Source organism: Arthrobacter sp. S2(2024) (assembly GCF_036662515.1).
In the GTDB taxonomy this organism is placed as follows: Bacteria; Actinomycetota; Actinomycetes; order Actinomycetales; family Micrococcaceae; genus Arthrobacter.
This window is the reverse complement of sequence record NZ_JAYKZI010000001.1, coordinates 428,354-543,696: the sequence shown is the minus strand read 5'-3', so window position 1 is coordinate 543,696 and position 115,343 is coordinate 428,354. Positions and strand designations below refer to the sequence as shown.

99 protein-coding genes and 1 riboswitch (2 of these 100 running past the window's edge) are annotated in these 115,343 nt (G+C 64.3%); of the genes, 63 read left to right on the top strand and 36 right to left on the bottom strand.

Translation table 11 applies throughout. The features are described 5' to 3' along the window. The 6 genes from VLA65_RS02450 to VLA65_RS02425 form a co-directional block, all read left to right on the top strand. Window positions 1-387: the 3' end of a Cgl0159 family (beta/alpha)8-fold protein gene (locus VLA65_RS02450; protein WP_306962947.1), read on the top strand. Its footprint begins 543 nt before the window's first position; 387 of the gene's 930 nt are visible here — the last part of the coding sequence; the start codon falls outside the window, past its left edge; its stop codon occupies window positions 385-387. Between the two features lie 20 nt (window positions 388-407). Beyond that, window positions 408-2,336, top strand: coding sequence for a 3D-(3,5/4)-trihydroxycyclohexane-1,2-dione acylhydrolase (decyclizing) (iolD, locus tag VLA65_RS02445; protein ID WP_332601842.1), 1,929 nt, complete (start codon window positions 408-410; stop codon window positions 2,334-2,336). A 44-nt stretch (window positions 2,337-2,380) separates the two neighbouring features. Continuing rightward, complete coding sequence (locus tag VLA65_RS02440; RefSeq protein WP_332601696.1) at window positions 2,381-3,892, top strand: CoA-acylating methylmalonate-semialdehyde dehydrogenase; 1,512 nt, start codon at window positions 2,381-2,383, stop codon at window positions 3,890-3,892. A gap of 132 nt (window positions 3,893-4,024) precedes the next feature. After that, window positions 4,025-4,936, top strand: a complete 912-nt coding sequence (locus VLA65_RS02435) for a sugar phosphate isomerase/epimerase family protein (protein WP_284989649.1) — start codon at window positions 4,025-4,027, stop codon at window positions 4,934-4,936. Between the two features lie 38 nt (window positions 4,937-4,974). Next, entirely contained in the window at window positions 4,975-5,988 is a 1,014-nt protein-coding gene (locus tag VLA65_RS02430) for a Gfo/Idh/MocA family protein (protein ID WP_284989650.1), read from the top strand. A gap of 8 nt (window positions 5,989-5,996) precedes the next feature. Next, window positions 5,997-6,869 (top strand): sugar phosphate isomerase/epimerase family protein, encoded by an 873-nt coding sequence (locus VLA65_RS02425; protein WP_306962942.1) that lies wholly within the window; start codon window positions 5,997-5,999, stop codon window positions 6,867-6,869. A 22-nt stretch (window positions 6,870-6,891) separates the two neighbouring features. Here the strand turns inward: VLA65_RS02425 and VLA65_RS02420 are convergent, their stop codons facing one another. The 4 genes from VLA65_RS02420 to VLA65_RS02405 form a co-directional block, all read right to left on the bottom strand. Further along, a complete protein-coding gene (locus tag VLA65_RS02420) occupies window positions 6,892-8,550 on the bottom strand; it encodes a SulP family inorganic anion transporter (protein ID WP_306962940.1) in 1,659 nt (552 codons plus the stop codon). Beyond that, the gene (locus VLA65_RS02415; protein ID WP_059388171.1) at window positions 8,547-8,924 is read right to left on the bottom strand and encodes an ArsR/SmtB family transcription factor; all 378 of its coding nucleotides are present in this window, start codon (window positions 8,922-8,924) and stop codon (window positions 8,547-8,549) included. The genes VLA65_RS02420 and VLA65_RS02415 overlap by 4 nt, the downstream gene beginning before the upstream one ends. Window positions 8,925-9,091: 167 nt before the next feature. Then, window positions 9,092-10,111, bottom strand: coding sequence for a sugar phosphate isomerase/epimerase family protein (locus tag VLA65_RS02410; RefSeq protein WP_059388170.1), 1,020 nt, complete (start codon window positions 10,109-10,111; stop codon window positions 9,092-9,094). Further along, window positions 10,108-11,286: a Gfo/Idh/MocA family protein gene (locus VLA65_RS02405; protein ID WP_332601695.1), complete on the bottom strand. Its 1,179-nt coding sequence runs from the start codon at window positions 11,284-11,286 to the stop codon at window positions 10,108-10,110. The genes VLA65_RS02410 and VLA65_RS02405 overlap by 4 nt, the downstream gene beginning before the upstream one ends. Before the next feature lie 155 nt (window positions 11,287-11,441). Here VLA65_RS02405 and VLA65_RS02400 point away from each other — a divergent pair, with 155 nt between their 5' ends. From VLA65_RS02400 to VLA65_RS02360, 9 genes are all read left to right on the top strand, one after another. Beyond that, complete coding sequence (locus VLA65_RS02400) at window positions 11,442-12,452, top strand: LacI family DNA-binding transcriptional regulator (protein WP_332601694.1); 1,011 nt, start codon at window positions 11,442-11,444, stop codon at window positions 12,450-12,452. 171 nt (window positions 12,453-12,623) lie between these two features. Continuing rightward, window positions 12,624-13,619, top strand: coding sequence for a substrate-binding domain-containing protein (locus tag VLA65_RS02395; protein ID WP_332601693.1), 996 nt, complete (start codon window positions 12,624-12,626; stop codon window positions 13,617-13,619). 64 nt (window positions 13,620-13,683) lie between these two features. Next, on the top strand, window positions 13,684-14,751 hold the full coding sequence (locus VLA65_RS02390; RefSeq protein WP_332601692.1) for an ABC transporter permease: 1,068 nt from the start codon (window positions 13,684-13,686) through the stop codon (window positions 14,749-14,751). Between the two features lie 15 nt (window positions 14,752-14,766). Next, a complete protein-coding gene (locus VLA65_RS02385; protein WP_332601691.1) occupies window positions 14,767-15,720 on the top strand; it encodes an ATP-binding cassette domain-containing protein in 954 nt (317 codons plus the stop codon). 111 nt (window positions 15,721-15,831) lie between these two features. After that, a complete protein-coding gene (locus VLA65_RS02380; RefSeq protein WP_332601690.1) occupies window positions 15,832-16,827 on the top strand; it encodes a Gfo/Idh/MocA family oxidoreductase in 996 nt (331 codons plus the stop codon). Beyond that, a complete protein-coding gene (locus tag VLA65_RS02375; RefSeq protein ID WP_332601689.1) occupies window positions 16,827-17,882 on the top strand; it encodes a Gfo/Idh/MocA family protein in 1,056 nt (351 codons plus the stop codon). Before VLA65_RS02380 ends, VLA65_RS02375 begins: the two co-directional genes overlap by 1 nt. A gap of 35 nt (window positions 17,883-17,917) precedes the next feature. Continuing rightward, window positions 17,918-19,021, top strand: coding sequence for a Gfo/Idh/MocA family oxidoreductase (locus VLA65_RS02370; protein ID WP_307052797.1), 1,104 nt, complete (start codon window positions 17,918-17,920; stop codon window positions 19,019-19,021). Next, window positions 19,021-19,839: a TIM barrel protein gene (locus VLA65_RS02365; protein ID WP_284989663.1), complete on the top strand. Its 819-nt coding sequence runs from the start codon at window positions 19,021-19,023 to the stop codon at window positions 19,837-19,839. The genes VLA65_RS02370 and VLA65_RS02365 overlap by 1 nt, the downstream gene beginning before the upstream one ends. Next, on the top strand, window positions 19,836-20,876 hold the full coding sequence (locus tag VLA65_RS02360; protein WP_284989664.1) for a Gfo/Idh/MocA family oxidoreductase: 1,041 nt from the start codon (window positions 19,836-19,838) through the stop codon (window positions 20,874-20,876). The genes VLA65_RS02365 and VLA65_RS02360 overlap by 4 nt, the downstream gene beginning before the upstream one ends. Window positions 20,877-21,080: 204 nt before the next feature. Here the strand turns inward: VLA65_RS02360 and iolB are convergent, their stop codons facing one another. The 5 genes from iolB to VLA65_RS02335 all read right to left on the bottom strand — a co-directional run bounded on the left by iolB (window position 21,081) and on the right by VLA65_RS02335 (window position 24,679). Then, window positions 21,081-21,974 carry a 5-deoxy-glucuronate isomerase gene (gene iolB / locus VLA65_RS02355; RefSeq protein ID WP_332601688.1) on the bottom strand — a complete coding sequence of 298 codons (894 nt, stop codon included), beginning with the start codon at window positions 21,972-21,974 and terminating at the stop codon, window positions 21,081-21,083. 17 nt (window positions 21,975-21,991) lie between these two features. Then, window positions 21,992-22,732 carry a GntR family transcriptional regulator gene (locus VLA65_RS02350; RefSeq protein WP_059388160.1) on the bottom strand — a complete coding sequence of 247 codons (741 nt, stop codon included), beginning with the start codon at window positions 22,730-22,732 and terminating at the stop codon, window positions 21,992-21,994. Between the two features lie 175 nt (window positions 22,733-22,907). Further along, window positions 22,908-23,357, bottom strand: a complete 450-nt coding sequence (locus VLA65_RS02345) for a hypothetical protein (RefSeq protein WP_332601687.1) — start codon at window positions 23,355-23,357, stop codon at window positions 22,908-22,910. A gap of 10 nt (window positions 23,358-23,367) precedes the next feature. After that, window positions 23,368-23,772: a cupredoxin domain-containing protein gene (locus VLA65_RS02340; protein ID WP_216363150.1), complete on the bottom strand. Its 405-nt coding sequence runs from the start codon at window positions 23,770-23,772 to the stop codon at window positions 23,368-23,370. Between the two features lie 127 nt (window positions 23,773-23,899). Continuing rightward, window positions 23,900-24,679, bottom strand: a complete 780-nt coding sequence (locus VLA65_RS02335; RefSeq protein WP_059388158.1) for a gamma-glutamyl-gamma-aminobutyrate hydrolase family protein — start codon at window positions 24,677-24,679, stop codon at window positions 23,900-23,902. A 63-nt stretch (window positions 24,680-24,742) separates the two neighbouring features. Here VLA65_RS02335 and VLA65_RS02330 point away from each other — a divergent pair, with 63 nt between their 5' ends. Further along, window positions 24,743-25,876 (top strand): LOG family protein, encoded by a 1,134-nt coding sequence (locus VLA65_RS02330; protein ID WP_332601686.1) that lies wholly within the window; start codon window positions 24,743-24,745, stop codon window positions 25,874-25,876. A gap of 51 nt (window positions 25,877-25,927) precedes the next feature. Here VLA65_RS02330 and VLA65_RS02325 read toward each other — a convergent pair whose 3' ends face one another. From VLA65_RS02325 to VLA65_RS02280, 10 genes are all read right to left on the bottom strand, one after another. Continuing rightward, window positions 25,928-26,755 (bottom strand): IclR family transcriptional regulator, encoded by an 828-nt coding sequence (locus VLA65_RS02325; RefSeq protein WP_059388157.1) that lies wholly within the window; start codon window positions 26,753-26,755, stop codon window positions 25,928-25,930. 121 nt (window positions 26,756-26,876) lie between these two features. Beyond that, a complete protein-coding gene (locus tag VLA65_RS02320; protein WP_332601685.1) occupies window positions 26,877-28,133 on the bottom strand; it encodes an aminopeptidase P family protein in 1,257 nt (418 codons plus the stop codon). 32 nt (window positions 28,134-28,165) lie between these two features. After that, window positions 28,166-29,461: an MFS transporter gene (locus tag VLA65_RS02315; protein WP_332601841.1), complete on the bottom strand. Its 1,296-nt coding sequence runs from the start codon at window positions 29,459-29,461 to the stop codon at window positions 28,166-28,168. A gap of 424 nt (window positions 29,462-29,885) precedes the next feature. Then, entirely contained in the window at window positions 29,886-30,860 is a 975-nt protein-coding gene (locus VLA65_RS02310; protein ID WP_307052805.1) for an ABC transporter substrate-binding protein, read from the bottom strand. Window positions 30,861-30,898: 38 nt separating this feature from the next. Beyond that, window positions 30,899-32,932 (bottom strand): ABC transporter permease, encoded by a 2,034-nt coding sequence (locus VLA65_RS02305; protein ID WP_332601684.1) that lies wholly within the window; start codon window positions 32,930-32,932, stop codon window positions 30,899-30,901. Next, a complete protein-coding gene (locus VLA65_RS02300) occupies window positions 32,932-33,966 on the bottom strand; it encodes a quaternary amine ABC transporter ATP-binding protein (protein WP_059388152.1) in 1,035 nt (344 codons plus the stop codon). The genes VLA65_RS02305 and VLA65_RS02300 overlap by 1 nt, the downstream gene beginning before the upstream one ends. Further along, complete coding sequence (locus VLA65_RS02295; RefSeq protein ID WP_332601683.1) at window positions 33,963-35,483, bottom strand: aldehyde dehydrogenase family protein; 1,521 nt, start codon at window positions 35,481-35,483, stop codon at window positions 33,963-33,965. Before VLA65_RS02295 ends, VLA65_RS02300 begins: the two co-directional genes overlap by 4 nt. Continuing rightward, window positions 35,480-37,228, bottom strand: coding sequence for a choline dehydrogenase (gene betA / locus VLA65_RS02290; protein WP_084784710.1), 1,749 nt, complete (start codon window positions 37,226-37,228; stop codon window positions 35,480-35,482). Before betA ends, VLA65_RS02295 begins: the two co-directional genes overlap by 4 nt. A 56-nt stretch (window positions 37,229-37,284) precedes the next feature. Continuing rightward, entirely contained in the window at window positions 37,285-39,792 is a 2,508-nt protein-coding gene (locus VLA65_RS02285) for a GcvT family protein (protein ID WP_332601682.1), read from the bottom strand. A gap of 50 nt (window positions 39,793-39,842) precedes the next feature. Next, window positions 39,843-40,193: a bifunctional 3-phenylpropionate/cinnamic acid dioxygenase ferredoxin subunit gene (locus VLA65_RS02280; RefSeq protein WP_059388150.1), complete on the bottom strand. Its 351-nt coding sequence runs from the start codon at window positions 40,191-40,193 to the stop codon at window positions 39,843-39,845. 232 nt (window positions 40,194-40,425) lie between these two features. Here VLA65_RS02280 and VLA65_RS02275 point away from each other — a divergent pair, with 232 nt between their 5' ends. From VLA65_RS02275 to VLA65_RS02260, 4 genes are read left to right on the top strand one after another with little or no spacing between them, the layout of a single operon-like run. Continuing rightward, window positions 40,426-41,622, top strand: coding sequence for an NAD(P)/FAD-dependent oxidoreductase (locus tag VLA65_RS02275; RefSeq protein WP_332601681.1), 1,197 nt, complete (start codon window positions 40,426-40,428; stop codon window positions 41,620-41,622). A 44-nt stretch (window positions 41,623-41,666) separates the two neighbouring features. After that, entirely contained in the window at window positions 41,667-42,803 is a 1,137-nt protein-coding gene (locus VLA65_RS02270) for an aromatic ring-hydroxylating oxygenase subunit alpha (RefSeq protein WP_284989676.1), read from the top strand. 60 nt (window positions 42,804-42,863) lie between these two features. Beyond that, window positions 42,864-43,952: an S-(hydroxymethyl)mycothiol dehydrogenase gene (locus VLA65_RS02265; RefSeq protein WP_332601680.1), complete on the top strand. Its 1,089-nt coding sequence runs from the start codon at window positions 42,864-42,866 to the stop codon at window positions 43,950-43,952. Beyond that, a complete protein-coding gene (locus VLA65_RS02260; protein ID WP_332601679.1) occupies window positions 43,949-44,590 on the top strand; it encodes an MBL fold metallo-hydrolase in 642 nt (213 codons plus the stop codon). The genes VLA65_RS02265 and VLA65_RS02260 overlap by 4 nt, the downstream gene beginning before the upstream one ends. On the opposite strand, the gene VLA65_RS02255 is transcribed toward VLA65_RS02260, so the two are convergent. Next, complete coding sequence (locus VLA65_RS02255) at window positions 44,587-45,411, bottom strand: IclR family transcriptional regulator (protein ID WP_306962134.1); 825 nt, start codon at window positions 45,409-45,411, stop codon at window positions 44,587-44,589. The two genes, VLA65_RS02260 and VLA65_RS02255, sit on opposite strands and share 4 nt — an antisense overlap. 105 nt (window positions 45,412-45,516) lie before the next feature. Between VLA65_RS02255 and VLA65_RS02250 the strand changes: the two genes are divergently transcribed. Then, the gene (locus VLA65_RS02250; protein ID WP_332601678.1) at window positions 45,517-46,254 is read left to right on the top strand and encodes a VOC family protein; all 738 of its coding nucleotides are present in this window, start codon (window positions 45,517-45,519) and stop codon (window positions 46,252-46,254) included. 207 nt (window positions 46,255-46,461) lie between these two features. Here the strand turns inward: VLA65_RS02250 and VLA65_RS02245 are convergent, their stop codons facing one another. Then, a complete protein-coding gene (locus tag VLA65_RS02245; RefSeq protein ID WP_332601677.1) occupies window positions 46,462-47,001 on the bottom strand; it encodes a hypothetical protein in 540 nt (179 codons plus the stop codon). Between the two features lie 47 nt (window positions 47,002-47,048). Next, window positions 47,049-48,704: a hypothetical protein gene (locus VLA65_RS02240; RefSeq protein WP_332601676.1), complete on the bottom strand. Its 1,656-nt coding sequence runs from the start codon at window positions 48,702-48,704 to the stop codon at window positions 47,049-47,051. Between the two features lie 410 nt (window positions 48,705-49,114). On the opposite strand from VLA65_RS02240, the gene VLA65_RS02235 reads away from it, so the two are divergent. Together VLA65_RS02235 and VLA65_RS02230 are read left to right on the top strand one after the other, a co-directional pair. Further along, window positions 49,115-49,966 (top strand): hypothetical protein, encoded by an 852-nt coding sequence (locus VLA65_RS02235; RefSeq protein WP_332601675.1) that lies wholly within the window; start codon window positions 49,115-49,117, stop codon window positions 49,964-49,966. Continuing rightward, window positions 49,951-50,232, top strand: coding sequence for a hypothetical protein (locus VLA65_RS02230; protein ID WP_059388145.1), 282 nt, complete (start codon window positions 49,951-49,953; stop codon window positions 50,230-50,232). Before VLA65_RS02235 ends, VLA65_RS02230 begins: the two co-directional genes overlap by 16 nt. 375 nt (window positions 50,233-50,607) lie before the next feature. Here VLA65_RS02230 and VLA65_RS02225 read toward each other — a convergent pair whose 3' ends face one another. After that, on the bottom strand, window positions 50,608-51,279 hold the full coding sequence (locus VLA65_RS02225) for a GntR family transcriptional regulator (protein ID WP_332601674.1): 672 nt from the start codon (window positions 51,277-51,279) through the stop codon (window positions 50,608-50,610). A 153-nt stretch (window positions 51,280-51,432) separates the two neighbouring features. On the opposite strand from VLA65_RS02225, the gene glyA reads away from it, so the two are divergent. The 7 genes from glyA to purU are packed head-to-tail and all read left to right on the top strand — an operon-like array spanning window position 51,433 to window position 60,231. Beyond that, window positions 51,433-52,803, top strand: coding sequence for a serine hydroxymethyltransferase (gene glyA, locus VLA65_RS02220; RefSeq protein ID WP_284989680.1), 1,371 nt, complete (start codon window positions 51,433-51,435; stop codon window positions 52,801-52,803). After that, window positions 52,800-54,020 (top strand): sarcosine oxidase subunit beta family protein, encoded by a 1,221-nt coding sequence (locus VLA65_RS02215; protein WP_078106196.1) that lies wholly within the window; start codon window positions 52,800-52,802, stop codon window positions 54,018-54,020. Before glyA ends, VLA65_RS02215 begins: the two co-directional genes overlap by 4 nt. A 24-nt stretch (window positions 54,021-54,044) precedes the next feature. Next, window positions 54,045-54,359 (top strand): sarcosine oxidase subunit delta, encoded by a 315-nt coding sequence (locus VLA65_RS02210; protein WP_306962150.1) that lies wholly within the window; start codon window positions 54,045-54,047, stop codon window positions 54,357-54,359. Beyond that, complete coding sequence (locus VLA65_RS02205) at window positions 54,356-57,301, top strand: FAD-dependent oxidoreductase (protein WP_332601673.1); 2,946 nt, start codon at window positions 54,356-54,358, stop codon at window positions 57,299-57,301. Before VLA65_RS02210 ends, VLA65_RS02205 begins: the two co-directional genes overlap by 4 nt. After that, window positions 57,294-57,929, top strand: a complete 636-nt coding sequence (locus tag VLA65_RS02200; protein ID WP_284989683.1) for a sarcosine oxidase subunit gamma — start codon at window positions 57,294-57,296, stop codon at window positions 57,927-57,929. Before VLA65_RS02205 ends, VLA65_RS02200 begins: the two co-directional genes overlap by 8 nt. Continuing rightward, complete coding sequence (locus VLA65_RS02195) at window positions 57,929-59,320, top strand: L-serine ammonia-lyase (protein ID WP_059388143.1); 1,392 nt, start codon at window positions 57,929-57,931, stop codon at window positions 59,318-59,320. The genes VLA65_RS02200 and VLA65_RS02195 overlap by 1 nt, the downstream gene beginning before the upstream one ends. 2 nt (window positions 59,321-59,322) lie before the next feature. After that, complete coding sequence (gene purU / locus VLA65_RS02190) at window positions 59,323-60,231, top strand: formyltetrahydrofolate deformylase (RefSeq protein WP_332601672.1); 909 nt, start codon at window positions 59,323-59,325, stop codon at window positions 60,229-60,231. Between the two features lie 42 nt (window positions 60,232-60,273). Here purU and VLA65_RS02185 read toward each other — a convergent pair whose 3' ends face one another. Continuing rightward, on the bottom strand, window positions 60,274-61,761 hold the full coding sequence (locus VLA65_RS02185) for a PucR family transcriptional regulator (RefSeq protein ID WP_332601671.1): 1,488 nt from the start codon (window positions 61,759-61,761) through the stop codon (window positions 60,274-60,276). A gap of 109 nt (window positions 61,762-61,870) precedes the next feature. Here VLA65_RS02185 and VLA65_RS02180 point away from each other — a divergent pair, with 109 nt between their 5' ends. Together VLA65_RS02180 and VLA65_RS02175 are read left to right on the top strand one after the other, a co-directional pair. Beyond that, a complete protein-coding gene (locus VLA65_RS02180) occupies window positions 61,871-63,382 on the top strand; it encodes a purine-cytosine permease family protein (protein ID WP_332601670.1) in 1,512 nt (503 codons plus the stop codon). Between the two features lie 11 nt (window positions 63,383-63,393). Continuing rightward, window positions 63,394-64,347: a polysaccharide deacetylase family protein gene (locus VLA65_RS02175; protein ID WP_332601669.1), complete on the top strand. Its 954-nt coding sequence runs from the start codon at window positions 63,394-63,396 to the stop codon at window positions 64,345-64,347. A gap of 102 nt (window positions 64,348-64,449) precedes the next feature. Here VLA65_RS02175 and VLA65_RS02170 read toward each other — a convergent pair whose 3' ends face one another. Then, a complete protein-coding gene (locus tag VLA65_RS02170) occupies window positions 64,450-65,370 on the bottom strand; it encodes a matrixin family metalloprotease (RefSeq protein WP_442880142.1) in 921 nt (306 codons plus the stop codon). 47 nt (window positions 65,371-65,417) lie between these two features. Then, entirely contained in the window at window positions 65,418-66,602 is a 1,185-nt protein-coding gene (locus tag VLA65_RS02165; RefSeq protein ID WP_332601668.1) for a VIT1/CCC1 transporter family protein, read from the bottom strand. Between the two features lie 267 nt (window positions 66,603-66,869). On the opposite strand from VLA65_RS02165, the gene VLA65_RS02160 reads away from it, so the two are divergent. Next, the gene (locus VLA65_RS02160; protein WP_059388139.1) at window positions 66,870-67,058 is read left to right on the top strand and encodes a hypothetical protein; all 189 of its coding nucleotides are present in this window, start codon (window positions 66,870-66,872) and stop codon (window positions 67,056-67,058) included. Between the two features lie 24 nt (window positions 67,059-67,082). Here VLA65_RS02160 and VLA65_RS02155 read toward each other — a convergent pair whose 3' ends face one another. Further along, entirely contained in the window at window positions 67,083-67,403 is a 321-nt protein-coding gene (locus VLA65_RS02155; RefSeq protein ID WP_059388138.1) for a hypothetical protein, read from the bottom strand. A gap of 14 nt (window positions 67,404-67,417) precedes the next feature. Continuing rightward, window positions 67,418-67,537: riboswitch (SAM riboswitch) on the bottom strand. An 81-nt stretch (window positions 67,538-67,618) separates the two neighbouring features. Beyond that, window positions 67,619-69,151, bottom strand: coding sequence for a sodium:solute symporter (locus VLA65_RS02150; protein ID WP_059388137.1), 1,533 nt, complete (start codon window positions 69,149-69,151; stop codon window positions 67,619-67,621). Window positions 69,152-69,454: 303 nt separating this feature from the next. Here VLA65_RS02150 and VLA65_RS02145 point away from each other — a divergent pair, with 303 nt between their 5' ends. From VLA65_RS02145 to VLA65_RS02135, 3 genes are all read left to right on the top strand, one after another. Next, on the top strand, window positions 69,455-70,030 hold the full coding sequence (locus VLA65_RS02145; protein WP_059388136.1) for a helix-turn-helix domain-containing protein: 576 nt from the start codon (window positions 69,455-69,457) through the stop codon (window positions 70,028-70,030). 270 nt (window positions 70,031-70,300) lie between these two features. Continuing rightward, window positions 70,301-71,716, top strand: coding sequence for an ammonium transporter (locus tag VLA65_RS02140; protein ID WP_059388135.1), 1,416 nt, complete (start codon window positions 70,301-70,303; stop codon window positions 71,714-71,716). Continuing rightward, complete coding sequence (locus VLA65_RS02135) at window positions 71,713-72,054, top strand: P-II family nitrogen regulator (protein ID WP_059388134.1); 342 nt, start codon at window positions 71,713-71,715, stop codon at window positions 72,052-72,054. The genes VLA65_RS02140 and VLA65_RS02135 overlap by 4 nt, the downstream gene beginning before the upstream one ends. A 75-nt stretch (window positions 72,055-72,129) precedes the next feature. Here VLA65_RS02135 and VLA65_RS02130 read toward each other — a convergent pair whose 3' ends face one another. Beyond that, entirely contained in the window at window positions 72,130-74,118 is a 1,989-nt protein-coding gene (locus tag VLA65_RS02130) for an amino acid transporter (RefSeq protein WP_284989690.1), read from the bottom strand. Between the two features lie 280 nt (window positions 74,119-74,398). Between VLA65_RS02130 and VLA65_RS02125 the strand changes: the two genes are divergently transcribed. The 13 genes from VLA65_RS02125 (at window position 74,399) to VLA65_RS02065 (ending at window position 94,150) form a co-directional block, all read left to right on the top strand. Next, the gene (locus VLA65_RS02125) at window positions 74,399-77,059 is read left to right on the top strand and encodes an exo-alpha-sialidase (protein ID WP_332601667.1); all 2,661 of its coding nucleotides are present in this window, start codon (window positions 74,399-74,401) and stop codon (window positions 77,057-77,059) included. A 182-nt stretch (window positions 77,060-77,241) separates the two neighbouring features. Beyond that, window positions 77,242-78,315: an agmatinase gene (gene speB, locus VLA65_RS02120; RefSeq protein ID WP_332601666.1), complete on the top strand. Its 1,074-nt coding sequence runs from the start codon at window positions 77,242-77,244 to the stop codon at window positions 78,313-78,315. Further along, a complete protein-coding gene (locus VLA65_RS02115; RefSeq protein WP_332601665.1) occupies window positions 78,312-80,042 on the top strand; it encodes a thiamine pyrophosphate-binding protein in 1,731 nt (576 codons plus the stop codon). Before speB ends, VLA65_RS02115 begins: the two co-directional genes overlap by 4 nt. A 179-nt stretch (window positions 80,043-80,221) precedes the next feature. Continuing rightward, window positions 80,222-80,704, top strand: coding sequence for a MarR family winged helix-turn-helix transcriptional regulator (locus VLA65_RS02110; protein WP_059388130.1), 483 nt, complete (start codon window positions 80,222-80,224; stop codon window positions 80,702-80,704). Between the two features lie 11 nt (window positions 80,705-80,715). After that, window positions 80,716-82,755, top strand: a complete 2,040-nt coding sequence (locus VLA65_RS02105; protein ID WP_332601664.1) for an MFS transporter — start codon at window positions 80,716-80,718, stop codon at window positions 82,753-82,755. A 271-nt stretch (window positions 82,756-83,026) separates the two neighbouring features. Continuing rightward, the gene (locus VLA65_RS02100; RefSeq protein ID WP_284751458.1) at window positions 83,027-84,760 is read left to right on the top strand and encodes an ABC transporter ATP-binding protein; all 1,734 of its coding nucleotides are present in this window, start codon (window positions 83,027-83,029) and stop codon (window positions 84,758-84,760) included. Continuing rightward, entirely contained in the window at window positions 84,757-86,853 is a 2,097-nt protein-coding gene (locus tag VLA65_RS02095; protein ID WP_332601663.1) for an ABC transporter ATP-binding protein, read from the top strand. Before VLA65_RS02100 ends, VLA65_RS02095 begins: the two co-directional genes overlap by 4 nt. A gap of 26 nt (window positions 86,854-86,879) precedes the next feature. Next, complete coding sequence (locus VLA65_RS02090) at window positions 86,880-87,296, top strand: acyl-CoA thioesterase (protein WP_307054017.1); 417 nt, start codon at window positions 86,880-86,882, stop codon at window positions 87,294-87,296. Between the two features lie 52 nt (window positions 87,297-87,348). Next, window positions 87,349-88,089, top strand: a complete 741-nt coding sequence (locus tag VLA65_RS02085; RefSeq protein ID WP_332601662.1) for a copper homeostasis protein CutC — start codon at window positions 87,349-87,351, stop codon at window positions 88,087-88,089. A 151-nt stretch (window positions 88,090-88,240) separates the two neighbouring features. Beyond that, the gene (locus VLA65_RS02080) at window positions 88,241-90,172 is read left to right on the top strand and encodes a DUF5107 domain-containing protein (protein ID WP_332601661.1); all 1,932 of its coding nucleotides are present in this window, start codon (window positions 88,241-88,243) and stop codon (window positions 90,170-90,172) included. A gap of 143 nt (window positions 90,173-90,315) precedes the next feature. Beyond that, window positions 90,316-92,550, top strand: coding sequence for an McrB family protein (locus VLA65_RS02075; RefSeq protein ID WP_307054020.1), 2,235 nt, complete (start codon window positions 90,316-90,318; stop codon window positions 92,548-92,550). A 91-nt stretch (window positions 92,551-92,641) separates the two neighbouring features. Next, window positions 92,642-93,832 (top strand): 5-methylcytosine restriction system specificity protein McrC, encoded by a 1,191-nt coding sequence (locus VLA65_RS02070; RefSeq protein ID WP_332601840.1) that lies wholly within the window; start codon window positions 92,642-92,644, stop codon window positions 93,830-93,832. 81 nt (window positions 93,833-93,913) lie between these two features. After that, window positions 93,914-94,150, top strand: a complete 237-nt coding sequence (locus VLA65_RS02065) for a PLDc N-terminal domain-containing protein (protein WP_284751463.1) — start codon at window positions 93,914-93,916, stop codon at window positions 94,148-94,150. Here VLA65_RS02065 and VLA65_RS02060 read toward each other — a convergent pair. Beyond that, window positions 94,092-94,559 (bottom strand): very short patch repair endonuclease, encoded by a 468-nt coding sequence (locus VLA65_RS02060; protein ID WP_307054022.1) that lies wholly within the window; start codon window positions 94,557-94,559, stop codon window positions 94,092-94,094. The two genes, VLA65_RS02065 and VLA65_RS02060, sit on opposite strands and share 59 nt — an antisense overlap. Window positions 94,560-94,804: 245 nt before the next feature. On the opposite strand from VLA65_RS02060, the gene VLA65_RS02055 reads away from it, so the two are divergent. Together VLA65_RS02055 and VLA65_RS02050 are read left to right on the top strand one after the other, a co-directional pair. Further along, a complete protein-coding gene (locus VLA65_RS02055; RefSeq protein ID WP_332601660.1) occupies window positions 94,805-96,214 on the top strand; it encodes a glycosyltransferase family 2 protein in 1,410 nt (469 codons plus the stop codon). Between the two features lie 2 nt (window positions 96,215-96,216). Continuing rightward, window positions 96,217-96,474 (top strand): hypothetical protein, encoded by a 258-nt coding sequence (locus VLA65_RS02050; RefSeq protein WP_332601659.1) that lies wholly within the window; start codon window positions 96,217-96,219, stop codon window positions 96,472-96,474. Here the strand turns inward: VLA65_RS02050 and VLA65_RS02045 are convergent. The 6 genes from VLA65_RS02045 to bioB are packed head-to-tail and all read right to left on the bottom strand — an operon-like array spanning window position 96,458 to window position 102,023. Then, entirely contained in the window at window positions 96,458-97,582 is a 1,125-nt protein-coding gene (locus VLA65_RS02045; RefSeq protein WP_332601658.1) for a cytochrome P450, read from the bottom strand. The two genes, VLA65_RS02050 and VLA65_RS02045, sit on opposite strands and share 17 nt — an antisense overlap. Next, window positions 97,579-98,259: a dethiobiotin synthase gene (gene bioD / locus VLA65_RS02040; protein ID WP_332601657.1), complete on the bottom strand. Its 681-nt coding sequence runs from the start codon at window positions 98,257-98,259 to the stop codon at window positions 97,579-97,581. The genes VLA65_RS02045 and bioD overlap by 4 nt, the downstream gene beginning before the upstream one ends. Further along, complete coding sequence (locus VLA65_RS02035) at window positions 98,256-99,431, bottom strand: 8-amino-7-oxononanoate synthase (RefSeq protein WP_442880161.1); 1,176 nt, start codon at window positions 99,429-99,431, stop codon at window positions 98,256-98,258. Before VLA65_RS02035 ends, bioD begins: the two co-directional genes overlap by 4 nt. 8 nt (window positions 99,432-99,439) lie before the next feature. Beyond that, entirely contained in the window at window positions 99,440-100,750 is a 1,311-nt protein-coding gene (locus VLA65_RS02030) for an adenosylmethionine--8-amino-7-oxononanoate transaminase (protein WP_332601655.1), read from the bottom strand. Then, window positions 100,747-100,998, bottom strand: coding sequence for a biotin synthase auxiliary protein BsaP (bsaP, locus tag VLA65_RS02025; protein WP_332601654.1), 252 nt, complete (start codon window positions 100,996-100,998; stop codon window positions 100,747-100,749). Before bsaP ends, VLA65_RS02030 begins: the two co-directional genes overlap by 4 nt. Next, window positions 100,995-102,023, bottom strand: a complete 1,029-nt coding sequence (bioB, locus tag VLA65_RS02020) for a biotin synthase BioB (RefSeq protein WP_307054029.1) — start codon at window positions 102,021-102,023, stop codon at window positions 100,995-100,997. Before bioB ends, bsaP begins: the two co-directional genes overlap by 4 nt. Before the next feature lie 234 nt (window positions 102,024-102,257). On the opposite strand from bioB, the gene VLA65_RS02015 reads away from it, so the two are divergent. The 12 genes from VLA65_RS02015 to VLA65_RS01960 all read left to right on the top strand — a co-directional run. Next, window positions 102,258-104,009, top strand: a complete 1,752-nt coding sequence (locus VLA65_RS02015; protein ID WP_332601653.1) for a purine-cytosine permease family protein — start codon at window positions 102,258-102,260, stop codon at window positions 104,007-104,009. Window positions 104,010-104,244: 235 nt separating this feature from the next. Next, window positions 104,245-104,886 (top strand): DUF6318 family protein, encoded by a 642-nt coding sequence (locus VLA65_RS02010; RefSeq protein WP_332601652.1) that lies wholly within the window; start codon window positions 104,245-104,247, stop codon window positions 104,884-104,886. Next, window positions 104,883-105,821: a hypothetical protein gene (locus VLA65_RS02005; RefSeq protein WP_332601651.1), complete on the top strand. Its 939-nt coding sequence runs from the start codon at window positions 104,883-104,885 to the stop codon at window positions 105,819-105,821. Before VLA65_RS02010 ends, VLA65_RS02005 begins: the two co-directional genes overlap by 4 nt. A gap of 89 nt (window positions 105,822-105,910) precedes the next feature. After that, the gene (locus tag VLA65_RS02000) at window positions 105,911-106,981 is read left to right on the top strand and encodes an alkene reductase (protein ID WP_332601650.1); all 1,071 of its coding nucleotides are present in this window, start codon (window positions 105,911-105,913) and stop codon (window positions 106,979-106,981) included. A gap of 132 nt (window positions 106,982-107,113) precedes the next feature. Beyond that, window positions 107,114-107,812: a GntR family transcriptional regulator gene (locus tag VLA65_RS01995; protein WP_284989712.1), complete on the top strand. Its 699-nt coding sequence runs from the start codon at window positions 107,114-107,116 to the stop codon at window positions 107,810-107,812. Window positions 107,813-108,134: 322 nt separating this feature from the next. Next, window positions 108,135-109,166: a sugar phosphate isomerase/epimerase family protein gene (locus VLA65_RS01990; protein WP_332601649.1), complete on the top strand. Its 1,032-nt coding sequence runs from the start codon at window positions 108,135-108,137 to the stop codon at window positions 109,164-109,166. A gap of 4 nt (window positions 109,167-109,170) precedes the next feature. Then, the gene (gene dhaL / locus VLA65_RS01985) at window positions 109,171-110,910 is read left to right on the top strand and encodes a dihydroxyacetone kinase subunit DhaL (RefSeq protein ID WP_332601648.1); all 1,740 of its coding nucleotides are present in this window, start codon (window positions 109,171-109,173) and stop codon (window positions 110,908-110,910) included. After that, window positions 110,907-111,389, top strand: a complete 483-nt coding sequence (locus VLA65_RS01980; RefSeq protein WP_332601647.1) for a ribose-5-phosphate isomerase — start codon at window positions 110,907-110,909, stop codon at window positions 111,387-111,389. Before dhaL ends, VLA65_RS01980 begins: the two co-directional genes overlap by 4 nt. A gap of 1 nt (window position 111,390) precedes the next feature. Beyond that, the gene (locus tag VLA65_RS01975) at window positions 111,391-112,380 is read left to right on the top strand and encodes a 3-hydroxyacyl-CoA dehydrogenase family protein (RefSeq protein WP_332601646.1); all 990 of its coding nucleotides are present in this window, start codon (window positions 111,391-111,393) and stop codon (window positions 112,378-112,380) included. A 23-nt stretch (window positions 112,381-112,403) separates the two neighbouring features. Then, window positions 112,404-113,171 carry an SDR family NAD(P)-dependent oxidoreductase gene (locus tag VLA65_RS01970; protein WP_284989717.1) on the top strand — a complete coding sequence of 256 codons (768 nt, stop codon included), beginning with the start codon at window positions 112,404-112,406 and terminating at the stop codon, window positions 113,169-113,171. A gap of 81 nt (window positions 113,172-113,252) precedes the next feature. After that, window positions 113,253-114,602 carry an MFS transporter gene (locus VLA65_RS01965; RefSeq protein ID WP_059388113.1) on the top strand — a complete coding sequence of 450 codons (1,350 nt, stop codon included), beginning with the start codon at window positions 113,253-113,255 and terminating at the stop codon, window positions 114,600-114,602. Then, window positions 114,553-115,343, top strand: partial view of a triose-phosphate isomerase family protein gene (locus tag VLA65_RS01960; RefSeq protein ID WP_332601645.1) — the 5' portion only. The gene runs 43 nt beyond the window's last position; only the first 791 of its 834 coding nucleotides appear in the window; its start codon is at window positions 114,553-114,555; the stop codon falls past the right edge of the window. The genes VLA65_RS01965 and VLA65_RS01960 overlap by 50 nt, the downstream gene beginning before the upstream one ends.

The window sequence follows — 115,343 nt, the reverse complement described above, 5'->3', positions numbered from 1 at the left end:
CCGTTCCTGTCTGTCCGGGAGGCGAACGGCAGGGTCCGCAACGACCTTTCCCCGGATGCCGTGATCAAGTCGATCGCCATTGCCGAGGGTCTCGGTTCCACGAGCGCCTACACGTGGATGAAGCTTCCCGTCGTGGACGAGATGGAACGGGTCATGGCGGCCACCACGCTGCCCACGGTCCTGTTGGGTGGGGACCCGGATGCGGGCCAGGACGAGGTCTTCGCCAGCTGGCAGGCCGCCCTTGCCCTGCCGGGAGTCCAGGGATTGACTGTGGGACGGACCCTTTTGTATCCGGCCGACGGGGACGTGGCCGGGGCCGTTGCCACCGCCGCCTCGCTCTTGAAGACGCCAGAGCTGCTGAAGACACCCGCGAAAGTATCGGAGTAAGAGTAATGTCAACGCGCAGAATGACGGTCGCCCAGGCGGTTGTCGAGTTCCTGTCCAAGCAGTACACGGTGGACACCGTCGGCGGGAGCGAGTACCGGGAACGCCTGATCCCGGGCACCTTCGGGATCTTCGGACACGGCAACGTCGCCGGTGTGGGGCAGGCCCTCAAGCAGTACCAGCAGCTCGATCCGAGCATCATGCCGTATTACCAGGGCCGCAACGAGCAGGCCCAGGCGCACCAGGCTGTCGGCTACGCCCGGCACACCCGCCGCCGCCAGACGTTCGCGATCAGCACCTCGATCGGCCCGGGTTCCTCGAACCTTTTGACCGGCGCGGCGCTGGCCACCACCAACCGGCTGCCTGTCCTGCTGCTGCCGTCCGACACCTTCGCCACCCGGGCCGCGGACCCGGTGCTGCAGCAGCTCGAGCTGCCGTACGCCTACGACATCACGGTCAATGACGCCTTCCGTCCGCTGTCCAAGTTCTTCGACCGGGTGTCCCGGCCCGAGCAGTTGTTCTCGGCCTTCCACCACGGCCTGCGCGTCCTGACGGACCCGGCCGAGACCGGCGCGGTCACCATTTCGCTGCCGCAGGACGTCCAGGCCGAAGCCTTGGATGTCCCGGAGGAATTCCTCGCCGAGCGTGAGTGGCGGATCCGCCGCCCCGAGGCCGACGACGACGACATCCGCCGCGCCGCCGAGGCCATCCGTGCCGCGAAGCGCCCTTTGATCATTGCCGGCGGCGGCGTCCTGTACGCCTTCGCCAACGAGGAACTCGCCACGTTCGCCGAACTGACCGGAATCCCGGTGGGCAACACCCAGGCCGGCGTCGGCGTCCTTCCGTGGGACCACAAGTTCTCGCTCGGAGCCATCGGCTCCACGGGCACGACGGCGGCGAACGCCCTCGCGGCCGAAGCTGACTTGATCATCGGCATCGGTACCCGTTACGAGGACTTCACGACGGCGTCGCGCACTGCTTTCCAGAACCCCGACGTGAAGTTCGTCAACATCAACGTGGCCGCGATCGACGCGTACAAGCACGGCACCGTACTGCCGATCGTCGCCGATGCCCGCAAGGCCCTCGTCAAGCTCAACGCAGCCCTCGGCGGCTACCGTGTCGGCGCGGACCTCGAGCAAACGATCGCGGCCGAGAAGAAGCGCTGGAACGGCATCGTGGATGAAGCCTTCGATACCCGGCACACCCCGCTGCCGGCCCAGAACGAGATCATCGGCGCCACCAACCGGGCCATGGATGAGCAGGACGTCGTCATCTGCGCCGCCGGCTCCCTGCCGGGCGACCTGCACAAGATGTGGCGTGTCCGGGATCCGTTCGGTTACCACGTCGAATATGCCTACTCGTGCATGGGTTACGAGATCCCCGGCGGCTTGGGCGTCAAGCGCGCGGCCCTGGCCGAGGCCGCTGCAGGCGGCAAGGATCGCGACGTCGTGGTCATGGTGGGGGACGGCTCCTACCTGATGATGCACACCGAACTGGTCACCGCCGTCGCCGAACGCATCAAACTGATCGTGGTCCTTATCCAGAACCACGGCTACGCCTCGATCGGCTCGCTTTCCGAGTCGCTGGGCTCGCAGCGCTTCGGCACCCAGTACCGCGTCCTGGACAGGGAACAACACTCCTTCGACGCCGGCGAGAACCTGCCCATCGACCTGGCCCTCAACGCCGAGTCCCTCGGCGCGAAAGTCATCCGGATCGAACCGGGGGAGAAGGTCATCGCCGAACTGGAACAAGCCATCCACGACGCGAAAGCGGCACCGGAAGACACCGGACCGATCGTCATCCACGTCGAATCGGACCCCCTGCTGGACGCGCCGAGCTCCGAATCCTGGTGGGACGTTCCCGTTTCGCAGGTCTCCGAACTCGAATCCACCCAGCATGCCTACCAGACGTACACAGACCACAAGAACCGCCAGCGCAAGCTGCTCGGCTAGACCCCCTCAAGCTCTCTTCAAGCACCAGACAAGGAAGTCCGCACATGTCGACGACGACCACCCTGACCACCATCAAGCATTTCATCAACGGTGTTGAAACCGCCGGGGCCGGCGACCGCAGCCAGCCGGTCTACAACCCGGCCACCGGGGCCGTGACCGCCCAGCTTCGGCTCGCGAACCGGGCGGACCTGGACGCCACCGTTGCCGCAGCCAAGACCGCGGCGGAGAAGTGGGGCGATTTCTCCCTGGCCAAGCGCACGGCCGTGCTGTTCACGTTCCGCGAACTCGTCGCTGCCCACGTGGACGAGCTCGCCGCCCTGGTCACGGCCGAGCACGGCAAGGTCATCTCCGATGCCAAGGGCGAGATCGGCCGGGGCCTCGAAGTGATCGAGTTCGCCTGCGGTATCCCGACCCTGCTCAAGGGCGACTACTCGGACCAGGTCTCCACCGGCATCGACGTGTTCTCCTTCCGCGAACCGCTCGGCGTCGTCGCCGGCATCACCCCGTTCAACTTCCCCGTCATGGTGCCGCTCTGGATGGCGCCGATGGCGATCGCCACCGGCAACGCGTTCATCCTCAAGCCCTCGGAGCGGGATCCCTCCGCCTCGATGCTGCTGGCGAAGCTGTGGAAGCAGGCCGGGCTGCCCGACGGTGTGTTCCAGGTCCTGCACGGGGACAAGGAAACCGTCGACGGGCTGCTGACCCACCCGGACGTGGACGGGATCTCCTTCGTCGGCTCCACCCCGATCGCGAAGTACGTCCACGAAACCGCCACCAAGCATGGCAAGCGGGTCCAGGCCCTGGGCGGGGCGAAGAACCACGCGATCATCATGCCCGACGCCGACCTGGACAACGCCGCGGACCACCTCGCCGCCGCCGCGTTCGGTTCCGCCGGGGAACGCTGCATGGCCATCTCCGTCGCCGTCGCCGTCGGGGACGCCGCGGAGCTGCTGGTCAAGAAGGTCGAAGAACGCGCGCTGGCCGTGAAGGTCAAGAACGGCACCGAGCCCGACGCCGAAATGGGCCCGGTCATCACCCCGGCTTCCAAGGAACGCATCGTGCGGATCGTCACCGAAGCCGAAGCCGCGGGCGCGGCGATGGTCGTGGACGGCCGCGATTTGGTGGTCCCCGGCCATGAAGAAGGCTTCTGGGTCGGCCCCACCGTGATCGACCACGTCACGGCCGAAATGACCGCATACACGGAGGAAATCTTCGGACCCGTCCTCGTCGTCGTCCGCGTCGAGGACCTCGATGAAGGCATCAAGCTGATCAACTCCAACCCCTACGGCAACGGCACCGCGATCTTCACCTCCTCTGGCGCGAACGCCCGCAAGTTCCAGCGCTCCGTCACCGTGGGCATGGTCGGCATCAACGTGCCCCTGCCGGTACCCGTGGCCTACCACTCCTTCGGCGGCTGGAAAGCCTCGCTCTTCGGCGACAAGCACATCTACGGACCCGAAGGCGTCTCCTTCTACACCCGCGGCAAGGTCATCACCTCCCGCTGGCCCGAACCCACCCACGCCTCCGGCGCCTCCTACAACTTCCCCTCCAACTAGTCGCCACCCGCTGACCTCTCCCACCCAACTGACTCGCAGTAGATGTCGTTTTGGGCCCTCATAACGACAACAAATGCGAGTTAGTTGGGCTGCGGCCCCCGGTGGGGAGCAATCAACGTTAAGGATTGAGCAATGACAGAGAACAAACTCATCATCGGCACGGCCCCGGACTCCTGGGGCGTCTGGTTCGCGGATGACCCCAAGCAGACCCCGTGGGAACGCTTCCTGGACGAAGTGGCTGAGTCAGGCTACAAGTGGATCGAGCTGGGCCCCTACGGATACTTGCCGAACGACCCTGCCCGCCTCGCCGAGGAGCTCAAGCAGCGTGACCTCAAGGTCACGGCGGGAACGGTCTTTACGGCCTTCCATCGCGGTGCCGCACAGTACGAGGAAGCCTGGGAGCCGGCACGCAAGGTGGCTGAGCTGACTGCAGCCATGGGCGGCGAACACATCGTGGTCATTCCGGCGATGTGGCGCGACGACGTCACCGGCGAGGCCGTGGAGAGCGGGGAGCTGTCCCAGGATCAGTGGAACGATCTGTTCGCCGGCCACAACCGCATGGGCAAGGTGTTGCTGGAAGACTTCGGCCTCAAGCAGCAATTCCACTCCCACGCAGATTCCCACGTCGGCGCCCAGTCGGATATCGAGCACCTGCTCGCCGAGACCGATCCCCAGTACCTGAACCTGTGCCTAGACACCGGGCACGCGGAATACTGCGGAGCCTCCAGCCTGGAACTGATCAAGAATTACCCGGACCGCATCGGCTACTTGCACCTGAAGCAGATCAACCCGGATGTCCTGAAGAAGGTCAATGAGGAAAACATGACCTGGGCGGCAGCAAACCTGGCCGGCGTCATGACCGAACCGCCGAACGGACTGCCGGATCTTCGCGCCGTCATCGAAGCCGTTGAAGGACTTAACCGCCCGATCTTTGGCATTGTGGAACAGGACATGTACCCCGTGGCCTTCGACGTCCCGATGCCCATCGCCAAGCGCACCCGAAACTACCTGCTCTCGTGCGGCTCCCGCACGGTTGTCAACTAACGCTGCCTCTCAAGCACAAACAACCAAGGACAGAAACAATGACTGACATTCTCCGCGTGGCCGTCATCGGCGCAGGCCGCATGGGCGCCGACCACATCAAGCGGCTCAGCACCCGCATCCACGGCGCCGAGGTGGCCGCCGTCGTCGACGTCGACCTCGCCCGTGCGCAGGCCGCCATCGCAGGGATCGACGGCGCCGTCGCCCTCGCCAGCGCCGATGATGCCCTCAACAACGGCGACGTCAACGCCGTGCTGATCGCGACGCCCGGTTTCCTGCACGAGGAAATCCTGTACAAGGCACTGGAGAAGGACTTCCCGATCCTCTGCGAGAAGCCGCTCACCCCGGATGCCGAGAGCGCGTGGAAGGTTGTCCAGGCCGAAACGGCAACCGGCCACAAGCGCATCCAGGTGGGCTTCATGCGCCGCTTCGACGCCGAATACGCCGCCTTGGGTTCCGTGATCCGCGATCGTGAACTCGGCGAGCTGCTCATGCTCCACCACCAGCACCGCAACCCGGACACTCCTCAGGGCTTCACCAACGAGATGCTCATCAACGACTCCGTGGTCCACGAATTCGATGCCATCCGCTTCTTCACCGGTGAGGAAATCACCTCCGTGCAGGTCCGCCTGGGCAAGGCGACGCGCAACGCCCCGAACGGCCAGCACGATCCCCAGCACGTCCTGATCGAGACCGAGTCCGGCGTCCTGGCCGACGTCGAAATCTATGTGAACGCGAAGTTCGGCTACGAAGTGGCCACCCAGGCCTCCTTCGAGGACGGCATCGTGAGCATCGGTGGCGACGGCGGTCCTTACGTCCGCAGCGCGGGCCGCTGGGGCGGCAAGGTCACGCCCGGCTTCGAAGAGCGCTTCGGTGCCGCGTACGACGTCGAGGTCCAGGCTTGGGTTGACGCCGCCCGCCGCGGCGAAATCGGCGGCCCCACCGCCTGGGACGGCTATGCCACCGCTGCGTGCTGCGAAGCCGGCGTTGAGGCCCAGAAGTCGGGCGAGAAGGTCGCGGTACAGCTCAACACCAAGCCTGAGCTGTACAAGTAGGAGTGGCCATGAAGATTGCCCTCGATCCCACCCCGTTCCACCACAGCCACGGCCTGCTGGAGTTTCCGCGGCTGGCCGCCGATCTCGGGTATAAATACCTCCAGCTGACCCCGCACGCGGACTTCATCCCGTTCTTCAACCACCCGAAGGCCGACGACGAATTGGTCGGCCAGCTGAAGAAAGCCTGCAAGGACGCCGACGTCGAGATCGCCTCGGTGCTCCCGGTGCTGCGCTGGTCCGGACCGGACGAAGACGCCCGCGAGGCCGCTGTCCGTTACTGGAAGCGCGCCATCCAGATCACGGTCGATCTTGGCGTGCAGACGATGAATACCGAATTCAGCGGCCGCCCGGAAAAGGCGGAGGAGTCCGAAAGGGCCTTCTACCGTTCCATGGAAGAGCTGCTGCCGATTATCGAGCGCGAAGGCCTGGACGTCCTCATCGACCCGCACCCGGACGACTTCGTGGAGGACGGACTCGCCGCGCTGCGTGTCATCCGTGGCGTGAATTCGCCCAACATCGGCATGGTCTACGTTGCCTCCCACACGTTTCACATGGGCAACAAGCCGCTCGACATCATGCGGGCCGCGGGGGACAAGCTGCGCTTGGTCCACGTGTCCGACACCATGGACCACCACGCCTCCCACGGGCTGCGCTACATCACCAACCCGCCGGGAAACGCCGTGCGCGTCCACCAGCACCTCAAGATCGGCGACGGCGACGTCAACTGGGACGAGTTCTTCGGCGGACTCAACGAAATCGGCTTCCTGGACAAGGACAACACCGTCATGGTGTCCAGCGTCTTCGCCGAGGACGACAACGCCAACGAGGTGTCCCGCTACCAGCTGGAAACCATGGGCAAATACATCGCGAAGGTCCAATAAGGGCGGCCGCGGCTGGACCGGTTTACGGGGTCTTGCCGGGGTTGCGTGCGCTGGCGGCGCGGGCGACGTGGCTTCGGGCGTGTTCGACGGCTGGGCCCAGTTCGGTGAAGAGGTGTTTGTGGTGGCGAAGGGAGTCCAGGACCCCCACCTGGGTGACGAGCCGAAGGTGGCGTTCCTGGATCCCTTTGATCAGCACGGTGATTCCGCGGCGTTCCAGGGCCTGGACGATGTCTGTGATGGTTCTGGCACCGGTTGCGTCCAGGATCTGCAGCTGCGACATGCGGATGATCACGACGTCGACGTTCCGGATGGCGCTGACCCGCTCCAGGACGCGCTCGGCAGCGGCGAAGAATAGTGCCCCGTCGAGCCGGAACACGGCGATGTGCTCGTCCCCTTCGTGGACCGGGCCGGGGATTTCTTCCCGGTGCACACCGCTGGACCGGACCAAAGCACGCAAGGCGAAGAATGCAGCGACGGCGATCCCGATCTCCACGGCCTCGATCAGGTCGAAGGAAACGGTGATCAGTGCGGTGACGAAGAACACGACCGTGTCGGCGCGGGTCGATCCGATCACGCTGCGCAGCGTCTTGAGGGAGACCATGCGAGTCGCGGTGACCATCAGGACCCCGGCCAAGGCAGCAAGGGGGATGCGGGAAACCGGGCCGGTGGCCAGGTACACCACGGCAAGCAGGACCAGCGCATGGGTAATGGCGGCAAGGCGTGTCCGGCCCCCGGAACGAATGTTGACCGCTGTGCGGGCGATGGCACCAGTGGCCGGCATGCCGCCGAAGAATCCGGACGCGACGGACGCGAGGCCCTGGCCCAGGAGCTCACGGTCCGCGTCATAGGGGCCGGTATCGGAGATCGACGCCCCGACCCGTGCCGAGAGCAGCGACTCGATCGCGGCCAGGGCTGCGATCGTAGCCGCGGACCCGGCCAGCGCGGTGATCGTCCCCAGGTCCAGGGAGGGGATCATCGGGGCCGGCAGGGAATCGGGCAGGGCTCCGATCCGGGTCACAGGCAGGTCGAGGAACTGTGCGGTCACAGTGGCAATGATGATCGCGATGAGCGAGCCCGGGATCCGGGGGTGGATCCGCGGTGACGCAATCATGATGACCGCCACCAGAGCCACCACGGCAACCGGCGCAAGGAACGAGGCAGGGGACACGGTGCCGATGGCCTGGGCGGCAGAGATGACGGCGTTGCTGCTGGGGCCCGGCTTGGTGCCGAACGCGGCAGGGACCTGCTGAAGGAAGATGATCACCGCGATTCCGACGGTGAAGCCCTCGATCACCGGCCAGGGCAGGAGCGTCACGACCCGCCCGAGTTTGAGTAGCCCCGCGGCCACCACTATCACCCCGGCAAGGACCGAGACCGCGGCCAGCGCCCCGAGCCCGTGGGCGGCGATGACCGGGCCCAGAACCACGACCATGGCTCCGGTGGGTCCGGAGACCTGGATGTTGGAACCACCGAAGACGGCCGCGATCACCCCGGCGATCACGGCGGTGATCAATCCGCTGGCCGCACCCGCGCCGGAGCTGACACCGAATGCCAGGGCCAGCGGCAGCGCGACAATGCCGACCGTGACCCCGGCAACCAAGTCTCCTTTCCAGGTACGCGGCAATAGCGCGTAATCCTGCCGCCGGGGAAGCAAGGCCCGGACCGCCACCAGGGCCTTCACCGGGTGCTGGCTGCGGCTGAGGCGGATGCAGCCGCTTCCGAGGACTCAAGCTGCGCCCGGGTGGTGTGCAGAATGTCGTTGAGCAGCAGTCTGGCGACGGAGAGGAGTTCCGCGACTTGTGGGTAGGCCAGGGTGTAGAACATCTGCAGGGCCCGTCGCTCTCCCTTGACGAGGTGGTATCGGCGCAGCACCGACAGATGCTGGGACAGGTGCGAGGCCTCCAGGCCCGTTGCGGCCAGAAGCTCAGTCACTGACACTTCGGGCGCCGCCGACAGCAGCTCCAATACCCGGATTCTGACCGGGTGGGCCAGCCCCTTGAACAGATTGGCCTTCACCTCGTATAGCGGTGCCCGGAAATCCGCGAACTCTTCCATGATTGCCTTCCTGGCCCACACCACGAGTCTTTGCTTGACTATTTTATGGATTCATCATCCAGTGTAACAAGGGTGGGAATAGAGAGCCCTGCAGGCCAACACAAGAGGGCCCCATCTCGGATGAGGCCCTCCTCTGTGGTTCGGTGAACCGGCTAGCGAGGAACCCCCTACGCCGTCACCTTCAGCGACGCTTCCAGCGCTGCGTCGGCATCCCGCAGGACCTTGGCTGCCACTTCGAGTCCTTCGATCCGGCCGAGGGAAGTGTCTTCGTGCTCGATGTTGACCAGCATGTTCGGGTCCACTTCATAGAGGGCACGCAGGAACTCGGTCCAGTAGGCGGTGTCGTGCCCGCGGCCGAGGGCAACGAAGTCCCACGCGGAGTTCTTGGGCCACTCGTTGGCCCATTCGTCGCCGCCGAGGTTGGTGCGGCTTTCCTCCGGGGAGAGCCGGCGGAAGCTGTTGTCGAGCACCCCGTAGAGGGCTGCGTTCGCGGTGTTGATGCGCACGTCTTTCGCGGCTGCCTGGAAGACCAGGGGTCCGAGTTCGCGGACCACGGCTACCGGATCCATCTGCTGCCAGAACAAGTGCGAAGCATCCAGTTCGACGCCGACGTGGGTGGCGCCCGTGAGCTCGATGAGCTTGTGGACATCTGCGGAGTTGAACACGATGTTCTGCGGGTGCAGTTCGAGGGCTACCTTGACGCCATGCCCAGCGGCCAGGCGGTCTGTCTCGCGCCAGAACTTCGCTGCGATGTCCCACTGGTAGTCCAGCACGTCCAAGGCTGCCGAGTTCCAGGCGTTGACGACCCAGTTGACCGTGGTGGCTCCCGGCTCGCCCCCGGGCAGACCGGACATGGTCACTACCCGGTTCTGGCCGAGGCGCTCTGCAAGCCGGATGGAGCGGCGGATGTCCTCGGCATGCTTCTCGCCGATCTCGCGTTTGGGGTGCAAGGGGTTGCCGTTGCAGTTCAGTCCTGCGATCGCGACGCCGGTCCCCTCGAAGATCGCGAGGTAGTCGTCGCGGGCGGCATCCGAGACAAGAATGTCGTCGAAGGTGGGGACGTGGACCGCGGGGAGGAAGCCGCCGGTGTTGATCTCGATGCCCGTCAGACCCAGGTCCGCGATGACCTTCAAGGCCTCGGGAAGCGGCCTGTCGTGCAGGATTGCGTTGTAGACGCCGAGTTTCATAGCGTGATGGTCTTTCCGTTGTTGAGTGCGGATTCGGTGACGGCGCCGAGCAGTTCCATGTTGCGGACGCCTTCGTCGAACGTGGCGCAGCGGGGGAGTGACTCGGATTCCGGAAGTCCGGCGACCTCCTCGAGGAACGCCCGGGCCTGGTAACCGAAGGCGTCGTTCTGCCCGAAGCCCACTTCGGGGGCGTCCATGGCGAGGCCGCCGGCGATGTAGGGGTGGCCCGGGCCGAGGATGACCTGGCGGTAGCCGTTCTCGTTGCCGGAGCCATCGTTGAGGAAGAGCTGGATTTCGGAGGGGCGGCGCTGGTCGAACTTCGCCGCACCGTTTTCGCAGAACACTTCGAAGTTGAGGCTGTTGGCGTGGCCGGCTGCAACGCGGGACACTTCGAAGCTGCCCGCGCCGTTCTCGAATGCTGCGTTGAAAGCAGCGTAGTCGTCGTTCTCTACGGCCTCGAAGGTGTCGCTGACAGCGGCGTGGTCGTGGCCCATGACGGCGCCAAGGGGCACAGGGCGCTTGTCGATGACGGTGCTCAGGCGACCGCCGCTGATGGACGTGATGTCGCCGCACAGGAACTCGGAGACGTAGGCCAGGTGGCTTCCGACGTCGGCCAGCGCACCGGAGCCGGGACCCCCCTTGTAGCGCCAGCTCATGGGAGCGGAAGGGCTGAAGCCGTAGTCGGTCCAGTAGCGGCCGCTGAAGTGCAGCACCTTGCCGAGGACGCCGGTGCGGATCAAGTCGCGGATGTAGGCGATGCCCGGTGTGCGGCGGAACGTGAAGCCGATGCGCGCGATGCTGGAAGCGTTGCGGGCTGCGTCCGCCATGGCCCGGGCGTCCTCGATCGAGTCGCTCAGCGGCTTCTCGCAGAGGACGTGCTTCCCTGCGGCCAGGAGTCCCTCGACCACCTCGCGGTGAAGGGAATTCGCGATGACGACACTCACGACGTCGATATCGTCCGCTTCCGCGATCGCCTGCCATGAGGTGTCATTGCGTTCGTAGCCGAAACGCCGGGCAGCGAGGGACCCGAACTCCGGGTTCACGTCCCCGATCGACACGAGGCGCACCGTCGGAAGCACGGGGCTATAAAGGGCAGACGCTGTGCGGTAGGCCGCCGCGTGTGCCTTGCCGGCCATTCCTGCGCCGATGACGGCGACCCCTAGGCTCTCAGCCATTGATTTCTCCTTCGAAATTCAGCCTGGGTGTCGAGCACACCGGGGCATTTTGGAGCGCTACAATTTAGCACTGGACTTACAGCGTAATCATGTGAGTATGTCCTGTCAATGTCTTGCGAATACCCTTGACAGCAAAGGAGAAAGGTTTCCGAACCATGAGTGCCAGCAGTCCAAAAACCCGCCGCCCCACCATCTATGACGTTGCCAAGCTAGCCGGCGTCTCGCCGTCGTTGGTGTCCTTGGTCCTCCAAGCGCCGGCGAGGGTCAGTGACAAGCGCCGCGAAGCCGTCCAGGCCGCAATATCGGAGTTGGGCTACCGGCCCAGCCGGGCCGCGACCACCCTGGCGAGCAATCGGACCAAGAGCATCGGCCTGGTGATCGACGACTACCGGAACCTCTGGTTCGTGGACCTGCTGAGGGGCATGGAATCCGTCCTCTCCGATCGCGGATACCACGTCATGCTGGCCGACTCCCGGCCTGGCGAGCACCGCATCAAAGAAGCCACGGACGGCCTCCTCGCCATGCACATTGATGCCCTGGTGATCGCGGCGGAACCGAGCGAGCCTATGCTGGCGCGGACATGGGTACCCACGGTGGTGGCCGGATGGCGCATGGGGGTGCCGAGCGGCGCCGACCTCATTACCAACGACGACGACGCCGGAGGCGGCCTGGCCGCGAGCCACTTGCTGGAGCTGGGCCATACCCGCATCGGCCATCTCTCAGGGTCCGACGGCGCATCAGCTCATCGGCGCGCCGGTTTCCGGCGGCAGATCCAGGCAGCCGGCGTCGAACTCCTGATTGCCAAGTCCCAAGGTACTTCGGAGGAAGATGGCTACGCCGGCGCCTCCTGGCTGCTGGACCACCATCCGGACACGACCGCGATCTTCGCGGCCAACGACACCATGGCCGTGGGCGCCTTTGCCGCCCTCAGGGCCCGGGGTCTTCGCGTGCCCGGAGACACTTCGGTGATCGGCTACGACAACTCCCCGCTGGCTAAGTCGAGGTATCTGGACATTACTTCCGTCGACAACCGAAGCGACGTTGTCGGCATTAATGCTGCGCACAGGCTGCTCGCCAGGATCGAAGACCCCGCTATCAAGCCCGAGCGCACCCTGATTGATCCCGTCCTGGTTGTGCGAAGCACCACGTCTCGGCCCGCCCCGTAGCCCCGATCTGAACGGTGTTCCCCGGGAGATCACGTGACCATCTCACGTAAAAACATCCTAATGTCAGGACAAAGTATTGACATCTGTGAGGCGAGTCACCATGATCTGTGTAGAGGGCTTTGAGCTCCTGCAGAGTGGCAGGGCCACAACCCCAATCAAAGGAGATAAATCGTGAAGAAGTTTTCCTGGCGGAAGGCGGCACTCGTTGCGGCCGTCGTTCCGATGATGGCTCTAAGCGCTTGTTCCAGCACGGGCGGGAAGCCAGCTGACAGCGGTAACGCCGCCGGCGGCGGTCAAGCCGTCAGCACTCCGCGTATGAAAGTCGCCCTCATCACCCACGCGGCGGCAGGCGATACATTCTGGGATATCGTCCGTAAGGGCGCTGAGGAAGCGTCCGCGAAGGACAATGTTGACCTCCTGTACACAAGCGACCCCGAAGCTGGCCGCCAGGCCCAGCTCGTGCAGCAGGCTATCGACCAAAAGGTTGACGGTATAGCCGTCACGCTCGCCACGCCGGATGCCCTCAAGGACGTCCTTAAGAAAGCAACCGATGCCGGTATCCCCGTAGTGAGCCTCAACGCCGGCGAAGGCGTCTCGGCACAGCTCGGCGCGTTCACCCACTTCGGCTCGAACGAGAAGCTCGCTGGCGAGGCCGTCGGAACCAAGCTTGCATCGCAAGGCTTCAAGCACCCGGTCTGCGTGATCCAGCAGCAAGGCCACGTTGGCCTTGAGGCACGGTGTGCCGGTGTCAAGGCGAAAGTGCCTGGAACGGAAATCCTCTACGTCGATGGCAAGGACATGACTGCGGTCCAGTCCACCGCTACTGCGAAGCTCCAGGCAGCCAAGGATGCAGATGTCATCATCGGCTTGGGCGCGCCGATCACCCTCACGCTCCTCAAGTCCGTCACGGACGCCGGCAGCTCGGCCAAGGTTGCCAGCTTCGACCTCAATGCCGAACTGGCCCAGGACATCGTGGACGGCAAGGTTCTCTTCACAGTGGACCAGCAGCCGTGGCTCCAGGGCTACATGTCCGTAGACGCAATCTGGCAGAACAAGCGCGGCGGCTTCAAGATCGGCGGTGGCCAGCCGGTGCTCACCGGGCCTGCCATCGTTGACAAGTCCAACGCACAGGACGTCCTCAAGTTTGCCCAGCAGGGCCTCCGCTAGATCCAGGAACCTGGCCGCGCGGCGGGTGACCGCCGCGCGGCCTGACCAACAAGGAGTTATTCCCATGGCAAGCACAACTACCCTGCCGCCGGCGCCGGCTTCAGCCCCGGGGCCACGTGGCGATGAGAGGATGGGGCGGCGCAGCCCCTTCCAAAAGCTCTTGGGTCGCCCCGAAGTGGGCGCCCTCGTAGGAGCGGTGGTCCTCTTCATCTTCTTCTCCCTCGTCTCCAGCACCTTCCTGCAGCCGAATGCGTTTGCGACTGTGTTGTATGGTTCTTCGACGATCGGGATCATGGCGGTGGGGGTGTCGCTGCTGATGATCGGTGGCGAGTTCGACCTTTCCGCCGGTGTGGCCGTGATCTCGTCGGCGCTTACTGCGTCGATGTTCAGCTGGTATTTCTCAATGAACGTCTGGGTCGGGGTGACCCTCGCGCTCGTGGTCTCCCTCGGGATCGGATTCGTTAATGGCTACATTCTGGTCAAGACGAAGCTGCCGTCCTTCATCGTGACGCTCGCGACGTTCCTCATGCTCACGGGCCTCAACCTCGCCCTGACACGTGCCATCGGAGGCAGCGTGTCCTCGCCGTCAATCGGCTCCATGGATGGTTTCGCGTCGGCCCGGGCTGTCTTCGCGTCTTCGGTCAGCATCGGCGGCGTGGATGTGAAGATCACGATTTTCATCTGGATCATCCTGGTCGCGATCGCGTCCTGGGTGCTGCTGCGCACGAAGGTGGGCAACTGGATCTTCGCCGCCGGCGGTGACGCGAACGCTGCCCGCGCCGTGGGCGTCCCGGTCACGAAGACGAAGATCGGCTTGTTCATGGCGGTCGGGTTCTGCGGCTGGGTCCTGGGCATGCACAACCTCTTCGCGTTCGACGCGGTGCAGTCCGGCGAGGGCGTGGGCAACGAGTTCCTGTACATCATCGCCGCGGTGATCGGCGGCTGCCTGCTCACCGGCGGCTACGGTTCCGCGGTGGGCGGGGCGATCGGTGCGTTCATCTTCGGCATGGCGAACAAGGGCATCGTGTACGCGCAGTGGAACCCGGACTGGTTCAAGTTCTTCCTGGGCCTGATGCTGCTGCTGGCCACCATCGTGAACCTCATCGTCAAACGCCGCGCAGAGCTCAAGTAGAAGGGGCGCAAGAGAATGAATGCCAAACAGATCGACCAGCAGACCCTGCTCAAGGATGAAAAGGACCCGCTGACCCACACCCCCGTGCACCTGCTCTCCCTGGACGCGGTGGGCAAGCACTACGGGAACATCATCGCCCTGCGGGACGTGACCATGGCCGTGGACAACGGCCGCGTCACCTGCGTGCTGGGGGACAACGGCGCGGGCAAGTCCACGCTGATCAAGATCATCGCCGGACTGCACCAGCACGACGCCGGGGTGCTGAAGATCATGGGGGAGGAGCGGAAGTTCAACTCCCCCCGCGACGCCCTGGACGCCGGCATCGCCACCGTGTACCAGGACCTGGCGGTGGTGCCGTTGATGCCGATCTGGCGGAACTTCTTCCTCGGCTCGGAACTGACCACCGGCTGGGGCCCGTTCAAGTCCATGGATGTCCAGAAGATGAAGGACATCACGCTCAAGGAACTGGCCGCGATGGGGATCGACCTGCGCGATGTGGAACAGCCCATCGGCCAGCTCTCCGGCGGGGAGCGCCAGTGCGTGGCGATCGCGAGGGCCGTGTACTTCGGGGCGAAGGTGCTGATCCTGGACGAACCCACCGCCGCGCTGGGCGTGAAGCAGTCCGGCGTCGTGCTCCGCTACATCCTGCAGGCCCGCGACCGGGGCCTGGGCGTCATTTTCATCACGCACAACCCGCACCACGCCTTCCCGGTCGGGGACCGGTTCCTGCTGCTCAAGCGCGGCAAGTCCATCGGCTACTACGACAAGAAGGACATCACCCTGGACGAACTCACCGCCCAGATGGCCGGCGGCGCGGAACTGGCCGAACTCGCCCACGAACTCGAACAACTCGGCGGACACACCCAGGCCCTCAAGGAAGTCCAAGCCGAAGTCGCCGGGGTATCCGAAGTGACCGACGTCGCGGGCGCAGCTGACAATTCAAGGGAAAGCAGCCCGCGGCACGCTTAGCGCGCAGGGAGACAGCGCGGACGGAGACGGGGGTCCGCCGGAAAACCGGACGGGCCCCCGCTCGCCATGCCACTGCGGGAATGTGCACGAAGTAGTAGACGGGAAGACAGCATGCCGATCCGGGTTGGCGTTATCGGCGCCGGTGTCATGGGCGCAGACCACATCAGGAACCTCTCCACCACCATCAGCGGGGCCGAAGTCACCTCCGTGGCAGACCTCGACGCCGGACGTGCGGCAGCTGCGGCGCCGCCATCCGCACGCATCACCACCGACCCCTCCGAGCTGATCAACTCCAGCGAGGTTGACGCCGTCGTCGTCGCTTCACATGACTCAACTCATGCGGGACTAGTACTGGAATGCTTCGAAGCGATGACCCCGGTGCTGTGCGAAAAGCCGTTGGCTCCCACGCTCCTGGAAGGCCGCGAAGTGGTGGAAGCCGAAGCCGACCTCTTGGCCGCAACGGGTGCCCGGCTGCTGTCGATGGGCTTCATGAGGCGCTTCGATCCCGGCTATGTCGCCTTGCGCGAAGCCACCCGGGCACGCACGCAAGGCGAGCCTTTGCAGGTCCACTGCACCAGCCGGACCGTATCCGCGGGACCGGGCGCGAGCTCGGAATCCGCCATCACCAACTCGGCCATCCACGAGCTGGACATCATCCCCTGGCTGTTGGATTCGCCCATCACTGAGGTGTCCTGGCAAGCGGGGCGGAGCTCCCGGTACAGCACGGGTGACCTACGGGACCCGGCCTTCATGCTCCTACGCGCAGCCGACGGCACCCTGGCAACGCTCGAACTCTTCCTCAACGCCCAGTACGGTTACACCACCCGGTGCGAGGTTGTTTCGGAGTTCGGCACTGCCGCGCTCCCGGAACCGGCCGCCCTCGATGTCCGGCAGGAAGGGAAGCGCAGCTCCGAAATCCCCGCAGACTGGCGTCCACGTTTCGCCGACGCGTACCGCCTGCAACTTCAGGCCTGGATCTCCGCCCTCGAAAAGGGAGAGCCGGCGCCGCTCGCCACGGGTGAGGATGGCCTGCGCGCGTCGCAGCTCGCACAAGCGATGATCCGCTCGCTCCACAGCGACGGAGCCTACACAAAGGTGATCTACTGATGGTTTCATCCGGTCTTCGTGTGTCCGGCCTTCCAGTATCAAGGGTGCCGGATTCGCGCGACGCTCCGGCGTTGCGCTGGGGGATCATGGGTCCGGGGTGGATTGCCGAACGCTTCGCGGAGTCGGTGCAGGCCCACTCAACGCAAGTGATAGCCGCCGTCGGCTCCCGCTCCTTGAACCGCTCCAAGGCGTTCGCGGATGCTTTCGGCGTGCCCGCCGCCTATGGAAGCTACGAAGAGCTGGCCGCGGCTCCGGACATAGACATTGTGTATGTGTGCACGCCGCACAACTTCCACCATGCGGCTGCTTTGATGGCCATCGACGCCGGCAAACACGTCCTGGTCGAGAAACCGATCGGCTTGAATGCCGCGCAGGCACGGGATATCGCCGCGCGGGCCAAGGCAGCCGGCGTTTTCGCCGCCGAGGCTATGTGGAGCTTCTTCCTTCCGAAGTTCGACGTGATCCGGCAAGTGCTCGACGCCGGGACGCTGGGTACCGTAACGACGGTCCTGGCGGAATACGGTGAGCACTTTGAACGCGGCCACCGCATCTTCGATCCCGCTTTGGCTGGTGGGCCATTGCTGGACCTGGGCACTTACCCTCTGGCCCTCATCACCGAAGTCCTCGGCGCCCCGGAACGCTTGAGCGCTTTCGGCGAGCCCCACGAATCGGGTGTCAACGGCCAACTCTCCGCCATCATGCAATTCACGGGCGGGGGCCAGGCCGTGATGAATACGCACTTGCATAATTTCACCCCCACCGCGGCGACGATCGTTGGCTCCGAGGCCACATTGACCATCGACGGCCCCTTCAATATGCCCGGCGGTTTCGAGCTCCGTTTCCCGGACGGCACGCGGCTTCGCCACAACGAGGCTGCGGGCGGGCATGTGGAAGGCTTGCACTTCGAAGCCGCAGCGGTGGCCCGCGCCGTCGCCGCGGGTGAGACGGAAACCCAACAACGGCCCCTGGCCTCCTCCATCCGGACGATGGATGTTGCCGATGAAATCCGCCGCCAAGTGGGCATTGAATTCCAGGGCGAAGGCAATGCCGCCTGAGCAATTGTTGTACTGACTATCGAAAGGACGGGCCCATGGCCTACATCGAACAGCACTCCTCCAGTCTCCCCACGCCTGTGCGGCTTGGACTCATAGGGTCCGGCTGGATGGGAGCGTTTCACGGCGAAAGCATAGCTCGCAGGGTTCCGGGTGCGGTCCTGGCCGCCGTCGCCGATCCCAACGTGGACTCCGCCGCGTCCGTGGCTTCCCAGCTTGGTACGGCGAAGGTCACCCCCGACGCCGCGGACATCCTGGCCGATCCTGACATCGATGCCGTCATCATCGCCAGTCCGGCGCGTTTTCACGCTTCCCTGATCGCCCAGGCCGCGGCCGCCGGCAAGCACGTATTTTGCGAGAAGCCTGCCGCGCAGAGCCTCGAAGAGCTCGACGCCGCCCTCCTCGCCGTCGAAACCGCCGGGGTACATTTCCAGATCGGCTTCAATCGCCGTTACGCCACCGACTTCCAAGCCGCGAAGAAGGACCTGGCCGAAGGAATTGTAGGGGAGCCGCAGCTCTTGCGCTCGTTGACAAGGGATCCGGGTACCGGGAGCATCGGACATGCAGCCAGGATTCCGGCCTGGACGATTTTCCTGGAAACCCTCATCCACGATTTCGACACCCTGAACTGGTTCAACGAAGGCGCCGAACCGGTGGAGGTCTACGCCGTCGCGGACGCACTGGTTGAGCCGAGCCTTCGTGACCAGGGATTCCTGGACACCGCCGTGGTCACCATCCGCTACAGCAATGGCGCCCTGGCGGTGGCGGAAGCCAACTTCAGTGCGCTGTACGGCTATGACGTCAGGGGCGAAGTCTTCGGCTCCAAGGGCATGGTGCAGGCCGGACGGCCCACTGAAACGGCTGCCCTGAGGTACACGGCAGAGGGCCTTTCCGCTGAGACCCCGAGGCTCAACGTGGAACTGTTCCGCGATGCCTACACCGATGAACTCGTCGACTTCGCGGCCGCAGTCCGCGCACGCCGCGATGGCACGCAACCGCCGTCGGGCGCTTTCACCCTCACCCCGGGAGCTGCTGACGCGCGCCGCGCCCTCGCGATGGCTTTGGCCTGCATCGAGTCGGTCCAGCAAGGCGGCCCGGTGGCGGTCCCCGCCGTGTCGAGCAACAGCAAGGCCGGTGTCTGATGCGGCTGGCTGTCTGCGCCGAAATGGTCTTCACGGAACTGCCGTTCGCCGAGCGGGTACGTCGGATCCATGAGGCCGGATTCGACGTCGAACTCTGGGACTCGAGGAACAAGGACATTGCGGCGCTTAAGTCGAGCGGCGCGGTCTTTTCCTCAATGACCGGGTACACCTCCGGGAGCCTGGTTGACGCCGACACCGCCGATGACGTGGTGAGGACGGCCGAGACGCTGGTTCCGACCGCTTTGGAACTCGGCGTCAGCCGCATGGTGGTGCACTCGGCGGAGCTGATCGACGGCAAAGCAGCCCGTCCCGCCTACCGGGCCAACGGCAGTATGTGGATCACGGGTGCCCGGACCCTTGAACGCCTTGGCGCGCTCGGGGAAAAGCACGGACTGACGTTTTGCCTCGAAAACCTCAACACCGTGCTGGACCACCCCGGAATTCCGCTCGCACGGGCCAAGGACACTTTGGCGCTCGTGGAAGCGGCCGGACATCCCAACGTGAAGATGATGCTGGACCTGTACCACGCTCAATTGGGGGAGGGGAACCTCATTGAACTGGTGCGTACCGCCTTGCCGCACATCGGCGAGATCCAGGTGGCGGACGTCCCCGGCCGCTGTGAACCCGGCACCGGCGAAATCAATTACCTGGCTGTGGCTCGGGCGCTCGTCGCCGCGGGCTACGAAGGCACCGTCGGCATGGAGGCATGGGCCAGCGGAGACGACATGGAGGCGCTCGAGGCATTCCGGCGGGCGTTCACGGTTGAGGCCGCGGAATCCCGCAACAGCTCAGCTTTTTCAACGGAGGTAGCACTATGAAGGACGTCGTTCTCGGGCTGGTTGGAGTAGGGCGGATCGGCGTCATGCATGCCAGCAACATCGCGGCCCTCAACGGGGAATTGAATGGACAAGGCATCAACGTGGAGTTGCGGCTCACGGACGTGGCTGAAGACCACGCCCGTCGAGTCGCAGCTGGTCTCGGCGCCGAGTTCCTGCCCTCGGTGGAGGCGTTGATCGCCTCCGGCGTGGATGGGCTGGTGATCGCAACCGGCACGGGTACGCACCCGGAACTAATCCGAGCTGGGGTGGACGCCGGTATCCCGGTGTTCTGCGAGAAGCCTGTAGCCATGAATGTGGCCGATTCGCTGCCTGTCCTGGAACATATCCGTGCCAACAATGGCGTGGTGCAGATCGGCCACCAGCGTCGCTTCGATGCCGGCTACCTTGAAGCCAGGCGTGCGTACCAAGCGGGGGAGCTCGGCTGGATCCACTCACTGCGCGCCGTGACCTGCGACATGGCACCGCCGGCCGTGGAGTTCCTGGCAACGTCCGGCGGGTTGTTCCGCGATTGCTCGGTCCACGACTTCGACATCCTGCGCTGGCTGACCGGCCGCGAGATCGTAGAGGTCTATGCCAAGGGTTCCAACAACGGCGATCCCGCCATCGGAGAAGTGGGCGATGTGGACACCGCCTTGGCTCTGATCACCTTCGACGACGGGACGGTCGGCACGGTCTCGGCAACCCGCTACAACGGTGCGGGACATGACGTCCGCCTCGAAATCCAGGGCTCCAAGCGTTCCGTCATGGTTGGCCTGGACGACAAGACAGCCATGGAATCAGCCGAGGCCGGGATCGCCTTCCCGTCCGGAGAACCCCACAAGACCTTCGCCGAACGCTTCGACCAGGCCTACCGCTCGGAAATGGCGGCCTTCGTTGAACTGGTCCTGGGCCAACGGGAAAACCCGTGCACCCCCGAGGACGCCGTCGCAGCTTCCCGTGTGGCGGATGCCGCGCAGGAGTCGCTGGCAAGCGGAGTTCCCGTCAGAGTGGCGCTAGTGGGGGCGAAGGCGAGTTAGGCGATTACAGGTCCCAACTAGCTCGCAGTTGTTGTCGTTTTGACGGCCCAGAACGACAACAACTGCTTGGGCCCACGCCGCCAGGGTTCCCTGGCCGTGGGGCCCCGCCGGCGAGGGCCCCAGCCTGAGCTTGCGAAGGTTGGGAGCCGGCGGGGACTTGCGAGGCGAGGCGAGGGTGGCGGTGGGGATTGGGTGTGCGGCTCCTTAGGCGCCGAACGGCAGGCGGGGGTCGATGTCCTGTCCGTCCCAGCTCTGCCGCACCCACCCGTGGTGGGGGTCGTCGCTGATGAGCCATTCCCGCACAGGTCCCGGGCCGGCCATGACGTTCAGGTAGTACAAGTCGTAGCCGGGAGCGGCCATGGCGGGGCCGTGCCAGCCGTAGGGAACAAGAACGACGTCGCCCGTGCGAACCTCCGCGGCCACATCGATCGGCCGTTCATCTGAGGCGTAGACACGCTGATAGCCGATTGCATCGGCGTCGGCGGGTGCACCCGAGCCTCGAGCCACGCGGGTCTCGAAGTAGTAGATTTCCTCAAGCTCCGTTTCGCCGTCCTTTTCCTCGTCATGCTTGTGCGGAGGATAGGAGGACCAGTTGCCTGCGGGCGTGAGCACTTCGCAGACGATGAAACGGTCGGCCTCAAGGGCGGCGGGAGTGCCGAAGTTGTGGACCTGGCGGGAGCAGTTGCCTGCTCCGCGCAGCTCCACAGGGGTTTCGGCCGCGGTCACGAGCCTGGTGGGGTACGACGCGTTGGCGGGGGCAGTCGCGACGGCGACGCGGCCGCCGTCGGGCGAACTGATGGTGACCGCGGCGTTCGTGCCGGAATACAGGACATCGCTGGGGCCATGGAAAACCGACGCCCGCCCCGCGAGGGGATACTCGACGTCGTCGACCGTCACCGTGAAGGCGCCGTTGAGCGGCACAATGATCCGCTCCTCAGCTGCGGCGGGGAGTTCGACGGCGGCGCCCGCGGCGAGCGTGGCCACCTTGAGCCCGGTGTGGGCCCACCCGTCCACAGTCAACGCGGAATCGGAGGTTCCGAGCGAGATGTCCCAATCGCCGTCGTTGGCGGTTCCCAGTGGATAGACCCAGTTGGCCATGAAGTTGTGTCCTTGCGTTAGCGCTGTACGAGTGTCATTTCAAAGCTGTAGGAATCGGCCCGGTACACGTGGTGGCCGGTTTCCACCATGCGTCCGGTGTCGTCGACGGCGGTCCGTTCCATGGTGACCAATGCCGAGCCGACTTCCGCCTCCAAGAGCGGTGCCTGGTAGTCATTGGCGATCATGGCGCCGATCCGCTGCGAAGCGAGCCGGAAATTGACGCCGCCGCGGCGGAGGATGGCGTAGAGGCCTTCTTCCGCGAGCATGGCCTCGTCCATGGTGGCGATGTCGTCGCGGACCCAGTTCTCCATGAGCGCCAGGGGCTTGCCGCCCACTTTGCGCAAGCGGGTGAAGTGGTACACCTTGGAACCGGCCGGAAGCTGGAGGGCGGTCAGCGTCGCAGCGTCCGCCTCCATGTGCGAGAAGCTCAGGACCTGCGTCGTGGGCTTCTTGCCGTTGTTGGTCAGGTCGTCGTAGAGGCTGGAGAGCTCCAGGGGCCGGCGGACCTGGCTCGACACTACCTGTGTGCCGACGCCGCGCTTGCGGACCAACAGGCCCGAGCGGACGAGCTCGTCCATGGCTTTGCGCATGGTGGGCCGGGACAGGTTGAGCTGGGCGGCGAGGTCGATTTCGTTGTCCAAACGGCTGCCGGGCTCCAGCACTCCGCTGTGGATGGCGGCCTCGATGCCCTGGACCACTTGGTGGTACAAAGGCACAGGGGAAGAACGGTCGATAGTGAGGCCAAGTTGATTCGCCATTGCATGCTCCCTCGCATTCCGGGACTGTCCCGGAAGTTGCAAGCATGTCCGCTCATGTTCGCTTGATAGGACATACTGCTTTACTGATGATAGCAGGAGCATTGCGCGGGTCAAGGGTGCTGGAGGCGCGTTTAATGCGCCGTTTCAGGGGTCTTGTTTGGGACATGTCCAGACATCAGGACGAGCGTCTGGCGCTGCTGCGTTGACGGACGTAGCCGACGCCGGCAAGGAGCGCACCTAGTCCCTCGGCGACTGCGCTGAGGGACTTCTCGAAAAACCATACGGGCTCGTACATGGACGGGAGCGGACCGATGGCAGGTATGTCGACATAGCGGTAGAGGAGGACCGCAATGAAGGCGCTTCCAGCGACGACCACCGCGGCGGCGTAGGCTGGCCGACTGCCGCGGACCAGGACATACAGGGCGACGAGAATTGCGACCGCGCCCTCAAGGCGGAACAGATTGCCTTCACCGATTCCGCCAGGGGCACCCAACTGGTAGCCGGAGGCGAGATCGAAGTGCACCACGGCGTCGACGACCAGGGCCGCCGCCACAAGCAGCCGCAGCAGGATGTCCCTCGGCCTGCGGCTCATCGGCTTGCGGCGGGCCGCTTCACGAGTGCTCATTTTGCTGTGCTCATTTCACGACCAGCGTTCCGTGCATGTTGGAGTGGTACGCGCAGTGGTAGGGGTAGCTGCCCGGTGTGGTGGGCGCCGTGAACTGGACCGTTCCGCCTGCGCCGTCGACGGCGGCGTCGAACGCCTTTCCGTCGTCCGAGGTGACCGTGTGGGCCTGCGTGTCCTCGTTCTTCACGGTGATTTTGGCGCCCGGGCTGACCGAGACAGGTCCTTGATAACCGAAGTCCTTGATGGTGATAGTGAGCGATTGCGAGGTCCCGGACGGCGGAGCAGTCGACGACGCGGCGGAAGGTGGGCTCGACGATGCGCCCTGGTAGCCGGTTCCGGACGCCCCGCAACCGCTCACGGCAATCAGGGCTGCCGCTCCAACGATGACCATCATGGCCTTGGGGTTGCTCCTCATGTTTGGTTCCCCGCTTCTCGTGTCCGGTGGCGCGAAAGTGCTTGCCACATTGATGAGACGAATTCCGGAGCGGTCAGGTTCACGGGCGCGGGAAATTGTTTCCGGCGAGCGGGGGCGTCCCGCTCCATCACCCCACCGGACGTAGCGTCCTGCATACCTCCACGAACGCCTTGAACGGGGCGAGCCGTTCCTCGTCGGGCAGCTGCGAGGCCTCGGGATGCCATTGCACGGATGCCACCCAGCGCTGCGGATCCTCGAGGGCTTCCACGGTCCCGTCCTCCGCGACCGCCGTCACCACCAAGCCATCGCCTATCCGGGCCACGGCTTGGTGATGTCCCGAAGCAATCCGCACCGAGCCCCGTGCGTTGTAGAGTCCAGCCACTTTGGATTCCGGTGAAAGTTCGACGTCGTGCCACGCCCAGGCGCTGAGCTCGCCTTCCGCCGGGCTGAGGCCGTTGTGCTCGACCGATGAGGGGTGCATGTCTTGGATGAGCGTCCCGCCGTAGACCACGTTGAGGAGTTGGTGGCCGCGGCAGATTCCGAGGGTGGGCAAGCCGGCGTCGAGCGATCCACGGGCCACCGCCAAGTCCAAGCGATCCTGGTCAGGGTTGACGTCGTAGCAGGCGTCAGTCGCTTCTTCACCATAGAGTCGCGGATCCAGGTCTCCGCCGCCGGGCAGCAGGACCCCGTTGAGGGAGCGAAGCTCGGCGGCCAGCGGACCGGCTTCGTCGGTAAAGGAGGCGTCCAGGAGTACAGGCTCGGCACCGGAGTCGCGCACTAGTTCGACGATGAAGTCGAAGAGTTCATTCGCCTCTCCCACGCGGGGATCCGTGCTTTCGGAGCTGCTGAGGCGGACGGGAATGCCGATCCGGGGCCGGACGCTGCTCTGCTGTTCGGAAGTCTGCATGCTCCATGATGCACTGGACGGGAGACTCCTGCGCAACGGGAACCGCGGGCTTACGCTGATGCCATGAATCCGTCGCGCGCACTGACTCCCAGTCCCCGCACGCTCGACATTGAGAGCGTGGCCCATTTCGACAGGCTCCTGAGCTCCGGTGCCGCAACGATGCACGGTTGGCACGCCCAGTCGCTGGACTTACGGGGCCGACGGGCGGACCTGCAGCGGCTGGATCCCCAAGGCGCCATCTTCCTGGGCTGTACTTTCGACGACGGCGTCGAGGACTCCCTGCGGAGCCGCGGCGCACTCATCTTTCCGAAGCTGCGCGGGGTGCCGTTCAACCCGTACCGGGGCAGCCTCTACAGCGCCGCCGAACTGTACGAGGACATTGACTCCACGGAATACGAAGCCACCTTGGATGCCCAGGTCTACCACTGGAGCATCATGCCGGGGCAACGGACCAGCCTGGACGCCACCCTCGCCGCAGCCCTGCACGACCACGCTATCGGGGACGCCTTGGACGAGCTCCTAGGCAACGGGGATTTCGCGGGGAACAAGATCGTAGGAGTCATGGGCGGCCACGTCGCGCAACGCGGAACACAGGACTTCGACGATGCGGCGCGCCTGGGCCGGCTCTTGGCCCGGTCCGGCTTCACGGTAGCCACCGGGGGAGGGCCCGGTGCCATGGAAGCCGCCAATTTGGGCGCCTACTTGAGCGGACTGCCCGACGCCGATTTCGCCTCCGCGCTGCAGTCGCTCGCGGCGGTGCCGGGTTTCCGTCCCTCGGTGACCGCGTGGGCGCGGGCGGCGGCCGCCGTCGTCGGGCACCATCCGAGCGGAACGACGTCGCTGGGCATCCCCACCTGGTTCTACGGACACGAGCCGCCCAACCTCTTCGCCACCCACATCGCCAAGTACTTCGCCAACTCCGTGCGCGAAGCGATCCTGCTGGAACTATGCAACGGCGGGATCGTGTTCCTTCCGGGCTCAGCCGGCACCGTGCAGGAAATCTTCCAGGACGCGTGCGAGAACTTCTACGGCGCCCCGGAAACCGTCACGCCCATGGTGCTCGTAGGGCGCGATCATTGGGAGCACAAGTATCCCGCGTGGCCCATGTTGCAGAGCCTTGCTGCCGGGAAGGTGATGGAGGGCCGGATCTTCCTGGTGGACAGCGTCGAGGAAGCGCTCGCCGTGGTCGCGGGCTAACTCCTTGGTTATGGCGGCTCGTAACGACAACAAATGCGAGCTACTTGGGAGTTAGTGCGGGGCGCGGCCGCCCAGGCGCGTGGTGACTTTGCGGGCTGCGTCTTGGCATGCCTCGCCGAGGCTGGCGAGCGTGTCCTGCGAGACCCGGAACTTCGGCGCCGGGATCAGGACAGAGGCAACGATGTCTCCGCGGTGGTCAAAGACGGGCGATGCGACGCCGACTTCTTCGATGGACGTTTCGCCGAAATTGAAGGCCCAGCCCCGGGTCACGGACTCCTGCAGCCGAAGCAGGTAGGCCTCGATTGCTTCCTCGTCGAGACCGGGCAATGTAATGGAGCCGCTGCGGAGGAGCTTGCGGACACGGTCGGCGTCTTCGGCGGCGAGGAAGACCTGCACCGAGGAGCTGAGCGCCTCGTTGTAGCGGGCACCCAGCGGAGCGAGGTGCTTGACCTGGTGGCGGCTGGCGATTTGCTCTACGCACATGGATTCGCTCCCGTTCCACACCATGAGCGCGCTCGTCTCGCCTGTCCGTTCGCTCAGCTCACGCAGCACGGGATAGGCCACGCGGCGCTCTTCCAGTTCGGCAAGGAGGGGGCCTGCAAGGGCGATCATCCCCAAGCCGAGCCGGAAGCGGCGGGACTCGGGGTCGCGCTCCACCAGATGTTCTTGTTCGAAGGTTGCCAGGATCCGGGACACGGTGCTCTTGTGCAAGCCGATCCTGCCGGCGATCTCGGTGACTCCCAGCAAGGGTTCTTCGGCGGTGAAGCTGCGGAGCACGGCAATGGCATTCTCGAGTACCGAAGCGCCTTTGGAATCGCCGTTGGCCGGGGTTTCGCTGGTGGTTGCACGCCGTTCTGCACGCGGTTCTGCTGGGGTCATGATGGTCACTATATGGCTCTTTTAATGGGGACATGCCCAGCCTTGGCCGAGAGCAATGAGCATATGAGTCATATGTCCATTGCTCGGGCGCAAGGCTGGGCATGTCCACGGGAGGTGGGGGTTAGGCGCCGATGATGTTGTATTCCGGGCCGAACGGGAACTTGGTGATGTTCTCGGCACCGTCTTCACCGACCACCAGGATGTCGTGCTCCCGGTACCCGCCCGCACCCGGCTGGCCATCGAGGACGGTGATCATCGGTTCCATGGAGACCACCATGCCGGGCTCCAGGACCGTGTCGATGTCCTCGCGCAGCTCCAGTCCGGCTTCACGGCCGTAATAGTGCGAGAGGACCCCGAACGAGTGTCCGTAGCCGAAGGTGCGGTTGGCCAGAAGACCGTGCGAAACATAGATCTCGTTGAGCTCAGCAGCGATGTCCTTGCAGACCGCCCCGGGCTTGATGAGCTCGAGGCCACGCTTGTGGACCGCCACGTTGATGTTCCACAGTTCCAGGGAGCGGGCATCGGGTTCGCCGTAGAACAGGGTGCGCTCCAGGGCCGTGTAGTAGCCCGAGGTCATGGGGAAGCAGTTCAGGGACAGGATGTCGTGTTCCTGGATCTTGCGGGTGGTGGCCCAGTTGTGGGCGCCGTCCGTGTTGATGCCGGACTGGAACCACACCCAGGTGTCGCGGATCTCGGAGTCCGGGAACGTCCGGGCGATCTCGTGCACCATGGCTTCGGTGCCGATCAGGGCAACCTCGTACTCGGTGATTCCTGCCGTGATGGCGTTGCGAATGGCCTCGCCGCCGAGGTCGCCGATCCGGGCGCCGTGCTTGATGACCTCGATCTCTTCGGCCGATTTGATCATGCGCTGGCGCATGGCGGCCTGGGCGACGTCCACTAGCGTCGCCCCGGAGAAGGCGGCCTGGATCTTGTTGCGGTTGTCCAGGGGAAGGGAATCGTCCTCGACACCCAGGCGGCGGACGGTGATCCCGCGGGTTCGCAGCACTTCCTGGATACCGAAGATGTAGTTGTCCCGGCGCCAGTCCGTGTAGACAAGGTTGTCCCCGTAGCTGCGGCGCCACGGCATTCCGGCGTCGATGTTGGCGGTAACGGTGACGGTGTCGTCGGCCGTGACCACCATGGCGTAGGAACGGCCGAAGTAGGTGAACAGGAAGTCGGAGTAGTACTTGATGGAGTGGTAGCTGGTCAGGACAACGGCGTCCAGATCCTTCTCGGCCATGATCCGGCGAAGACCCGCGAGGCGTCGTTCAAACTCTGTGTCGGAGAACGTCAGGGAGACTTTCTCTCCGTTGTTGAGGACCTTGAGGCGCTCAAGCTTGGCGACGTCGCTTACGGCTTCATTCTCGGTGATGGTCATGGGTGGTGTTCCTTTCAATGGGTGGGTTGTTTTCAGTCCTGCTGGAGGGGCTTCTTGGAAGTCTCCACAGCGAAGAGGACCGCGATGAGGGAAATGACGGAGGCTGCTACGAGGTACCAGCCGGGGGCCAGCTGGTTGTGGGTCAGGCCGATGAGGAGTGTTGCCATGAACGGGGCGGTGCCGCCGAACAGGGCGTTGGAGAGATTGAAGCTGACGGCGAAGCCGCTGTAGCGGACCCTCGTGGGGAAGAGCTCGGCAAGGAAGCTGGGCAGGGTGCCGTCGTTGAGGGTGAGCATGGCGCCCAGCAGGATCTGGACCAGGACAATGACCAGGAAATTTCCAGTGTCGAGGAGCATGAACGCCGGAACGGTCAGCACCACGAACAGTACGGAAGCCGTGATGAGCATGCGCTTGCGGCCGAACCTGTCCGAGGCGATACCCGTCAGGAAGATGAATCCGATGTAGCTGAGGAGGGCAATGGTGGTGGCCAGGAACGATTCGGCTGCACCGAAATGAAGCTCCTCGGAAAGGTACGTCGGCATGTAGCTGAGGATCACGTAGAAGCCGACGGCGTTGAGCAGCACCGCGCCCGTCGCGATGATCAGCTGCTTGCGGTACGTCTTGAACATCGCGAAGGCCGGAGCCTTGACCGCGGTGTCCTTCGCGGCCATTTCGCGGAAGGCCGGGGTGTCCTCGAGTTTGGTACGGATGTAGCGGCCAATCAGGCCCATCGGGGCGGCCAGGAGGAAGGGCAATCGCCAGCCCCATTCGCCGAGCTGCTCGGAGCTCAGTACCGAACTGAGAAGTGCCGCCAGAAGGGAACCGAGCAGAAGGCCTGCCGCCGTGCTGGCAGGTACGACGGCGGCATAGAGTCCGCGCCGATTGGCCGGCGCGTACTCCACCAGGAAGGCTGAGGCACCTGCGTATTCGCCGGCCGCCGAAAAGCCCTGGACAACCCGGACGAGCAGCAGGAGGACCGGCGCCATGACGCCGATGGTGTTGTAGCCGGGGATGAGGGCGATGCAGAACGTAGCCACGGACATGAGCACGATCGAGAGGGAGAGTGCTTGTTTGCGTCCGAGGCGGTCACCGATGTGGCCCCAAATGAATCCGCCCAATGGACGGACAAAGAAGGAGACGGCGAAGACGCCAAACGTGGCGAGCAGTGCGGTCTGCCGGTCCGATGCGGGGAAGAAGACGGTCGAGATGATCCCGGCAAGGTAGCCGTAGACGGCGTAGTCGAACCATTCGACGAAAATGCCGATGAAGCTTGCAGTGATGACCCGTCGCCGGGTGTCTTTGCTGACTGTGTGGCTATTGGCTGGCATCGATGTGCCGCCTTGGATGGCTGCTTCGTCGGGAAGGTCGCCGGATCCGCCTTTGGATCCGGCAGGAGCGCTTCCCGGGATGGCTGCCACGGAGGATGTTTCGTTTTTCATGAATCCACCAAGAACTTTTGGGGTTGCATTCAACGCAACGCTGTTGCACCAGAATAGATGTGTTGCGCGTCACCGTCAAGAGTCTTCGGCTGTCGCCCAACTGACTCGCACATGTTGTCATTTTGAGGGCGCTAAACGACAACAAGTGCTAGCTAGTTGGGAGGGTGGGTGGGAGCTAGGTGGGGTGGATGGCGCAACCACTGCAACGGGGTTGCATGGAATGGCGCGACCGGGATGAAGCCGCCAGCGGAAAGGCAAAAAAGAAGCTCCCCGGATCGCAGGATCCGGGGAGCTTCAAAGCAAGCGTCAGGGACTATTTGAGCCAGGCAGCCACCACATCGGGGTGGGCATCCACCCATTTCTTGGCGGCGGCGTCCGGCTTCATGCCGCCCTGGATGTCCGTTGCGACCGAGTCCTGGTCGGCGTTGGTCCACGAGAAGGCCTTGAGCAGTTTCGCCGCGGGAGAACCGCTGTCCGCAAACTTCTTGGCCATCACTTTGTTCAGTTTGTAGTCGGGGTAGTCACAGGCCACCTTCTCGGCGTCGGCATCGCAGCCCGGGGTGTAGGCGGGCAGGCTGACCTTCTTGAGGGGGACCTCGGAGAGGAACCATTGCGGTTCGTAGAAGTAGCCAAGTAGCGGTGTCTTGTTCTTTTCGGCCGTACGGAACGACTGGATGAGAGCTGCTTCCGAGCCCGAGAAGACCACTTTGTAGTCGAGGCCAAGGTTCTTGACCAGGGCTTCGTCGTTGGTCACGAAGGCGGGGTCGCCGTCCAGGACCTGGCCTTTGCCGCCTGATTCGGAGGTGGCAAAGAGTGAGGCGTACTTGTTCAGGTTCTTGCTGTCCAGGATGTCCGGGTACTTCTGGACCATCCATGGTGGTACGTACCAGCCGATGTGCCCTTCGTTGCCCGTCGGGCCGGCGTCCACAGCCACTTTTTGGTCCGTGATGTACTGCTTCGTGAGGTCGGCGTGACCCCAGTTCTCGAGGATGACATCGACTTCACCGGAACCAAAGCCCTGCCAGGAGATCTGCTCCGACAGGTCCTTCTGGACTACTGTGCAACCGAGCTTGTTTTGGGCTACGTAGCTGTAGACGGCCGCATTTGCCGTGTAACCGACCCACGCGTTGAGGGCGACATTGACGGTTCCGCAGGGCGTTTCCGAGGAGCCTGCGGCTGCCGCTTGGTTCACGGAAGCGCCTCCGCAGCCAGCTAGCAAGAGGGCTGCGGTAACGGTTCCGGCCAGTACGGGAATTGTTCGTTTCAAAAGCTGTCTGGTTCTACTCATGGTTGGGGTCTCCTTGTTGGGGCGGTGAACGGGGAGGACTAGTGCGCGCTCGATTTTGCTGAGCGGATTTTGCGGACCGGGTCGGCTGCCGCAGCCTGGGTGATGCGGTCCAGCAGGATGCCGAGGAAGACGATGGCCAGGCCGGCGGCGAGGCCCTTGCCGAACAGCGAGCTCTGGACAAAGCCGGCGACGACGTCGTATCCCAGGCCGCCTGCACCGACCAGGGCTCCGACGACTACCATGGCCAAGACGTAGATCAAGCCTTGGTTTGCGGCGAGGGCCAGGGATTTCCTGGCCATGGGGAGCTGGACCTTGGTGATGACCTGCCACGGGGTTGACCCGCTGGATACCGCAGCCTCCATGACGGTCGGGGAGATCGCCGCGATGCCGTCGGCCGTGATCTTGATGGCCACAGGCGCTGCGTAGATAATTCCAGCGACGATGGCCGTGAATCTCGTTGCGCCGAAGAGGCCTAGGAATGGAACCAAGTAGACGAAGGCAGGCATGGTCTGGCCCGCATCCAGCATGGGCCGCATGATCTGGTCCACCTTGTTGGACCTGCCCATCGCCACACCGAAGATGATGCCCAGCACCATGACCACGGCCGTGGCAACAAGGGTGCTGGCCAGGGTGACCATGGCATCGCTCCACAGGCCCAGGTAAATGATCGCGGCCAGGCATGAGGCGGTGACCAGTGCCAGTTTCCAACCGCCAAGTGCGTAAGCCGCTACGAGGACAACCGCGACGAGGAGGTAGAAGGGGGTCTCGGTCAGAAGGGATTGGAACGGGTTAAGGATTCCGTTGGTCAGGGCCTCGCGGAACGACACCGTAAACAGGGAAAGATTTGTCTGCAGCCATGCGCTGGCAGCGCTGACTCCGCTGACGATGTCCGGGCCAAAGTTGAGGTTCTTCGGAAAGGCTGCGGCCCAGAGCATCGTCCGGGAAAGCTGGACCATGGCAAGGACAACGACGAGGCTGGCAGCGAGCAGGATGTACCTGCTTTTCCGCGATATCCGGCGCTTGCGCGCTGCTCCGGGTTCGGCCCGGCGGCTGGCGGCGGTGGTGACCCGGTCCAGCACAATGGCCAGGAGGACGATCGACAGACCTGCGTTGACTGCTGTCCCGACGTCGAGCGATTGCAAGGCGCGCACAACCACTTGTCCCAGCCCCGGCGCCGCGATCAGCGCTGCGATGGTGACCATGGACAAAGCAGCCATGGTGCTTTGGTTGATCCCCATCACGATGGTGCGCCGTGCCAGGGGGAGCTGCAGGGTGAGAAGCCGCTGCAACCCTGTGGTGCCCAAGGAATCGGAGGCTTCCCTGGTGTTCTCCGGGATGTTCCGGATTCCGTGTGCCGTCAGTCGGATGAGAGGAGGCACCGCGTAGATCACCGTGGCGATGACGGCGGAGGCAGGGCCGATCAGGAAGATGAGGGCCAAAGGAGCCAGATAGACGAACGTGGGGAGGATTTGCATGAAGTCGAGGACCGGAGTGATCACTTGGGAAACCCGGCCCGAGATCCCGGCCAAGACTCCGAGCGGGATGCCGATCAGCAGGCTGAACAGCACGGCTGTGAGGACGAGGGCGAAGGTGTAAGCCGCTTCCGTAAACAGGCCCTGGAGCCCGAAGAACGTGAATGCGGCCGCCGTCAGCAATCCCACCCGGGCATTGCCGACCGCAAAGGCGATCCAGCTGAGCAGGCCGACAGTTCCCAGCCAGCCGATTTCCGGTAGGCGAAGCCCGGTAGAGCTGGCGGCAAAAGTGCTAGTGAACAGATTTGCGACTGAATCGACGGCGGAACGGAAGGGAGTGAAGACGTACTGGAAAACGGGATTGTCCGCCCGGTTCGATGCGACCCAGGCATTGAATTGGTTGAGCGAACGGTGCAGGTCAGTCAATTCCGACGCCGGCAGCGTGAGGGTCGATGTGCCGTGCAGGAACAAGAAACCGAGGAGCCAGAGGACTCCGGCGGCACCCAGGAGCAAAACTCGGCGACTCAGCCGCTTGCGCGGCGGGCGGAGGGTGTTGGCGCTGGCCTGAACCGGGGCGCGATCGCGAACTAGAGTGGACATCACGCCGCAACTTCCGTGCTGCGGATGACCGACAAGATGCTGTCGCGGTCGATTTGGCCCGTGATTTTGCCGGACTCTTCCACGAGCACGGGACACGTCGAGTTCATGACCGTGGGGATGGCGTCGCGGATGATGGTGCCTGCGCTCAGGACGGGAGCATCCCCGGGAGTGCCCAAAGCTACCGGATCGGTGATCCATTTGAGCGTCAGGACATCCGCGCGGGGTACTTCCGAGACGAAGTCGGCAATGTACTTGTCCGCTGGCGAACCGACAAGATCATCGCCGGTGCCGCACTGGACAGTCTCGCCGTTCCGCATGATCAGGATGCGGTCCCCGAGTTTGAGCGCTTCGGATAGGTCGTGGGTAACGAACACCATCGTCTTGCCCATCTCTTTGTGCAGCCGGATGACTTCGGCCTGCATATCGCGCCGGATGAGGGGATCCAGGGCCGAGAACGGCTCGTCGAAGAGGATGGTGTCCGGATCGCCCGCCAAGGCGCGGCCAAGCCCAACACGCTGCTGCATTCCGCCGGAAAGCTGATCGGGGAAATGCTGCTCGTAGCCCTTGAGGCCTACCAGTTCGATGATTTCGCGGGATTTGGCGTAACGCTCGTTTTTCGACGCCCCGCGGATCTGCAAGCCGTAGGACACGTTGTCCAGCACGGTGCGGTGCGGTAGGAGGCCGAAGTGCTGGAAGACCATGGACATCTTCCTCCGGCGCAGTTCCCGAAGTTCGGTGGTTCCCGCATCCAACACGTCTTTTCCGTCCACCAGGACGCTTCCCGACGTCGGTTCGATCAGCCGGGTGAGGCATCGGATCAGGGTGGATTTTCCTGATCCGGAGAGGCCCATGACGACGAACACCTCGCCCTTTGCGACGTCGAAGTTCATGTCCCGCACGGCAGCATTGCAGCCGGTGCGTTCAAGCAATTCGCCGGAGCTCAAGCTCGACAGCTCGGGATTCTTGGGGATCTTTTCACCTCCGGGTCCGAAGACCTTCCAGAGGTTGCGCACTGATATGTCAGGACTGCTCATTGCTGTACTCCTGCCTGTGACGGCTCGAACCAATGGCTGGGCCCGGGGCTGATGTTTTGCCAGATGTGCTTTGTTTCTCGGTATTCGGCCAAGCCCGCGAGCCCCAATTCGCGGCCGTTGCCTGATTGTCCGAAGCCGCCCCATTCGGCTTGCGGAACGTATGGGTGGTAGTCGTTGATCCAGACCGTCCCGTGGCGCAGCGCTTCGGAGACCCGCTGGGCCTTGGAGGCGTCTGCCGTCCACACGGCGCCGGCCAGTCCGTAGACGGTATCGTTGGCCAGCCGGACGGCCTCTTCCTCGGTGGTGAATGTTTCCACCGTCATGACGGGGCCAAAGGATTCCTCCTGGACCACGCGCATCGAGGTCTTGCACCCGTCCAATACGGTGGGCGGGTAGAAACTGCCACGCCCCAGTTCCGGGGTGTCCGGAATGAAGCCTCCGCACAGCAACCGGGCGCCCTCCGCAACCCCGGCCTGCACGTAGGCGTGGACCTTGTCCCGGTGGGCCGTGGAGATCAGCGGGCCGGTCTGGGCCTCCTGGTCGAAGGGGCCGCCCAGCCGGATCTGGCGTGCACGGCGAACCACCTCGGCCACGAACTCTTCGTGAATGGACTCTTCGACAATGAGCCGCGCCCCGGCCGAGCAAACTTGGCCGGAGTTCAGGAAGACAGCCGTCAGGGCGTTGTCGATGGCGGCCTCACGGTCAGCGTCGGCAAAGACCACATTCGGGTTCTTGCCGCCGAGTTCGAGGGCCACGCGCTTGACCGTCTCCGCCGCGGCCACCATGATCCGCTTGCCGGTCTCCAGTCCGCCCGTGAAGGAGACCAGATCGACCCGCGGATCCGAGCTGAGCACAGCCCCCACTTCCGGTCCCGTTCCCGTCACGAGGTTCGCGACGCCGTCGGGCACGCCGGCTTCGCGCAGCGTGTCCATGAGCAGGATCGACGTCGAAGGCGTCAGCTCACTGGGCTTGAGGACAAAGGTGTTCCCGGCGAGCAGTGCCGGCGCAACCTTCCATGAAGCCTGCAGAAGCGGATAGTTCCACGGCGTGATGAGGCCGCAGACGCCCACGGGTGCATGGACGACCCGGCTGATGGCGCCGGGCCGGCCGGTATCGATCACGCGGCCTGCGTCCGTGCCTGCCACGCTGCCGTAGTAGCGGAAGCAGGCGATGACGTCGTCGATGTCGTATTCGGCTTCGACCAGTCGCTTGCCGGTGTCGAGGGCTTCGGACTCGGCGTAGCCGGCTTTGTCCCGCTGGAGCAGCCCGGCCACGCGGAGCAGGATCGCGCCGCGTTCCAGTTCCGGAGTGCCCGGCCAGCCGCCGTCGTCGAACGCCTTCCGGGCACTCGCCACCGCTGCCTCGGCGTCGGCCGAGGTGCACTCTGCGACGTCGGCAACGTGCGTTCCGTCCGCCGGGCAGTTGATGCTGCGGATTCCTCCGGCGGACTGCCGCCAGCCGCCGTCAACGTAGCTGCCGCGCACCGTGTGGGTCTGGGATAGTTGTGGGCTGTTCATGCCGCTCCTTGGTTCCTCGCGGGAGTGACCTGGGGCCGGCTGTCCAGGCCTTCCAGGCTGTCCGGAACCGGGCTGCTGCCGTGCCGGTAGAACTCGGCGGCGATCGGAGCGAGGGGTTCGCGGCCCTGGATCAGGTCAGCGGCTTTCTCGGCCAGCATCATGACCGGCGCGTAGATGTTGCCGTTGGTCACGTAGGGCATTGCCGAAGCGTCAGCCACCCGCAGGCCCGAGGTGCCGTGCACCCTCATGCTGAGCGGGTCCACCACGGACATCGGATCGGTGGCCGGGCCCATCTTGGCCGTGCAGGACGGGTGCAGCGCGGTTTCTGCGTCGCGGGCTACCCAGTCGAGGATTTCCTCGTCCGTCTGGACGGTTGGACCGGGGGAGAGCTCACCGCCATCGAAAGGCGCCATGGCCGACTGCTCGAGGATCTGCCGGGAAATCCGGATGGCTTCGACCCACTCGCGCCGGTCCTGCTCCGTGGAAAGGTAGTTGAATTTCATGGACGGATGGACGGTGGGGTCCGTGGAGGTGATCTTCAGGCTGCCGCGCGCATCGGAGTACATGGGCCCGATGTGCACTTGGTAGCCATGCTTGGCATCGGCCTTCTGGCCGTCGTAGCGGACGGCCACCGGCAGGAAGTGGAACATGAGGTTGGGGTAGGCCACGTCCTCGTTGGAGCGCACAAAGCCGCCGCCCTCGAAGTGGTTGGTGGCAGCAGGTCCCTTGCGCCCGAACAGCCACTGCAGGCCGATCCACGGGTAGCGCCACAGGCTCAGGCTGGGTTGCATGGACACCGGCTGGGTGCAGGCGTGCTGGATGTAGACCTCCAGGTGGTCCTGCAGGTTTTCGCCGACGCCGGGCAGGTCAACTACGGGTTTGATGCCGAGGGACGTGAGGTGCGTGGAGTCCCCGACGCCGGACAACTGCAGGAGCTGCGGGGTGTTGATGGCCCCTCCGCACAGGACTACTTCCTGGGCATCCACGCTGTGCTGCTTGCCGTTGCGTCGATAGCTCACGCCCGTGGCCCTGACATCGGACGTTCCAATGCCGTCGAAGTTGATTTTCGAGACGAGGGCCCGGGTCCTGACCGTGAGGTTCGGCCGGTTGAGGTGCGGCCGCAAGTAAGCCCTGGAGGCGGAGAGCCGCTGGCCCTTGTGCACATTGCGGTCGAAGGGACCGAAGCCCTCCTGCCGGTACCCGTTGACATCGTTGGTCCGTGCGAATCCGGCTTGTTGGGCCGCGCGGAAGAAGGCTTGGAAGAGGGGATTGCGCGCCGGACCGCGTTCAAGGACCAGCGGTCCGTCGTGTCCGCGCAGTTCATCGTCGGGTTCCGCGGCCAGCGCGGTCTCCATGCGGTTGAAGTAGGGGAGGCAGTGAGCGAAGTCCCAGGTCTCCATCCCGGCGTCGGCCCCCCAGCGTTCGTAGTCCAAGGGATTGCCGCGCTGGAAGATCATCCCGTTGATGGAACTGGAGCCGCCCAGGACCTTGCCGCGGGTGTGGGCGATCCGGCGTCCGTGCATGTGCGGCTCAGGGTCGGATTGGTAGCGCCAGTCATAGAACCTGTTCCCGCTGGGGAAGGTGAGCGCCGCGGGCATCTGGATGAACAGGTCCCAGGGGTAGTCGCTGCGGCCGGCCTCCAGGACCAGGACGGTCTTGGTGCGGTCTGCGCTGAGCCTGTCCGCCAGCACCGATCCGGCGCTGCCCCCACCCACAATGACGTAGTCAAACTTTTCGTTGGCCATTAGTTGAACTCCTTTGAAGTGATCCCCATTGCTGTGTCGAGTAGCCAGGAGGGGCGTCAGCCCCGTAGCTTTTCCATGGTTGGATCCACGAGGGGATCGGCAGAGATGGTGGCCGGGATCCGCTTCCCGAAGTATTCGATCTCGACGGTGTCACCCTCGCCCGCTTCGGCGGGCAGCCAAGCGTAGGCGATGGGCTTCCGGACGGTGTAGCCGTAGGCGGCGCTTGTGACGTAGCCGGCGGGCTCTCCCTTGAAATAGACAGGTTCCTTGCCCAACACAACGGACGTGCCGTCGTCGACCGTCAGGCAACGCAAGCGGCGGTTGATGGGCAGTTCGCGGCGGGCTTTGAGGGCCTCGGCACCGATGTATCCTTCCTTGTCCTTGCCGACGGAGAAGCCAAGGCCCGCTTGGAAGGGCTCATGCTCGGGGGTCATGTCGGTGCCCCACAGCCGGTAGCCCTTCTCGAGGCGGAGGCTGTTGAACGCGCCGCGGCCGGCCGCGATGATGCCCTGCTCCTGGCCGGCCTCGAACAAAAGGTCCCAGAGCTTTTGGCCGTTTTCCGCCGTCGTGTACAGCTCCCAGCCCAACTCGCCGACGTAGGACAGCCGCATCGCGGTGACAGGGATCCCGCCGATCCGGACTTTCTTGGTGCGGAAGTACTTCAATCCGTCGTTGCTGAAATCGTCGTCGCTCACCTTGGCCATGACCTCGCGGGCGAGCGGCCCCCAAAGCCCCACGCAGCACGTGGAACCCGTGATGTCCCTGACCTGGACCCACTGGGTGACGTCCCCAGCGGTCTGTTTGCGGGCTTCGGTGGTGAGGTAGGCGAAGTCGATGTTGCCGTTCGCGCCTACCTGGAACGTGGTTTCGTCGAGGCGGGCCACCGTAATGTCGCTGCGGATGCCGCCGTCGCCGTTGAGGAGTAGGCAGTACGTCACCGCACCCGGCTTCTTGTCGACCTTCCCGGCGCTGAGGCGCTGCAAGAGGGCTTCGGCGCCAGGGCCGGAAACCTCCAGCCGCTTGAGCGGCGTCATGTCATAGAGCGCGACGGCGGTGCGCGTCTTCCACGCTTCGGCAGCGGAAATGGGGGAGTGGAACATTGCGGCCCACGGTTCGCGTTCAGGTGCGCGCCATTCTTCCGGGAGCATCTCCAGCAAGCCGCGGTTTGCCTCGAACCAGTGCGGGCGCTCCCAACCCTGGGCTTCGAGGAAGAATGCCCCGAGCTCCTTCTGCCGGGCATTGAATGGGCTTACGCGCAGTTCGCGGGGCGAGACGCGTGGCTGCAGCGGGTGCAGGACATCGTAGATCTCTACGAAGTTCTGCTGGGAGGTTTCGCTGACGTAGCTCTCCGCGGTCTGGATCTCTTCGAAGCGGGAGACTTCGCATTCGTGGAGCGGAGTCCGGGATTGGCCCTCGATCAAGAGCTCGGCCACTGCCCTGGCCACGCCGGCGGAGTGCGTCACCCACACGGCCTCGGCAACGAAGAACCCTTCAACCTCTTTGGACTCGCCCACCAAGGGACCGCCGTCGGGGGTGAAGGAGAAGATGCCGTTGAAGCCATCCGCAATCCCCGCGCCGGCAAGTGCCGGAAGGAGTTCCTTGGAGTCCTCCCAACTCGGCAGGAAGTCCTCTTCGGTGAACGCCAGGCGGGATGGCATGCGGTGCTCGGACATGTCCGCCGCAGCAACCTCGGGGAGCTCCCGGAGGTCCACGGGCATGGGCTTGTGGGCGTACGAGCCAATGCCCATCCGGTCCCCGTGCTCGCGGTAATAGAGGTCTTTGTCCTGGTGGCGAAGGATGGGCATCCACGCGCCGTTGGCGGGATCAAGCAGCCGCGAAGCATCGTTCCGGCCCACGAGCTCCGGTACGGAGGTGGTCTTGACGTATTGGTGGGCCAGCGGGAGGAGTGGCACGGACATGCCCACCATGGCGCCGATCTTGGGTCCCCAGAACCCGGCGCAGGAAACTACGATGTCCGCAGGGATCACACCGTCGGGCGTTTCGACTCCCGTGACTTTGCCGCCTGTCTGTTCAATGCCGGTGACGGGAGTGGAACCGCGGAACGTGACGCCTGCGGCGCTCGCCTTGGCGATGAGCAGGCCGACGGCGCGGGCTGCGGACGCCAGGCCGTCGGAGGGGACGTAGAGTCCGCCGAGTACTTTCTCCTGGTTGAGCAGCGGGTAGTGCTTGGCGCACTCGTCCGGATCGATGAGCCGGCCTTCCACACCCCACGACGCCGCGTAGCCCAGCTTGCGCTTGAGGTCCTCCAGGCGCCCTGGCGTGGTGGCGACCTCGAGGCCGCCCACCTGGTTGAAGCAGGAGACGCCGGAATCGCTGAGGGAGAGCAGCTTGTCCACGGTGTAGGACGCGAATTCGGTCATGGCCTTGGAGGCGTTGGTCTGGAACACGAGGCCGGGGGCGTGCGAGGTTGAGCCACCCGCCAACGTCAACGGGCCCTGCTCGACCACGGTGATGTTGGTCCAGCCGCGGGTGGACAGCTCATCCGCAAGATTGGCGCCGACGATGCCGGCTCCGATAATGACGATGCGGGGTGATGTGGACATGCGTGTTGCTCCTGAGGTAAGTCGTATCGAAGTTTGGGGCTCGCCGGAAGCTAGACGTGGCCGTCGACGGTCAACCCGGGCGGCAGGTTGGGCTCGTCCTCGGATTCCTTGACCATGATCTGGCCGTCCACTACCAGGACTTCGTGGACCCTGACGGGCAGTTTGGCGGGAGGCGCATCGGCGGCTCCCGTGCGGAGATTGAACTTTGAAGCATGGAGGGGGCACTCCACCCAGCAGTCCTCCACCCAGCCGTCGGCGAGTGAGGCGTCTTGGTGCGTGCAGGTGTCGTCGAGGGCAAAGAGTTCGCCTTCTTCGGTGTGGAATACGGCAATCGGCGGAGACGTCTCGAGTCGAATCGCGTCCCCCGGAGCCAACGAGCTAAGCGGACAAGCACTGTGCATCTCACGAACCTCTTTCACCGGATTGGTCGAAAACCTGGGGGTGGTTGTTTCATGATCAACGAAGATCACAATACGCAACAGAGTGATGGACCTCACAGGGGCTTGTCAAGAGGTGGAAATTACTGCGCAGATTGCTTGACACACGACGTGAAGGCCGTCACACTGTTTCGCATAACGAAGTTCGTTGCGTAATGCGCAATAAAATTTCGAACGGCTCAACGAGGAGGAAGCCATGGAGACATTGGCGATCGTGGGCGCTTCATTGGCTGGACTTTCCGCCGCCCGCGCTGCCCGCGCGCAGGGTTTTTGTGGCCGGCTGATCATCATTGGAGATGAGCAGCAGCGGCCCTATGACCGTCCGCCCCTGTCCAAGGAGTTCCTGGCAGGAAAGATCGGCATCAAGCACTTGATGTTGGAAGCGGAAGAGGGGGGAATGGCGGATCCCCTGCAGGCTGAATGGCTGTTGGGCTCGCCTGCGAAGAGCTTTGACGCGGCCAGCAGGACCATCACCCTAGGCAACGGACGCACGGTGGTGGCCGACGGCGTCGTGATCGCCACCGGAGCTTCGGCCCGCACCCTGCCCGAACTTGCGGGCCTATCCAACGTCTTTACTCTGCGGACTCTCGAGGATGCGCAGGACCTGGCTCCGGAACTCGTTCCGGGCGGCCGCCTGTTGGTGGTTGGCGCAGGCTTCATCGGCGCGGAAGTGGCGTCAACGGCCAAGGGCCTGGGAATGGACGTGACCATTATCTGCAAGAGCCCGATCCCGCTGAGCGCTCCGATCGGTCCGGAGATGGCTGGCGTCATGGCCACGCTCCATGGGATCAATGGAGTGGAACTGATTTGTGACACGGGAATCGACTCGTATTACAGCTACGAAGGAAATGTGACCGGCGTCCGGCTCAGCGATGGACAGTACCGTTCCGCCGACGTCGTACTTCTCGGAATCGGTGCGGTCCCCAACGTCGGGTGGCTGGCCGGTTCGGGGCTGGCGATCGACGACGGCGTCACGTGCGATTCGATGGGACGGACAAACGTCCCCGGCGTGGTCGCCGTGGGAGACTGCGCGGCCTGGTACGACGAACGCAGCGGGCAGCACCATCGCGTGGAGCATTGGAGCGGTGCCCAGGAACGTGCCGCCCTTGCCGTGACAGGGCTCTTGGATCACTCAGCAGCACCCCAACCGCTCAGCCTGCCGTACTTCTGGTCGGACCAGTACGGAGTAACGCTCCAGTTCGCCGGCCATGCGCGGGACGCGGAGCGCGTCGAAATTGAGGCAGGGCAGCTCGAGAACCACAGCTTCCTGGCCGTGTACTACCGCGGCGAGGAACCAGTGGGCGTACTAGGTGTGAACCAGCCGCGGCTGTTCACCCGTTGGCGCCGGCAACTCAACGCCCGCAATGCCCCTCCCGTCCTGGCAACCCCTTAGTCCTCTCGAGCGCCAACCACGTTCATCACTGAATAGGAGTCAGCATGACCACTGAAGTTGTTTCCCCCAGCCTGATCCCCACTCTCCCCGGCCACACTTATGTCAGTGAAGACATCTTCCGTGCCGAGCAGGAACACATCTTCGAACAAATGTGGTTCTGCGCTGTGCGGACCGCGGACCTGGAAAAGGCCGGCTCGTTCAAAACCGTGCAGATCGGCCGTGAGAGCGTACTCATCAACCGCACCCGCAAGGGAGAGATCCGCGCGTTCTACAACATCTGCCGGCACCGTGGCGTGAAGCTGTGCATGGAGGAGTCCGGCGAGGCCAACCGCTCGTTCCAGTGCCCGTACCACGCCTGGACCTACGATCTTGAGGGGAAGCTCATCGCGGCCCCGAACCTCACCAAGATGCCGGATATCGATCGAAACGAATACGGGCTGGTCAAGGTCCACGTCCGGGAATACATGGGCTACGTCTGGGTCAGCCTCGCAGATGAGCCACCGTCGTTCGAAGAAGACGTCATGGGTGCGATCGAGGAGCGCCTCGGGGATCTGCGGGCTGTCGACGACTATGACATCGCGAACCTGAGCCTTGGCCGGCGCATCAAGTACGACGTGAAGGCCAACTGGAAGCTCATCATCGAAAACTTCATGGAGTGCTACCACTGCGCCACGATCCACCCCGAACTCACCGAAGTCCTGCCCGAGTTCGCCGACGGCCTGGCGGCGCAGTATTTTGTGGGCCACGGCGCCGAGTTCGGTGACGACATCAAGGGCTTCACGATTGACGGTTCCGAAGGCCTGGATCGGATTCCCGGAGTCGGCGACGACCACGACCGCCGGTACTACGCAGTGACCATCAAGCCGAATGTCTTCGTCAACCTTGTTCCGGACCACGTCATCATCCACCGCATGTTCCCGCTGGCTGCCGACCACACGATCGTCGAATGCGACTGGCTGTACCTGCCCAGCGTCGTGGAATCCGGCAAGGACGTGAGCGCTTCGGTGGAGCTCTTCCACCGGGTCAACGAGCAGGACTTCGACGCCTGCGAACGCTGCCAGCCGGCCATGGGCTCCAAGATCTACGCCAAGGGCGGCGTCCTGGTACCGAGCGAGCACCACATTGAGGCGTTCCACAGCTGGGTCACGAGCAAGATCGCCGACGTCCCCGCCGACAGCTAGCCTGAGGAATGTCTGTCGTCGTAACGAGTAACCCGGAACCTAGGAAAGGGACGCAAGCCAATGGTTCATAAAGTAAAAGCCGTCATCGCCAAGGAAAAGAACGCCCCGGTCACGCTGGAGACCATCCTGGTGCCGGACCCTGGTCCGGGGGAGGCGCTGGTGGACATCCTCACCTGCGGTGTCTGCCACACCGACCTGCACTACAAGCAGGGCGGCATCACCGATGATTTCCCCATCCTGCTCGGCCACGAGGCCACCGGCGTGGTCAGCGCCGTCGGCCCGGACGTCACCGAAGTAGCGCCGGGGGACAGGGTCATCCTGAACTGGCGCGCCGTGTGCGGGGAATGCCGGGCGTGTGCCAAGGGCCAGCCGCAGTACTGCTTCAACACGCACAATGCCACCCAGAAGATGACCCTGGAGGACGGCACGGAACTGACCCCGGCACTGGGGATCGGCGCCTTCGCGGAGAAGACCCTCGTGGCCGCCGGGCAGTGCACCAAAGTGGACGACGACGTCGATCCCGCCGCCGTCGGGCTGCTCGGCTGCGGTGTGATGGCAGGCATCGGTGCCGCCATCAACACCGGTGAGGTCAAGCGGGGCGAGTCCGTGGCAGTGATCGGTTGCGGCGGCGTCGGCATCGCCGCTATTGCCGGGGCAAAGCTCGCCGGCGCCACGACGATCATCGCCGTGGACATCGACGCCAACAAAATCGGGATGGCCATGTCCCTCGGAGCCACACACGGTGTCAACTCCAGCCAAGAGGACCCCGTCGAGGCCATCCGGGCCCTGACCGGCGGCAACGGCGCCGATGTGGTGATTGACGCCGTCGGGCGCCCGGAGACCTACAAGCAGGCCTTCTACGCGCGCGACCTCGCCGGCCGCGTAGTGCTGGTGGGCGTCCCGACGCCGGACATGAAGCTTGAGCTGCCCTTGCTGGATGTCTTCGGCCGCGGCGGTTCGCTGAAGTCCTCCTGGTATGGCGACTGCCTGCCTTCCCGCGACTTCCCGATGCTCGTGGCGCACTACAAGCAAGGCAACCTGGACCTGGACGCATTCGTGTCCGAACGGATCACCATCGACCAGGTGGAAGAGGCGTTCGCCAAGATGCACGAGGGCAAAGTGCTCCGTTCGGTGGTGGAAATCGGATGAGCGTCAGCATCGAAAACCTCGTCACCTCGGGCACGTTTTCGCTCGACGGCGGTACGTGGGACGTGGACAACAATGTCTGGATCGTCGGCAACGACGACGAATGCGTGATCATCGATTCGCCGCACGACGCGGAGGCAATCATCGGCCAGGTCCGTGGCCGGAAGGTGCGCGCCATCCTGCTCACCCACGCGCACAATGACCACATCGGAGCAGCGCTCGACGTCGCGAAGGCAGTGAACGCGCCGATCCACCTTCACCCGGCAGACATGGTCCTGTGGGAGCAGGTGTACCCGGACGCCGGCCCGGACCGTTACATCACGGACGGCGACATCTTCGACGTGGCGGGCACGACCCTGCGGGCCATCCACACCCCCGGCCACTCACCGGGTTCCACGTGCTTCTACCTGGAAAGCGAAGGCACGGTGTTCACCGGCGACACCCTCTTCAACGGCGGTCCCGGAGCCACCGGAAGGTCGCACAGCGACCACCCGACCATCCTGGCCTCGATCCGGGAACGCCTCCTGACGCTTCCGACGGAAACCGTGGTCCGGACCGGTCACGGCGACAACACCACTATCAAAGCCGAGGCGGAAAACCTCGCCCAGGCAGCGCTGGATCGCCAGGCCGACGGCGCTTAGGCGCCGCCGGCTGCTGTGTAACCCATCTTGACGCTGATTGAATACCCGGCTTGCTTGAGCGCATCGAGCAGGCCGGGTATTTTTTCCGGCTCGAAACGGAAGGCCGGCCCGGAAAGGCTGATGGCTCCGATCACCATGCCGCTGTGGTTGCGGATCGGAACGGCGACGGCGTTGAGTCCGCGCTCGAGTTCTTCATACGTGGCGGCGTACCCGGCCTCCGCAATGACCGGCATTTGCCGCTCCAGCTCGTCGCGGTCGGTGATGGTCTGCGGAGTGTATCGTGCCTGGCCGGATTCCCTGAGAACTCGGTCACGCGTCCCAGGCGGCAGCGCTGCAAGCATGACCTTGCCGCTGGAGGTGGCGTGGAGCGGGGTGAGCCCGCCGATCCAGTCCTGCGTGCCAAGCGTGTTGGGGCCAATGGCCTGGTCCACGTTGACCGCGAAATTTGACCGTAGCACGGCCAGGTTGGCGGTCTCGGCGAACTTCTCCGCAAGGGCTTCGAGATCTTCCCGGGCTTCCTTTACCAAGCTGAGGCGGGCCGGAATGGCGCTGGCCAGGCGCAGGATGTTGAATCCGAGTTGGTATTTTCCGCGTTCGTGGTTCTGCTGAACCATTCCACGGGCGTCCAGGGCGCTCAGCAGTCGCGATGCCGTTGACTTGTGGACGCCCATTTCCTCAGCGATCTCACTCACGCCGGCATCGCCGTTGCGGGCGATGATTTCGAGCACGGTGATGGCCCGGTCCACGGACTGCACACCCGCGTGGTGCGCACCGCCCGGATCGGAATCGGGGTCGTTGGCAGGGCTAGCATCAGCGTCCATGTGGTTCATCGTCTCAAACACGGTCAAATGCGCGGCCTCTCCGGTCAGCGTGTCCTGGGATGTTGCCGCTCAGCCGGGTATTGCCTGGTTATAGGATCGGGCGGTATGGCACTGCGACTTGTTCAAGTGGATTTCAAGGCCCGGGACGACTCGGCTCTGGGCCGGTTTTGGGCGGAGGCGCTTGGTTGGGATATTTCCAGCGAAGGCCCCGGTGTGAGCAATGTTGAACCCGTGGGCTTCACCGGGCCGGACCCCGCCGCCGTCTGCGTCGATGTCGTCACTGTGCCTGACCCCGAAACGGTGAGGTATCGCGCCCACCTCGACCTCGCCACCACCTCTGAGGCCCATCAAGCGGAGCTTGTGGCGCGCCTGGTGAAGCTCGGCGCGACGCCTGCCGATATCGGCCAGGGCGATGTGCCGTGGACGGTCCTGGCCGATCCGGAGGGCAACCTGTTCTGCGTGCTGGAGCCTCGGCCGATCTACCAGGACACCGGGCCGATCGCCGCGGTGGTGGTCAATTGTGCGGATCCGCGGGCCATGGTGCGGTTCTGGAGCGGGGCGATGGACTGGAATGTGCACGAGGAGACTGATGATTTTGCGAGGCTGCGTTCGGCCAAGGGCGTTGGGCCGTATTTGGAATTCGTCCGGACTCCCGCCGCGAATGCCGCGCGCGGCCGGGTCCATCTCGACCTGAGGCCGTACCCCGGAGATGATCAAGCGGCGGAGGTGGCCCGGTTGCGGGACCTGGGCGCCACGGACGCCGACGTCGGCCAGGGCGACGTGCCATGGGTGTGTCTCGCCGACACGGAGGGCAACGAGTTCTGCGTTCTCAGTCCCGGCTGACGCAGCGCTTCGGCTTCCAAGGCGCGTCCAGTGCAGAGTATGCAGGGGTCTTCCAGTGCTCCTCATGGCCGCTGACTTGTGGACGCTCGCCTCCGCGATCACTCACATCGGCTTCGCCCGTTGCGCGTCGGCGAGATCGGTATCGAGCCGCAGCCATGCGTCCGGCCGAGCTCGACAACGATGATGAGGAAGCGCCCCTCACGAGCGTCACTGGTCGGTGCTGCCGCCAATGAATCCTCTCGTCGTCACCGCGTGCACTAACGGTTGTACCCCTGCGTCGCCGAGGGTATTTCGCATCGCATCGATCAGCTCGTTCACTTGGTGGACGGTGAAATAGTCGCCGGGTGACGAGTTGCGAATGCGTTCCGCGAAGTGCGATGCCAGAACCGGGCCGTAAAGGGTGAGCGCTCCTTCCGGGAAGTCCGGACGGATGAACCGATCGCCGAGACCGATGCTGCGGTTGCGGAGCATCTCGGTCGCCTCGGGAATGCCATCGCCGAGGTAAGAGACGGTGTCAGCCCAGCAGGATAGTTCTTCGACGTTCAGCCTTCTCGGCACGCCGTTCAGTCGAGATGTCAGGCGGGCGCGAAGCCATCGCTTCCACACTTCAGCACCGTCGACCCCGTCTGCACGAAGGAAATACACCACCGCCTGAGCAAACTCCGCTTCGTGCGCTCCGTCGGCGGCAAGAACGCTCTGATCGAGCAGGGTTTGGCGCGACTCCGGGGCGATACCAGCGAAGGACACGATCGAGATGACCAGGCCGAAGAATTGATTCTGGAGCTCGTTGACCCTTAGCGAGTCGAGCCGCGCCCACTCTGCGATGATACTGTCCAGGAAACCAGCGGCGAGCAGCTTGTCGTTGTAGCGAGGGTGGCGAAGGTAGGGAGGCCAAAACAACGGCGCGGTCGCGTCAGCACGGAATAACGGGAGCAGGTGCTCTGTCGCGAAGGCCGGGTCGGCAGCGAATAAGAAGAACAAGTGGCTCGCCAGAGCGGGTCCTGTGGCATCGAACGCGTGCGCCGGCCCGCAGAGAAGCTGCGTAAGAGCCTCGTGCTCGTCATCGCTGAGGCCCAACCAGTCATCACGATGTTTCCGCCATCGTCGATCAACCTCAGCCATCCAGTACTGGGCGAGGTCTCCTGGCCAAGAATTGAGGTAAGCGGTGCCATCGAGTTCGGGTCCGCTGCCTCGGAATGCGTGAACGAGTGGCCATGCTTCCTCCAAAGGTCGAGGGCGATGCGGCGCATCGCCGCGAGAGCCGGTGTCTCGTCACTCTCGATCTGCTTTCGAACCTGCTCCAGCAGGAATCGGCCGACTGAGCGAGCGGATTCTAAACTTGCGACTTGTGTTGTAACTCGTGCGACGACGGTGTTGGCGATCGCACCCAGAGCCGATTCCGCCCAACCATCGACAATAGCTCGGCGAAGGTCGTCGGCCTGAGAACCGCGGTCTGGCCGATCATCGACGAGGGCCCAAAGTTGTTCGCCGAGGTCGGGGCGGGACTCAGCCACTTGGCTCACGAGAGAAAGAGCGTCGCGCCACTCTGGTTCGTTCAAGCTCCGTTCCGAGTAGTCCCCGGCTAGGAGGTCATCGACGGTACCAGCGGGATCCTTTTCAAGGGACCCGATAAAGTCATCCAGTTCCATCGGCAGTTTTCCGCCCCAGGTGCCGGTCGTCATCCACTTGTCGAAGTCGGGATTCTCCCGCGGGGCGAAAACATGGTTTGCGTCCTGTGCCTCTGCAAGGGCTGTGCCGGCCTCAGCCCATCCGGGCGCAACTTGGGTCAGCCATACAAGCAAGTTGTAGGTTGCGTATTTGGTGTGCTGTTCACGGTCGAGGATGTCTTCCGTGACGTCTTTGGGAAGGCTAGGCCCGGCTTGTGCGGCCGAAAGGAGGTGATCTCGTGCTTCTTTCGATGCTTTTTCCGCCGACACTTTGAGGATGCGATAAGTCTCGTGTTTGAGAGTAGTTTCGTAGAGAGCAGATCGTTCTAGCAGCCACGAGATCTTCTCGTCGTACGACCGCGAGGCGTCAAGTGCGACCAAATGTAGCGCGAGACGTCGGAAGAGGTCTCGACCGATCGACCACCACCGTTCGGGCAGGTCCGGCCGTGCGAGCAGGGCTTTCTCGCCGTACGCTCGCAGCCCATCGATGACTGCGTCCACGGGATGGCGAAACCGATCCTGCCCGTGCGGTTCGATTGCCGAGCGACGAAAGTTGAGCGGATCCCACGAGCGTAGGCCGTGATAAGCGTCGAGAAGGTCGTAAGCGGCGCTCAGTGAGTCTTCGAGTACCGCTCCCAGCATCAAGTCGCCGGGTACGGTCGCCTCGATGACCTTCAAGACGTGCTTGGTGAGACTGCGCTCCTTGGTGTTCCAATGCACTTCGGCGTCGGGGAGAGTTGTCAGATCCTCGGAGCCATCAAGGGACCATCGTCGCTTGAGCACGAGGTAAGGCCTGAGAGCCGCCCTGAGCACCGTAGGGTCTTCAGGGCGGCTGTTCGGCTGATACGACAAAAATGTCTCGGTGGCAACCGGCGCAGAGTGACCGTGAATTGAGGTCGCGAGGAATGCTTTCCATCTCCGCCCGGCGTCAGGATCCACCTTGCTCAGATCGGCGGCTGCCCAACCGGCACCCCGGAAGAGGCCCCCGCCGAGCGTTTGGCCCAACCGCTGCATCGTCTGCAGTGCTGCTCCGTGAAGTTCCGGTAACGCGATGAAGCTCTGACAGAACCAGTTCCCAAGGATGGTGGTCGTATCGTCGAAGCACGGCGGCTACGAACGTTCTAACGTGCTTCCCCTCGCTACCACTCAAATATGGGCGATTCGCCACTCATTTTGATTCGGAAGACCACTCAGTGCAGTTTTCCCTTGTTAGCGTTTGCGATGAAGGCCCCCGTCGCGCCTTAAAGAACTCGGTGTATCTGTTCTTTCGATTACCGAAAAGGAACATCGATGAGGCCTTCGTGAGGCGGGTCGTCGACCACGCCCATGACAGTTTCACGATTGGGGACCAAATGATTATCAAAAGGATCCTGGCCTGTCTGGCCATGGCTGCGCTCCTAGCCGCTTCAACAGCGACACCCGCCATAGCTGACGTCGATGCCAACGCGGGAGGCGCTCCGGCGAGAGTGGAAAACGCACCCAAGGAAGCTGCGAAGGCTGAGGCCGTAGCGCGCAAGGTCTTTGAGTCCGACAATCCCGAGCTTGCGGCCAAATCGCTCGGCTCGGAAGAGCTTGGTTTGTTTGAGGCCTATAGCGCGGTCGCGAATGTCATCAGTTCGCCGAAAAGCTACGCGCCGGCAGATAGTCTGGCCAAGAAATCCACATTGAAGGGAATAACGCCGGCTCAGTTCGGCACTCTGGCTTCCGGATGCTGGAACACTTCATCCTGGGTGATAGGCACGAATGCCTTTGGAGGGTGGCTTTACAAGCTGACCGTTAGTGGCGGATGGTGTGGCAACGGTTCGTCAGCAACACAATCATGGTTCAACGGCACGTGGGGTGAGACGTTTGCAATCGGGTGGCGCGACAATGGCCAGGTCTCCAGGCACGCAATCATCTCGGGCGGCTCGGCTAAAATTGTCGGACAGCGCGAATTCAAACTCGGTGTCGGGGGTTGGGACGTGTCGTCGCCTCGCCCCTGCGTGCGGATCATAGGTCACGGCAATGGTCAAAAAGGAGATGACCAATCATGCAGCCCTTGGTAAGGAAGCGCTCAGGCGTTGCGCTCTCCAGATTTTTCCTGCTGGGAGCGGCCATCTTGTTGATTTTGCCGCTCTATCCATTCACAGCTATCTCTGCTGTCCTGTCAGGATCTGCCCTCTTTCTTGCAGCCAGAGAAGCCCCGAGTCGGAACCGCACCCTCACCTTGGCCACGGCCGTTGTGCTGCTCGGAATGGTCATCCTCTTGACGCTCCTGAGCCTGCAGACGGGAACCATTGGCCCCCACAGCGGCGAGGTCTCGAAAGTGTAGCTCCCGCTGTTCAATGCTCAGGCGCGCACGACGGCGACACGCCCCGAAAAGGACACGTCGCCGTCGTTGTCAATTCCTTTAGTGCGGCCCGCCGTCGATCGCCAAAGCCGTTCCTTCTTGGGCGCCGTCGTGCCACACTTGGTGGACTATCGATTGACTGGGGGATCCGGGTCAGGAGATTGGTATGTGTGTTGTGATGCAACCCCGCACCTCGGGCCGCCGACTGGTGGTGATCGAGCCATGATCATCGGTTGGGCTTACTTCATGGCGGGAGTAATGACGGTTGATGCGCTCTTGCTGGGGCTGCTGCTGTTGAACGTGAAGTGGCCGAAGCACTGGAAGAGAAACGGCTAAGGGCAGCGGTATCCCACGAACCTAGAGCACCTTGCGGATCGTCTCTTCGAAACTCACCACGTGGTGCAGGGCGAGCGCCGCCGCGCGGTCCTCGTCGCCGTCGGCGATTGCGGTGAGCAGCTCAGCGTGCTCTGCGACGTGGCCCGTCACAGAAGGCATCTTGTCCAGCATGTGGCACCAGATGCGGGTTGCCAGGTTGTCGTAGCGGATCAGCACGTCCTCGAGGTGCGGATTGGCCGCGGCCCTGTAGATGAGCCGGTGCACCTGGATGTCGTAGCGCATGAGGTCCTGCTGGCCGGCGTCGTGTGCCTCCAGGCCGCTGATGGCTGCGGCGACCTCGCGCAGTTCTTCCCTCAGCTTCGGGCTGGCCATGCGGGCAGCCCGCCGTGACGCCAAGGGCTCAAGCAGCTCGCGGATTTCGGAGACGTCCGCGAGCTGGGTGATGTCGACGCCGGTGGCGAAGGTTCCGCGGCGGGGATATGAGACCACAAGGTGGTCGCTTTCCAGCCGCTTGATGGCCTCGCGCACGGGTGTCCGTCCGATGCCGAGCTCCGCGGCGACCTGCCCGTCGTTGATGGGGTCTCCGGGTTTGATGTCCAGCATGATGAGCCGGTCGCGCAGGAGCAGGTAGGCGTTTTCCGCCAAGGACGTTCCCTGCGTGCCTGTGTCCGGTGCTTCCAGTGCAGTGCTCATGTGCCTCTCCCGTTTGCCACAATTCCAAGTCTGGCGGTTCAGTTGCCGCCGGACTGTTGACGGCTGTGTGATCTTCAACATACTATGGCAACAGTTCTAATATATCAGTTGCTGATTAGTCAGTAAATATAAGTATCTCAAAAGGAGACCACGATGGTTGAACCGCTGATCCGCCCACTCGCCCAGGCGGACCCGGAGGTTGAGCAGGCGATCGCCCAGGAACTCATCCGCCAGCAGTCCACGCTGGAAATGATCGCCTCCGAAAACTTCGCTCCTGCAGCCGTCATGCAGGCACAGGGCTCGGTCCTGACCAACAAGTACGCGGAAGGCTACCCCGGCAAGCGCTACTACGGCGGCTGCGAGCATGTGGACGTCATCGAGCAGCTGGCCATCGATCGCGTCAAGGCCCTCTTCGGCGCCGAAGCCGCAAATGTCCAGCCGCACTCCGGCGCCCAGGCCAACGCCGCAGCCATGTTCGCGCTCCTTGAACCGGGGGACACCATCATGGGCCTCGACCTGGCGCACGGTGGCCACCTGACCCACGGCATGCGCATCAACTTCTCCGGCAAGCTGTACAACGTCATCCCGTACCACGTCAGCGAATCCGACCTCCGGGTGGATATGGCGGAAGTGGAAGCCCTCGCCCTGGAACACCGCCCGAAGCTGATCGTTGCCGGTTGGTCCGCCTACTCGCGCCACTTGGATTTCGCAGAATTCCGCCGCATCGCCGACCTCGTGGGCGCCTACCTCATGGTGGACATGGCCCACTTCGCCGGCCTCGTCGCAGCGGGACTGCACCCCAACCCGGTGCCGTATGCCGACGTCGTGACCACCACAACCCACAAGACACTCGGCGGCCCGCGCGGCGGAGTCATCCTGTCGAAGGAACAATACGCACGCAAGATCAACAGCGCGGTTTTCCCCGGCCAGCAAGGCGGCCCGCTGGAGCATGTGATCGCGGCCAAGGCCGTGGCGTTCAAGATGGCGGCTGAGCCTGAATTCCAGGAACGCCAAGCACGGGTGCTGGAAGGCGCCAAGCTCCTGGCCGAACGACTCCTGAAGGACGACGTGGCCGCAGCGGGGATCTCGGTGGTCAACGGAGGCACCGACGTCCACTTGGTCCTCGTTGACCTGCGCCACTCGGAACTGGACGGCCAGCAGGCCGAGGACACCTTGCACCGCATCGGCATCACCGTGAACCGCAACGCCGTCCCGTTCGACCCCCGGCCGCCGATGGTTTCCTCCGGACTCCGCATCGGCACCCCGGCGCTCGCCGCACGCGGCTTCGGTGCCAAGGAATTCGCGGAGGTCGCGGACATCATCGCGACGGCGTTGATCGCCTCCGCCAGCACTGGCACAAACAGCAGCGGCACCTTGGGAGACGAGGCCGCCGTCGAACTCCGCGGGAGGGTTACCGCGCTCGCCGAGCAATTCCCGCTTTACCCGCACCTTTCCCAGGCTGGCAGCGGCAACGACGCCGCTTCCACCGAACTTGAGGCAGAAATGATTGGAGCAGCCCAGTGAGCGCAGACCAACTCCCCGAACACCCGGATTTCCTGTGGCGTAACCCGGAGCCCAAGGCTTCCTACGATGCCGTGATCGTGGGTGGTGGCGGCCACGGCCTGGCCACCGCGTACTTCCTGGCCAAGAACCACGGCATGACCAACATCGCCGTCCTGGAAAAGGGCTGGCTGGCCGGCGGCAACATGGCGCGCAACACCACCATCATCCGCTCCAACTACCTCTGGGACGAGAGCGCCGCCATCTACGAGCACGCCCTTAAGCTCTGGGAGATCCTGCCCGAGGAACTCGAATACGATTTCCTCTTCAGCCAGCGCGGCGTCATGAACCTCGCCCACACCCTCGGCGACGTCCGCGAAAGCGTCCGCCGCGTCGGCGCGAACAAGCTCAACGGGGTCGACGCCGAATGGCTGGACCCGCAGCAGGTCAAGGAACTCTGCCCCATCCTGAACATCAGCGACAACATCCGCTACCCGGTGATGGGCGCTACTTACCAGCCCCGGGCCGGCATCGCGAAGCACGACCACGTCGCCTGGGCTTTCGCCCGCAAGTGCGACGAGCTCGGCGTGGATATCATCCAGAACTGCGAAGTAACGGGCTTCCTGAAGGACGGCAACCGCGTGGTGGGCGTCAAGACCAACCAAGGAACCATCCACACCGAAAAGGTTGGCCTCGCGGCCGCCGGCCACAGCTCGGTCCTCGCCGAAATGGCCGGCTTCCGCCTCCCGATCCAGTCCCATCCCCTCCAGGCGCTGGTATCGGAGCTGCATGAGCCGGTCCACCCCACGGTGGTCATGTCCAACCACGTGCATGTCTATGTATCCCAGGCGCACAAGGGCGAGCTGGTCATGGGCGCCGGCGTCGACTCTTACAACGGCTATGGCCAGCGCGGTTCCTTCCACGTGATCGAGCATCAGATGGCTGCCGCCGTCGAACTGTTCCCGATCTTTGCCCGGGCCCATGTGCTCCGGACTTGGGGCGGAATTGTGGACACCACCATGGATGCCTCGCCGATCGTTGGACTCTCGCCGGTTGAGAACATGTTCGTCAACTGTGGATGGGGAACGGGCGGCTTCAAGGGCACGCCCGCTGCGGGCCTGACCTTCGCCCACACCATCGCCACGGGAACGCCGCACGAGCTCAACAAGCCTTTTTCACTGGAACGCTTCGAGACCGGTGCCCTGATCGACGAACACGGCGCCGCCGCCGTCGCCCACTAGCCGCAGCCTTTTAGGAGACCAACCATGCTGCTCATCAGCTGCCCCAATTGCGGGCCACGAGACGAAACCGAATTCCACTACGGCGGCCAGGCCCACGTGGCCTATCCGGAAAACCCGGACGCGCTGACGGACCGCCAGTGGGCCGAGTACTTGTTCTACCGCGACAACACGAAAGGCGCCTTCGCCGAACGCTGGGTACACAGCACCGGTTGCCGCCAATGGTTCAACATGCTCCGTGACACCGTCAGCTATGACATCCAGGCCATCTACAAGATGGGCGAACCGCGCCCTGATGTGAACACCACAGCAGCCACCACTCCGGAAGGAGCAACGAAGTGACCCCGCAGAACGCCCGCCTCGCCACCGGCGGCCGCATCGACCGCAGCATCTCCTGGCGGTTCACCGTGGACGGCCAGGAATACACCGGCCACCCGGGGGACACTGTCGCTTCCGCATTGCTGGCCAACGGCCGCATCAACGCAGGCAACTCCCTCTACGAGGACCGGCCCCGCGGCATCATGTCCGCCGGCGTGGAAGAATCCAACGCCCTGGTCAAGGTGGCTGCCCGCTTCCCCGGCCATGTCGCCGAGTCGATGCTTCCGGCGACCACCGTGTCCCTCGTGGACGGGCTCAACGTTGAGTTCCTGAACGGCCTCGGCAAGCTCGATCCCAACGAGGACCGCGCCGAGTACGACAAGAAGTACGTCCACACAGACGTCCTGGTGGTTGGCGGCGGCGTTTCCGGCCTCGCGGCAGCCCGCGAAGCCGTCCGCACCGGAGCCAGGGTCATCCTGATCGATGACCAGCCCGAACTCGGCGGCTCGCTGCTTTCCGGCTCCGCTGCCCCGGAACTCGCCGAAGTGATCGAAGGCAAGCCGGCGCTCGAATGGATCGCCGATGTCGAGGCGGAGCTCGTCTCCGCCGCCGAATGCACCGTCCTCAACCGCACCACGGCGTTCGGCTCCTACGACGCGAACTATGTGATCGCGGCACAGAACCGCACCGACCACCTCGGCAGCCCGGCCGCGGACGGCGTCTCCCGCCAGCGTATTTGGCACATCCGTGCCAAGCAGGTGGTCCTGGCCCCCGGTGCCCACGAGCGTCCGCTCGTCTTCGAGAACAACGACCGGCCCGGCATCATGCTGGCCTCGGCTGTCCGTAGCTACCTCAACCGCTACGCAGTCGCCGCCGGACGGCGGGTCGTCATCGGCACCACCAACGATTCGGCCTACTTGCTCGCTGCGGATTTGCTGGCCGCAGGCGTCAAGGTCGCCGCCGTCGTCGACGCCCGCCCCAAGCCCAGCGAGAAAGCGGCAACCGCCGTCGAAAGCGGCCTCCGCGTCCTCGTCGGCAGCGCCGTCGCCGATACCTCCGGCGCGGGGGAAAACGGCCGGATCGACGGCGTCACCATCCGCAGCCTCAACGACGACGGCGAAGTCACCTCCGGCGTCGAACGGATCGCTTGCGATCTGCTGGCGGTTTCCGGTGGCTGGAGTCCCGTGGTCCACCTCCACAGCCAGCGCCAGGGCAAGTTGCGTTGGGACGATGACCTGGCCGGCTTCGTGCCGAGCTCCGTGGTCAGGGACCAGCATGTTGCCGGTTCAGGCCGTGGCAGCTACGAGCTCGAGGATTGCCTGAGCGAAGGCGCATCCGCCGGTGCCGCGGCCGCTATCGCCGCAGGCTTCAGCACCCAGACGGTGCCTGTCGAGTTGAAGGCGCCCGTGGCCTCCGCCCCGACCCGCCAGTTGTGGCTGGTGCCGGGGCAGAGCGGAAACGCGGGGGAGTGGCACCACCACTTCGTCGACTTCCAGCGCGACCAGTCCGTGGCCGACGTGCTCCGTTCCACCGGGGCCGGCATGCGCTCGGTGGAACACATCAAGCGGTACACCTCCATCAGCACGGCCAACGACCAGGGCAAGACCTCCGGGGTCAACGCCATCGGCGTGATCGCGGCGGCCCTCAAGCAGGCTGGAGAGGCAGCCCGTGGCATCGGGGACATCGGAACCACGACCTACCGTGCCCCGTTCACGCCGGTGGCCTTCGCGGCGTTGGCCGGACGCCAGCGCGGCGAGCTGTTCGATCCCGCCCGCGTGACCTCCATCCACCCCTGGCACGTTGCCCAGGGAGCGCTCTTCGAGGACGTCGGCCAGTGGAAGCGGCCGTGGTACTACCCGCAAGCGGGCGAGGACATGGACGCCGCGGTGCTCCGTGAATGCGCCGCAGTCCGCGAATCCGTGGGCTTCATGGACGCCGCCACGCTCGGCAAGATCGAGATCCGTGGCAAGGACGCCGGTGAGTTCCTGAACCGCATCTACACCAACGCGTTCAAGAAGCTTGCCCCCGGTTCCGCCCGCTACGGGGTCATGTGCACCCCGGACGGCATGATCTTCGACGACGGCGTGACCCTGCGCCTCGACGAGGGCCGCTACTTCATGACCACCACCACCGGCGGCGCAGCCAAGGTCCTCGACTGGCTCGAGGAATGGCACCAGACCGAGTGGCCCGAACTCGACGTCGTGTGCACGTCGGTGACCGAACAGTGGACGACGATTGCCGTCGTCGGGCCGAAATCCCGCGCCGTGATCGCCAAAGTTGCCCCGCAACTGGCGGCCGACGGCGGGCTGGACGCCGAAGCGTTCCCGTTCATGACGTTCCGCGAGACCACGCTGGCCTCCGGAGTCCAGGCACGGGTTTGCCGGATCTCGTTCTCCGGTGAGCTTGCCTACGAAATCAATGTTCCGTCCTGGTACGGGCTCAACACCTGGGAAGCCGTTGCTGCCGCAGGTGCCGAGTTCAACATCACCCCGTACGGCACGGAAACCATGCACGTGCTGCGTGCCGAGAAGGGCTACCCGATCGTCGGGCAGGACACGGACGGGACTGTCACCCCGCAGGATGCCGGGATGGAGTGGATCGTTTCCAAAGCCAAGGACTTCATCGGCAAGCGTTCGTACAGCCGCGAGGACGCGGTCCGCACTGACCGCAAGCACCTGGTCAGCGTCCTGCCGGCGGACGGCTCGTTCCGTCTTCCGGAAGGCACCCAGCTCGTGGAAAAGGGAATCCCGGTCAACCCGGCTTACGGCCCCGTGCCGATGCAGGGCTTCGTGACCTCGAGCTACCACAGTGCCGCATTGGGCCGTTCCTTCGGCCTGGCTCTGATCACCAACGGCCGCAACCGCATCGGCGAGACCTTGGTGGCCTCCGTCGGCGACCAGTTGCTGGACGTCGTTGTCGGAGAAACCGTACTTTTCGACGCAGAAGGGACCCGTAAAGATGGCTGAAACAGCAACCCCCGCAAACCCTGAGACGCTCCGTGCGGCACGCCGCAGCCCGGCGTCGCACTTGGCACCGACCTTCGAGTCCGGCTCCGTGGCTGGAACAGTGGCGTTGAAGGAGATCCCGTTCCAAACCATGGTGGGGATCCGGGTTGACAGGAATTCCGACGCCGGAGCCCGCCTCGCGTCCGTGACAGGCGGCCTGCCGGCTGCCTGCGGCGACATCAGCGGGGGTGAGAGGGCCACCACCCTGTGGCTTGGGCCGGAAGAATTCCTGGTGGTCGCACCGGAATCGGCCCACGATTCACTGGGCGGAGACCTTGTCCGCGCCCTGGTGGAGGCCTTGGGCGACGACCCTGGACAGGTGGTGGACTTGTCCGCCAACCGCACCACCTTCGAACTGTCCGGGATCCGGGCGCGAGACGTCCTGGAGAAGGGTTGTTCGCTGGACCTGCACCCCCGCGCCTTCCGCACCGGAACGGCACTGGCCACGGAAATCGGCAACATCCCCGCCATGCTGTTCAAGACCGGCGAGGACAGCTTCCGGATCTTCCCGAGGGCGTCGTTCGCCGACTTCCTGGGCCGCTGGCTGCTTGACGGCATGAGGGAATACGCCTCTCCTGAGGTCCCCTGATGGCATTGAGCGTGCTTGACCTGTTTTCCATTGGCATCGGGCCGTCGTCCTCGCACACGGTCGGCCCAATGCGGGCGGCGAAGCAGTTCACCGACGGCCTGGAATCCTCCGGGCAACTCGCGGCAACGGTGCGCGTCCAGGCAGAGCTTTTCGGCTCGCTGGGCGCCACCGGCCGCGGCCACGGTTCGGACAAAGCCGTGGTGCTGGGACTACAGGGCCAATCACCGGAAACGGTGGACACGTCCACCGCCGATGACCAGGTTGCCGCGGCCGCCCTCGACGCCGAATTGCGGATAGCCGGACACCACCGCGTGGACTTCAACTGGGATGAAGACGTGGTCCTGCACCGACGCAAATCCCTGCCTGCCCACCCCAACGGCATGACCTTCCGGGCCCTCGACCACACCGGGGAAGTGCTCCGCGAACGGAGCTACTATTCGATCGGCGGCGGCTTCGTGGTGGACGGTGACGCGTCCGGAAACGACAAAGTGGTCGCTGACAGCACCGTGCTGCCCTATCCGTTCAGCACTGCAGACGAGCTCCTGGCGATCTGCGCACGGGAGGGCATGTCCATTTCCGATGTCATGCTCGCCAACGAACTCGTGTGGCGCAGCGAGGCCGAACTTCGCGAGCGGCTGCTGCAGATCTGGGCCGTCATGCGCGAATGCGTCGACAATGGCTGCGCCGCGGAAGGAATCCTCCCGGGAGGCTTGAACGTCAGGCGACGGGCGCCGTCGTTGTTCAAGTCGCTCAAGGCCACCGACGCCGGTCTGCAAGGCTCAAGCTCGGCAGACCCGCTGCTCGCCATGGAATGGGTGAACCTGTTCGCGCTGGCCGTGAACGAGGAAAACGCCGCGGGTGGCCGCATTGTCACGGCGCCCACCAACGGTGCGGCGGGCATTGTTCCGGCGGTACTGCACTATTACACGAAATTCGTGCAGGGCGCCGACGACGACGGCGTGGTCCGCTTCCTGCTCGCGGCGGCCGCCGTCGGGATCCTGTTCAAGATCAACGCCTCCATTTCCGGCGCCGAAGTCGGCTGCCAGGGTGAAGTGGGCTCAGCCTGTTCGATGGCTGCCGCTGGTCTGTGCGAGGTCCTTGGAGGCACTCCCAAACAAGTGGAGAACGCCGCGGAAGTGGGCATCGAACACAACCTTGGCCTCACGTGCGATCCCGTAGGCGGGCTGGTGCAGATCCCGTGCATCGAACGCAACGCCATCGCCAGCGTGAAGGCCATCAACGCTGCCCGTCTTGCCCTGCACGGCGACGGCAGCCACAAAGTGTCCCTTGATAAAGCCATCAAAACCATGCGAGAGACAGGAGCGGACATGAAAAGCAAGTACAAGGAGACCTCCCGCGGAGGCCTCGCCGTCAACGTAGTGGAGTGCTAGCCATGACTGTCACACAGAATGAATCCGCCCCGCGACCTGGAGCGGCCCTGCCGGCTACCACCGTTGAGCATGTCCTGACGCTCGATTGCCCGGAAACGCGGGGCATCGTGCACGCCGTCTCCGGCTTCCTCCTGGAACACGGCTGCGACATCATCGACAACAAGCAATTCGACTCCCAACTGGATCACCATTTCTTCATGCGGATCCACTTCGCATCGGAAGGTGACGAATCGACGATCGACTCGCTCCGGGAAGCCTTTGCGCCTGTTGCCGAAAAGTTCGGCATGCGCTGGCAGTTGCAACGCCACGGTGCCAAGCGGCGCGTCCTGATCATGGTCTCGAAGTTCGAGCACTGCCTCAACGATCTCCTGTTCCGGGCCCGTATCGGGGAACTGCCGGTCGAGATTGTCGGGGTGGTCTCCAACCATCCGGACCACAGGCGGACGGTCGAATGGCACGGCATTCCGTTCTTCCACGTGCCCGTCACCGCGGACACCAAGGCGGCGGCTGAAGGACAACTCCTTGACCTGATCGATCGCCTGGACGTCGAACTGGTGGTCCTGGCCCGCTACATGCAGGTCCTCAGCGACGATCTTGCCCGCAAGCTCGACGGCCGGGCCATCAACATCCACCATTCATTCCTGCCCAGCTTCAAAGGTGCCAAGCCGTACCACCAGGCTTACGCCCGGGGCGTCAAGACCGTGGGTGCCACCGCGCACTACGTCAACGGTGAGTTGGATGAGGGACCGATCATCGCCCAGCAAGTGGTCGAAGTTGACCACACCTTCGGTCCTGACGACCTCGTGGCAGCCGGCCGCGACACCGAGTGCAAAGCACTCAGCAACGCCGTCCGCTGGCACTGCGAAGGCCGCGTGATCCTGCAAGGCAACAGAACCGTAGTGCTCAAGTAGCGTTTGAACGGCCCACCCAACGGTGGGCCGTTCAGGCGTTGCCTAAAGCCGCGCCAAGCGTGTTGCCACGTGAAGCGCGACGAGCCTGCCCGTTCCCCGGGGGTCCCCGCCGCACAACTCGAAAATCCGCTGGAGCCTGTGGTGCATCGACTGCCGTTCCAAGTGCAGTTCCCGTGCCGCGTGAGCGGTATTGCACCCCGTATCCAGCCAGACGGCCAACGTCCGCATCAGCTCCGAGCGCCGCAGCTCGTCATGCTCGACGACGGCGCCGAGCTGCCGCCGCACGAATCCCTCACGGACTGCCGCGTCGAGGCTTCCTTGTGCCAGTCGCTCGACGGCGAAGTCCTCGGTGTCGACCACGCCGTTCGCGGCTCCCGGCCCGGACCCCGGCATGAGCTCGAGCGTCCGGCGCGCCTCTGCCAGTGACCATGGCGCCTCGCCGATTCCCTGCGCCAGCGGACCCACGGCGATGACCGAGCCGTCGGGGACCTCGAGGGCCTCAAGCGCATGGATGAGCGCGATGCGCGAACCCACTGCCCTGGTGCGGGGAAGCGCGGCCAAGGCAATCAATTCCGCGTTGTCCGCGTAGCTCGCGCTTTGCGGAACCGTGCCGTCCAGGATGCCGTCGAGCCGTGTCCGGAGCTGCCCCGCCGCAGGGGAACGCACCACGACGGCGGCCACCGGGCCGCTGGCGGGAAACCCCGACGCCGGTCCCAATTGCTGCAGTCGCCATGACTGCGTACCCGAACTGACGGCCCGCATGAGTTCGATGCCGGCAAGTTCCTTGAGTCCCGGCGGCATGCGTTGCAGCAGGGCCAAGCCGAGGATATCGACGCACCGCTCGCCGGCCACCTGCGCGAGGTTGGCGTCGCCGTCGTCGGGCACTTCCAACTCCAGCCGGGCCGCAAGGACGCCGCGGACGGGCACATCGACGGTGGTGGTGGTCCAGGACTCGGGCTGCGCGGCCGCCGTCGCGCTTCCCAAAGTGATGCCCGACGGCGAGACGAGCCTCGCGCTGGAACCCGTCCGGCCGGCCAGCACCGCGAGGAGTTGATCCAGTCCGCCTCCGTGCGCGAGTTCCGCCGCCATGGCATGGCTCGTTTCGTCACCGAACTGCAATTGTGCGACCGACTCACTGACAAGGAGCGAGTTGATGGCTTGCATGATGCCGACGAAAGGGGCCACTTTGCACAACTCGATGATGGGGAGCCCGGCCTCCTGGCCGGCGTCGAGCATGGACTCCGGAATTGCGGGCAGCTCGGGACCCGTTTCGATCGCCAAAGCGGTGATGCCGCGCGCCGCCAGTTGGCGGACGTAGTCCACGCGCCGCTCGTCCGAGGCGGTGGCGAGGGCCTGCCCGCCGCTCAGGAGCAGCTCTCCGCCCCGCAGCAACGGAGCGATGTCCAGCACTTCGCTTGAATGGACCCAACGGAGCTGCCGGGACAGTGCCTCGGGCACATCCGTCCGGAGAACTGGTTCGGCGGCTTTCAGGCTTTCGTGTTCGAAGGCGTCGGCAAGGAGCAGAGACATGACACTCCGTAACTAATTATTGGAATCTATCGTACACATCGTATCTTGTTGCTGTGATGTGGGGCACATACATTGAAGGAGTCCCTTTCCTACACGGAGGATCCCCCCAATGCACGAGAACTTATCCACTGCGACGCCTGGGGCTGCAACGGCGCAGACCGACGTCGAACAGAACCTGCAGTCCATTCCCGAATCAGCGCGTACCCGCAGCGTAGCGGGCCAATTCTGGATCTGGGCAGGCGCAAACCTTGCCCCCATCAACTGGGTCCTCGGGGCCCTCGGCGTCCAGCTTGGACTGGGCTTTGCCGATACCGTCACGGTCCTGGTGGTGGGAAACCTGATCGGCATGGCGCTCTTTGGCTTGTTTGTCCTCCTGGGCCAGCGGACCGGTGCCACCGGCATGGTCCTGGCCCGGGCCGTCTTCGGCCGCCGCGGCAACTACCTCCCGAGCGCCATCCAGGCACTCCTCGGAATCGGTTGGTGCGCCGTCAACACCTGGATCATCCTGGACCTCGTGATGGCACTCCTCGGCAAGCTCGGCATGGTCGATCCCGAGCAGCCCAACGTAGGCCCCAAGATCCTGGTGGCCTTCCTGATCATGTCCGCCCAGGTCACCATCGCCTGGTTCGGCTACAAGGCCATCGCGGCTTTCGAGAAGTGGACCGTCCCGCCCACCATCGTGGTGCTGATCGCGATGTCCGCCGTGGCCTGGTTCGGCATGAACATCGATTGGGGTTACGCAGGCCCTCCCGGTGCTGTCCTTGAGGGCGGCGCGCGGATCGCGGCCATGACCACCGTGATGACGGTTATCGGCATCGGCTGGGGGATCACCTGGTTCACCTACGCGGCGGACTATTCACGCTTCGTCAGCAAGTCCGTCCCCAAGCACAAGGTCTACCTGGCCTCCGTATTCGGCCAGTTCCTCCCGGTGGTGTGGCTCGGCATCCTTGGCGCCAGCTTGGCAACGAAAAGCGGCACGGCCGATCCCGGCCACCTCATCGTGGACAACTTCGGCGTGCTGGCCATCCCGGTGCTCTTCCTGGTGCTGCACGGTCCCATCGCGACGAACATCCTGAACATCTACACCTTTTCGGTAGCTGCCCAGGCGCTGGACATCAAGGTCAAGCGTCGCTCCTTGAACCTCTTCGTCGGACTCCTTGCCCTGGTCGGCGTCGTGTTCTTCATCCTGCAGGAGGATTTCGCGTCAACGCTGAGCACGTGGCTCGGCGGGCTCGTGGCGTGGGTAGCCGCGTGGGGAGGCATCATGTTGGTGCACTACTTCTGGGTGGACAAGCGCAGCCCCGTAGCAGTCGACCGGCTCTTCGACCCTGTGGGTACCCGCCGGCTCCCGGCGTTCAACTGGGCCGGGATCACCGCGCTCCTGGTAGGCATCTTTGCCACGTGGCTGTTCATGTACGGCGTCCTGCCGATCATGCAAGGCCCCATCGCCACGGCCATGGGCGGGATCGACTTGTCCTGGCTGGCAGGCGGACTTGTTGCCGCGGCAGTCTATGGCGCGCTGGGCCCACGGGTCCATGCCCGGTACCTTCCGCTGTCTTCCGAGACCGCAGCGTCGCAGCCGCTTGCGGAAGACGCCGTCGCCAATCTGGTCAACGACTGAAAGGACACCCGATGACCACCAACGCTTTCCCCGACGAGGCACACTCGATCACTTGGCCTGAAGGCTTCAGGGCAGCGGCGTCCTTCACCTTCGACGTCGACGCCGAATCCTGCACCATCGCGCACGATCCCACGAGCACCAGGCGCATGTCCCTCATGAGCCACCAGTCCTACGGCCCGAGGGTTGCTGTTCCGCGACTCTTGAAGATCCTCGAGCGCCAAGAGATCCAGGGAACCTTCTTCATCCCGGGATTCACGGCGGAAAGCTACCCGGACGTGGTGCGGCGGATCGTCGACGGCGGCCATGAAGTCGCCCACCACGGCTACCTGCACGAGCCAATGCAGGGAATCGACGCCGCCACCGAGGCCAACTACCTGGACCGCGGGCTCGACGCGCTCGCGAAGGTAGCCGGGGTCAGGTCGGTCGGCTACAGGGCACCGTGGTGGGAGCTCAACTGGCATTCGCCGGCGCTGCTCGCGGACCGTGGCTTCCTCTACGATTCAAGCCTGCTCGACGGCGATGCCCCCTACCGCATGGCGGTTGCCTCGGATTCGGGTGATTCGCGGGACATCGTGGAGATCCCGGTGGATTGGGCCTTGGACGATTGGGAACAATACGCGTTCTATCCGGGAGTGACAGGCAGCGGGGTCATCGAGAGTCCGGCCAAGGTGTTGGAGATGTGGACCCTCGAAGCCGAAGCCCACCACACCCAAGGCAGCTGTTTCGTCTTGACCAACCACCCTTTCATCTCCGGCCGTCCGTCCAAGGCGGTTGCCTTGGAGCAGCTGATCGGACGAGTCAAGGCCATGGACGGGATGTGGGTGACCACCTTGGAACGGATCGCCGAGCACACCAAGGCCACGGTGAACGAGATCCACAGCCACGCCCGGATCGAGGTCCCGTCCTACCCGGGCGCAGGAGCCAGCTTCACGTCCGCCCGCGTCCTACTACCCGCCCCCAACTAAGCCCGTCCCCACCCAACTGACTCGCAGTTGTTGTCGTTATCAGGGCCCAAAACGACACCTAATGCGAGCTAGTTGGGTGGGCCGGGCTAAGGGTGGGCCGGGCTACAGGTCGGTGCGGCACAGAGCGGTGTGGAGTTTGTAGAGTCCATTCAGGTCTCCGGCCGCCAAACCATCAGGGGCGCCGATCTCCGGGTACATGAGCTGGATCGGATCGTCTACGTGGTCAAGGCCAACCACGTGGCCAAGTTCGTGTTGGATCACTGCGGAGACGTAATGGGCGCCGCCGGAGACGCCCAGCAGTTCCGTGATTTGCGGGGCGTCCAAGTCCAGGCTTCCCGAGACGTAGCTCTTGGGTCCGGTGCCGAAGCTGTACATGGTGCTGCCGCCGGTTCCGATGACGGATCCTGTCAATGCGGGAGCCGCCTCGGGAGTGGTCCAGGAAATCAGCAGCGGGGCCCAACGGTCTCCGTAGAGCGCGGGCTGGTACGGCTTGCGCTTCTCGGAGGGGGTTTCCTTGCTGGTGCCGTCGTCAACGAATGTGAGGCCCGTAGCAGCGGCAATCTTTGCAATGGCGTCGGCGATGAGCCCCTCGGATCCGGCCGGGGCGAGAGCCGCGTTGACCACGTAGTGCAGTGGCCGGCACGGAGAGTAGCCCACGGGGGTGCCGTCGGCATTGGTGGCCAGGAACTTGAAGGAGTTGCTGGCCACCGCAGGCTTGGCGGGGGAGCCAAGCGGGTGGCCGGCTTCTTCCAGGCCAGGCGGCGGTGTATCCGGCGCGCGGGCCGCCTTTGGCTGACCCTGTCCGGGAGCCCCGCCCGGCCCGGAGCTGCTTGCCGTGGCGTGGGCGGACGGGGCCAGGTTCGGAAGCAAGCCGGTGATTCCAGGGTCGCCCCGGAGGAATCCACTGACCAACACGGCTACGGCAGCGACCACCGCCACCAGCATCAAATTTCGGAACAGCGCGAGCGCGGTGCTGGGGCGCTTGGGCGGCGGGCCGCCGTCGTACCCGTAGTTTGAATGCAAGTCTTCCCCCAAATCCCTGTACCGGGCACCCCAGCGGGCCGGCGGTACTAACCGATGACAGCGCCGAAGACGAAGCCCAGCCCATACGTGGCCGCGGCCGCGCCGAGACCGATGGCGAGCTGCCGGAGGCCGCGGGTCAGCGGCGAGGTTCCGGACAACAAGCCGACGACGGCGCCGGTCGACAGAAGCGCGATGCCCACCAGCGTACCGGCCACAGCAAGCGCCGCGAAGCCGGTCATGCCGAAGATGAACGGCAGGATGGGCACAATGGCGCCCGAAGCGAAGAAGCAGAAGCTCGAGATCGCGGCGCCCCAAGCGGAGCCCACGGCCTCGTGCTCATTGACGGTTTCTTCCACTTCGGGGTGCAGGGAGAGGCTGGGATCGCAATCGCAGCTGTAGACGCCCATGCGTTCAGCGGCCCGGTGTTCGGCGGCTTCGCGGGACATGCCCCGGGCCAGATACACGAGGACCAGCTCGTTGTGCTCGATGTCCAGGGCCGGGGCTGCGGTCAGCGTGGCCTGGGTAGGGCGGGTGGCCTTGAGGAGCTCGAGCTGCGAGCGGACAGAGACATATTCGCCGGCACCCATGGACAGCGCGCCTGCCAGCAGGCCGGCGATGCCGCTGAACAGGACCACAGTGGCGGGGACGCCGGTGGCCGCCATGCCCATCACGAGTGAAAGGTTGCTGACAAGGCCGTCGTTGGCGCCGAATACGGCCGCGCGGAAAGTGCCGGACAACCTGTTGCGGCCGCGCGTCGCCAGGCCGCGGACTACTTCCTCGTGGATCTGTTCGTCAGCCGCCATGGCGCGGGTCGCTGCTGGATCCTTCGCGTAAGGCGAGCGGCCTTCAGCCCTTTGGGCGAGGGCCAGCACGAACACTGATCCAAAGTTCCGGGCGAGGAAGCCGAGCATTTGGCTTCGGATCGAGGCCGCCTTCGGCATGCCGGCATGTTCCCCGAGGAGCTTGAGCCAGTGTGCCTCGTGGCGGCCCTCGGCCTCTGCGAGTGCCAACAGGATTTCGCGTTCCTCGCCGTCGCGGCGCTGCGCCAGTTGGCGGTACACGGCGGCCTCGGCCCGCTCGTCCGCCAAGTACTGACGCCAGCGCTTGATGTCCGACGACGGGGGAGTCTTGGGGGCCGCTTCGTCTTGCGATGGACTGCTTTGGTCCGAGGGATTGTCGGGATGCGTGTTGTCTGGATCTGTCGGGTTCTGTGGATCTGCGTGCGGGTGCACCGGGACTCCTGGGTTGCTGGGGCGGGCTTCATCGCCTCATTGCGGCTCCACTCTATCGCCAATTTCCGCGGTTTTTCGGCTGGCAATCCTCACTGGACGTTTTAGGCGCGCCTCAAAAACGGGAGGCTCCCGGGAGGCCTTGACCGCGGCTGGGGGCAGTGCTGGGATGGATGGACAGGGTCCACGAATTGGCGGGGTAGCGTGGTGACCGGCTGCCTCATGTGCCTGTGCGATGGGCTCAGCGGCACGTCGAACGGAGGTTGCACCATGGACAGCACCGAAACCCACGCCCGCCACCCCGACCGTCCCACGGTCGAGGCCGATCCCGCCTACGACTACAGCGAAGACCTTGAGGTGGACGAGGACTGGGAGGAACAATCCGAGGTCCTCGACGACGACGAACGGGTGGTTCCGCTCGACGCAGAGGAACACCGCGAGGACGAAGAGTTCGAATAGCCCCGGGCTCGCTAAACCCCGGAGCTAAAACGCGCTCAGGATGAAGTGCCTCTGCACGCCTGCCCGGTGCCCGGTTGCCGCCACCGTCAGGGTGAGTTTCCGTGTGGCGGGGAACCAGCGGGCGGGCTGGACCGCTTTTGAAAGGGCTTGGGTGATGAGCCGCGGCTCATGGTGCCAATAGCGTTCCAGGTTTCCGTCCACGACGAACGTGACGGAGCCTTGGGAGAGGTCGACGCCGGGAATCACCCGGACGAATTCGTCCACCCGGCGGGGGCGGGGCGACAAGAGGGTGCTGGGCTGGGTGGTGCGGTCGGCTATGGCGGTGGCGCCGTTTTCGAAAGGCATGGCCTTCTCCTGTGGAGTTGCTCTTGCCCGTTCGGTTGTCTCTGGTCCGAGCCGGGCCGCTTCTTCATCCGAACCACCCGTGAACATGGGGTTGGCGTGTGGCAAGTCGGAGCTTGGCGCCGCATCTCTTGAAGCTCTTCCTACTGTACATGCGACGGCGGCGCCGCACCCCGGAAAAAGGTGCGGCGCCGCCGTCGTACTTGACTCAGTGAAACTTAGTGGCTGGCCACCGGGTGGGCCTCCAACGGGAGTTCCTCGGTGACTCCTCCGGCGACGCGACGGTCCCATGCTTCGCGGACCTGGGGCTCCGTGGGAGGCGTCAGCAGCGAGACCACAACGTACACCAGCAACGAGGCTCCGAGGCCCCAATAGATGGGATCGTTGGCGTAGACGCCGTCTTCGCTGGGGATGATTCCCGTGGCATAGGCGATCAGCAGGGCCAGGGTCAGTACGGACCCCACGGCCATGGACCAGGCCGCGGCAATACCGGTGCCCCGCTTCCAGACCAGGCCACCCAGGATGGCAACCAGCAGGCCGCCCACCAGGATGTCGTAGGCGATGGTCAGGGCGACCACGACGTCTTGCGCCGCCATGGATATCAACACGGCCACGATGCCCAGTCCGAGGACCCAGTAGCGGTTGGCCTTGACGTCGTGCTCGGGGTTCTCGGTGTCGTCGGTGTTGATGGTCTTGCCGAACCAGCTGGCCACGAACGGGACCACGTCGGCGCGGGCAACGGTGGCCGCGGCGATGAGGGCTCCGGAAGCCGTGGACATCATGGCCGCGACTGCTGCGGCCATCACGAGGCCGCCGATGCCGATCGGCAGGATGTGCGTGGCAACCTCGGCGTAGACGACGTCCTTGCCGAGGGCCTTCACGTCGATGTTGGGCAGTGCCACGCGGGCGGCAAGGCCGATCAATGCGCCGGCGACGCCGTACAGGACGCAGTAGATACCCGCGGTGGCACCGCCCCAACGGGCCACCTTGGGAGTCTTGGCGGTGAAGACGCGCTGCCAGATGTCCTGGCCGATCAGCAGGCCCAGGGTGTAGACCACGAAGTACGTGATGATGGTTTGTGCCCCGATGCCGTCCAACTGGAAGAAGCTGGCGTCAACGCGGGCACGGATGCCATCGAAGCCGCCTGCGGCGTTCAGGACGAACGGGAGCATGAGGAAGAAGATGCCCACGGTCTTGATGATGAACTGCACCTGGTCGGCGAGGGTGATGGACCACATGCCGCCGATCGTTGAGTAGACCAGGACGATTGCGCCGCCGACGGCGATGGCGAGCCAGCGCTCCCAGCCGAAGAGGACAACGAAGATGGTGGCGTAGGCGCCCGTGGACGTGGCGCACAACATCAGGGTGTAGGCGAGCATGACGATGCCGGAAGTCTGTGTGGCGCGCTGTCCGTAACGCAGGCTCAGCATCTGGGAGACCGTGTAGATCTTCAGCCGCTGGATGGTGCCGGCGAAAAGCAGGCTCAGGAGGAGCACGCCCGAACCGATCGCGACAACCAGCCACATGCCGGAGACGCCGAACTTGTAGCCGAGGCCGACGCCGCCAACCGTCGATGCGCCGCCGAGGACGACTGCGGCCATGGTGCCGGTGTAGAGCATCGGACCGAGGCGGCGTCCTGCCACGAGGAAGTCGCTGTTGTTCTTGGTGCGCGACTTGCCCCACCAGCCGAAGGCCAGCATGGCGAGCAAATACACCACCACGATCGCAATATTGATGAACGAAGAGTCCACGGTTGGCTCCTGAAAGTGATGCGCAGAGCCCTTGGGGATTCCGACGCCGGTCCGCTGGGTTTCGTTGCGGGTTGCGGAAGGTCTCTGCGCTGGTGATTGGGGAGAGTAGTCTGTGATGTATGCCTCACAAACAACACTTGTTGCCTATGAGGTTACGTAGTGATGCGAGTAACAGTCAAGGTGCTGTCTCGCCCAGCGGACTCATCGGCGCTCCTCCAGCTTGCCAAAGGCCCTGCCGCGCGGGCGATCCGGCTACTATTGCTGCAATGACAGGGCCGCAGAAACGGCCTGAAAGGTTCGTGAATGAAGGCTCTCCCCGTTGAACCGAGCAATGTCCCCGTTGCCATCGGTTCCAGAATCCGTGCCGCCCGCCAATCGCAGCGGCTCACCATCGAGCAGGTTGCCGACGCCACCGGCCTGACCAAAGGGTTCCTGAGCCGGGTGGAACGTGACCTGACATCGCCGTCGGTCGCTTCCCTTGTGACGCTTTGCCAAGTTCTTTCAGTCTCCATCGGCGATCTTTTCGCCGCACCTGAGACGCACCTGACGCGGCGCGACGATGGGCCGCGGATTTCGCTTGGCGGCCAGGGAATCGTGGAGCGGCTCCTGACCGCCCGGTCGGAACGACGGCTGCAGATCCTACAGGCTTCCATCGAACCCCGCGGCCGGGGAGAAGCCGAGCTTTACGCCGTCGATTGCGACGTCGACGTCCTGCACGTGGTCAAGGGCCGCATCAAATTGATCCTCACCAACGAGGAGTACGAACTCGAAGAGGGGGACACGCTGTCCTTCCCGGGCCGCGAGCCGCACACCTGGGTCAATCCAACCGACGAGCCCGTTGAAGTGCTCTGGATCCTGGTGCCGGCAGCCAGCCGCTGACGCCAGCACTTTGCGATACGGGACCGCATGTGGCCGACACGCGGCGTAACACGCCTGAAACATGACTGACTCCGGGATTTAACCCTGGGGCCTTCGGTGTTACGTGCCTGAAATGATCCGTGCCGACTGCTGAAACAGGGCGACTGTACCTTCGAGTCAAGGCAACTCGTCAAGGTCGGTATCCCGTGGGGTACCAGGACCTGTTCGTTTTAAAAATGGTCTCGCCGTGCGGGCGCCATGGAGCGCCGTATATGCAGGAAGGCTCCCGAAATGAACCCAGTATTCTTCAGCGTAGGGCTGGATGTGAACCCCCAGACCCTCGATCCAGGCGCAACAGCCTGGATGCTTGCAGCTTCCGCCCTCGTCCTTCTCATGACGCCAGGTTTGGCGTTTTTCTACGGCGGCCTGGTCAGGATGAAGTCCGTCCTCAACATCATGATGATGAGCTTTGGCGCCATCGGCGTTGTCGCGGTGGTCTGGGCCCTGTGGGGCTACGGACTCGCGTTCGGCCCGGATACCCTTGGCGGATTCATCGGAGATCCCTTCGCGAACTTCGGACTCAGCGGACTGGCCAGCGTCATCGGCGGGAAAGCCCCGGGGTTGCCGGACATGGTCTTCATAGGGTTCCAAGCCACCTTCGCCATCATCACGGTGGCACTGATCAGTGGCGCGGTGGCCGAACGGGTCAGGTTTGGCCCCTGGCTGCTGTTTGCCGGCCTCTGGGTCACCATTGTCTACGCTCCTATTGCCCACTGGGTCTGGGGCGGCGGCCTCTTCGGATCCACAGGGATCATCGGCAGCAAGATCTCGGCCCTCGACTTTGCCGGTGGCACCGTCGTCCACATGAACGCCGGCATGGCAGGGCTGATGCTTGCGGTAGTGCTCGGCAAGCGGCTCGGATTCATGAAAGACCCCAACATCCGGCCGCACAACCTCCCCTTCGTGATGCTCGGGGCAGGCCTGTTGTGGTTCGGGTGGTTCGGATTCAACGCCGGTTCGGAACTGGCCGCTGATGGAATTGCCGCGCTCGCCTGGACGAATACCCTCTTGGCCACAAGCGCGGCGCTCCTCGGTTGGCTGCTTGTCGAAAGGCTGCGCGACGGCCACGCGACGTCCCTTGGTGCCGCATCCGGCGCGGTCGCCGGCTTGGTTGCGGTCACCCCGGCCTGTGGATTCGTGGACCCCATTGGCGCCATCGTCATCGGCGTCATCGCGGGTGCCGTCTGTGCACTGGCCATCGGACTGAAGTTCAAGATCGGCCTGGACGACTCCTTGGATGTTGTTGCCGTCCACTTTGTCGGCGGCCTGTGGGGGACCCTGTCCCTCGGATTCTTCGCGGTACCCTCGGCAAAGACTGAAGGCGGCCTTTTCTACGGCGGCGGCCTAAGCCAATTCTGGCCCCAAATATTGACGGCCTTGGTGGTCACTGCGTGGACGGCGATCATGACGACGCTCATCGGGCTCGCCATCCACAAGACGGTGGGCATGCGCGTCAAGGAGCACGAAGAGCTGGCCGGCATCGACATCACGGAGCACGCGGAAACAGCCTACGAGCTGGCCATGATTGGCGGGTCCTTCAATCCGGGAGAACCGCAGAACGGCAAAGCTCCGTCGAGTTCCAGCGGTGACCCAGAAGCCAGCTCCAACGGGAAAACAGATCGGATGCGCAGCAAGGCGTCGACGTGAAACTGGTCACGGCCATCGTGAGGCCGGAGCGGATCGACGAGGTCCGGGAAGCTTTGGAACACTTTGGAGTCAACGGGATGACCGTGAGCCAAGCCAACGGTTACGGCCAGCAACGGGGCTTCGTGGAGGTGTACCGGGGCGCGGAATACAATTCCGATCTCCTTCCCAAAATCCGGGTGGAGGTCCTGGCCACGGACGATCTCGTGGACGGAATAGTGGACGCCATCATCTCCGGTGCAAGTACGGGCCAGTTCGGAGACGGGAAGATCTGGACGGTCGACGTTTCGCAAGCCGTCCGGGTCCGGACCGGGGAGCGTGGCGCCTCCGCGATCAGCTAGGAAGACTGTGTTGGTGCCGCTCTGTTGGTGCCGCTCTGCGGCGAGCGGCACCAACACTGCCATGTTCAGCCCATTTCAGCCCACGTGCACCCATGGCCTGCGCGTGATGTCCGGTTCGGCTTCGCGCAGCACTTCGCGGGTCACCGGTGCAATCTCGCCCTCGCCGAAGAAGAGGAACTTGCTCAGGTTGGCGATCGGATTGCCTTCGGTCCAGCGGAAATAGATGTGCGGCATGAGTCCCGTGACGTCGCGGATGTGGAGGAGTACCGCGGCCAGCGTGTTGGGCACGTTGTTGCTGTGGATCTCCAGGATCTTGAAGCCGTGCCGGACCTTGCCTTCCACGAGGAGTTCCTGCTCGAAATCTGAGCTGTCATCCACGATGATCTCGATGAAGATCGCGTGGCTGTCCACCGGCAAGTGGTTGGCTTGCTGGGCATGCTGCAGCTTCAACTCGTACCGGTCGGCGCTCAGCCGCTTGGGCTCGTGGGCGATGATCCGGATGGGGCCTTCCTCGTTCGATGCCGTGAACTCGAGGGCCATCTGGTCCATCTTGATGTGGGTAGCCCGCAGTTCGAAGGACCGGCGTACCCGCGACGCGAAGCTCACCAGGACAATGCCGAGGATGAACAGGGCAGCGATCCTGATACCGTCCGGGCGTTCCACCACATTGGCCACCGTGGTGTAGGCGAAGACCACCGCCACAGCACCGAAAGCGAGGGTCTTGCCCCGTTGCTTCTTCCGGCGCGCGGACAGGGTGACTGCGATCGAGGCCGAGGTCATGAGGACCAGGACGCCGGTGGCGTAGGCACCGCCTTGGGCCTCCACGTTTGCCTCGAAGACCAACGTGATGATGAATCCAACCGCAGTGAAGACGAGGACCAGCGGGCGGACGGCTTTGGTCCACGCCGGGGCCATGCCGAAACGCGGCAAATAGCGCGGCACGAGGTTCAACAAGCCGGCCATGGCGGAGGCCCCGGCAAACCACAAGATGGCGATAGTGCTGATGTCATACACCGTGCCGAAGCCGTCGCCCAGGAATTGGTGCGCAAGGAATGCGAGGGCTCGACCGTCCGCTTTCCCTCCCGGCTGGAATTCAGCGGCCGGAATCAGGAACGTGGTGATGAAGCTCGAGGCCACCAGGAAGGCACTCATGATGAGTGCCGCCGTCGTGAGCAGTTTGTGGGTGCCGCGGATGCGGCCCGCGGGATTTTCCTCCGTGTCGCTCGGGCTGCCCTTGATCTGGGGCATGACCGCGACGCCTGTCTCGAACCCTGAGAGGCCCAGGGCAAGTTTCGGGAAGACCAGGAGCGCGATGCCCACCATGATCAACGGGTTGCCGTGCTGCTGGTTCAATGCAGCCCACCAGTCGGTCGCCACATGCGCCTCGGTCACCACGTGCGCCAAGCCGACCGCGACGACGACGGCGTTCAGCACCAGATAGACGCCCACCAACACGACGGCGACGTTGATGGCCTCCTTGAATCCCCTGAGGAACACCACGCCAAGCCCGGCGATGAGCGCCAGGGTGATGGTGATTTCCTGCCCATGGAGCCATTCCGGTGCAAAAGGGTTTTCGATGGCGTGGGCGCTCGCATCCGCGGCGGAGAGCGTCATGGTGATCATGAAATCCGTGGCGGCGAATCCCAGCAAGGCGAGGACGAAGAGTTTGCCGCCCCACCGGGGGAGGAGCCGCTCAAGCATCGCGATGGAGCCTTCGCCGCGGGCGCTTTCGGAAGCCACCCGGCGGTAGACCGGCAGGGCGCCGAGCAAGGTGACGGCCACCAGGACAATCGTGGCGAGCGGCGAAACGATACCCGCCGCGAGCGCCGCAATGGCGGGCTGGTAGCCGAGGGTGGAGAAGTAGTCGACGCCCGTGAGGCACATGACCTTCCACCAGGACTGGGGAGTGTGGCCCTCGTCCGGCTTGCCGTGTGGACCCTGGCGTTTTCCCGAGGTCTCAGGCATTCCGTCGAGCAGCCATCGCTTGAATTGCCCCTGTTTGATGTCGCCCGCGGGCTTGTGCCGGTCAGAGGGTTCGGCCGGCGGCCTGGTCAGCGTTGTCACATGGTCCTTTCGCGCAGCCTGGAAGCTGCTCCAGATGGAGCGTACGGGTGTACCGGGGAGTGGATGCCCGTCTTTATGGAATCTTTACGCCGCTTGTGAGGCGGGTCACTTCCAGGAAAGACGCATTCAAGCATTTGGCATGTGAGCGGCATCACGTAGCATATAGAACGTCCTATGTTGGATGTGACCAAAAACGAAAGGGCTACGCATGAATAACCCGCTACTCAGTGACAGGGTCAGGAGGCGGCCGGGATGGAGTCGGGGCAGACTAGCCGTCTCCTTGGCAGCCGCCGCAGTTCTCGTGACGTCAACCGTTGTGCCCGCCTACGCCGCGTTGGATCCATTCCCGAGTCCCAACGTTCCCTCCAACCCTCCGGGAAGCTACGCCGAGCAGGTCCTGGCTTCCAACGGTGACAACGCCATCGACCCCGTGCTCGGCAAGTATTACCGGATCGTCGCGCTCGCGGACTTGGGCGACGGAGTCCTCCTGGCTTCCTACGATGGCCGTCCCGATGGGGGCGATTCACCCTCGGCCAACTCGATCGTCCAGCGGCGCAGCACCGACGGCGGAAAGACGTGGGGCAGTCCCACCTTCATCGCTCGGGGACAGATGGGCTCAGCGGGCGTACAGAAATACGGTTTCAGCGACCCCAGCTACGTCGTGGACAAAGTCACCGGGACGGTGTTCAACTTCCACGTCTACTCGAAGAACCAGGGATTTGCGGGCAGCGTGCTCGGCAACGACGACTCCGACCCCAACGTGATCAGCTCGCAAGTGTCCGTCTCCACCGACCGCGGACTCACGTGGTCCACGGATCCGGTCAATCAGCCCACCCTGCCTGTGCCCTCCAGCTACGCGGCGAGTTCCGCCTACGCTGGGTTTGCAGGTCCGCTGGTCACCAGTACCGTCAAGCCAAACGGCAGCACTGTCAACGGCGTCCCCAACGTTGGCGGCGTGGTCAGCATGTTCGCTTCGTCCGGCGAGGGCATCCAGCTCAAGTACGGAGCGCACGCCGGAAGGCTCATCCAGCAGTTTGCCGGAACCATTGTCCAGCCCGACGGGAGCCGCCAGATCCAGGCGTACAGCGTCTACTCCGATGACCACGGCAAGACGTGGAACATGGGTAAGCCCACCGGAACGGGCATGGACGAGAACAAGGCGGTGGAACTCTCCGACGGCCGCGTCATGTTGAACTCGCGGGACAGCACCGGCGCCAATCCGCATTTCCGGAAGGTGGCGTATTCCTCCGACGGCGGTGTCACGTACAGCACGCCTGTTGCCGAGACGCAACTCCCGGATCCGCGGAACAACGGCTCGATCACCAGGATGTATCCGGACGCGGCTGCAGGATCGGCGGATGCCAAGAAGCTGCTCTTCTCCAATTCGCCCACTCCAACCGCCGGCGGCGCGCGGGTGGACGGCACTGTGCGCTACTCTGCCGACGACGGCAAAACGTGGGGCTCCTCGCGCGTCTTCAAGCCCGGAAGCATGTCCTACTCCACCCTGAGTCCCCTTTCGGACGGGACTTTCGGCGTCCTGTACGAAGGTGACAGCAACACCATCACCTTCGGGAAATTCGACACGGCCTGGCTGAGCCCGGTTGCCGCCGTCGTCGTCCCCGGTGCCGTCACCGTCACGAACGGTGGCAGCGCCCAGCTCAGCGTGACCGTCACCAACAACGACAGTTCACCGCTTCCCGCTTCGACCGTCAGCCTTGATGCCTTGCAGGATTGGACGTCGACGACGGCGCAGCTCGCCTCCCTCGATCCGGGCGCCTCGGCGACTGTACAGCTGACTGTCGCGGCGCCGTCGTACGCCAAGGCAGGTGCGGTTCCCCTGACCGCCAGGTTGAACGTGGGCGGGTCGTCGATTACCGCACCCGTGTCCGTGACGGTTTCGGGTGGTTCCGCCAGCAACGTGGTGGGCGCCTACATTTTCGGCGCCCGCAATGACGCCGGACGGGACCTGGCAAGCCACCCGTACGCCGTAGGTAGTACGGTGCCTTACAAGTTCCGGGTGTACAGCACGGGCAACGTCACGGAATCCGTTGTCCCGCAGTCCGGCAACTTCCAACCGTTCCTGCCGCCAGGCTCGGGCAACTGCCGGTTCAGCGCCCTTGCCGTGTGGGGCAATTACCTCTGCGGCACCGCGCAGCACACCGTGACGGCAGACGAAGCGGCCCAGGGATTCTTCGTCCCCAGCACCGTCTGGCAGGTGACCGGCAGTGGGGCTGCCACCCAGAACTACACGGTCACGGGTGACGAGGTGGATCTGATGGTCCGTCATCCCCAAGTGAACGGATCGGTGGTCCCCACCTTCAATGATGTTGACGGGGATGGATTTGCCGGTTCGGGCGATACCGTCACCTTCGCCTACACGGTGAGCAACAGCGGCAATGTGGCGTTGACGGACCTTTCGGCTGCGGCCATTGGTTTGTCCAAGCCAACCCTGGCCGTGGGCGAGTCGGTCAACCTCACCTCCACCTACACGCTGGCCGACGCCGACATCGCGGCCAAGCAACTCCCGGCAATCACCATCCCGGTCAGCGCGAACAACGGTGCCAAGCTTGCGTCCCTTCAGCTGGCCAGGCCAGCGGTCGAGCTGAAGGTCAAGCCTGCGAAGCCCGGTTCGGAGCCAGCCGTGGCTTCCCAGGAGTTGATCGGCGCGAATCCGCCGCTGGACTTGGGGCTCGGAACGGATAAGTACCGCAGCGGGCAGACCGTGACGGTCCACAACGTGGAGTACGGCCAGTGGTACTACGTCTACCTGAACAAGCGCAGCTACCGTTTGGGCTGGTTCTTCCCGACGCAGCAAAACACCCTGACCTTCGTGCTGCCCGACGATGTGAAAAACGGAATGGACAGCCTCGTCGTGTTGGATACGGACGGCCATCAAGTGTCGTTTGGAGACTTCCAAGTGACGCCCTTCGGGAACAAGTAGCCCGGGAGGAGGCATGAGATGACAAGCTGGGCCGGGCGCAAAGGCGCCCGGCCCAGTCTTGTTGAGGGGACTACGGCGGTTTTTGCTGATGTAAACAAGTGATGCATATAAGACAACTTTGAGTGTATGATTGGTGTCACAGTCACTGTCCGATCCACCTATTCACAAAGGAGTGGCGCATTTTGGAAGAGCTTCGTATTGAGGCCAACGGCAACCTCGGTCCCATTGATTCGGCCCGAATCCCGCGCTATGCCGGTGCTGCCACCTATGCCCGCTTGCCGCGACTGGACCAGGTTGCCAAGGTCGATGTCACGGTGGTCGGCGTCCCCTTCGACTCCGGTGTTTCCTACCGCCCCGGCGCCCGCTTCGGCGCCAACCACGTGCGTGAAGCCAGCCGTTTGCTGCGCCCGTACAACCCGGCCTGGGACGTCAGCCCCTTTGAGAACATCCAGGTTGCCGACGCCGGCGACATGGCCGTGAACCCGTTCAACATCAACGAGGCTATCGAGACCATCCAGCAGAACGCGCTGGACCTGACCGCCAACGGAAGCAAGCTCGTGACGCTCGGTGGCGACCACACCATCGCCCTGCCGCTGCTCCGCGCCGCCGCCGAACGCGCCGGCGAGCCCGTTGCCATGCTTCACTTCGACGCCCACCTGGACACCTGGGACACCTACTTCGGCGCCGAGTACACCCACGGCACCCCGTTCCGCCGCGCCGTCGAAGAAGGCATCCTGGACACCGAGGCCATCAGCCACGTCGGCACCCGCGGCCCGCTCTACGGCAAGAAGGACCTCGACGACGACCACCGCTTCGGCTTTGGCATCGTCACCTCGGCGGACGTCTACTACCAGGGCGTCCTCGAAACCGTGGCCAAGATCCGGGACCGCATCGGCAACCGTCCGCTGTACATTTCGGTGGACATCGACGTCCTCGATCCAGCCCACGCTCCGGGTACCGGCACGCCTGAAGCCGGCGGCATTACCAGCCGCGAGCTCCTCGAAATCATCCGCGGCTTCCGCGGCATGAACCTCGTGGGCGCGGACATCGTCGAGGTCGCACCGGCCTACGACCACGCCGAGATCACGGGCGTGGCGGCCAGCCACGTTGCCTACGAGCTCGTCACCCTCATGGCGGACAACGCCGTCGAAGGCAGCCGCCACGGCGCCCTTACTGGCTACGCTTCCCAGGCGCTTGGCCAGGAATCCCGGCGCCCGGCCGGTTTCGTCGCCAACGCTGCGGAGGCCCTCAAGTGAATCCCCAGCCGCTCCCCACCCTCGCAAGCTCGGCCGGGGGCCCCTCGCGGCCGGAGGCCCCTGGCAGGCCTGTCCGCAACGGCGGGGACCTCGTCGTCGAGACCCTCGAGGCGCTCGGTGCGAAGACCGTCTTCGGGATTCCCGGCCAGCACGCCCTGGGCCTGTTCGACGCCATGGGCCGCGGCAAGCTTCACTTCGTGTCCTCCCGCGTGGAAAACAACTCGGCGTTCGCCGCGGACGGGTACTCTCGTGCCACCGGCGAGGTCGGGGTGTTGTTCCTCTCCACCGGTCCGGGGGCGCTGACGTCCCTGGCGGGATTGCAGGAAGCGTATGCCACCGGCGTGCCGATGGTGGTCGTCGCGAGCCAGATCCCGTTGGAAGGTCTGGGGGCGCGCCGGAAGGGCATGCTCCACCAGCTCGATGACCAGAAAGCCTCGGCCGCGAACGTCACCAAGAGCCAGCGCCTCATCCAGCACGCGTCCGGGATTCCCTCGGCCATCCAGGATGCCTGGACCGAGGCCATTTCCTCTCCGCAGGGCCCGGTGTGGATCGAGATTCCGCAGAACGTGCTCCTGGACCCCATCATGGTTCCGCCGGTGGAGGACGCCCTCGCCGAAGCGGCTGACAACCCGCCGCGCGTCGAGCTGATCCGCGAAGCCGTCAAGTGGCTCTCGGCGGCGAAGCGTCCGGCGATCATCGCCGGCGGCGGCACGCGCCGCGGCCGGGCCGAAAAGTCGCTCCTGTCTATCGCCGAGAAACTCCGCGCCCCGGTGATCTGCACTCCCGGTGGCAACGGAGCGTTCCCGTGGACCCACGAGCTGTCCCTGCGGTCCTGGATCGAAGACCGCCACATGACGGACGTCCTCGAGGACGCCGACGTGCTGATCGTCATCGGTTCCTCCCTGGGCGAGGTGACGTCCAACTACTTCACCTTCGAACCGCGCGGGCGCATCATCCAGATCGACGCCGAGCCCCGGGTCCTCGAGTCCAACCGGCCCGGCCTGGGTATCCGGGCTGACGCCGGCCAGGCCCTTGCCGCCTTGGATTCTGCCTTGGACGAGGCACTTGCTGCGACGGCTGCGGCACCGGATTGGCACGGCATCACGCCCGAGGGCCTCGTCAAGGAGTCCCTCGCCAAGGTCAAGGCGCGGCTTGAAGAGCAGGACCTCGGCAAGGAACTGAAGTTCATGGCCGATATCCGCGAGGCCGTTCCGGCGGACATGCAGACCTTCTGGGACATGACGATTTCCGCGTACTGGGGCTGGAGCTGCTGGGATTCCCGCGAGGGCCAGTTCCACTCCGCCCAGGGCGCCGGCGGCCTCGGCTACGGCTTCCCGGCGGCCATCGGGGGTGCCGTGGGACTGGAAACCGTGGGCAAGCCGAGCCGCGTGCTGGCCGTCTCCGGTGACGGGTCCTCCATGTACTCGATCTCCGAACTGGCCACCGCCAAGCAGCACAACGTCCCGGTCACATGGCTGATCGTGGACGACGGCGGCTACGGCATCCTGCGCGAATACATGGTGGGCGCCTTCGGCAAGGCCACGGCCACCGAGCTCGCCCGCCCGGACTTCGTCAAGCTCGCCGAGGCCTTCGGCGTCCCGGCCCGCAGGGTGGCCCCGGAGGACGTCGGGGACGCGCTCAAAGAGGGCTTCGCCGCGGACGGCCCCAACGTCGTCGTGGTTGAAACCCTCCTGAAGATGTTCGGCCCGACGCACTTGGGCGACTGACACCGCAGACGCTTCACACCCCAGCGCGAGCTGGCAGGTAATGACCCATTTTTCGAAAGATGAGGGCATTAACTGCCAGCTCGCGCTCGGTGTTTAACGCATCTCACACATCATTAGTTTCCCAAAGCAATCATTTGGGCGTATAGTTGCTTTAGGCAAACAAAAGTGAGGTGTCTTCCATGGCTGTAGCATCCAGCACAGCAACCGAACTCGTCCATCAGATTTTCGATCTCCAGCGGGTGCTGCGTTGCATCGTGACCGCGAACATCGCGAAGGATGCCGACGTCGGGTTCGCCTTGCAAGGCGTCATGCGCTTCATCGGCGAGGGGGAGTCCCGGGCCACGAAGCTCGCATCCCGGCTCGGCGTCAGCCCACCGGTCCTCAGCAGGCACATCGCCGAACTGGAGGAACTCGGTTTGGTGGTCCGCCGTCCCGATCCTGCCGACGGCAGGGCCCAATTGGTGGCCCTCTCCGAAGCCGGCATCGAAAAGGTCCGGAACTTCGAAGAACAGCGCAGCCTCAATTTGCGGGCCTACCTCGCGGAGTGGAGCGAGGAAGACGCCTTGGAAGCAGGGCAGGTCCTGGAGAAATTGACCACATCACTCAACCACTCAGTCCGGGCAACGGCGGCCGGCTCCCACCACTTGAACCACACAGCTTAGGAGCAGCAGCAATGGCAACCCGAATACAAGAACGTTCGACGGCGGTACCGGCGTCATCCGCGCCCATGACGCACCGCCAGATCATGGAGGCCCTGACGGGCCTCCTCGCGGCATTCTTCACCGCCATCCTGAGCAGCACCATCGTGGCCAACGCCCTCCCGACCATCATGTCCGATCTCCACGGCACGCAAACGGACTTCGCGTGGGTCATCACGGCCGCACTGCTGGCCAACGCCGCAACTACCCCGATCTGGGGCAAGCTCGCCGATCTCTTCGACAAGAAGCTCCTGGTCCAGCTGAGCATCGTGGTCTTCGTGGCCGGCTCGGTCATGGCGGGCTTCTCCACGAGCATTCCCTTCCTGCTCACCGCCCGCGTCATCCAGGGCATCGCGATGGGCGGCCTCACCGCCTTGGCCCAGGCCATCATCGGCACCATGATTCCGCCGCGGGACCGCGGCAAGTACTCGGGTTACATGGGCGCCGTCATGGCGGTCGGTACCGCAGGTGGCCCGCTGCTCGGCGGCTTCATCGTTGACAGCCCGCTCGGCTGGCGCTGGACGTTCTTCGTCTGCGTGCCGCTCGCCGTCGTCGCACTCATCCTGCTCCAGGTGACCCTCAAGATCCAGCACATCAAGCGCCCCGCCAAGATCGACTGGCTCGGCTCCATCCTGCTGACCTCGGGCGTGAGCCTGCTCCTGATCTGGGTTTCCTTCGCCGGCAACCCGGACTATTACGACTGGATCTCCTGGCAATCCGCCCTCATGGTGGGCGGCGGCGTGCTGCTCCTCGCCCTGCTGGTAGTGGTCGAATCCAAGGTGGCCCAGCCCATCATTCCGCTGAAGATCATCTCCCAGCGCACCACGGCTTTGGCGATCCTGGCCTCCGTGGCCGTCGGTATCGCGATGTTCAGCTCCTCCACGTTCCTTGGCCAGTACTTCCAGGTTGCCCGTGGCGCCACGCCTACCGAGGCCGGCCTCCTGACGCTGCCCATGATTGCGGGCAACCTCTTGGGCTCGGTGGCATCCGGCCAGCTGATCAGCCGCTTCGGAAAGTGGAAGCGCTTCCTCCTGGCGGGTACCGTGTTCCTGGCCGGTGGCCTTGCCTTCACCGGCACCATCGACCACACCACCGAACTGTGGATCACCTGCTGCTACACCGCCATTTTCGGGCTGGGCCTTGGCTTGCTCATGCAGAACCTGGTCCTCGCGGTCCAGAACACCGTCCGCGCGCAGGACATCGGCACCGCCAGCGCGTCCGTGGCATTCTTCCGCTCCGTCGGCGGTGCGATCGGTGTTTCGGTGCTCGGTGCCATCATGGCCACGCACGTCAAGGACCTTGCCACCCAAGGCCTCGCCGCGGCACACATCCCGGTGAGCGGCGGCTCCAGCAATGCGAGCATGGACCTGACGGATTTGCCGGCCCCGATCCGCGACATCATGCGGGCCGCCTACGGCGATGCCACCGCCCAGATCTTCATGATCTCCGCGGCGATTGCCCTGGTCGCGTTCATCGCAGTGCTCTTCATCAAGGAAGTTCCACTGCGGAAAACCGTGGACGCAACGCCTGAGAGGGAATTGCTGGCAAACGCTTCCGGCGAGGCCGGGATGACTCTGGACACCTCCACCCTGCCGGTTATCGAGTCCGCTGGGTTTGTCCCAGCAGCCGACGACGCCGGCACCCCCTTGGGTGCCAGCCGCGCCCGAGCGGCAGCCGAGAAGGAGCACGATGAGCTGGACCTTGAGTTCGCCCGCATCCTGACGCAGGAACGGCCCGATCCGGCAGCTGGCCTGCGCGAAGTCCAGGACCAGCTGGCCCGCACCCAACGGTTGCTGGCCGAACAACAGCTTCAGTTGAGCAAGGCGCAGCGCGAGCTCCAAGTACGCGTGCAAGAACAACTTGCCACCGCCGTCGAGCAGTCGCGGATCGCCGAGGAGTTGGCCGCGCTGCGCAAGGAACTCAAGCGGGAACGCCGCCGCCAGGAACGGGCTGCCTTGCTGCTCCTCGCCGGTGATGCCTCGCGGGCGGGCGAAACCGGGCGGCACGCGGGCTAGGGGGAGTCCGCCTCCACCGCCCGCAGGACGCGGGCCGGGAGCCTGCCAGGCTGGCGACGGGAGCCGCTGCAGCGAGTTTTGAAGCGCTGCAGCGGCTCAGCTACGCCGCAAGGATGATATTTGGCTATCGATATTTCGCTGGGGCAACGGATTTCGTAGAGTTGAGGGACTAATACTGTCAGCGCCTGCTGCTATCCATGTATTTAGTCATTCGCAGTATTTAGTCATTCGCAGTAATTCATTCGCGCACTCTCATTAAGGATCCGTGGGCATGCTTGTCACCCTGATACGGCGCTACTCCAAGCCGTATTTGCCGCAGATACTAGCCGTCATCATCTTCCAGCTGGCGTCTACCATTGCCACCCTTTACCTTCCAAGCCTCAACGCAAAAATCATCGATGAAGGGGTGTCCCGGGGGGATACCAACTACATCTGGCAAACCGGTGCCCTGATGCTCGCGGTCGCGCTCGGCCAGGTCGTCGCGGCCATTGCCGGTGTCTATTTCGGATCCCGCGTGGCCATGGCCATGGGCCGCGACTTGCGCAGGGACGTCTTCCGGAAGGTCAGCAGCTTCTCGGCCAAGGACGTCAACAGCTTCGGCGCACCCACGTTGATCACCCGTGGCACCAACGACGTCCAGCAGGTCCAGATGCTCATGCTGATGGGCCTGAACTTCATGGTGTCCACGCCCATCATGTGCGTCGGCGGCATCATCATGGCCTTGCGCGAGGACCTCAGCCTCTCGTGGCTCGTCTGGGTCTCGGTTCCCGTCCTCGTGGCCGTGGTTGGTTACCTCGTGGTCCGGCTCATGCCGCTCTTCCGTTCCATGCAGAAGAAGATCGACGCCATCAACGGTGTCCTGCGCGAGCAGATCATCGGCATCCGTGTGGTCCGGGCGTTCGTTCGTGAACCGTACGAGGCCAAGCGCTTCGGCGATGCCAACAAGGACCTCACCCTGGTTTCGGTCAAGATCGGCAACCTGTTTGTCCTGATGTTCCCGGCCATCGGAATGATCCTGCACCTTTCCACGGCGGCAGTGCTGTGGTTTGGCGGCCAAAGGGTGGACGCGGGCAACATGCAGGTGGGTTCCCTGACGGCATTCCTGCAGTACCTCCTGCAGATCCTCATGGCGGTCATGATGGGTACCTTCATGGCCATGATGATCCCGCGCGCGTCTGTGTGCGCGGACCGCATCGGCGAGGTCCTCGACGTCGAACCTTCCATCCACGATCCGAAGGCGCCCGTGGCGCCCGCGGAAAAGAAGGGTCGCGTCGAATTCCGCGATGTCACCTTCAAATACCCCGGCGCTGAAGCTCCCGTGCTGAGCAACATCTCCTTCACCGCGGAGCCGGGCCAGACCCTCGCCATCATCGGCTCCACCGGCGCAGGCAAGACCACCTTGGTGTCGCTGCTTCCGCGCCTGTACGACGTCGCGTCCGGCGATGTATTGCTCGACGGCGTTCCAGTCACCAGCCTGGACCGCGACGAGATCACCAGCCGCGTGGCCACCGTGCCGCAGAAGCCGTACCTGTTCTCCGGAACCATCGAGCACAACCTGCGCTTCGGCAAGACCGACGCCACGGACCAGGAACTCTGGGATGCGCTGGAAACCGCACAGGCCAAGGACTTCGTCATGGAAAAGTCCTCCGGCCTCAACCGTCGTGTGGCCCAGGGCGGCACCAACGTCTCCGGTGGCCAGAGGCAGCGCCTCTGCATCGCCCGGGCGCTGGTGACGCAGCCCAAAGTCTATCTCTTTGACGACTCCTTCTCGGCCTTGGATGTGGCCACGGACGCCCGCCTTCGCAGGGCGCTCAAGGAAAAGACGCAGGATGCCACGGTCATCATCGTGGCCCAGCGCGTCTCCACCATTGCGGACGCGGACCAGATCCTGGTCCTGGACAACGGCAGAATCGTCGACCGCGGCACCCATGAAGAACTCCTAGAAACATCACCCACGTACCAGGAGATCGTCGAATCCCAGCTGAGCGCGGAGGAAGTGGCATGAGCGAACAGAATCAGCAAAAGCGCGGCTGGGCCGCGAAAGCCGAAGCAGCGAAGGCTGCGCGCGACGCTGCGGAAGCGAAGGATGCCGACGCAGCCGGTGCCGTTACAGCGGTGGACGATGACGATATCGAGGAAACCGAATACACCCCGGGCGAAGCCGACGGCGGCATGTTCGGCAACCTGCCGGCCAAGAAGGCAAAGGCCTTCGGACCGTCGGCCAAGCGGCTCCTCGGGCTGCTCAAGCCGGAGGCTGCCGGAGTCGTCTTCGTCATCGGCCTCGTGGTGGTCTCGGTCGTCCTGAACGTCATCGCCCCGAAGATCCTCGGCAGCGCCATGGACGTCATCTTCGGCGGTGTCATGGGCAAGCAATTGCCTCCCGGCGTGAGCCAAGCGGCCTTCGCCGAGGGCCTCCGCCAAGCCGGCCAGAACAACTTCGCGGACATGGTCTCCAAGATGGAGCTCACCAACGGGATCAACTTCTCCAAGCTCACGTTCCTGATCTCGATCGTGCTCTTGATGTATTTCGTGGCCAACATCTTCCTGTGGGCCCAGGGCTACATCCTGAACAAGATCGTCATGAAGGTCATCAACCGGCTCCGCAACGACGTCCAGGCCAAGCTCAACCGCTTGCCCCTGAACTACTTCGACACCCGCCAGCGCGGCGACATCCTCTCCCGCGTGACCAACGACGTCGACAATGTCCAGCAAGGGCTGCAGCAGGCGTTCGCGCAGCTGGTCAGCTCGGTGCTGACGGTCTTCGGCATCACCATCATGATGTTCATCGTGTCCTGGCAACTGGCCCTCATTGCGCTGGTCGCCTTGCCGCTCTCCGGCGTCCTTGCCGGCGTGATTGGCTCGCGGAGCCAAAAGCTGTTCGCCGCCCAGTGGAAGAACACCGGCTCGCTCAACGGCCAGATCGAGGAATCGTTCTCCGGTCACGAGCTCGTCAAGGTCTTCGGGCGTGACGCGGACATGCTGGAGCGTTTCGACGAACGCAACGAAGCCCTGTACAAGGCCTCGTTCGGGGCGCAGTTCGTTTCCGGCATCATCTTCCCGGCCATGAACTTCGTGTCCTACCTGAGCTACGTGGGCATCGCCGTCGTCGGTGGCTTGCGTGTGGCCTCCGGTTCCATGAGCCTTGGCGACGCCACGGCGTTCATCCAGTACTCGCGTGAGTTCACCCAGCCGCTCGGCCAGATCGCCGGCATGGCCAACATGCTCCAGTCCGGCGTCGCTTCCGCTGAGCGCGTTTTTGAGTTCCTGGATGCCGATGAGGAAATGCCGGAGAACGCGGCCCGCCACCTGCCCCCGCGCACGGACGGCCACGTCGAGTTCGAGAACGTCTCCTTCAGCTACGTGGCCGACAAGGCGCTCATCGAGAACCTTTCCCTCAGTGCGGAGCCCGGACACACCGTGGCGATTGTCGGACCCACAGGTGCGGGCAAGACCACCCTCGTCAACCTCGTCATGCGGTTCTACGAACTCAATGCGGGCCGTATCACCCTGGACGGAGTGGACATCAAGGAGCTGAGCCGTTCCGAGCTTCGTTCCAAGGTGGGAATGGTGCTGCAGGACGCTTGGCTGTTCGGCGGGACCATCTACGACAACATCAAGTACGGCAACCTCGACGCCACCGAGGAGCAGATCATGGAGGCGGCCAAGGCCACCTACGTGGACCGCTTCGTGCGTGCGCTGCCGGATGGCTACCAGACCATCATCGACGAGGAAGGCAACAACGTCAGTGCGGGCGAGAAGCAGCTGATCACCATCGCGAGGGCCTTCGTTTCCGATCCTTCGCTGTTGATCCTGGACGAGGCCACAAGCTCCGTGGACACCCGTACGGAGCTGCTCTTGCAGAAGGCCATGGCTGCCCTCCGCACGGATCGCACCAGCTTTGTCATCGCCCACCGCTTGTCCACCATCCGCGACGCCGACACCATCCTGGTGATGGAAAACGGCAGCATCGTGGAGCAGGGTAACCACAACCAATTGCTCGCATTGCAGGGTGCGTACTACCGCCTCTACATGTCGCAGTTCGCCGGTGAGGATGCCGAGGAAACCGTTGTGGATGACTCGACGGCGGTGCACAGCTGAGCGAGCGAATTACGGTCCAAGTACCCATGCGTTGGGGAGACATGGACGCGTACGGGCACATCAACAACGTCCAGATCGTGCGCATGCTCGAAGAGGCCCGCATCGCGGCCTTCGGTCCGCCGCGCGGTGCCGGACTCCCCGGAGTGGAACCACCGGTCTCTGTTTTCGACTCCGTTGAGGACGGGGTCATGACCCTCGTGGTGGAGCACAAGGTCCGGTACGTCCGGACCTTGGAGTACCGGAACATTCCCGCACTGGTTGAGATCTGGGTAGGGGCCGTGAAGGGGGCAAGTTTTGACCTGCACTACGTCATCAAAGATCCCGTGACGGGCCAGGATTGCGTCAACGCGAGTACCCATCTGGCGTTCGTCGACGAGTCCACGGGCCGTGTCCGCAGGCTCACTCCCGAGCAGAAGGAGCAGTTGGAGCCCTATCGGGCCTAGCGAAGCATTGCAGCAGCGCCCTGGGCACTGCGGTGGCCGTTAGAGTTTTCCCATGAAACTCGAGATCGTCGCCGTCGGTGCCCAGGGCGCTGCCGTTGCCGCCGAAGAAGGCGCGGACCGGATTGAACTTTGCAGCGCCTTGGAGCTCGGGGGACTGACCCCGAGCCAAGGGCTGATGGAAGCCGCGCAGGAAGCCGCCGACGGACGGCTGGCGATCCACCCGCTGATCCGCAGCCGGCCAGGAGACTTCCTGTACTCCGACGCGGACTTGGACACCATGGAACGCGAGATCCGGTTCCTGCTCAAGCAAGGGGCCCACGGCGTGGTGATCGGAGTCCTCACGGCGGCCGGTCACATCGACGTCCAAGCCACGCGAAAGCTCGCCAACACGGCTCTGCGGACCAACCCCAATGCCCAACTGACCTTCCACCGGGCCATCGACCAAACCCCGGACCCGGCGGCCGCCGTCGAGCAGCTCGTGGAGCTTGGATTCACGCGGGTGCTTAGCTCCGGGGGCGCCGCGACGGTGGGAGCGGGGATCGAGACCCTCGAGCGCATGGTCCAGCGGGCGGCGGGGCGGCTTGAGGTCATGGCTGGCGGCGGACTCGTCTTGGACGATATCCCTGCCCTGCACGCAATAGGTCTAAGCGCGGTCCATTTGTCCGCCAAGGCCACGGTTTCCACGCGGAAGGACCGTGGGGACTCCTTCGGCACACCCGGCGATTCAGACCCGACGGCGTACATGGTCACCAACCGGGACCTGGTGAGGGCCGCCCGCGCCGCCTCCCGCTGACATTCCCAACTGACTGGCAGTTGATGTCGTTTTGGGCCCTCAAAACGACATCAAATGCGAGCTAGTTGGGTGGCTCCCTTTACACAGCGGCGACTTGGGTCAAAGATGGGTGAAGTCTTACGATCGAAAATAGCCTCCAGGAGTCATAAAGATGCAAAACCTGAGCTTCTCCACCATCATCCTGAACATGGCGGAGTTGGGCCCCAATAGCCCGCTGCCGGTGGTCATGGCTGAGTTGGACCAGCCGTACAGAATCGGCGACGGCGTCCCGGAGGAGCTGCGGGCGGCGGCCCGCTACGGCCAGGTGCCGAACATGTTCCCGTACCTGATGCAGGACGGCTACTCCCGCGAGCGGACTGCCCACGAGGTGCCCGCCGTCGTGCTCGAGAACAACAAGCTGCGTGCCGTTGTCCTCGCCACCTTGGGCGGCCGGCTCTGGGAGCTCTTCGACAAGGCCTCGGGAAAGCAGCTCCTCCACACCCATGGGACACTGCAGTTCGCCAACATCGCCCTGCGCAAGGCGTGGTTCGCCGGCGGGCTCGAATGGAACATCGGCACGCGCGGGCACTCGCCCACCACGTGCGATCCGCTGCACACGGCGATCGTCAAGTCCCCCGAAGGCCACGACATTCTGCGCATGTGGGAGTTCGAACGCCTCCGCGAAGTGGTCTTCCAAGTGGACATGTGGCTTCCGGAGGACTCGGACGTCCTCCTCACGGCGGTCCGGATCCGGAACCCCCATGACCACGAGGTCCCCATGTACTGGTGGAGCAACGCAGCCGTTCCCGAGACCGCGGAAACGCGCGTGATCGCGCCCGCGACGGAGGCTTTCGGTAGCGATTACACCACCGACATCGCCCGCGTCCGGCCCACGGAACACCAAGGCATGGACGCCACCTGGCTGGTCAACAGCCCGCACGCCGCGGACTTCTTCTTCGACATCCAGCCCGGGCACCGGCACTGGATTACCGCAGTAGACCACGACGGCGACGGCCTGGCCATGCTGTCCACCAGCCTCCTGCGGGGCAAGAAGCTGTTCGTCTGGGGCCAGGGCGACGGCGGGAAGCGCTGGCAGGAATGGCTCAGCCCGGGCGCTGGCCCCTACGCGGAGATCCAAGCCGGGCTCGCGCAGACACAGTTCGAGCACCTGTCCATGCCTGCCGGCGCCGAGTGGAGTTGGGTAGAGGCCTACGGCAACGCGAAGCTGGATCCCGCAACCTCCCACGGCCAGGATTGGGATGCGGCCGTGACCCACGCCAGCGCCCGGCTCGAAGACCTCGTCCCGGACGCGGAGCTCGAAGTCGCCCTTGCCGAAGCCGCGCGGAACTATGCCCTGCCTCCGGACGAGATGTTGGTCCGCGGCAGTGCTTGGGGTGCTTTGGAAAGTGCCCGACGGCGGCACTCAGGCCGCGGGTGGCTGGACGAAATCGGCACTCCCTTCGCGGATGACGCAACCCCTGAGGCCATCGAGGAAACGGGTCCGTGGCACAGCCTGCTGGACGGGGCCAGCTTCCTGGGCGCCGGGACCTTTGTGGCCGGAGCCGATTGGGAAGAGCTGCTGGCCAAGGATGGCGGAGCGGAGGCACAGTTCCACCTGGCCACCATGAAGCACGCCCGCCAGGATCTTGGCGGTGCGATCGCCGGATACGGCGCCGCGCTGATTGCCGAGGACCTCTCGCTCCGTTCCAAGGTCCTCGCCACAAGGGGCCGGGCCCTCGCGCTTCTCGCCACCAACAAGACTGACGAGGGCTTGGCGGAACTTGCCGCAGCGAGCCGGCTGGAACCGTCCAATCTCCCCTTGCTCAGCGAAGCCATGACCCTCAGCATCCGGCACGGAGACCCCGCCCAAGCACTCGCCCTGGCGAGCGAGGCACCTGCCGGAACGTCCGACGTCGGACGCGTCCGTTTCCTGACGGCGCTCGCCCTCGCGGGTGTTGGCCAAGGCCGGGAGGCAGCAGCGATGCTGCGGGACGGCGTCGAAATACCGGACATCCGGGAAGGCGAGGACGGGATCGCCGAGCTGTGGCAGGAAGTGTGTCCCGGGGAGCCGGTGCCTGCCGGCTATCGCTTCGGGATGCACTGAACTTCCCGGGCGCATCGGCGCGGGGCGCATGCGGCGGGAAGCACGTTGTGGGACGCATGTGGCAGAATATGAGAGGCGGGACGCCTGTGGCGGGGGTGCCGACTTTCCTGATGCCAGCACCAAGAGAAACCATGTAAGTTGGCATGGTGACTCCCTCCACCAAAACCCCACTGACCCGTGCCCCCGGTATCTCCAAGGAGATCGAAGATGCGGCGTGGTTCGTGCTGGGCCCGGGGCTGCAAGGCAAGGCTTCGGCGCTCGACGCCAGTACCCGCACTTGGACGGTGGACGCCGCCGGCGAGCTCCTGGAGCGCCTGGAACGCGGCGTCGGAGATGCCAAGGCGCCCATGATGACCAACCTGCGCCAGAACCTGGAAGGGGCTTCCCGCGAGGCCAAGTTGCTCGCCGTCGAGCTTCTCTTCCTGCAGTCCCTGCCCCTGGCGCACGAGGTCAAATCGCTCAAGGTGAAGCGCGCCCGCGTCGCCGAAGCCGCGTCCTGGCTCGATCCCGAGCTCGAGCTCCCCAAGGAGCTGTACCAAGGGATGACCGATCACGGTGTCATCCGTGACAGGACCGCTGAGTTCAACTGGACCATCTGGGACCACCTGACCTGGTTGTGCCGGTTCGTGGCGCACGTCGATGGCCAGTCCAACGCGAGCATCAACAAAGCCCTCAAGGACCCGCTGAAATTCCACGAACTCGCGGCGGCAACCCCCGAGGACCAGCCGGCCATCCGGCGCAGCATCGAATACTTGGCGTGGCCCAGTTACTTCGAGCCCGTGGTCGCGGACGTTGAGCGGCGTGAAATCCGGGACGCCTTCGCCTCGCTCGTTGGCGGTGCCCACGGCGAAACGGAAGCCGACATCACCGCGGACGTCCACCGCATCCGGCTTCACCTGGACGAACAGGCCGGCCAGCGCATCGATTGGTATGATCGCCAGCTCGTCAGCCAGTGGCGCAAAGTGGGAGATCCTGGCCGCCGGGCATGGCTGCTGCGCACGCACCAGGACTCCGCCGAGCTCCTCGCCGCGTGGCGGGACGAGGAAAAGGCGACGCTCGACGTCGAACACCTCCGCGAACTCACTCCCGGGGTGACGGCCGGGGTGGTCCAACACGCCGTGGACGAGGACTACAAGCACCTCGGCTACGTGGAGCGGGAGGACACCAAGACTGCCGTTTTCGCGTTCCTGACCGTGATGAAGCCCGGCGACCTCGCGCTGTTCCAGAATTCCGGGGCCATCAGGATCGGCGTGGTCCTGGGCGAGCCGGAACACAATGAGGACAACCGTCGGCTCCGCCGTAAAGTGCGTTGGTTCGATGAGACCCACCCGATTGCCGAGGCTCCGCGGCACGTCCAGCGCCAACTCTCCACGTCGGGGATCGTCGTGGACGTTACAAGGGTCATCCAGTCGCTGCAGTCCCTCCTGCCGGCCGAAGCGGAGTCCGACGGCGAGGAAACCGCCGCCCCGGACGCCGTCGTCGAGCCCGTGATTGAAGGGTTCCGCCCCCTCACGGAAGAGTTCGCAGCGTCCCTTCACATGGAGCTCGATCCGCTCAAGGAGATCGCCGAACTCCTGGAGGAGAACCGCCAATTGGTGCTCTACGGCCCTCCGGGCACGGGAAAGACCTACCTCGCCAAGCACTTGGCGGCCGAGCTCGCGGGCGACAGCACCGATGAGCGCGTCAAGCTGGTGCAGTTCCACCCGTCTTACGCGTATGAGGACTTCTTCGAGGGGTACCGGCCGGACAAGACCGACGACGGCCAGGTTTCGTTCAAGTTGGTGGCCGGACCGTTGCGTCGACTCGCGGAAGAAGCAGCGAAGCCCGGGAACTCCAACAAGCCGTACTTCCTCATCATCGACGAGATGAACCGGGCCAACCTGGCGAAAGTGTTCGGTGAGTTGTACTTCCTGTTGGAATACCGTGACGACCGCATCTACCTCCAGTACAGCCCCAACGAACCGTTCAGCCTGCCGGACAACCTCTACATCATCGGCACCATGAACACGGCGGACCGCTCCATCGCCATGATGGACGCGGCCATCCGCCGTCGCTTCGCATTCGTGGAGTTGCATCCGAAGGTGGAACCGATCCGCGGTTCGCTCCGGCGGTTCCTCGCGGCCCGCGGCCTGGACACCCTCAACGCGGACCTGCTTGACGCCTTGAACGACTCCATCGACGATTGGGACCGGGACCTGATGATCGGTCCCTCCTACTTCATGAAGAACGCGGCCCAGAACCCCGCAGGGCTGCGCCGGATCTGGAAGTACGAACTCATGCCACTCCTGGAAGAGCACTACCACGGTCAGTTGAACCGGGCCCAGCTGGAGGAGCGCTTCGGGCTGGACCAGTTGTTGGGTCGACTTGCGGTCCGCTAAGACCGCGCCACCGCGGCCGGCCCGCCCCCCGGGCATCGGAAAGCCTGCGGTCCGCGCTTCAACCAAGGCACCGGCTGTGCGGCACATCGTCATGGACGAGCTCTCCGGTGGCATCGTGGACAAGCTTGATCCGGACACGGCCGCCCTGCTCAACTCGAGCGGGCTCGCGAAGGCCTCGCCGATGGGGATGGGACTCTACCGCATCGAGCCTGTGGGCAAGGTGGGGTCGGTGCGGACGCCCACCGTCCAAATCGAGGTACGGCCCAAGGACCGCCTTGGCTTGAATCGGCTCCTCTTCCTCCTCAGCTACGCCGGGGACCAGGGATTCCGCGAGGATTCCGTGGCCGCCGTCGAGCACAAGGACCTGTGGAGCGCCCTGGCCGAGTCCCTCGCCCAGTTGGCGGAGCGGGCGCTCAGCCGAGGTCCGCTGCAGGGCTATCTCACTGTGGACGAGTCGCTCCGGACGGTCAAGGGCCGTATCCGGATCTCGGACCAGATCTCCCGGCGCCCCGGAATGCTGGTACCGCTGGAAGTCTCCTACGACGAATTCACCGAGGATATTGCCGAGAACCGCATTCTCCGTGCCGCCCTTGAGCGGATGGGCAAGGTTCCCGGCGTGCGGCAAAACGTCCTGAGCCGCTTGCGGCAGCTCAAGGGAAAGCTCGACGCCGTCACGCGGCTGCAGTCCGGAGCGCCGCTGCCGAAGTGGCAGGTCAACCGGATGAACCTCCGCTACCACCCTGTCCTCCGCTTGGCCGAGCTCATCCTGCGGAATGCCTCTGCGGAAGCGGGCGAGGGGAAGCAGCAGACCGCCTCGTTTGTAGTGGACATGTCCACTGTGTTTGAGGAATTCGTGGGTGTGGCTTTGCGGGCGGCCATGCGGGCACATCCGGGTGAAATGCGGCTTCAATACGGCGCCACCCTCAACGAAGCTGTGCGGGATTCGGACCGGCTCACCGTGCGCCCCGACGCCGTGCATTTCCTGGGTGGCCGGCCCGTGGTGGTGTACGACTCGAAATACGCCTCGGCCACGGATTCCGGGGCATCGCTCAACGCGGACCACTATCAACTCCTGGCCTACTGCACGGCGTTGCAAGTGCCCACGGCGTGGCTGGTCTACGCGGGCAAGGGCGAGATGAAGCTGCGACGGATCCTCAACACGGATATCGACATTGTGGAGTACCCGCTGGACTTGTCGCGGCCACCGGCGGAGATCCTTGCCGCCGTCACGGACCTGGCCCAGCAGTCCTGGGGCGAAGTGGTGCGCCAGGCTCGGCTATGAGGGGCATCCGGTTCCGTCCTGTTCCGTCCGGGCGGCCGGCGGACTAGCCTGAGAGGGCAAGTCACTGCAGATGGAGGCATCATGCACGGCAAGAAAAAGAAGAAGTCCTGGAAGGACATGACTCCGGGGCAGCGGGTAGGCGTGCTTGTGGTGGGTGCGGGACAGATGGCGTTGCTCATCGCGGCACAGCGCAGCATTTCCAAGACCCCCGCGGCCCAGATCAGGGGGAACAAAGCTGTTTGGCGGGCTGCAAGCTTCATCAATTTCTTCGGGCCGCTGAGCTACTTCCTGTTCGGCCGCCGTCGAGGAACTGCGTGAGCTGATTCTCCAAAGCCGAACGGTCCCGCAGTTCGCATTCCCACACGGTGAGAACCTCCCATCCCGAGGCCCTCAGCAATTCGCGCTGTCCGGCGTCGCGCTCCCGGGTGCGGTTGCGCTTGGCTGCCCAGAAATCCGCGTTGCCGGTCGGTGAGTGCTGGCCTGCCTTGCAATCGTGGAAGTGCCAGAAGCATCCGTTCACGAAAATCACCTTGCGCCGGCCGGCAAACACGAGATCCGGGCTGCCTGGCAATTTCCCGCCCGCAGCCCGGCCATGGAGCCGGTAGCGGTAACCCTTGGCATGCAGTAGCCGACGGACCAAGAGCTCGGGCTTGGTGTTCTTGCCCCGGATCTTGGACATGTTCAGGCTGCGTTGCTCAGGCGTCAGCAGGTCGCGGCTCTCGCCCATATCCTCAGTCTACGCAGCGCCCCCTCCAACGCTCGCTCACGAATGTGGGTCTTTCCGTGGACGCCCGCTCACGTATGGCGCCCAAAACTAGAACCCTCGATCACATGATGTGAGCGGGCGTTGGCCGGAAAGGGCTTGTTTGTGAGCGGGCGTTGGCCGGAAAGGGCTTGTTTGTGAGCGAGCGTCGGCCTCGCGCCGCGAACGACTGATAGCATTCGCCGGTGGGTCGAGGGATATTTCAGCGCATGGTCGGCATTGTGATCGCGGTAACAGTCGGCGGTGCAGCGGCCCTTTTGTGGTTCGCTATTGCCTCGACAGGGAATTCAGCGGTCGAATCGCGGGCTGAGGGGATTGTCCTCGGTGTCTGGAGGATTCTCTACGATTCAGTGGCGCCGCAGCCCCGCGTGATTCTCGCGGCCATCGCCTTTGCCCTTCTGCTATCCGCTGGCGTGGCTGTGCTGGAGCAGCGCATTGCCAACAGATCACGCCGCTCCGCGCATCCCCGGACACCGCTGGCGCCAAAGATCGTCATGGCCGAAACCCGCGGTGTGTATGCTGGCCCGGTCACGGTGACCGTCTTGATCCCTGCGCACAATGAAGAAGCCTCGCTGCCCGCCACCATCGCTTCGCTTTTGTCCCAATCGCACCGCCCGGACCGCGTGGTTGTGGTTGCCGACAACTGCACGGATGCAACTATTGCGCTTGCCCGCGAGGCCGGGGTTGAGGTCTTCGAATCGGTGGACAACACGAAGAAGAAGGCCGGCGCACTCAACCAGGCGCTCAAGTGGCTGCTACCAGGCCAAGGCGATAACGACGTCGTCATGGTCATGGATGCCGACACCCGCCTTGACGATGGATTCCTGGAAGTCGCGGTTGCGCGGATGAGCAATGACCGGGCACTGATGGCTGTAGGTGGTCTTTTCTACGGGGAAGAGGGACACGGAATTGTCGGCCAATTCCAGCGCAACGAATATATCCGGTATTCCCGGGAAATCGGACGACGGCGTGGCCGCGTTTTTGTGCTGACCGGGACGGCCTCGCTTTTCCGTCCTCGTGCCTTGCGCACTGTTGCCCAGAGCCGGGGCGAATCGATCCCGGGAATTCAGGGAGACGTTTACGACACGGCATCGTTGACCGAGGACAATGAGCTCACGATTGCCTTGAAGTCCCTCGGCGGCCTCATGATTTCCCCCATGCAATGCACTGTGGTCACCGAGTTGATGCCGAATTTCCGCACCTTGTGGGCGCAACGACTCCGTTGGCAGCGGGGTGCCCTTGAAAACCTTGGGGCTTACGGGGCCACACCCCAGACGCTCCGCTACTGGGCGCAGCAGTTCGGCATTGGCTACGGAGTGATTGCCCTCAGCGCCTACCTCCTGCTGATCCTCTTGATGGTTTTGTCGCTGGATAACTGGGTCTGGTTCCCGTTCTGGCTGGGAATCGGCGTCGTCTTCTCCATCGAGCGGGTTGTCACCGTGTGGAAGGGTGGCTGGCGGGCACGCCTCTTGGCAGTCACGCTCTTTCCGGAGTTGTTCTTCGACATGTTCCTCAACGTGGTGTATGTCAAGGGAATCATCGACATTTCCCTTGGCAAGCAAGCCAAATGGAAACACCTCAACCATTCACCAACCGGCGAACCATCGAAGGCAGGGTAATCATGGCTATTTCCGCCTCCCTTCCCACTGGAATTTTGTTTCCCGAGGGAATTCTGCATTCCGATTGGTTTGCCGTCTTGGCGACCTTCGTCGCGATTAATACGTTGATGTATGGCGCGCTGGCCATCGCCAAAATCTTGCCGAAACTGCACCCCGGCGATTGGGTTCGCATCCGGAACCAGCGATCGGAAACCCGCAGCATCCACCCCGATGCGCCGGCAGTGAACGAAGCCACCGACTTCCTCAAATCCCGACGCTGACCGTCCGCGGAGCTTGGAAGGACAGCAGGCGGAGCCACTCGGGGTTCGGCTCTGCCAAACGGACGCCATGCAGCGCTGCCGCGGTTTCCTGCACGACGACGGCGGCCTCCAGTTCCGCGAGCTTCGCACCAAGGCAACGGTGAATCCCTGAGCCGAAGGCCAGCCCGTAGGCCGTGGGACCCTGCTCGTGGGCCGCCGAAGCCCGGCCGGATGACGCGTGGTTGCCCGTGAGTTCCAGGAGGATTTCGGCACCGGCGGGGACGCGCTCGCCGTCGAGCACTGTGTCCTGGGCGGCAACCCGGCGCCATGTGGGAACGGAGGATTCCGTAGCCAGGACGTGCCGGATGAGGTCCCGTGCAGTGGTTCCGGAGGCCGCGTTTTTCCAGTCAAAGCCCACTGATCCCTCGGCAAGCCGGAATAGCGCCGTGCTGATGAGCTGGGTGGTGGTTTCCTGCCCTGCGATGAGCAGGAAGTAGCCGAGGGAACAGATCTCCGGCGTGCTGAGGCCGTGTTCCGCCAAGGAGCGGAAGAGATTGCGTCCGGGGGATGCCACGGCTTCGAGGACGAGTTCCCGCAGCCAGCTGTAGAACCCGGCCGCGCTGTGCGCCAGTTCCAGTTGCCTCTCGGGATCCGGCCAGCCCCAGAACAGCTCGAGAGAGTCCAGGCTCCAGGCTTTTAGCTCCGGAAGATCACGGACAGGGAGTCCCAGAAGCTCCAACATCACGATCGCCGGCGGGTACGCTGCCACGGCCTGCACCAGATCCACTTGCTCACCCGTTTCCAGCAGGCCAACAGCGGCGGCAGCGGCATCCCGCGCGATGCCGCGGATGCGCGGCTCAAAAGCACCCACCGTTGCCGGGGTAAAGAACCCGGCCACCACCTTGCGAATGCCAGCGTGGGAAGCCGTGTCATTGCTGGCCAGCACCGGCGGCAGCGCGAAGCGGGCGCGCTGCAGGACCCGCAACGACGGTCCGGACAAAGGTGTCACAGCGATGAGGGCATTCGCCGGGCTGAAGTCTTCCGGCCGGTGCAGGACTTCCCGCACAGCCGCGGGCTCCCGCAGCACCAGATACGGGCACGTCTGGGCGCCGGCAGTAGTGGTGTTCATGACCAAGCCCCGCTCAGCCAGTGCACACTCGCCGCCCGGAACGTCACGGGTGGGAGGTCCGCGGCGCGCTCGGGGAGCACCCCAAGAAGCGGCCGCAACGTGCCGAGCGCAGCCCGGTTGCCGTGTTCCAGCACGCCCGGGTCGTCCGGCCAGGTTCCCAGAATCACTCCATGCACAGCCAAATCCCTGCGTTCCAGGGCTTCGAGCGTCAGCGCCGTGTGGTTCAGGGTTCCCAACACGGGGCGGGCAACCACCACAAAAGTCGCGTCACTGCCAAGGCGGCTGCCCAGATCCGCCAGCGTGCCGCCGTCGGGGTCCAACTCCACGAGGAGACCGCCGGAACCCTCCACGAGAACATGGTCATGCGTGCCGGCAAGTTCGCGGACGCGTGCGGCATATGCCGCAAGCTGAGGCAGCGTGACGCCGTCCAGCGCGGCCGCGGGCACCGGGGCGAGGGGTTCTTGGAGCACGACGCCGGCCTCGGCTGTGAGCGGTCCGGCCAAGCGGGTGATTTCGGCGCAATCGGAATCTCCCGTCACGGCGCCGCTCTGGCACGGCTTGTACACGGCCACCGAGCGACCGTCCGCCTGCAGCGCGGACGCAAGCGCCGCCGTCGTGACGGTCTTGCCGACGCCGGTGTCCGTTCCGGTGACCAGCACTATGGGTGGCAGTTTCATGGCATTTCCTCCAGGATGCGTCGCAACGTTGCGCACGCGTAGTCGATGTCGCGGGGAGTGAGGGTGGCGCGGGCCGTCAGCCTGAGGCGCGAGACGCCGTCGGGTACCGAGGGCGGGCGGAAGCAGCCGACGCGGACACCCGCCCCGTGCGCCGCCTGGCTCGCCGCAAGCGCGGCCGCAGCGGAGGGCATGGGAACGGACTGAACGGCACCTGCCGTCTGAAGCGGCGCGCCAACGGGCACGACGGCGATGCCCGGCTCGCGTTGCACCGTCGCCAGTCCGGCGCTGAGGCTGGCGGCGTTGTGGTGAACTGCCGCCGCACGCCACGGTTCAGTGCGGATGATCCCGACGGCGGCCAGGGCAGCCGCGGCCGACGACGGTGCGAGCCCGGTGTCGAAGATGAAGCTGCGGGCCCGGTTGACGAGGTGCTCGCGGAGCAGCGCGCTGCCAAGCACGGCACCCCCTTGGCTGCCGAGCGACTTGGAAAGGGTCGCAGTCAGCACCACGTTGGGGTGGCCCGAAAGCTCAGTTCCAGCCACCGAGCCGTGACCCTCAAATGCCCCGTGGCCCGCAACACCGAGGCTGTGGGCTTCGTCCACGATGAGCGTCGCGTCGTGCTCTTCGGCCAGCGCCAACAGTCGGGGGAGCGGGGCGGCATCGCCGAAGACACTGTAGATGGACTCGACGGCGATCAGGGCCCTGGGCTCGGTACGGGTGCGCAGACAGTGCTCGGTAGCGCTGAGGTCGTTGTGCGGGACCGCTTCCACCCTCGAACGGCTCAAGCGGAAACCGTCAATCAGCGAAGCATGGCAATGCTCGTCGGCCACGATGAGCGTCCCGGGGCCGCCGAGCGCCGTCGTGACCCCTAGATTCGCCAAGTATCCGGACGAGAAAACCAACGCCGATTCCATGCCGGTGAGGCTCGCGAGCTCGGATTCGAGCTCGATGTGCAGCGCCGTGGTACCGGCAACCAGCCGCGAGGACGTGGCACCGGTTCCCCAACGGCCGATCGCTTCGCGGGCGGCCTCTGCCAGCCTCGGGTCCGTCGCGAGTCCAAGATAGTCGTTGCTCGCCAGGTCAACCGCAGCGTCCGGACCGAGGCGCGTCAAGGGCGAACGGACGAGGCCGCGGCGCTCGCGGACCGCGGCCTGCTGTTCCAACCACGCGGTCATTGACCTGCTCATGGCCCGTGCACCTCGGCCACGGCCGCCACCATGCCCTCGGCGATTCGCCGGATCTCCTCGGCGGTGCTGATGTAGGGCGGCATCGCGTAAACAAGGTTCCGGAACGGCCGCACCCACACCCCATGCCCGACGGCGGCACTCGTCACTGCGGCGACGTCCACTTCCGTGTTCAACTCGATGACGCCCACGGCGCCGATGGTGCGGACGTCCTTGACGGCGTCGAACGCATTTGCAGCTTCGAGGCCGGCCGCCAGGCCCGAGCCGATCCGGGCCACATCGCTGCGCCACCCGCCGTCGTCGAGAATTCCCAGGCTCGCATTGGCCACTGAACACGCGAGCGGATTGCCCATGAACGTGGGTCCGTGCAGCAAGGCGCCGGCACCGCCGCTCGATACGCGGGCCGCCACTTCCCCCGTGCAGAGCATCGCTGCGAGCGTGAGGTAACCGCCCGTGAGGGCTTTGCCGACGCACATGATGTCTGGAACCACGCCTGCATGCTGCGCGGCGAAGAGCTCGCCCGTGCGGCCGAAACCGGTGGCGATCTCGTCGAGGATCAGGAGGATCCCGTGCCGATCGGCGATGTCGCGGAGGATGCGCAGGCATGCGGCGGCGTAAACGAACATGCCGCCGGCGCCTTGAAGCACGGGTTCCACGATGATCGCGGCCAGTTCGTTGGCGTGTTCTTGGGCGAGGGCTTCGGTGCACGCCTGCCATTCCGCGATTTCCTCGGGCGGCGCGCCCGCGGCGGGTGGCCTCGCGGCGAACACATTGGCTCCGAGCAGCCCGGGGAAGGCCGAGTGCATGCCGTCGACGGGGTCGCAGACGCCCATCGCCGCGAAGGTGTCGCCATGGTAACCGCCGCGGATGCTGAGGAAGCGTTGCCTTTTGGGGAACCCCGACGCAGTCTGGAACTGTACCGCGAGCTTGAGCGCCACCTCCACGGACACCGATCCAGAATCCGCCAGGAAAACCCGCTCCAACCTCGGCCGATCCGCCGCGGAAGGGGCCATGGCGACCAGCCGTTCGGCCAATTCGACGGCGGGTTCATGGGTGAGGCCGCCGAACATCACGTGGCTGAACGTAGCTAGTTGGCGCTTCGCCGCGGCATCCAGGACGGGATTCCGGTACCCGTGGATGACCGACCACCAGGAGGACATGGCATCGAGCACCTCGTGGCGTTGGCCGGTTTCGTCGCGGAGCCGCAGCGTCACGCCGTCGGCGTCTTCGACTTCCCACAACGGCAGCGTCCCCGACGCCGGAGCGTAGGGATGCCAGAGGCTTGCCCGGTCACGCTGGATGACGCTCATGGCGTAACCCGGCCGTGGCGCGAGCATTCAGCGGTCCAGCCGAGCGGCGTGACCTGGACTTTCATGCGGCGCCGGCAGACAGCGCAATAGCGGGGAGGCTCCATCGCGAGGCGCTGCTGGCAGCCCAGGTGGGCGTCCGACGTCGGGCGCTCACCTTGCGTTGCCGGGTCACCCTGTGCGGCTGGCCCGGCTTGCGTGGTGGGTCCGCCGCAGTGCCCGCAGAAGCTTGCCGTCTCAACAGTACTCACAGCGACTTCTGGAGTTCCTTGATGGGCATGTTCAGTTCCACGAGGAGGTTGAGGTCTGCGTCGGCGGGTCGGCCGAGCGTGGTGAGGTAGTTGCCGACGATCACCGCGTTGATGCCGCCCATGAGGCCTTCGCGCGTGCCGAGGTCGCCCAGGGTCAGTTCCCGTCCGCCGGCGTAACGCAGCACGGTCCGCGGCATGGCGAGGCGGAACGCCGCTATGGCGCGGAGGGCGTCCTTGCCGTCCATGATTCCCTGGTTTTCGAGGGGCGTTCCCGGGCGCGGATTGAGGAAGTTCAGCGGGACTTCGTGCGGTTCGAGGGCCGCAAGCTGGCTGGCGAGTTCGGCGCGCTGGGCGGTGGTTTCGCCCATGCCGATCAGGGCACCGCAGCACAGTTCCATGCCGGCCGCCTTGACCATGTTGCAAGTATCGAGGCGTTCCTCGTAGGTGTGCGTGGTGACGACTTCGGGGAAGTAGCTGCGCGCGGTTTCGAGGTTGTGGTTGTAGCGGTGGACGCCCCATTCGGCGAGTTGGTCCACTTGGCGCTGGGTGAGCATGCCCAGCGAGCACGCGATGTTGATGTCCACTTCGGCGTTGATGCGGTCGATCGCGAACTTGATCTGGTTCATGAGCTTGATGTCCGGGCCTCGGACGGCTGCAACGATGCAGAACTCCGTGGCCCCGGTGGCGGCGGTTTCCTTCGCGGCCTTCACGAGCTCGGGGATGTCGAGCCAGACGCCCCGGACCGGACTGTCAAAGAGGCCCGACTGGCTACAGAAGTGGCAGTCCTCAGGGCATCCTCCGGTCTTGATGGAGATGATTCCCTCCACTTCGACGTCCTCGCCGCAGTGCTCCAGGCGGACTTCGTGGGCAAGCTGCAGGGCTTCGGGAATGGCATCGTCCGGGAGCTCGAGGATCTCGAGCAGTTGGGCTTCGCTGAGTCCTTCGCCTTTCGCGAGGACTTGCTCGCGGGCTGTTTCCAGAATCGGATAGGTGGACGTACGCCTTGGGTTTGGCTGGGTGGTCATGATGCTCCTCGGCCGTTACTTGCAGGGGATGGTGCGTTCCTTCACGACGGTAGTGGGCCTGCGGGACCGCGATTTTGTTGGACGTCCACAAACCCGGAGCCGCAATCTTGGCGTCCAACTCGCTGGATAAGTTACAGCGCGGAAACATCGTGGTGACTCCGTGGTTCCATCCCGCCGATAGCGTCGAGCCCATGTTCATCGGGGAAACATGTCGAGACGAGGAAAGTTGCGGGGATGACTGACGATTCGAAGACAACGCAAGTGCTTGAACCCCCGACGGCGGGTGGCTCCCCGGTGGGGGTCGCCGTCGTCGAACCTTCGGAGGCGCTAGGCGCGGGGAGCCGCACGGCTGGTAATGCCGATGCGATGAGCGCAGCGAAGGAGAGCCTGGAGGACTACACCCTCAGGTTCGCGCCACGGTCCTACCGCAAATGGGGTGCGGGTGTGGTGGCGACGAGTGCGCTCGGTGGAATCGCGTATTTGGCTGATTTCTCGATCGGCGCGAACATCGGTATTTCGTACGGCACCGTAAACGCTATTTTCGGAATCGTGGTGGCGGCCGTGGTCATTTTCGCCACCGGATTTCCCTTGGCCTACTACGCGGCCCGGTACAACATTGATCTTGACCTCATCACGCGGGGTTCCGGATTCGGCTATTACGGCTCGGTGGTCACCAACGTCATTTTCGCGACGTTCACGTTCATCTTCTTCGCGCTTGAGGGTTCCATCATGGCTCAAGGCCTGGAACTTGGGCTGGGCATCCCGCAGTGGCTCGGTTATGCGGCGTCCACGCTTATTGTGATTCCCTTGGTGATTTACGGGATGAAGGCCTTGTCCAAGTTGCAGGTGTGGACCACTCCTTTGTGGCTCCTGCTCATGGTGGTTCCCGTGGGGTATTTGGTGATTTCGCACCCGGACAGCATCGGGGAATTCTTCGCGTTCACGGGCAAATCCGGCGCTGAAGGCACCAACCTGGCCTCCGTGATGCTGGCCGCGGGTGTCTGCCTGTCGCTCATGGCGCAGATCGCGGAGCAGATTGACTATTTGCGTTTCATGCCTCCCAAGACCGCCGAGAACCGTGGTGCTTGGTGGCGTGCCGTGATCCTCGCGGGGCCGGGCTGGGTAATTTTCGGCGCGATCAAGCAGATCGTGGGCATGTTCATTGCCATCTACCTGATTGCGACCCTGGATCCAGCCGCCTCCGCGCATGCCAACGAGCCGGTGCATCAATTCCTTGGCGTGTACCAGGAAATGATGCCGGCCTGGCTGGCGATGACCTTGGCCGTGGTGCTTGTGGTCATTTCGCAAATCAAGATCAACGTGACCAATGCCTACTCCGGCTCGCTCGCGTGGACCAACAGCTTCACGCGTATCACCAAGAGTTACCCGGGGCGCATGGTGTTCGTGGTGGTGAACCTGGTGATTGCGCTGGTGCTGATGGAAGCGAATATGTTCGAGTTCCTGAACACCATCCTTGGGTTCTACGCGAATTGCGCCATGGCATGGGTGGTTACCGTTGCGTCCGATATTGCCATCAACAAGTATTTGCTCAAGATTTCGCCCAAGGTTCCCGAATTCCGCCGAGGCATGCTTTACGCCGTCAACCCGGTGGGCTTCGTGTCGATGTTGGTTTCGGCCGTTATCTCGATTGCGGTGTTCTTCGGCGCTTTCGGCTCGGCCGTGCAGCCATATTCGCCGATCTTCGCCGTTGGGCTTGCGCTTGTGCTGCCGCCAGCGCTGGCCGTATTGACCCGCGGGAAGTACTACCTACGCCGCTCCGACGACGGAATCGATCTGCCGATGTTCGACGCCGACGGCAACCCGAGCGACGCCAAGCTGCTGTGCCACGTGACCGGACTGGAGTTCGAGCGCCCGGACATGGTCCGCTCGGCCCAGGATGGGCCCGACGGCGAGCCGCAGTTCATCTCTTCGCTCGCTTTGTCGACGGATAAGTCGGGCGGGTTGGTCCTGCCGGCCCAAAAGTAGGCGGGTGCTCAAGGTCCCATAGGCCTCGACGACGGATGGGCGGCCTGGCCGCGGTCCCGTCGTCGGGGCCTTTGGTTTGTGTTTGTTGTGGTGGGCTGGTTGTGCTGGGCCGCGCTCGTGAAGCGATGGTGCGTAATGAACCGGAGCCTGTGGATAACTTTCCCGCCACGACGGGCAATTAAGCTACCCTTTTTGGAAACGTTTAGTCTTGAAAACTATTTGGGGATAGCAAACCATGACTCCACGCACCTCGGTTTCTGCTCGCTTTTTCATGATTGTCAGCCTTGGCACGGCGTTGACGCTGACTGCGTGCGGGAACACTACCCAGCCGCAGTCTGCGTCGCCTACAGATTCTGCTTCAGCTTCAGCCAGCGTCACTGGTGCTCCCTCTCCGACCTCGACGGCTGTTTACAAACCCGCGGACGCCAAGGGGAAAGCCGAGAACGTCCCGGTTCCCGTGTTGCCGGAGGCCGCGAAGGCGAACACAAAGGAAGGCGTGGAGGCGTTTACAGCCCATTGGTTTCAGGTAATGGGTTATGCGTATGAGACCGGCGACATTGGGCCGCTCACAAAGATCACCGGAGGAAACTGTGAGATGTGCGAGGGCGTCAAGAGAGTTGTCGCCAAAGCATATACAAACGGTCAGTGGTTGAGCGGAGGTAAGTTCTCGACCCCGTCAGTATCGTCAACTTTCAAGCCGCAACCGGACCAGAGAATCCCAGTAGTTGTTCAGGTGATCCAGACCGAGATTCGCTACTGGAGCCCAGCAGGCAATGAGTATCGACAACTCGGCGAGCAGACGAATACCGCAAATGTCGCCTTTCTTAGATTTGTCGAAGGCGCATGGATGCTCGATTCCGTAAATCCCCTGCGATGAGCAACAGGCGCTGGCCACGAAACCTTTCGCAAGTAGTGGCGCTCCTCGTTTCGGCCGGCTTTTATGGGCAGCTTGAGGCAACTGCAACCGAGGACGGTGAGGCTCGCTGGACCGAGACGGGTGTCAAACCGATTGTCTATGTCCGCGACCCACAATCGGGCGAATTCATGCTCGCCCCTCCAAACTTTGTCAGCGACGACCCCAACCAATACAAGGCAGAGCTCCAATGCCAGGTTGACGAGAATGCCTTGGACAAGAAGTGCCTTCCCGGACAGGTGCAATGCCCGCCCCGCGAGCCCGGTGGGAAGTCCGGAACGCCTGTCATCTGGAAGGTAGCGCCCAAAGCGCTTTCAAATCCCACGTGGGTCGACTGGAAATCGGGTAATAACGGTCCGTCGTGCCTGTACGACGAAAAGCCCGAAGATGTCTTGCACAGGATTGCAGCGAGAATCGAGAGCGACTTCCGCAACCTTCCCATCAAACCGGCTAGCCTTACTGCCCAGCCTAGCCCGCACACGCTCAAGGGCGCTGAAACAAACATCTTCGCGGACGCCGTTGAGCAGCAATTCGATGTCACGATCCTCGGCCAGCGAGTCCGCATAGTCGCAACCCCCGTGGAGTACACCTATGCCTACGGCGACGGCAACAGCCTCGGGCCAACACCGTTTGCTGGCGGGCCGCTTCCGGAGTCCGAATGGGGCCAAAAGACCAGAACAAGCCACGTGTATCAACAGACCGGTGACTTTCAGATCTCCCTGACCACCACCTTCCGCGGCACCTACTCCGTGAACGGCGGTCCTGACATGCCGATTCCCGGCACAGGACAATTTGCGTCGCCGTCCCAGAAGGTGAGCGTATGGAGGTCGATCACGCGCAACTACGCCGACAACTGCATCGTGAATCCGCGGGGCGAAGGCTGCCCGGGCGTTCCCTAAGGGCGTGTGATCCGCGTCTCAACAGGAATAGTTGCAGGCGCGCTGCAGTTGCCGCCAGTGGACCTGTTCCCGTTTGAAAGGCACTGCCCATGTTGTTTTCCCCTTTGACTCTCGGCGAGATTGAAATTCCCAACCGCTTGGTCATGGCGCCGCTGACCCGCCTCCGTTCGGGCGTCGAAGGCGTTCCCGGCCCGCTGGTCGCGGAGCACTATCGGCAGCGTGCTTCCCTCGGGCTGATCGTCAGCGAGGGCACGTACCCCACGCCCGCGGGTCAGTCCTACCCGGGGCAGCCTGGCCTCGTCACCGAGGAACAGATCGCGGGCTGGAAGAAAGTGACGGATGCCGTCCATGCCGAGGGTGGCCGGATTTTCGCCCAGGTCATGCACGGTGGCCGCGTTTCCCACTCGGACATCACCGGTGGTCACGAGATAGTTGCACCCAGTGCCGTGGCCATCGACGGCGAAGTGCGCACGCCGAACGGCAAGAAGCCCTACCCGGTTCCCCGTGAACTGAGCACCGATGAACTTCCCTCGGTGATCCAGGAAATCGTCACGGCTTCCCGGAACGCCGTCGAGGCAGGATTCGACGGCGTCGAACTCCACTCGGCGAATGGCTACCTGCTGCACGAATTCCTGGCACCCAACACCAACGTCCGCACTGACAGCTACGGCGGTTCGCCGGAAAACCGTGCACGCTTTGTGATCGAGACCGTCAACGCGGTGGTAGAAGCCTTGGGCGCCAACCGGGTCGGCATCCGGATTTCCCCTGAGCACTCGGTCCAGGGAATCGCCGAGACAGACCCCGCCGATGTCCGCGCCACCTATGAAGTCCTGGTGGACACCATCGCCTCGCTCAACCTCGCCTACCTCAGCATCCTCCACCATGATCCCAAGGGTGAGCTCGTCCAGGACCTGCGCGAGCGCTTCAACGGCACCTTCCTCGTCAACACCGGCTTTGGCGTAGTGACCACCCGGGATGAAGCCCTGGCGCTCGTGGCCGACGGTCACGCCGACGCCGTGGTGGTCGGACGCCCGGCCATCGCCAACCCGGACCTTGCGCGCAGGTGGCGTGAAGGCCTCCCGCTCAACGAACCGGATCCGTCCACGTTCTACGGCGAAGGCGCGAAGGGGTACACCGACTACCCGTTCTACGCCAACTAGAACCCCCGAAACCCCGACGGCGGCACCTGCGAAAGGTGCCGCCGTCGGCGTTTAACCGTGCGCGCGAGGCTTCAGAGTCCGCATAGGGCGTCCGAAGCCGCCACAAAGAGACCATTCCTATAGGATTTGTCTATGAAACTCGCTTCCTCCCGGGACCGCGCCCCCGGCCGGCCCGTCAGCCGCCAGGTTCTCGCCGACCACGTGTACGAGGAACTTCTCGCGTGGCTCATGGACGGCCGGCTCGAACCGGGAGCCGCGGTCAGCATCGACGGGACGGCGCGGGAATTGGACGTTTCGCCTACGCCGGTGCGCGAGGCACTGGCGCGGCTGGAGCACACAGGCATGGTCCGCCGGGTTGCCCTCAAGGGGTACAGGGTGGCCCCGGTTTTCACGCGCGAGGATTTTGCCGAACTCATGGAGGCCCGGCTCGCGATTGAGCCGGTGAATGCGCGCTTGGCGTGCAGCCGGATTACCCCGGAGGGTTTGGCGGATCTGCGGGAGGCTGTGAAGGACCTGGAGACTGCTCCTCGAGGCCCGTCTTTCGTGGAATTCCGGGACTATCTCGACGCCGATGAGCGCTTCCATAAGCTGATCGCCGAGCAGTCCGGCAACCAATTCATGCTTGCTGCCTACGCCGCGCTGGGTGGCCAGGTCCAGCGGTTCCGACTGTTCGGGGGAGTGGGCATCACCGACGCAGACCAGGCCATTGCGGAACACCAAGCAGTGCTCGACGCGCTGGCGAGCGGTGACCCGGAACAGGCCGCGGCCGCCATGGCCGACCACGTGCACAAGGTCCGCGCCCGGGCCATCGCCGACGCACCCGCTGACTGAGCCGTCGCCGGCCAGCATCGCCGACGCACCCGCTGACTGATCTCCCGCCGCCCAAGCCGAGTCCGACGGCGATCCAGGACGGCGACCCGACGCCGCCAGACCCCGAAGGCCCGCCTAACGGCGGGCCTTTTACGTGCGCGGCGAACGCGGCGTCGGGTGACCCACTTCACAAGCATATGTAAGACATATAGGATCTTTGATGACGCGGAGCTAGGGTGCGAAGAGGCGGGGCCAGCCCACGGAAGTCCGAATAAATATGTTGACAGCCTTGCCTGAATAGTAAATCCTATAGGAAACAGGATTCCACGAAGGAGTGAAAACTATGGCTTACACCGCCGAAACCTGGCCCATCACCGCGGCCCTGCTCCAGTTCCCCGGCACCGACGCCACGGGACAGCACATCAACGACGCCGATGCTTCCGCTTGGGCCGAGGTCCTGGAGGAAGTCAAGGACGCAGGATTTGCCAACGCAGACCTCACGGACAGCTGGGTCCGCCCGGGGGACCTCGGCAAGGAACGCCTCGCCGAGTTCAAGCAGACCGCGGAGCACGTTGGCATTGGCATCCCGGTCATCTCGGCTATCCGCCGCAGTATCATCCACACCCGCGACTGGGCCGAGAACCTGGCGTACAGCCACCGGACCATCGATGCCGCAGCCGAACTCGGCTGCGAGGTTGTCTCCTTCGGACTGCACCAGGCCATCACCGCCGAGCAGCAAAAGCAGCTGTGGTTCTGGACGGTGGAAGGCTACAAGGATCCGGCGGGGGACAAGGAAGCCTGGGGCAAGGCGGTCGCCCGTTTGCGGGAACTCGGTGAGCACGCCGCGCAAGCCGGCATCCTCCTCTCCCTGGAAATGTATGAGGACACCTACCTCGGCACCGCCGATTCCTCGGTCCGGCTGGTGCAGGACATCGGGCTGGACAACGTTGGCCTCAACCCGGACCTTGGCAACCTCATCCGCCTCCACCGTCCCATCGAGGACTGGCGCGAGATGGTGGCCAAGACCCTGCCGTACTCCAACTACTGGCACATGAAGAACTACATCCGCGACGAAGACGTGGCCCGGGACAGCTACATCACCATGCCTGCGCCGATGGAGAGCGGCCTGATCAACTACCGCGAGGCTTTCAAACTCGCGCTGTCGGTAGGCTTTCAGGGCATCTTGTGCACCGAGCACTACGGCGGCGACGGGCTCAGCGTCACGGCGAGCAACCAGGAATACCTCCGGCGGCAAGTTCTTCCGAAGACCGAGAACTACGTCCTCGGCCAGAGCCAGGTAGCCCAGGGCCGGCAGCAGCCTTCCGGCCGGACCGGCTCCACCCAGCCAGCATCCTCCCAGCTGGCCGGCGTCTAGAGCCATGACAAGGATTTTCGACAACCCAGCAGACTTCGCGGACGATGCCCTGGACGGATTCGTCGCCGCCAACCGCGGCTATGTTGCCCGGGTGGACGGCGGAGTGGTCCGTTCCACCGAAGTCCCCGCCGGACAGGTCGCCCTCGTGGTGGGCGGCGGCTCGGGACACTACCCTGCTTTCGCCGGACTGGTCGGGCCAGGCTTGGCAACCGCCTCGGCATGCGGCAACATGTTCGCCTCCCCGGCGGCAGGCCAGGTCTACCGCGTAGCCAAAGCAGCCAACGCCGGAGGCGGAGTGCTGCTCAGCTACGGCAACTACGCCGGCGACGTGCTGCACTTCGGCCAGGCTCAGTTGCGCCTCAACGCCGAAGGCATCGAGACCCGCACCGTGACCGTTACCGACGACATCGCCAGCGCTCCGTTGGACCAGATCGAAAAACGGCGGGGAATCGCGGGCGACCTCACGGTCTTCAAGATCGCCGGCGCCGCGGCCGAAGCGGGACTGGACCTGGACGCCGTCGAGCGCTTGGCCATCAAAACGAACTACCGCACGCGTTCGCTCGGGGTGGCTTTCGACGGTTGTACACTCCCAGGCGCCTCGGATCCGCTGTTCCACGTTCCGGCCGGCCAAATGTCCCTTGGCCTGGGCATCCATGGCGAACCCGGCATTTCCGAGCACAAAATGCCCACCGCTTCCGAGCTCGCCGAACTGCTCGTCTCCAAGCTCCTCAACGACAAACCGGACGACGCCGGAAACCGCGTGGTGGCCATCGTCAACGGCCTCGGCACCGTCAAGTACGACGAGCTCTTCCTGCTCTTCGGCAAGATCGAAAAGCTCCTCGGCAAGGCAGGCCTCACGGTAGTCGAACCCGAGTGCGGCGAGCTCGTGACAAGCCTGGACATGTCCGGTCTTTCGCTCACGCTGCTGTGGCTGGACGAGGAGCTCGAACAGTATTGGGCAGCACCCGCGGACACTCCGGCGTTCCGCAAGGGCAACCTCGCGCCCCGCCCGCCCCGCAACTTGGCGAGCGTCACCGCGGTGGACGAGTCCGACGTCGAGCAGCCCACCGCGGCCGCTGCCGAACTCGGCCGGCAGGCCGTAGCCGTGCTCGCCCAGGTGCGGGACGTCGTCGTCGACCATGAAGAAGAGCTCGGCAAACTGGATGCGATTGCCGGCGACGGCGACCACGGCATCGGTATGCGACGCGGCGTTGAAGCGGCATTCAGCGCAGCAGAGGCGGCAAGCGGAACCTCTGTGGGTCGGGTCCTGACGGCGGCAGGTGAGGCCTGGAGCGAACGCGCCGGCGGTACCTCGGGCGCATTGTGGGGCTCGGCGATCATTGCGGCCGGACAGGCACTCGGCAACAAAGCGGGCTACTCGGGCGAGGATGCCGCGGCCGCCGTCACTGGTTTTGTGGACGCGATCACCGAGCTTGGCAAGGCCGAGCCCGGCGACAAGACCATGGTGGACGCGCTGCTGCCGTTCCGGGATGCGTTCCTCACAGAGTTCGACGCCGGAGCCCCGGTTGACCGGGCCCTGGCGGCCGCTGCTGCGGCGGCCGAGTCCGCGGCGGCTGAGACTGCGCGGTTGCGTCCGCTGAAGGGCAGAGCCCGTCCGCTCGCTGAGAAGAGCCTGGGCCACCCTGATCCTGGCGCGGTCTCCTTCGGGCTGATCACGGCAAGGATCTCACAACATATCGACGCGCAGCTGGCGTCCCCGGCAAGAAACGGAGTACAAGCATGAGCACATCAGAGGGCTGGCGGATCATCGTCGGCAATGACGAAGCGGGCGTCGAATACAAGCAGGCACTCATGGCGCTGCTTGAGGCCGATCCCCGGGTGGCGTCCGTCACCGACGTGGGCGTCGGCGCCAACGACTCCACTGCCTACGCGCACGTTGCCGTGGACGCAGCGCGCAAAGTTGCCGAGGGCGAGGCAGACCGCGCCCTGCTGATCTGCGGGACCGGTCTGGGCGTGGCCATCGCGGCCAACAAGGTTCCCGGAATCCGTGCCGTCACCGCGCACGACAGCTACTCCGTGGAACGCTCGGTCCTCAGCAACAATGCCCAGGTCCTGACCTTGGGACAGCGGGTGATTGGCTTGGAACTGGCCAAGAAACTGGTGGGCGAATGGCTGGGCCACGATTTCGACGAAACATCATCTTCCGCCGCCAAGGTGGACGCCATCTGCTCCTACGAGCCCGATTACACAAAGGCAGTGTGACATGACTGAATCAGCAAGCAGCGCCACAGGCGACGGAAGCGCGGCCCGGAAGATCGCCGTCGTCGGCTCCGGTTACATGGGCGGCGGGATCGCGCAGGTCCTGGCCCTCGGGGGAGCGCGCGTGGCGTTGGCGGATGTGTCCGCCGAAATCGCGCAGAAGAACTACGACCGCCTGCTCGTGGAGTCGGACGAATTCGTGGCCGCAGGCCTCTTTCCCGAAGGTTCCACGGCAATCCTGAAAGCCAATCTGTGGGCCGCGAAGGACATCGAAGAGGCCGTGGCGGACGCCGACTTCATCGAAGAAGCCGTCCCCGAGGTCCTCGACATCAAGCACCAGACCCTGGCCCGCATCAGCGCGGCCGCCCGTCGGGACGCGCTGATCGGCTCCAACACCTCCACCATTTCCATCGCCGATCTCGCCGAGGCCGTCGTTGGTCCTGAGCGATTCCTGGGAGTGCACTTCTCCAACCCGTCACCGTTCATCCCGGGCGTCGAGGTCATTCCCCACGCAGGCACAACGCCGGAGACCGTGGCTGCGGCCCGCGAACTGGTCCACGCGGCCGGCAAGCAAACCGCCGTCGTCAAGGACGTCACCGGTTTCGTGCTCAACCGGCTGCAATACGCGCTTTTCCACGAGGCCGCGCAGCTGGTGGAGCAGGGGATCGCAACAGCCGACGACGTCGACACCCTGGTCCGTACGACGTTCGGCTTCCGCTTGCCGTTCTTTGGCCCATTCGCGATCGCGGACATGGCCGGACTGGACGTCTACAACTTCTGCTACAAATCCCTGCAGACCGGATTCCCGGAACGCTTCGCGACCCCGAAGATCCTGAGCGACCTCGTGGAGGCGGGAAAGCTTGGCACCAAGACCGGCGCGGGCTTCCTCAGCGTCCCGGCGGAACGCACGCCCGAACTCATCGCTTACCGGAACAAGGCCTACGTGGCCATGCAGAAGCTCCTTGATGAGCTTGGCCCGGCACCGATCAACTAGCCCACATTCACAGGAGAATACCCATGAGCACCTTCCCCGCAGAACGCACCGCAATCGTCACCGGCGCAGTCTCCGAGCGCGGCATCGGCCGGGCCACCGTCAACTACCTCGCAGCACAGGGCTGGAACATCGGCATCATCGACCTCGACGACGCCCTCTGCAAGAGCACCGCCAAGGAAATCGCCGCCGAATATGGAGTCCAGGCCTACGGCGTCGGCGCCAACGTGGCTTCCGAAGCCGAGGTACGGTCGGCGATCGACACCCTCGAGGCCGAGTTGCCGCAGATCGTCGCACTGGCCAACGTTGCCGGCGTCAGCTCACCGGTTCCGTACCTGGAACTCGAGCCCGCTGAATGGGACCGCGTCCTGAACATCAACCTCAACGGCGTCCACTACGCCACCCGCCGCGTGGCCGAATCCATGGTCAGGAACCGGATCGGGCGCATCGTGAATATCTCCTCGGTTTCCGCCCAGCGAGGTGGCGGGACGTTCTCCAAGACCCCGTATTCGGTGGCCAAGGCCGGCGTCATCGGTTTGACCCGTGCGACGGCCCGCGAACTGGGGGAGTACGACATCACCGTCAACGCCATCTCTCCCGGCCCCATCGACACCGACATCATGGGCGGCACCCTCAGCGAGGAACGCAAGGACGAACTCACCAAGGACCTCGTGGTGAACCGCGTGGGCTCCACGCGGGACATCGCCGCCGCCATCGCCTTCCTCATCAGCGAAGACTCCGGCTACATCTCGGGCCAGACGCTGAATGTCGACGGCGGTTTGTACATGCACTAAAGCGCGGCTCCACCACCGTTGCCCAAACCCTGACTACTCAACACTGATTTCTCAACACTGATTACTCAACGAGGAGTTTCGATGTCCGCTGTAACAACGTCCACGAAGGAGATGCTGGATTCGCCGGTCCTGAAATCGGCGATCCGCAAGGCTGCCTTCCGGCTCATGCCGATGCTGGTCATCCTCTACGTGGTCTCCTTCCTCGACCGCACCAACGTCGGATTCGCCGAAGCTGCACTCGGCGCCGACAAAGGCGTCTCGGCCGGGGCGTTCGCGCTCGGTGCCGGCATTTTCTTCATCGGTTACGCGATCTTTGAAATCCCCAGCAACCTGCTGCTCAAGAAGGTCGGAGCCAAGGTCTGGCTCGCACGCATCGCGATCACCTGGGGTATCGTCTCTGCCTGCTTTGCGTTCGTACAGGGTGAGACGTCCTTCGTGATCCTGCGGTTCCTGCTCGGCGTGACGGAGGCGGGCCTGTTCCCCGGCGTCATCATGTACTTGGCCGAGTGGTTCCCGAACAAGGTGCGCGTGCAGATGTTCGCGATCTTCTACCTCGCCCAGCCGTTCTCCCAGATGATCGGCAACCCGCTCTCCGGCTGGCTCATCAACATCGGCGACCAGCTTCCGGGCGTCCGTGGCTGGCAGGTCATGTTCTTCACCGAGGGCATCCTGGCGGTACTCGCCGGCGTTGCGGCGTTCTTCTTCCTGATCAACGGGCCGGAGAAGGCCAAGTTCCTCAACGTCGACGAGAAGTTCGCGCTCAAGGAGATCATGACTCAGGAAGACACTGTCAAGGATGAAACCGGGCCGCGGGGCGTCTTCGCGGCGATGCGCAACGGCCGCGTCTGGTACTTCACCCTCATCTACTTCTGCCTGCAGATCGCCGTCTACGGCGTGACCTTCTTCCTCCCGCAGCAGGTGTCCTCGCTGACAGGCCAGAAGGTGGGCCTCGCCGTCGGGCTCCTGATCGCGGTGCCGTGGTTCTTTGGCATCTTCTCCTGCTACCTGATTGGCCGGGCCGCCAACACGGTGGCCAAGCGCCGCATGTTCGGCACCGTGCTGTTCGTTTCCACCGGTGTGTGCATCCTCGGTTCGGCATGGGCCGGCACCAACCACCAGCCGGTCCTCGGACTGATCTTCATCACCCTCGCCGTCTGCAGCTTCCTCGCCGTCGGGCCGGTGGTCTGGGCCTACCCCACGGCGTTCCTTGCGGGTTCGGCAGCCGCGGCGGGCATCGGCCTGATCAACTCGCTGGGCAACCTGGGCGGCTTCGTGGCCCCGATCCTTCGGACCGCGGTCAACAGCGCCACGGCGGACCCCACCGGATCCGCCGGGGTCTATGCGCTCGGCATCCTGCCCTTCCTGGCGGCCGCCATGATGTATGGCACCCGGGCGTTTAGGAACAAGGCCGACGATCTCCTGGACAAGTAGTCCGTTGTACATCGGGGTCAGCACCAAGATGTACATGGGGTACCGGCACAGCATGTCGTGGCTGGAGCAACTCCGAAGCGAAGTGGACGCCCGTCCGGCCCTCGTGGCCGGGCGGGTGGTCCCGTTTGTGATCCCGTCGTTCCCCATGTTGCCTGAGGCGGCCCGGATTCTGGACGGCTCTCCTGTCCACCTGGGTGCGCAGAACTGCGGCTGGGCCGAGGGTCCATGGACGGGGGAAGTGTCACCGTCGTTGCTGGTGGAGCTCGGTGTGCGGCTCGTGGAGATCGGACACGCTGAACGACGCCGGCACTTCGTCGAGGACGACGCCGTGGTCGCATTGAAGGTCCGGGCCGCCGTGGAGGCAGGGTTGACCCCGCTGCTGTGTGTCGGCGAGGAGGCCGTCGCCGATCCGGCGGTGTCGGCGTCGTTCGTGTTCCGGCAGATCTCTGCCGCCGTCCGGGACGACTGGGCGACCGCGGCCAGCCTGGTTATTGCGTACGAACCGGTGTGGGCCATCGGCGCTGCCGAGCCAGCCCGCGCAGCCTACGTGTCCGACGTCGTCGCCCACCTCCGGGACCTGCTGGCCGAACATGGCCTCGCCGGGCTACCGGTCATTTACGGTGGCTCCGCCAAACCGGGGCTCCTGCCCGAACTGCGGGGCGCGTCAGGCCTCTTCCTAGGCCGCTTCGCCCACGACGCCGCGAACTTCGGGGCGGTATTGGACGAGGCCCTTGAGTCGGA

Bases quoted from the DNA above. Each gene is read 5' to 3' on its own strand.
- VLA65_RS02000 (WP_332601650.1), top strand. From the start codon at position 105,911: ATGTTGTTTTCCCCTTTGACTCTCGGCGAGATTGAAATTCCCAACCGC.
- VLA65_RS02275 (WP_332601681.1), top strand. From the start codon at position 40,426: ATGGAGACATTGGCGATCGTGGGCGCTTCATTGGCTGGACTTTCCGCC.
- VLA65_RS01995 (WP_284989712.1), top strand. From the start codon at position 107,114: ATGAAACTCGCTTCCTCCCGGGACCGCGCCCCCGGCCGGCCCGTCAGC.
- VLA65_RS02005 (WP_332601651.1), top strand. From the start codon at position 104,883: ATGAGCAACAGGCGCTGGCCACGAAACCTTTCGCAAGTAGTGGCGCTC.
- VLA65_RS02195 (WP_059388143.1), top strand. From the start codon at position 57,929: ATGGCATTGAGCGTGCTTGACCTGTTTTCCATTGGCATCGGGCCGTCG.
- VLA65_RS02030 (WP_332601655.1), bottom strand. From the start codon at position 100,750: ATGAGCGTCATCCAGCGTGACCGGGCAAGCCTCTGGCATCCCTACGCT.
- VLA65_RS02335 (WP_059388158.1), bottom strand. From the start codon at position 24,679: ATGCAGACTTCCGAACAGCAGAGCAGCGTCCGGCCCCGGATCGGCATT.
- VLA65_RS02320 (WP_332601685.1), bottom strand. From the start codon at position 28,133: ATGACCATCACCGAGAATGAAGCCGTAAGCGACGTCGCCAAGCTTGAG.
- VLA65_RS02070 (WP_332601840.1), top strand. From the start codon at position 92,642: ATGGACGAGCTCTCCGGTGGCATCGTGGACAAGCTTGATCCGGACACG.
- VLA65_RS02280 (WP_059388150.1), bottom strand. From the start codon at position 40,193: ATGCACAGTGCTTGTCCGCTTAGCTCGTTGGCTCCGGGGGACGCGATT.
- VLA65_RS02010 (WP_332601652.1), top strand. From the start codon at position 104,245: ATGACTCCACGCACCTCGGTTTCTGCTCGCTTTTTCATGATTGTCAGC.
- VLA65_RS02295 (WP_332601683.1), bottom strand. From the start codon at position 35,483: ATGAACAGCCCACAACTATCCCAGACCCACACGGTGCGCGGCAGCTAC.
- VLA65_RS02405 (WP_332601695.1), bottom strand. From the start codon at position 11,286: ATGGCTGAGAGCCTAGGGGTCGCCGTCATCGGCGCAGGAATGGCCGGC.
- VLA65_RS01980 (WP_332601647.1), top strand. From the start codon at position 110,907: ATGAGCACATCAGAGGGCTGGCGGATCATCGTCGGCAATGACGAAGCG.
- VLA65_RS02330 (WP_332601686.1), top strand. From the start codon at position 24,743: ATGAATCCGTCGCGCGCACTGACTCCCAGTCCCCGCACGCTCGACATT.
- VLA65_RS02090 (WP_307054017.1), top strand. From the start codon at position 86,880: ATGCGTTGGGGAGACATGGACGCGTACGGGCACATCAACAACGTCCAG.
- VLA65_RS02145 (WP_059388136.1), top strand. From the start codon at position 69,455: ATGAAGGCTCTCCCCGTTGAACCGAGCAATGTCCCCGTTGCCATCGGT.
- purU (WP_332601672.1), top strand. From the start codon at position 59,323: ATGACTGTCACACAGAATGAATCCGCCCCGCGACCTGGAGCGGCCCTG.
- VLA65_RS02185 (WP_332601671.1), bottom strand. From the start codon at position 61,761: ATGTCTCTGCTCCTTGCCGACGCCTTCGAACACGAAAGCCTGAAAGCC.
- VLA65_RS02260 (WP_332601679.1), top strand. From the start codon at position 43,949: ATGAGCGTCAGCATCGAAAACCTCGTCACCTCGGGCACGTTTTCGCTC.
- VLA65_RS02200 (WP_284989683.1), top strand. From the start codon at position 57,294: ATGGCTGAAACAGCAACCCCCGCAAACCCTGAGACGCTCCGTGCGGCA.
- VLA65_RS02225 (WP_332601674.1), bottom strand. From the start codon at position 51,279: ATGAGCACTGCACTGGAAGCACCGGACACAGGCACGCAGGGAACGTCC.
- VLA65_RS02265 (WP_332601680.1), top strand. From the start codon at position 42,864: ATGGTTCATAAAGTAAAAGCCGTCATCGCCAAGGAAAAGAACGCCCCG.
- VLA65_RS02035 (WP_442880161.1), bottom strand. From the start codon at position 99,431: ATGACCGCGTGGTTGGAACAGCAGGCCGCGGTCCGCGAGCGCCGCGGC.
- VLA65_RS02230 (WP_059388145.1), top strand. From the start codon at position 49,951: ATGCAGCCCTTGGTAAGGAAGCGCTCAGGCGTTGCGCTCTCCAGATTT.
- VLA65_RS02400 (WP_332601694.1), top strand. From the start codon at position 11,442: ATGAGTGCCAGCAGTCCAAAAACCCGCCGCCCCACCATCTATGACGTT.
- VLA65_RS02325 (WP_059388157.1), bottom strand. From the start codon at position 26,755: ATGACCCCAGCAGAACCGCGTGCAGAACGGCGTGCAACCACCAGCGAA.
- VLA65_RS02345 (WP_332601687.1), bottom strand. From the start codon at position 23,357: ATGAGCACTCGTGAAGCGGCCCGCCGCAAGCCGATGAGCCGCAGGCCG.
- VLA65_RS01975 (WP_332601646.1), top strand. From the start codon at position 111,391: ATGACTGAATCAGCAAGCAGCGCCACAGGCGACGGAAGCGCGGCCCGG.
- VLA65_RS02055 (WP_332601660.1), top strand. From the start codon at position 94,805: ATGGTCGGCATTGTGATCGCGGTAACAGTCGGCGGTGCAGCGGCCCTT.
- VLA65_RS02095 (WP_332601663.1), top strand. From the start codon at position 84,757: ATGAGCGAACAGAATCAGCAAAAGCGCGGCTGGGCCGCGAAAGCCGAA.
- VLA65_RS02050 (WP_332601659.1), top strand. From the start codon at position 96,217: ATGGCTATTTCCGCCTCCCTTCCCACTGGAATTTTGTTTCCCGAGGGA.
- VLA65_RS02110 (WP_059388130.1), top strand. From the start codon at position 80,222: ATGGCTGTAGCATCCAGCACAGCAACCGAACTCGTCCATCAGATTTTC.
- VLA65_RS02255 (WP_306962134.1), bottom strand. From the start codon at position 45,411: ATGGACGCTGATGCTAGCCCTGCCAACGACCCCGATTCCGATCCGGGC.
- VLA65_RS02315 (WP_332601841.1), bottom strand. From the start codon at position 29,461: ATGCCAGCCAATAGCCACACAGTCAGCAAAGACACCCGGCGACGGGTC.
- VLA65_RS02300 (WP_059388152.1), bottom strand. From the start codon at position 33,966: ATGAGCAGTCCTGACATATCAGTGCGCAACCTCTGGAAGGTCTTCGGA.
- VLA65_RS02440 (WP_332601696.1), top strand. From the start codon at position 2,381: ATGTCGACGACGACCACCCTGACCACCATCAAGCATTTCATCAACGGT.
- VLA65_RS02410 (WP_059388170.1), bottom strand. From the start codon at position 10,111: ATGAAACTCGGCGTCTACAACGCAATCCTGCACGACAGGCCGCTTCCC.
- VLA65_RS02380 (WP_332601690.1), top strand. From the start codon at position 15,832: ATGCCGATCCGGGTTGGCGTTATCGGCGCCGGTGTCATGGGCGCAGAC.
- dhaL (WP_332601648.1), top strand. From the start codon at position 109,171: ATGACAAGGATTTTCGACAACCCAGCAGACTTCGCGGACGATGCCCTG.
- VLA65_RS02160 (WP_059388139.1), top strand. From the start codon at position 66,870: ATGGACAGCACCGAAACCCACGCCCGCCACCCCGACCGTCCCACGGTC.
- VLA65_RS02360 (WP_284989664.1), top strand. From the start codon at position 19,836: ATGAAGGACGTCGTTCTCGGGCTGGTTGGAGTAGGGCGGATCGGCGTC.
- VLA65_RS02085 (WP_332601662.1), top strand. From the start codon at position 87,349: ATGAAACTCGAGATCGTCGCCGTCGGTGCCCAGGGCGCTGCCGTTGCC.
- VLA65_RS02365 (WP_284989663.1), top strand. From the start codon at position 19,021: ATGCGGCTGGCTGTCTGCGCCGAAATGGTCTTCACGGAACTGCCGTTC.
- VLA65_RS02065 (WP_284751463.1), top strand. From the start codon at position 93,914: ATGCACGGCAAGAAAAAGAAGAAGTCCTGGAAGGACATGACTCCGGGG.
- bioD (WP_332601657.1), bottom strand. From the start codon at position 98,259: ATGAAACTGCCACCCATAGTGCTGGTCACCGGAACGGACACCGGCGTC.
- VLA65_RS01990 (WP_332601649.1), top strand. From the start codon at position 108,135: ATGGCTTACACCGCCGAAACCTGGCCCATCACCGCGGCCCTGCTCCAG.
- VLA65_RS02060 (WP_307054022.1), bottom strand. From the start codon at position 94,559: ATGGGCGAGAGCCGCGACCTGCTGACGCCTGAGCAACGCAGCCTGAAC.
- VLA65_RS02105 (WP_332601664.1), top strand. From the start codon at position 80,716: ATGGCAACCCGAATACAAGAACGTTCGACGGCGGTACCGGCGTCATCC.
- VLA65_RS02385 (WP_332601691.1), top strand. From the start codon at position 14,767: ATGAATGCCAAACAGATCGACCAGCAGACCCTGCTCAAGGATGAAAAG.
- VLA65_RS02430 (WP_284989650.1), top strand. From the start codon at position 4,975: ATGACTGACATTCTCCGCGTGGCCGTCATCGGCGCAGGCCGCATGGGC.
- VLA65_RS02100 (WP_284751458.1), top strand. From the start codon at position 83,027: ATGCTTGTCACCCTGATACGGCGCTACTCCAAGCCGTATTTGCCGCAG.
- VLA65_RS02375 (WP_332601689.1), top strand. From the start codon at position 16,827: ATGGTTTCATCCGGTCTTCGTGTGTCCGGCCTTCCAGTATCAAGGGTG.
- VLA65_RS02270 (WP_284989676.1), top strand. From the start codon at position 41,667: ATGACCACTGAAGTTGTTTCCCCCAGCCTGATCCCCACTCTCCCCGGC.
- VLA65_RS02075 (WP_307054020.1), top strand. From the start codon at position 90,316: ATGGTGACTCCCTCCACCAAAACCCCACTGACCCGTGCCCCCGGTATC.
- VLA65_RS02250 (WP_332601678.1), top strand. From the start codon at position 45,517: ATGGCACTGCGACTTGTTCAAGTGGATTTCAAGGCCCGGGACGACTCG.
- VLA65_RS02310 (WP_307052805.1), bottom strand. From the start codon at position 30,860: ATGAGTAGAACCAGACAGCTTTTGAAACGAACAATTCCCGTACTGGCC.
- VLA65_RS02390 (WP_332601692.1), top strand. From the start codon at position 13,684: ATGGCAAGCACAACTACCCTGCCGCCGGCGCCGGCTTCAGCCCCGGGG.
- VLA65_RS02045 (WP_332601658.1), bottom strand. From the start codon at position 97,582: ATGAACACCACTACTGCCGGCGCCCAGACGTGCCCGTATCTGGTGCTG.
- iolB (WP_332601688.1), bottom strand. From the start codon at position 21,974: ATGGCCAACTGGGTCTATCCACTGGGAACCGCCAACGACGGCGATTGG.
- VLA65_RS02285 (WP_332601682.1), bottom strand. From the start codon at position 39,792: ATGTCCACATCACCCCGCATCGTCATTATCGGAGCCGGCATCGTCGGC.
- bioB (WP_307054029.1), bottom strand. From the start codon at position 102,023: ATGACCACCCAGCCAAACCCAAGGCGTACGTCCACCTATCCGATTCTG.
- VLA65_RS02415 (WP_059388171.1), bottom strand. From the start codon at position 8,924: ATGGAAGAGTTCGCGGATTTCCGGGCACCGCTATACGAGGTGAAGGCC.
- VLA65_RS02425 (WP_306962942.1), top strand. From the start codon at position 5,997: ATGAAGATTGCCCTCGATCCCACCCCGTTCCACCACAGCCACGGCCTG.
- VLA65_RS02340 (WP_216363150.1), bottom strand. From the start codon at position 23,772: ATGAGGAGCAACCCCAAGGCCATGATGGTCATCGTTGGAGCGGCAGCC.
- VLA65_RS02140 (WP_059388135.1), top strand. From the start codon at position 70,301: ATGAACCCAGTATTCTTCAGCGTAGGGCTGGATGTGAACCCCCAGACC.
- VLA65_RS02305 (WP_332601684.1), bottom strand. From the start codon at position 32,932: ATGTCCACTCTAGTTCGCGATCGCGCCCCGGTTCAGGCCAGCGCCAAC.
- VLA65_RS02210 (WP_306962150.1), top strand. From the start codon at position 54,045: ATGCTGCTCATCAGCTGCCCCAATTGCGGGCCACGAGACGAAACCGAA.
- iolD (WP_332601842.1), top strand. From the start codon at position 408: ATGACGGTCGCCCAGGCGGTTGTCGAGTTCCTGTCCAAGCAGTACACG.
- VLA65_RS02155 (WP_059388138.1), bottom strand. From the start codon at position 67,403: ATGCCTTTCGAAAACGGCGCCACCGCCATAGCCGACCGCACCACCCAG.
- glyA (WP_284989680.1), top strand. From the start codon at position 51,433: ATGGTTGAACCGCTGATCCGCCCACTCGCCCAGGCGGACCCGGAGGTT.
- VLA65_RS02175 (WP_332601669.1), top strand. From the start codon at position 63,394: ATGACCACCAACGCTTTCCCCGACGAGGCACACTCGATCACTTGGCCT.
- VLA65_RS01970 (WP_284989717.1), top strand. From the start codon at position 112,404: ATGAGCACCTTCCCCGCAGAACGCACCGCAATCGTCACCGGCGCAGTC.
- VLA65_RS02370 (WP_307052797.1), top strand. From the start codon at position 17,918: ATGGCCTACATCGAACAGCACTCCTCCAGTCTCCCCACGCCTGTGCGG.
- VLA65_RS02080 (WP_332601661.1), top strand. From the start codon at position 88,241: ATGCAAAACCTGAGCTTCTCCACCATCATCCTGAACATGGCGGAGTTG.
- VLA65_RS02180 (WP_332601670.1), top strand. From the start codon at position 61,871: ATGCACGAGAACTTATCCACTGCGACGCCTGGGGCTGCAACGGCGCAG.
- VLA65_RS02435 (WP_284989649.1), top strand. From the start codon at position 4,025: ATGACAGAGAACAAACTCATCATCGGCACGGCCCCGGACTCCTGGGGC.
- betA (WP_084784710.1), bottom strand. From the start codon at position 37,228: ATGGCCAACGAAAAGTTTGACTACGTCATTGTGGGTGGGGGCAGCGCC.
- VLA65_RS02350 (WP_059388160.1), bottom strand. From the start codon at position 22,732: ATGGCGAATCAACTTGGCCTCACTATCGACCGTTCTTCCCCTGTGCCT.
- VLA65_RS01965 (WP_059388113.1), top strand. From the start codon at position 113,253: ATGTCCGCTGTAACAACGTCCACGAAGGAGATGCTGGATTCGCCGGTC.
- VLA65_RS02015 (WP_332601653.1), top strand. From the start codon at position 102,258: ATGACTGACGATTCGAAGACAACGCAAGTGCTTGAACCCCCGACGGCG.